This window comes from Bradyrhizobium sp. i1.15.2 (assembly GCF_040548425.1).
GTDB classification, from domain to species: domain Bacteria; phylum Pseudomonadota; class Alphaproteobacteria; order Rhizobiales; family Xanthobacteraceae; genus Bradyrhizobium; species Bradyrhizobium canariense.
On record NZ_JBEPRQ010000003.1, the window covers coordinates 337,936 to 451,284 of the forward strand.

Annotated in this window: 110 protein-coding genes (2 of these 110 cut by a window edge); 86 read left to right on the forward strand and 24 right to left on the reverse strand. The window is 64.1% G+C overall.

Annotation, left to right across the window (positions count from 1 at the left end; genetic code table 11):
- Positions 1-20, reverse strand: partial view of a TetR family transcriptional regulator gene (locus ABIB80_RS09125; protein ID WP_035993465.1) — the 5' end (the start) only. 565 nt of this gene lie to the left of the window's left edge; the window shows 20 of its 585 coding nt (coding positions 1-20); the start codon lies at positions 18-20; its stop codon lies beyond the left edge, outside the window.
- Between the two features lie 136 nt (positions 21-156).
- Here ABIB80_RS09125 and ABIB80_RS09130 point away from each other — a divergent pair, with 136 nt between their 5' ends.
- The 10 genes from ABIB80_RS09130 (at position 157) to ABIB80_RS09175 (ending at position 10,950) form a co-directional block, all read left to right on the forward strand.
- Positions 157-1,602 carry an MATE family efflux transporter gene (locus tag ABIB80_RS09130; RefSeq protein ID WP_354127225.1) on the forward strand — a complete coding sequence of 482 codons (1,446 nt, stop codon included), beginning with the start codon at positions 157-159 and terminating at the stop codon, positions 1,600-1,602.
- A 290-nt stretch (positions 1,603-1,892) separates the two neighbouring features.
- A complete protein-coding gene (locus ABIB80_RS09135; protein ID WP_007595949.1) occupies positions 1,893-2,687 on the forward strand; it encodes a MetQ/NlpA family ABC transporter substrate-binding protein in 795 nt (264 codons plus the stop codon).
- 136 nt (positions 2,688-2,823) lie between these two features.
- Positions 2,824-3,858, forward strand: coding sequence for a putative FMN-dependent luciferase-like monooxygenase (locus ABIB80_RS09140; RefSeq protein ID WP_354127226.1), 1,035 nt, complete (start codon positions 2,824-2,826; stop codon positions 3,856-3,858).
- Positions 3,859-3,891: 33 nt separating this feature from the next.
- A complete protein-coding gene (locus tag ABIB80_RS09145; RefSeq protein WP_354127289.1) occupies positions 3,892-4,515 on the forward strand; it encodes a CMD domain protein in 624 nt (207 codons plus the stop codon).
- A gap of 13 nt (positions 4,516-4,528) precedes the next feature.
- A complete protein-coding gene (locus ABIB80_RS09150) occupies positions 4,529-5,116 on the forward strand; it encodes an alkylhydroperoxidase domain protein (protein WP_354127227.1) in 588 nt (195 codons plus the stop codon).
- Positions 5,117-5,176: 60 nt separating this feature from the next.
- Entirely contained in the window at positions 5,177-6,334 is a 1,158-nt protein-coding gene (locus ABIB80_RS09155) for an ABC transporter substrate-binding protein (protein ID WP_007595945.1), read from the forward strand.
- Positions 6,335-6,347: 13 nt separating this feature from the next.
- Positions 6,348-8,171, forward strand: coding sequence for an ABC transporter permease (locus ABIB80_RS09160; RefSeq protein ID WP_007595943.1), 1,824 nt, complete (start codon positions 6,348-6,350; stop codon positions 8,169-8,171).
- Positions 8,171-9,004 (forward strand): ABC transporter ATP-binding protein, encoded by an 834-nt coding sequence (locus ABIB80_RS09165; RefSeq protein WP_219681517.1) that lies wholly within the window; start codon positions 8,171-8,173, stop codon positions 9,002-9,004. The genes ABIB80_RS09160 and ABIB80_RS09165 overlap by 1 nt, the downstream gene beginning before the upstream one ends.
- Positions 9,001-9,741 carry an ABC transporter ATP-binding protein gene (locus ABIB80_RS09170; RefSeq protein ID WP_007595939.1) on the forward strand — a complete coding sequence of 247 codons (741 nt, stop codon included), beginning with the start codon at positions 9,001-9,003 and terminating at the stop codon, positions 9,739-9,741. Before ABIB80_RS09165 ends, ABIB80_RS09170 begins: the two co-directional genes overlap by 4 nt.
- 177 nt (positions 9,742-9,918) lie before the next feature.
- Positions 9,919-10,950, forward strand: a complete 1,032-nt coding sequence (locus ABIB80_RS09175) for a HoxN/HupN/NixA family nickel/cobalt transporter (RefSeq protein ID WP_354127290.1) — start codon at positions 9,919-9,921, stop codon at positions 10,948-10,950.
- A gap of 16 nt (positions 10,951-10,966) precedes the next feature.
- Here ABIB80_RS09175 and ABIB80_RS09180 read toward each other — a convergent pair whose 3' ends face one another.
- The 3 genes from ABIB80_RS09180 to ABIB80_RS09190 all read right to left on the reverse strand — a co-directional run bounded on the left by ABIB80_RS09180 (position 10,967) and on the right by ABIB80_RS09190 (position 14,989).
- Positions 10,967-12,478: a helicase HerA domain-containing protein gene (locus ABIB80_RS09180; protein ID WP_354127228.1), complete on the reverse strand. Its 1,512-nt coding sequence runs from the start codon at positions 12,476-12,478 to the stop codon at positions 10,967-10,969.
- 102 nt (positions 12,479-12,580) lie between these two features.
- Complete coding sequence (locus tag ABIB80_RS09185; RefSeq protein ID WP_354127229.1) at positions 12,581-13,399, reverse strand: YkgJ family cysteine cluster protein; 819 nt, start codon at positions 13,397-13,399, stop codon at positions 12,581-12,583.
- Between the two features lie 525 nt (positions 13,400-13,924).
- Positions 13,925-14,989 carry a ketopantoate reductase family protein gene (locus tag ABIB80_RS09190; protein WP_007595931.1) on the reverse strand — a complete coding sequence of 355 codons (1,065 nt, stop codon included), beginning with the start codon at positions 14,987-14,989 and terminating at the stop codon, positions 13,925-13,927.
- Between the two features lie 860 nt (positions 14,990-15,849).
- On the opposite strand from ABIB80_RS09190, the gene ABIB80_RS09195 reads away from it, so the two are divergent.
- Positions 15,850-16,932 (forward strand): alpha/beta hydrolase family protein, encoded by a 1,083-nt coding sequence (locus tag ABIB80_RS09195; RefSeq protein ID WP_354127230.1) that lies wholly within the window; start codon positions 15,850-15,852, stop codon positions 16,930-16,932.
- Between the two features lie 77 nt (positions 16,933-17,009).
- Here the strand turns inward: ABIB80_RS09195 and ABIB80_RS09200 are convergent, their stop codons facing one another.
- Positions 17,010-17,489 carry a MarR family winged helix-turn-helix transcriptional regulator gene (locus ABIB80_RS09200; RefSeq protein WP_007595922.1) on the reverse strand — a complete coding sequence of 160 codons (480 nt, stop codon included), beginning with the start codon at positions 17,487-17,489 and terminating at the stop codon, positions 17,010-17,012.
- Between the two features lie 506 nt (positions 17,490-17,995).
- Here ABIB80_RS09200 and ABIB80_RS09205 point away from each other — a divergent pair.
- Positions 17,996-19,579 (forward strand): porin, encoded by a 1,584-nt coding sequence (locus ABIB80_RS09205; protein WP_007595920.1) that lies wholly within the window; start codon positions 17,996-17,998, stop codon positions 19,577-19,579.
- A gap of 1,204 nt (positions 19,580-20,783) precedes the next feature.
- Here ABIB80_RS09205 and ABIB80_RS09210 read toward each other — a convergent pair.
- From ABIB80_RS09210 to ABIB80_RS09225, 4 genes are all read right to left on the reverse strand, one after another.
- Positions 20,784-21,419, reverse strand: coding sequence for a MarR family winged helix-turn-helix transcriptional regulator (locus ABIB80_RS09210; RefSeq protein WP_007595918.1), 636 nt, complete (start codon positions 21,417-21,419; stop codon positions 20,784-20,786).
- A gap of 840 nt (positions 21,420-22,259) precedes the next feature.
- Positions 22,260-23,585, reverse strand: a complete 1,326-nt coding sequence (gene fliI, locus ABIB80_RS09215; RefSeq protein ID WP_007595917.1) for a flagellar protein export ATPase FliI — start codon at positions 23,583-23,585, stop codon at positions 22,260-22,262.
- 36 nt (positions 23,586-23,621) lie between these two features.
- Positions 23,622-24,350, reverse strand: a complete 729-nt coding sequence (flgF, locus tag ABIB80_RS09220; RefSeq protein ID WP_007595915.1) for a flagellar basal-body rod protein FlgF — start codon at positions 24,348-24,350, stop codon at positions 23,622-23,624.
- Positions 24,351-24,353: 3 nt separating this feature from the next.
- The gene (locus ABIB80_RS09225) at positions 24,354-25,142 is read right to left on the reverse strand and encodes a DUF1217 domain-containing protein (RefSeq protein ID WP_354127231.1); all 789 of its coding nucleotides are present in this window, start codon (positions 25,140-25,142) and stop codon (positions 24,354-24,356) included.
- A gap of 142 nt (positions 25,143-25,284) precedes the next feature.
- Between ABIB80_RS09225 and motA the strand changes: the two genes are divergently transcribed.
- The 37 genes from motA to ABIB80_RS09410 all read left to right on the forward strand — a co-directional run bounded on the left by motA (position 25,285) and on the right by ABIB80_RS09410 (position 56,042).
- Positions 25,285-26,184 (forward strand): flagellar motor stator protein MotA, encoded by a 900-nt coding sequence (gene motA, locus ABIB80_RS09230; protein WP_007595905.1) that lies wholly within the window; start codon positions 25,285-25,287, stop codon positions 26,182-26,184.
- Positions 26,181-27,119 (forward strand): flagellar motor switch protein FliM, encoded by a 939-nt coding sequence (locus tag ABIB80_RS09235; RefSeq protein ID WP_007595903.1) that lies wholly within the window; start codon positions 26,181-26,183, stop codon positions 27,117-27,119. Before motA ends, ABIB80_RS09235 begins: the two co-directional genes overlap by 4 nt.
- Entirely contained in the window at positions 27,100-27,414 is a 315-nt protein-coding gene (locus tag ABIB80_RS09240) for a hypothetical protein (RefSeq protein ID WP_219681289.1), read from the forward strand. The genes ABIB80_RS09235 and ABIB80_RS09240 overlap by 20 nt, the downstream gene beginning before the upstream one ends.
- A gap of 76 nt (positions 27,415-27,490) precedes the next feature.
- Entirely contained in the window at positions 27,491-27,871 is a 381-nt protein-coding gene (gene fliN / locus ABIB80_RS09245; RefSeq protein ID WP_007595899.1) for a flagellar motor switch protein FliN, read from the forward strand.
- A 2-nt stretch (positions 27,872-27,873) separates the two neighbouring features.
- Positions 27,874-28,914, forward strand: a complete 1,041-nt coding sequence (locus ABIB80_RS09250) for a flagellar motor switch protein FliG (protein WP_007595897.1) — start codon at positions 27,874-27,876, stop codon at positions 28,912-28,914.
- 13 nt (positions 28,915-28,927) lie between these two features.
- On the forward strand, positions 28,928-30,013 hold the full coding sequence (gene flhB, locus ABIB80_RS09255; protein WP_354127232.1) for a flagellar biosynthesis protein FlhB: 1,086 nt from the start codon (positions 28,928-28,930) through the stop codon (positions 30,011-30,013).
- Between the two features lie 85 nt (positions 30,014-30,098).
- Positions 30,099-30,479 (forward strand): flagellar basal body rod protein FlgB, encoded by a 381-nt coding sequence (gene flgB, locus ABIB80_RS09260; RefSeq protein WP_007595895.1) that lies wholly within the window; start codon positions 30,099-30,101, stop codon positions 30,477-30,479.
- 11 nt (positions 30,480-30,490) lie between these two features.
- The gene (gene flgC / locus ABIB80_RS09265) at positions 30,491-30,907 is read left to right on the forward strand and encodes a flagellar basal body rod protein FlgC (protein ID WP_007595894.1); all 417 of its coding nucleotides are present in this window, start codon (positions 30,491-30,493) and stop codon (positions 30,905-30,907) included.
- A 2-nt stretch (positions 30,908-30,909) separates the two neighbouring features.
- Complete coding sequence (gene fliE / locus ABIB80_RS09270) at positions 30,910-31,239, forward strand: flagellar hook-basal body complex protein FliE (RefSeq protein WP_007595893.1); 330 nt, start codon at positions 30,910-30,912, stop codon at positions 31,237-31,239.
- 15 nt (positions 31,240-31,254) lie between these two features.
- On the forward strand, positions 31,255-32,043 hold the full coding sequence (gene flgG / locus ABIB80_RS09275) for a flagellar basal-body rod protein FlgG (RefSeq protein WP_007595892.1): 789 nt from the start codon (positions 31,255-31,257) through the stop codon (positions 32,041-32,043).
- Positions 32,044-32,056: 13 nt separating this feature from the next.
- The gene (gene flgA / locus ABIB80_RS09280; protein ID WP_354127233.1) at positions 32,057-32,533 is read left to right on the forward strand and encodes a flagellar basal body P-ring formation chaperone FlgA; all 477 of its coding nucleotides are present in this window, start codon (positions 32,057-32,059) and stop codon (positions 32,531-32,533) included.
- Positions 32,530-33,660 carry a flagellar basal body P-ring protein FlgI gene (flgI, locus tag ABIB80_RS09285; RefSeq protein WP_007595884.1) on the forward strand — a complete coding sequence of 377 codons (1,131 nt, stop codon included), beginning with the start codon at positions 32,530-32,532 and terminating at the stop codon, positions 33,658-33,660. The genes flgA and flgI overlap by 4 nt, the downstream gene beginning before the upstream one ends.
- A gap of 64 nt (positions 33,661-33,724) precedes the next feature.
- Positions 33,725-34,483: a MotE family protein gene (locus ABIB80_RS09290; protein ID WP_354127234.1), complete on the forward strand. Its 759-nt coding sequence runs from the start codon at positions 33,725-33,727 to the stop codon at positions 34,481-34,483.
- Positions 34,484-35,179 carry a flagellar basal body L-ring protein FlgH gene (gene flgH, locus ABIB80_RS09295; RefSeq protein ID WP_219681280.1) on the forward strand — a complete coding sequence of 232 codons (696 nt, stop codon included), beginning with the start codon at positions 34,484-34,486 and terminating at the stop codon, positions 35,177-35,179.
- Positions 35,180-35,221: 42 nt separating this feature from the next.
- Entirely contained in the window at positions 35,222-35,665 is a 444-nt protein-coding gene (locus tag ABIB80_RS09300; RefSeq protein WP_007595878.1) for a flagellar basal body-associated FliL family protein, read from the forward strand.
- Positions 35,662-36,402, forward strand: coding sequence for a flagellar type III secretion system pore protein FliP (fliP, locus tag ABIB80_RS09305; RefSeq protein ID WP_354127235.1), 741 nt, complete (start codon positions 35,662-35,664; stop codon positions 36,400-36,402). Before ABIB80_RS09300 ends, fliP begins: the two co-directional genes overlap by 4 nt.
- Before the next feature lie 264 nt (positions 36,403-36,666).
- Entirely contained in the window at positions 36,667-37,575 is a 909-nt protein-coding gene (locus tag ABIB80_RS09310) for a flagellin N-terminal helical domain-containing protein (protein ID WP_007595876.1), read from the forward strand.
- A gap of 267 nt (positions 37,576-37,842) precedes the next feature.
- The gene (locus ABIB80_RS09315; protein ID WP_007595875.1) at positions 37,843-38,754 is read left to right on the forward strand and encodes a flagellin N-terminal helical domain-containing protein; all 912 of its coding nucleotides are present in this window, start codon (positions 37,843-37,845) and stop codon (positions 38,752-38,754) included.
- A gap of 304 nt (positions 38,755-39,058) precedes the next feature.
- Entirely contained in the window at positions 39,059-40,690 is a 1,632-nt protein-coding gene (gene fliF, locus ABIB80_RS09320; RefSeq protein ID WP_007595874.1) for a flagellar basal-body MS-ring/collar protein FliF, read from the forward strand.
- Entirely contained in the window at positions 40,687-41,382 is a 696-nt protein-coding gene (locus ABIB80_RS09325) for a hypothetical protein (protein WP_219681279.1), read from the forward strand. The genes fliF and ABIB80_RS09325 overlap by 4 nt, the downstream gene beginning before the upstream one ends.
- Before the next feature lie 6 nt (positions 41,383-41,388).
- Positions 41,389-42,738: a MotB family protein gene (locus ABIB80_RS09330; protein WP_219681277.1), complete on the forward strand. Its 1,350-nt coding sequence runs from the start codon at positions 41,389-41,391 to the stop codon at positions 42,736-42,738.
- A complete protein-coding gene (locus tag ABIB80_RS09335; RefSeq protein ID WP_354127236.1) occupies positions 42,735-43,937 on the forward strand; it encodes a chemotaxis protein in 1,203 nt (400 codons plus the stop codon). Before ABIB80_RS09330 ends, ABIB80_RS09335 begins: the two co-directional genes overlap by 4 nt.
- Positions 43,934-45,265 (forward strand): flagellar hook-length control protein FliK, encoded by a 1,332-nt coding sequence (gene fliK, locus ABIB80_RS09340; RefSeq protein WP_354127237.1) that lies wholly within the window; start codon positions 43,934-43,936, stop codon positions 45,263-45,265. Before ABIB80_RS09335 ends, fliK begins: the two co-directional genes overlap by 4 nt.
- A complete protein-coding gene (locus ABIB80_RS09345; protein ID WP_007595862.1) occupies positions 45,216-45,797 on the forward strand; it encodes a transglycosylase SLT domain-containing protein in 582 nt (193 codons plus the stop codon). The genes fliK and ABIB80_RS09345 overlap by 50 nt, the downstream gene beginning before the upstream one ends.
- Positions 45,798-45,887: 90 nt before the next feature.
- Entirely contained in the window at positions 45,888-47,123 is a 1,236-nt protein-coding gene (locus ABIB80_RS09350; protein WP_354127238.1) for a flagellar hook protein FlgE, read from the forward strand.
- A 34-nt stretch (positions 47,124-47,157) separates the two neighbouring features.
- The gene (gene flgK / locus ABIB80_RS09355; RefSeq protein WP_354127239.1) at positions 47,158-48,636 is read left to right on the forward strand and encodes a flagellar hook-associated protein FlgK; all 1,479 of its coding nucleotides are present in this window, start codon (positions 47,158-47,160) and stop codon (positions 48,634-48,636) included.
- 3 nt (positions 48,637-48,639) lie between these two features.
- Entirely contained in the window at positions 48,640-49,686 is a 1,047-nt protein-coding gene (locus ABIB80_RS09360) for a flagellar hook-associated family protein (protein WP_007595855.1), read from the forward strand.
- A 67-nt stretch (positions 49,687-49,753) separates the two neighbouring features.
- Positions 49,754-50,098, forward strand: a complete 345-nt coding sequence (flaF, locus tag ABIB80_RS09365) for a flagellar biosynthesis regulator FlaF (protein WP_007595854.1) — start codon at positions 49,754-49,756, stop codon at positions 50,096-50,098.
- Complete coding sequence (gene flbT / locus ABIB80_RS09370) at positions 50,098-50,508, forward strand: flagellar biosynthesis repressor FlbT (protein ID WP_007595853.1); 411 nt, start codon at positions 50,098-50,100, stop codon at positions 50,506-50,508. The genes flaF and flbT overlap by 1 nt, the downstream gene beginning before the upstream one ends.
- A 12-nt stretch (positions 50,509-50,520) precedes the next feature.
- Positions 50,521-50,943, forward strand: coding sequence for a flagellar hook assembly protein FlgD (flgD, locus tag ABIB80_RS09375; protein ID WP_007595852.1), 423 nt, complete (start codon positions 50,521-50,523; stop codon positions 50,941-50,943).
- Entirely contained in the window at positions 50,940-51,206 is a 267-nt protein-coding gene (gene fliQ, locus ABIB80_RS09380; RefSeq protein ID WP_018453982.1) for a flagellar biosynthesis protein FliQ, read from the forward strand. The genes flgD and fliQ overlap by 4 nt, the downstream gene beginning before the upstream one ends.
- A 94-nt stretch (positions 51,207-51,300) precedes the next feature.
- Positions 51,301-53,382 carry a flagellar biosynthesis protein FlhA gene (gene flhA / locus ABIB80_RS09385; protein ID WP_007595850.1) on the forward strand — a complete coding sequence of 694 codons (2,082 nt, stop codon included), beginning with the start codon at positions 51,301-51,303 and terminating at the stop codon, positions 53,380-53,382.
- Entirely contained in the window at positions 53,379-54,131 is a 753-nt protein-coding gene (gene fliR / locus ABIB80_RS09390) for a flagellar biosynthesis protein FliR (RefSeq protein WP_219681265.1), read from the forward strand. Before flhA ends, fliR begins: the two co-directional genes overlap by 4 nt.
- A 5-nt stretch (positions 54,132-54,136) precedes the next feature.
- On the forward strand, positions 54,137-54,556 hold the full coding sequence (locus ABIB80_RS09395) for a hypothetical protein (protein ID WP_035995241.1): 420 nt from the start codon (positions 54,137-54,139) through the stop codon (positions 54,554-54,556).
- Positions 54,553-55,032 carry a rod-binding protein gene (locus tag ABIB80_RS09400; protein ID WP_219681263.1) on the forward strand — a complete coding sequence of 160 codons (480 nt, stop codon included), beginning with the start codon at positions 54,553-54,555 and terminating at the stop codon, positions 55,030-55,032. The genes ABIB80_RS09395 and ABIB80_RS09400 overlap by 4 nt, the downstream gene beginning before the upstream one ends.
- Positions 55,033-55,074: 42 nt before the next feature.
- A complete protein-coding gene (locus ABIB80_RS09405) occupies positions 55,075-55,587 on the forward strand; it encodes a flagellar biosynthesis protein FlgN (protein ID WP_088940978.1) in 513 nt (170 codons plus the stop codon).
- A complete protein-coding gene (locus ABIB80_RS09410; protein WP_007595846.1) occupies positions 55,584-56,042 on the forward strand; it encodes a hypothetical protein in 459 nt (152 codons plus the stop codon). The genes ABIB80_RS09405 and ABIB80_RS09410 overlap by 4 nt, the downstream gene beginning before the upstream one ends.
- Before the next feature lie 175 nt (positions 56,043-56,217).
- On the opposite strand, the gene ABIB80_RS09415 is transcribed toward ABIB80_RS09410, so the two are convergent.
- Positions 56,218-56,988: a response regulator transcription factor gene (locus ABIB80_RS09415; RefSeq protein ID WP_354127240.1), complete on the reverse strand. Its 771-nt coding sequence runs from the start codon at positions 56,986-56,988 to the stop codon at positions 56,218-56,220.
- Between the two features lie 818 nt (positions 56,989-57,806).
- Between ABIB80_RS09415 and ABIB80_RS09420 the strand changes: the two genes are divergently transcribed.
- Positions 57,807-58,811 (forward strand): hypothetical protein, encoded by a 1,005-nt coding sequence (locus tag ABIB80_RS09420; protein ID WP_219681261.1) that lies wholly within the window; start codon positions 57,807-57,809, stop codon positions 58,809-58,811.
- Positions 58,812-58,825: 14 nt separating this feature from the next.
- Here the strand turns inward: ABIB80_RS09420 and ABIB80_RS09425 are convergent, their stop codons facing one another.
- Positions 58,826-59,404, reverse strand: coding sequence for a MarR family winged helix-turn-helix transcriptional regulator (locus ABIB80_RS09425; RefSeq protein WP_007595842.1), 579 nt, complete (start codon positions 59,402-59,404; stop codon positions 58,826-58,828).
- Positions 59,405-59,830: 426 nt separating this feature from the next.
- On the opposite strand from ABIB80_RS09425, the gene ABIB80_RS09430 reads away from it, so the two are divergent.
- Together ABIB80_RS09430 and ABIB80_RS09435 are read left to right on the forward strand one after the other, a co-directional pair.
- The gene (locus ABIB80_RS09430) at positions 59,831-61,120 is read left to right on the forward strand and encodes an MFS transporter (protein ID WP_219681297.1); all 1,290 of its coding nucleotides are present in this window, start codon (positions 59,831-59,833) and stop codon (positions 61,118-61,120) included.
- Positions 61,121-61,233: 113 nt separating this feature from the next.
- Positions 61,234-62,121 carry a dienelactone hydrolase family protein gene (locus tag ABIB80_RS09435; protein WP_219681260.1) on the forward strand — a complete coding sequence of 296 codons (888 nt, stop codon included), beginning with the start codon at positions 61,234-61,236 and terminating at the stop codon, positions 62,119-62,121.
- A gap of 7 nt (positions 62,122-62,128) precedes the next feature.
- Here the strand turns inward: ABIB80_RS09435 and ABIB80_RS09440 are convergent, their stop codons facing one another.
- The gene (locus ABIB80_RS09440) at positions 62,129-62,983 is read right to left on the reverse strand and encodes an SDR family oxidoreductase (RefSeq protein ID WP_007595839.1); all 855 of its coding nucleotides are present in this window, start codon (positions 62,981-62,983) and stop codon (positions 62,129-62,131) included.
- A gap of 145 nt (positions 62,984-63,128) precedes the next feature.
- Here ABIB80_RS09440 and ABIB80_RS09445 point away from each other — a divergent pair, with 145 nt between their 5' ends.
- Positions 63,129-63,845, forward strand: a complete 717-nt coding sequence (locus tag ABIB80_RS09445; protein WP_219681255.1) for an HAD family hydrolase — start codon at positions 63,129-63,131, stop codon at positions 63,843-63,845.
- Positions 63,846-63,912: 67 nt separating this feature from the next.
- On the opposite strand, the gene ABIB80_RS09450 is transcribed toward ABIB80_RS09445, so the two are convergent.
- Both ABIB80_RS09450 and ABIB80_RS09455 read right to left on the reverse strand, forming a co-directional pair.
- Positions 63,913-64,320: a nuclear transport factor 2 family protein gene (locus ABIB80_RS09450; RefSeq protein ID WP_007595837.1), complete on the reverse strand. Its 408-nt coding sequence runs from the start codon at positions 64,318-64,320 to the stop codon at positions 63,913-63,915.
- A gap of 99 nt (positions 64,321-64,419) precedes the next feature.
- A complete protein-coding gene (locus ABIB80_RS09455) occupies positions 64,420-65,904 on the reverse strand; it encodes a mannitol dehydrogenase family protein (protein WP_354127241.1) in 1,485 nt (494 codons plus the stop codon).
- A 145-nt stretch (positions 65,905-66,049) separates the two neighbouring features.
- Here ABIB80_RS09455 and ABIB80_RS09460 point away from each other — a divergent pair, with 145 nt between their 5' ends.
- The 7 genes from ABIB80_RS09460 to ABIB80_RS09490 all read left to right on the forward strand — a co-directional run bounded on the left by ABIB80_RS09460 (position 66,050) and on the right by ABIB80_RS09490 (position 73,473).
- Positions 66,050-66,859 carry a FadR/GntR family transcriptional regulator gene (locus tag ABIB80_RS09460; protein WP_219681251.1) on the forward strand — a complete coding sequence of 270 codons (810 nt, stop codon included), beginning with the start codon at positions 66,050-66,052 and terminating at the stop codon, positions 66,857-66,859.
- Between the two features lie 104 nt (positions 66,860-66,963).
- Positions 66,964-67,923 carry a sialic acid TRAP transporter substrate-binding protein SiaP gene (locus ABIB80_RS09465; RefSeq protein WP_354127291.1) on the forward strand — a complete coding sequence of 320 codons (960 nt, stop codon included), beginning with the start codon at positions 66,964-66,966 and terminating at the stop codon, positions 67,921-67,923.
- Positions 67,924-68,059: 136 nt separating this feature from the next.
- Complete coding sequence (locus ABIB80_RS09470; protein ID WP_354127242.1) at positions 68,060-68,638, forward strand: TRAP transporter small permease; 579 nt, start codon at positions 68,060-68,062, stop codon at positions 68,636-68,638.
- A 4-nt stretch (positions 68,639-68,642) separates the two neighbouring features.
- Complete coding sequence (locus ABIB80_RS09475) at positions 68,643-70,049, forward strand: TRAP transporter large permease (RefSeq protein ID WP_007595829.1); 1,407 nt, start codon at positions 68,643-68,645, stop codon at positions 70,047-70,049.
- Positions 70,046-71,095, forward strand: a complete 1,050-nt coding sequence (locus tag ABIB80_RS09480; protein WP_354127243.1) for an L-idonate 5-dehydrogenase — start codon at positions 70,046-70,048, stop codon at positions 71,093-71,095. The genes ABIB80_RS09475 and ABIB80_RS09480 overlap by 4 nt, the downstream gene beginning before the upstream one ends.
- Before the next feature lie 13 nt (positions 71,096-71,108).
- Positions 71,109-72,299 carry a mannonate dehydratase gene (gene uxuA / locus ABIB80_RS09485; RefSeq protein ID WP_219681245.1) on the forward strand — a complete coding sequence of 397 codons (1,191 nt, stop codon included), beginning with the start codon at positions 71,109-71,111 and terminating at the stop codon, positions 72,297-72,299.
- Between the two features lie 262 nt (positions 72,300-72,561).
- Positions 72,562-73,473 carry a lipase family protein gene (locus ABIB80_RS09490; RefSeq protein WP_354127244.1) on the forward strand — a complete coding sequence of 304 codons (912 nt, stop codon included), beginning with the start codon at positions 72,562-72,564 and terminating at the stop codon, positions 73,471-73,473.
- 61 nt (positions 73,474-73,534) lie between these two features.
- Here the strand turns inward: ABIB80_RS09490 and ABIB80_RS09495 are convergent, their stop codons facing one another.
- Complete coding sequence (locus ABIB80_RS09495; RefSeq protein WP_007595822.1) at positions 73,535-74,473, reverse strand: LysR family transcriptional regulator; 939 nt, start codon at positions 74,471-74,473, stop codon at positions 73,535-73,537.
- Between the two features lie 212 nt (positions 74,474-74,685).
- On the opposite strand from ABIB80_RS09495, the gene ABIB80_RS09500 reads away from it, so the two are divergent.
- The 12 genes from ABIB80_RS09500 to ABIB80_RS09555 all read left to right on the forward strand — a co-directional run bounded on the left by ABIB80_RS09500 (position 74,686) and on the right by ABIB80_RS09555 (position 86,955).
- Positions 74,686-75,768 (forward strand): ABC transporter ATP-binding protein, encoded by a 1,083-nt coding sequence (locus ABIB80_RS09500; RefSeq protein ID WP_354127245.1) that lies wholly within the window; start codon positions 74,686-74,688, stop codon positions 75,766-75,768.
- 35 nt (positions 75,769-75,803) lie between these two features.
- Complete coding sequence (locus tag ABIB80_RS09505; RefSeq protein ID WP_007595813.1) at positions 75,804-76,520, forward strand: HAD family hydrolase; 717 nt, start codon at positions 75,804-75,806, stop codon at positions 76,518-76,520.
- A gap of 16 nt (positions 76,521-76,536) precedes the next feature.
- Complete coding sequence (locus ABIB80_RS09510; protein ID WP_354127246.1) at positions 76,537-77,844, forward strand: NAD(P)/FAD-dependent oxidoreductase; 1,308 nt, start codon at positions 76,537-76,539, stop codon at positions 77,842-77,844.
- A gap of 28 nt (positions 77,845-77,872) precedes the next feature.
- Complete coding sequence (locus ABIB80_RS09515; RefSeq protein WP_007595811.1) at positions 77,873-78,931, forward strand: ABC transporter substrate-binding protein; 1,059 nt, start codon at positions 77,873-77,875, stop codon at positions 78,929-78,931.
- A gap of 193 nt (positions 78,932-79,124) precedes the next feature.
- The gene (locus ABIB80_RS09520) at positions 79,125-79,997 is read left to right on the forward strand and encodes an ABC transporter permease (protein ID WP_354127247.1); all 873 of its coding nucleotides are present in this window, start codon (positions 79,125-79,127) and stop codon (positions 79,995-79,997) included.
- Entirely contained in the window at positions 79,994-80,779 is a 786-nt protein-coding gene (locus ABIB80_RS09525; protein WP_354127248.1) for an ABC transporter permease, read from the forward strand. Before ABIB80_RS09520 ends, ABIB80_RS09525 begins: the two co-directional genes overlap by 4 nt.
- 197 nt (positions 80,780-80,976) lie before the next feature.
- Positions 80,977-82,638: a thiamine pyrophosphate-binding protein gene (locus tag ABIB80_RS09530; protein WP_354127249.1), complete on the forward strand. Its 1,662-nt coding sequence runs from the start codon at positions 80,977-80,979 to the stop codon at positions 82,636-82,638.
- A gap of 3 nt (positions 82,639-82,641) precedes the next feature.
- A complete protein-coding gene (locus ABIB80_RS09535) occupies positions 82,642-83,907 on the forward strand; it encodes an NAD(P)/FAD-dependent oxidoreductase (RefSeq protein ID WP_354127250.1) in 1,266 nt (421 codons plus the stop codon).
- Between the two features lie 9 nt (positions 83,908-83,916).
- Positions 83,917-84,660, forward strand: a complete 744-nt coding sequence (locus ABIB80_RS09540; protein ID WP_354127251.1) for an aspartate/glutamate racemase family protein — start codon at positions 83,917-83,919, stop codon at positions 84,658-84,660.
- A 325-nt stretch (positions 84,661-84,985) separates the two neighbouring features.
- Positions 84,986-85,525 carry a thiamine pyrophosphate-binding protein gene (locus ABIB80_RS09545; protein WP_007595796.1) on the forward strand — a complete coding sequence of 180 codons (540 nt, stop codon included), beginning with the start codon at positions 84,986-84,988 and terminating at the stop codon, positions 85,523-85,525.
- Positions 85,525-86,115 (forward strand): thiamine pyrophosphate-dependent enzyme, encoded by a 591-nt coding sequence (locus ABIB80_RS09550; RefSeq protein WP_007595794.1) that lies wholly within the window; start codon positions 85,525-85,527, stop codon positions 86,113-86,115. The genes ABIB80_RS09545 and ABIB80_RS09550 overlap by 1 nt, the downstream gene beginning before the upstream one ends.
- A gap of 57 nt (positions 86,116-86,172) precedes the next feature.
- Positions 86,173-86,955: an SDR family NAD(P)-dependent oxidoreductase gene (locus ABIB80_RS09555; protein WP_007595793.1), complete on the forward strand. Its 783-nt coding sequence runs from the start codon at positions 86,173-86,175 to the stop codon at positions 86,953-86,955.
- 148 nt (positions 86,956-87,103) lie between these two features.
- On the opposite strand, the gene ABIB80_RS09560 is transcribed toward ABIB80_RS09555, so the two are convergent.
- Genes ABIB80_RS09560 through ABIB80_RS09570 form a run of 3 tightly spaced genes read right to left on the reverse strand, consistent with a single transcriptional unit; the run spans position 87,104 to position 90,871 of the window.
- Positions 87,104-87,898 carry an IclR family transcriptional regulator gene (locus ABIB80_RS09560; RefSeq protein WP_354127252.1) on the reverse strand — a complete coding sequence of 265 codons (795 nt, stop codon included), beginning with the start codon at positions 87,896-87,898 and terminating at the stop codon, positions 87,104-87,106.
- 17 nt (positions 87,899-87,915) lie between these two features.
- The gene (locus tag ABIB80_RS09565) at positions 87,916-89,649 is read right to left on the reverse strand and encodes an FAD-dependent oxidoreductase (RefSeq protein ID WP_354127253.1); all 1,734 of its coding nucleotides are present in this window, start codon (positions 89,647-89,649) and stop codon (positions 87,916-87,918) included.
- Positions 89,650-89,656: 7 nt separating this feature from the next.
- A complete protein-coding gene (locus ABIB80_RS09570) occupies positions 89,657-90,871 on the reverse strand; it encodes an ABC transporter substrate-binding protein (protein ID WP_354127254.1) in 1,215 nt (404 codons plus the stop codon).
- A 368-nt stretch (positions 90,872-91,239) separates the two neighbouring features.
- Between ABIB80_RS09570 and ABIB80_RS09575 the strand changes: the two genes are divergently transcribed.
- The 9 genes from ABIB80_RS09575 to ABIB80_RS09615 all read left to right on the forward strand — a co-directional run bounded on the left by ABIB80_RS09575 (position 91,240) and on the right by ABIB80_RS09615 (position 102,368).
- Complete coding sequence (locus tag ABIB80_RS09575) at positions 91,240-92,541, forward strand: MFS transporter (RefSeq protein WP_354127255.1); 1,302 nt, start codon at positions 91,240-91,242, stop codon at positions 92,539-92,541.
- Positions 92,542-92,804: 263 nt separating this feature from the next.
- Positions 92,805-94,154 carry an ABC transporter substrate-binding protein gene (locus ABIB80_RS09580; protein ID WP_007595773.1) on the forward strand — a complete coding sequence of 450 codons (1,350 nt, stop codon included), beginning with the start codon at positions 92,805-92,807 and terminating at the stop codon, positions 94,152-94,154.
- 55 nt (positions 94,155-94,209) lie between these two features.
- Positions 94,210-95,139: an ABC transporter permease gene (locus ABIB80_RS09585; protein ID WP_007595771.1), complete on the forward strand. Its 930-nt coding sequence runs from the start codon at positions 94,210-94,212 to the stop codon at positions 95,137-95,139.
- Positions 95,136-96,038, forward strand: coding sequence for an ABC transporter permease (locus tag ABIB80_RS09590; protein ID WP_354127256.1), 903 nt, complete (start codon positions 95,136-95,138; stop codon positions 96,036-96,038). Before ABIB80_RS09585 ends, ABIB80_RS09590 begins: the two co-directional genes overlap by 4 nt.
- A gap of 7 nt (positions 96,039-96,045) precedes the next feature.
- Positions 96,046-97,152 carry an ABC transporter ATP-binding protein gene (locus ABIB80_RS09595; protein WP_007595769.1) on the forward strand — a complete coding sequence of 369 codons (1,107 nt, stop codon included), beginning with the start codon at positions 96,046-96,048 and terminating at the stop codon, positions 97,150-97,152.
- A gap of 21 nt (positions 97,153-97,173) precedes the next feature.
- The gene (locus tag ABIB80_RS09600) at positions 97,174-97,665 is read left to right on the forward strand and encodes a (2Fe-2S)-binding protein (protein ID WP_354127257.1); all 492 of its coding nucleotides are present in this window, start codon (positions 97,174-97,176) and stop codon (positions 97,663-97,665) included.
- Positions 97,666-97,667: 2 nt separating this feature from the next.
- Complete coding sequence (locus ABIB80_RS09605) at positions 97,668-100,055, forward strand: xanthine dehydrogenase family protein molybdopterin-binding subunit (protein ID WP_354127258.1); 2,388 nt, start codon at positions 97,668-97,670, stop codon at positions 100,053-100,055.
- A gap of 11 nt (positions 100,056-100,066) precedes the next feature.
- A complete protein-coding gene (locus ABIB80_RS09610) occupies positions 100,067-100,864 on the forward strand; it encodes an FAD binding domain-containing protein (RefSeq protein ID WP_354127259.1) in 798 nt (265 codons plus the stop codon).
- Positions 100,865-100,880: 16 nt separating this feature from the next.
- A complete protein-coding gene (locus ABIB80_RS09615) occupies positions 100,881-102,368 on the forward strand; it encodes an amidase (RefSeq protein ID WP_354127260.1) in 1,488 nt (495 codons plus the stop codon).
- A gap of 3 nt (positions 102,369-102,371) precedes the next feature.
- Here ABIB80_RS09615 and ABIB80_RS09620 read toward each other — a convergent pair whose 3' ends face one another.
- Positions 102,372-103,271, reverse strand: a complete 900-nt coding sequence (locus ABIB80_RS09620) for a LysR substrate-binding domain-containing protein (protein WP_354127261.1) — start codon at positions 103,269-103,271, stop codon at positions 102,372-102,374.
- A gap of 202 nt (positions 103,272-103,473) precedes the next feature.
- Here ABIB80_RS09620 and ABIB80_RS09625 point away from each other — a divergent pair, with 202 nt between their 5' ends.
- On the forward strand, positions 103,474-104,271 hold the full coding sequence (locus ABIB80_RS09625) for a fumarylacetoacetate hydrolase family protein (protein WP_007595763.1): 798 nt from the start codon (positions 103,474-103,476) through the stop codon (positions 104,269-104,271).
- 98 nt (positions 104,272-104,369) lie between these two features.
- On the opposite strand, the gene ABIB80_RS09630 is transcribed toward ABIB80_RS09625, so the two are convergent.
- A complete protein-coding gene (locus tag ABIB80_RS09630; protein WP_354127262.1) occupies positions 104,370-105,206 on the reverse strand; it encodes an HpcH/HpaI aldolase/citrate lyase family protein in 837 nt (278 codons plus the stop codon).
- Complete coding sequence (locus ABIB80_RS09635) at positions 105,206-105,658, reverse strand: MaoC family dehydratase (protein WP_007595761.1); 453 nt, start codon at positions 105,656-105,658, stop codon at positions 105,206-105,208. The genes ABIB80_RS09630 and ABIB80_RS09635 overlap by 1 nt, the downstream gene beginning before the upstream one ends.
- 229 nt (positions 105,659-105,887) lie before the next feature.
- Between ABIB80_RS09635 and ABIB80_RS09640 the strand changes: the two genes are divergently transcribed.
- Positions 105,888-107,054, forward strand: a complete 1,167-nt coding sequence (locus ABIB80_RS09640) for an acyl-CoA dehydrogenase family protein (protein ID WP_354127263.1) — start codon at positions 105,888-105,890, stop codon at positions 107,052-107,054.
- 61 nt (positions 107,055-107,115) lie between these two features.
- Here ABIB80_RS09640 and ABIB80_RS09645 read toward each other — a convergent pair whose 3' ends face one another.
- The 3 genes from ABIB80_RS09645 to ABIB80_RS09655 form a co-directional block, all read right to left on the reverse strand.
- Positions 107,116-108,702 carry an AMP-binding protein gene (locus tag ABIB80_RS09645; RefSeq protein WP_354127264.1) on the reverse strand — a complete coding sequence of 529 codons (1,587 nt, stop codon included), beginning with the start codon at positions 108,700-108,702 and terminating at the stop codon, positions 107,116-107,118.
- Between the two features lie 33 nt (positions 108,703-108,735).
- Positions 108,736-109,371, reverse strand: coding sequence for a uracil phosphoribosyltransferase (gene upp, locus ABIB80_RS09650; RefSeq protein ID WP_354127265.1), 636 nt, complete (start codon positions 109,369-109,371; stop codon positions 108,736-108,738).
- A gap of 192 nt (positions 109,372-109,563) precedes the next feature.
- The gene (locus tag ABIB80_RS09655; protein WP_354127266.1) at positions 109,564-110,031 is read right to left on the reverse strand and encodes a hypothetical protein; all 468 of its coding nucleotides are present in this window, start codon (positions 110,029-110,031) and stop codon (positions 109,564-109,566) included.
- A gap of 486 nt (positions 110,032-110,517) precedes the next feature.
- Between ABIB80_RS09655 and ABIB80_RS09660 the strand changes: the two genes are divergently transcribed.
- The 3 genes in view from ABIB80_RS09660 to kdpB are tightly spaced (at most 49 nt apart) and all read left to right on the forward strand, a layout consistent with a single transcriptional unit that may run on beyond the window.
- Complete coding sequence (locus ABIB80_RS09660) at positions 110,518-110,607, forward strand: K(+)-transporting ATPase subunit F (protein ID WP_018454042.1); 90 nt, start codon at positions 110,518-110,520, stop codon at positions 110,605-110,607.
- Between the two features lie 31 nt (positions 110,608-110,638).
- Positions 110,639-112,342, forward strand: coding sequence for a potassium-transporting ATPase subunit KdpA (kdpA, locus tag ABIB80_RS09665; protein ID WP_354127267.1), 1,704 nt, complete (start codon positions 110,639-110,641; stop codon positions 112,340-112,342).
- A 49-nt stretch (positions 112,343-112,391) separates the two neighbouring features.
- A protein-coding gene (kdpB, locus tag ABIB80_RS09670) for a potassium-transporting ATPase subunit KdpB (protein WP_354127268.1) crosses the window boundary here: on the forward strand, positions 112,392-113,349 show its beginning. 1,157 nt of this gene lie beyond the right edge of the window; the window shows 958 of its 2,115 coding nt (coding positions 1-958); it begins with the start codon at positions 112,392-112,394; its stop codon lies off the right edge, out of view.

Genomic DNA, 113,349 nt, shown 5'->3' on the forward strand with positions numbered 1-113,349 from the left:
CCCTTGTCGTAGCGCGCCAATCCCGCCTCCTGCGCGACCCCGCCACAAAATCGTGAGGCCGGGCCCATTGCATTATGATCATAATAATACATTATGAACATAATGCAATGGGCGGCCGATCGGCGGCGGCCCTTCGGGACCCCAGGGATCGAACCCATGTCAGTCGAGGATGCCGCCGCGCCGGCCTTGTCCGCCCCGCAGATCGTGGCTCGCGCCACCGCTCCGCTCCGCCAAGTGGCGGCATCAACACCAGGCGCGGCCGAGCAGCGGCGCGCAGCGCTGCTGACGGCGCCGATCCTGCCGACGCTGCTCCGGCTCGCGCTGCCGACCGTGACCGTCCTGGTGGCGCAAACCGCGGTCAACATCGCGGAAGCCTATTATGTCGGCTTCCTCGGCACCGATGCGCTGGCCGGTGCGGCGCTCGTGTTCCCGATCTTCATGCTGATGACCATGATGTCGAATGGCGGCTTCGGCAGCGGCGTTGCCTCCTCGGTCGCGCGCGCGGTCGGTGCCGGCCGCCGCGACGATGCCGAAGCCGCGTTGTTTCATGCCGTGGTGCTCGCGATGATTGCCGGCGGCGTGTTCACGCTCGGCGTCATCGTCGGCGGTCCGCATCTCTACCGCGCCCTTGGCGGCGCCGACGGTGCCCTCGCTGCGGCCACCACCTATTCCAACTATCTGTTCGCCGGCGCCATCCCGGTCTGGATCGTCAATCTCCAGGCGGCGGCGCTACGCGGCGCGGGCAATGTCAAGGTGCCCGCGCTGGTGACGCTGGTCGGCGCGATCGTGACGATTCCGGTGTCGCCGGCGCTGATCTTCGGTCTGGGACCGATCCCGCGGTTCGGCATCGGCGGCGCGGGCATCGCCTTCGGCCTCTATTACGGCGCGGCGATGCTGTTTCTGCTGCGCTACATGGCCTCAGGCGCGACCGGCCTCAAGCTGCACATCGTGCCGCTCCGCGCAAAAATCTTCGGTGACATGCTGAAGGTCGGCATTCCCACCGCCTTCAATGCGGTGCTGACCAATCTCACCGTCATTCTCGTCACCGGCGCGGTCGGCCTGTTCGGCACCTCCGCGCTCGCCGGCTACGGCATCGCCTCGCGGCTCGACTACATCATGATCCCGCTGCTGTTCGGCATCAGCACCGCGACGCTAACGATGGTCGGCGTCAACATCGGCGCGGGACAGACGGCGCGGGCACGTCGCATTGGCTGGATCAGCGGCGTTGTCGGCATGGTTATGACCGGCACGATCGGCCTTTTGGTGGCGATCTTCCCGACGGCCTGGCTCAATCTCTTCAGTCACGATGCCGAGGTGGTGGGCGAAGGCATGACCTACTTGCGCATCGTCGCGCCGGCCTATGTCGCACTCGGCTTCGGCTTCGTGACGTCGTTCGCCGTGCAAGGCACCGGCCGCGCCATCGGCCCGCTCGCGTCTTCGGTCGCGCGCATCCTGATCGCGGCCGGCGGCGGCTGGATCGCGGTGGCAAGCTTCGGCGCCGGCATGGCGGGGCTCGCCACCATGGTGACGGCATCGCTCGCCGCCTATGCCGTGATCTGCGTCCTGATCATGCTGTCGCCGTCGACCTGGCGGTCCGAGTAGGCGCAGATCATCTGATGCTGGCAACACCGACAACCAGCACCGAATCCCGGCTGGATTGCCTGCTGCTATCTCGCCGCCATTTCGCTCCCCGGCTGTTGTTGCGCCGTGATGCCCGTCACGATTGCGCAGAGCATTCCTAATCTCTGTGAATTCGTTTCCCGATTGGTATCGAATTGAGAAGGTGTCTGCCGCTGCCGGCATCCAATATGGATTTCCATTTCATTGATTTCGCCACATAGAGAAGCGAATACGGTTCCAGTCGTTGCCGCTGAGTCATGGAGACCAAGATCATGGAGACCAAGATGTCGTTTCGCCTCCCCCTGATCCTTTCTGCCGTCCTCGTCGTATGGTCGGCGGGCGCCTCGGCCGAGACCATCAAGATCGGCGTGACGCCGGGGCCGCACGCCCAGATTTTCGAGGCCGTGAAGCCGATCGCCGCCAAGCAGGGTCTCGACATCCAGCTCATCGAATTCTCCGACTACGTCGTGCCGAACGCCGCGCTCGATGCCGGCGAGATCCAGGCCAATTCGTTCCAGAACCAGCCTTATCTGGACAACCAGAAGGCGGACCGTGGCTACAAGATCGAAGCCGTCGGCCTGACCGTGAATTTCCCGATCGGCGTCTATTCCAAGAAGCACAAGGCCTTCGCCGACATCCCCGAGGGCGGCAAGGTCTCGATCCCGAACGATCCGACCAATGGCGGCCGCGTGCTGCTGCTGCTGCGCGACAAGGGCGTGATCAAGCTGAAGGACGGCACGGGCTTCAAGCCGACGGTGCTTGATATCGCCGAGAATCCAAAGAAGCTGAAGTTCATCGAGGTCGACGCGGCGCAGGCGCCGCGCGCGCTCGACGACGTCGACGCCGCCGCGATCAACACCAATTATGCAACCCAGGCGGGCCTCGATCCCGTCAAGGATCCGATCCTGCGCGAGGACCCGAAGGGTCCCTACGTCAATCTCATCGCCGTTCGCACGGTCGACAAGGACAAGCCCTGGGTCAAGGTGCTGGTAGACAGCTATCACACGGCGGAGGTGAAGGAGTTCGTCCTGACCAAGTTCAAGGGCGCGGTACTGCCGAGCTGGTAGGCAGTCTGCCCAGCCAAAGTTCAGCTCAGGGCGATCCCGGCGGGCAGCCTTGCGTACGAGCCCTGCGCAATGCCCGCTTGTCTGGAACTGCGGCAACCGACATCATCGGGGCCCATCCTCGCCTTGCAGGGGTCGTATGAAACGCTTAGCAAACCTGAAACGCCTGGGCTTTTTCACACGGCTTCTCGACGAGGCCCCGCCCGCCGACCGATATCGCTTCGCGGCCGAGCAGATCGTGCGCGCCGAGAAAGTGGGCCTCGATTCCGCGTGGATCGCGCAGCACCATTTCCACGAGCGCGAGGGCGGCCTGCCGTCGCCCTTTACTTTCCTCGGTTACGTCGCAGCCCAAACCTCGCGCATCCGGCTCGGCACCGGCATCGTCACCTTGCCGCTGGAGAATGCTGTGCGGGTGGCGGAGGATGCCGCGGTGCTCGATCTGCTCTGCAACGGTCGCTTCGAGCTCGGTGTCGGCACCGGTGGCAATCCCTCGGCCTTTGCCGCCTTCGGCCTCGACAGCGCCCAGCGCAACGAGATTTTTGCGCGCAATCTGGAAATCGTCCGCACGGCGCTGACGGGCAAGCCGCTCGACGGTGGCGACACGCTCTATCCGCAGCGGCCGCAATTGGACAACCGGATCTGGCAGGCGACGTTCTCCGTTGCGGGCGGCGCGCGTGCCGGTAAGGCGGGCGATGGCCTGTTGCTGTCGCGCACCCAGCCTCGAACCAAGGAGGCGCCGAAGGCAACGCTGGCCGAGATTCAAAATCCGGTCATCGATGCCTACCTCGAAGCACTGCCGCCGGGACGCGAACCCCGCATCATGGCCTCGCGCACCATCTTCGTCGCCGACGACCGCACCGAGGCGCTACGCCTTGCCGATATCGGGCTGCGGCGCGCGCTGCCGCAATTCCTCAAGGGCGGCCACGCCAAGCCGGGCGAGACGCTCGAGGAGATGATCGCAGCGTTCGACACCCATGTCGGCGCGGCCGACGACGTGATCGCTTCGCTCCGCGCCGACGCCACGCTGGAGCGGGTGACCGATCTCGTCTTCCAGGCGCATTCGGTCGATGCCCCGCATCCCCATATCCTGCGCTCGATCGAGCTGGTCGCGGAGAAGGTCGCGCCGGCGCTGGGCTGGACCCGGACGGCGGCGGATGTGGCGCTGGCGGGCTAGTTGCGACACCAGAGAATTGTACGAGGCTGAATGATGGCTACGAAGGATATCATCGACGCGCTCGCCGGGATCGAACCGGGTTCGTCCCTCGACGCCATTCGCGCGCGCCGCGTGCAGGCGCGTGACAATGCGCAGAAGAGCTATCTCTCTTTGTTCGAGCCGATCGATGCCGGTGATGTCTCGCTTGTCGAGCGGGCGGCAGTCGCGTTCTTCGTGATCGGTCTTCACCGCGAGCCGACTGTAGCTGCCTTCTATCGGGCGAAGTTAACTGCGATCGCCGACGGTGCGCGCCTGATTGAGGCAATCGAGGCTGAAATCGCGCGGGGCGAGACTTCGGGCCCTTACGGCGCCTTTCCGGCCGGGCCGCTGTCGGTCGAGAACAAGGCCGGCCTGGCCTACCGCGTCAGCGCGGAGCGCAAGACCGATCTCGGGGACCGGCTCGTTGCGGCGTTCGAGCATGCGCATCTGCTGGTGTTCCGCCCGCGCGATGCGGCCGTGGCCGACATGAAGGCGCTGCTCGCTGCCGGCTGGTCGAACACCGGAATCGTCACGTTCTCTCAGCTCGTTGCGTTCCTGTCGTTCCAGGTGCGCGTCGTCACCGGACTGCGCGTGCTCGGCGCCTCGCTTGGCAGCGCAAACGCTGCGGGCGGCGCCTAAGGAGATCGCAATCATGAGCGCTGCAAACAACGTCAATCCGCCCGTCGTCTTCACCCAGGATGAACTGGGCTGGGTGTCGTGGATCGATCCGCTGCCCGAAGCCGAGCTGACCGAGCGGCATTTCGCCGGCCTCGTCGATCGCTCCCGTTCCAAGTCCGAATATTTTCGACTGCTGGTGCGCGATCCCGAGGTGCTGGAAGCCCGCACCAAGACTGACAAGGACATCTTCTACAACGTTGCCGACGGCCTGCCGCGCGCCGAGCGCGAGCTGGCGGCGGCTGCGACCTCGCGCTACAACGGCTGCATCTACTGCGCCTCCGTGCATGCGCGTTTCGCCAGCACTTATTCCAAGCGCCGCGACGATGTGCAGCGGCTGCTCGACGAAGGCGTCGGCGCCGATCTCGGCGACGAGCGCTGGAATGCGGTCGTCAATGCCTCGGTGGCGTTGGCCGCAACGCCGATCGCGTTCGGCCCCGACAATATCGATGAGCTGCGCCGCGCCGGTCTCGACGATGCCGAGATCGTCGACGTCATCAACGGCGCGTCGTTCTTCAACTGGGCGAACCGGCTGATGCTGTCGCTCGGCGAGCCCTCGAAATAGCCAATCTCACCGGCATGGAAATTGCTGGTTGTTTCAACACCTGACAGGATGGAGCCGTCCATGAGCAACATCGATCGTCGTACCCTGGTCAAGGGCTCGCTTGCCGCCATGATGGCGGGAGCAGCCTTCTCGCGCGCCGCGCTTGCGCAATCGTCCGAACCGATTTTGCTGGGCGTCAGCGGTCCGTTGACCGGGCCGAACGCACAATATGGCACGCAGTGGAAGCAGGGCTTTGATCTCGCGCTCGACGAGATCCAGGCAGCGGGCGGCATCAACGGCCGCAAGCTCGCCTACAGCTTCGAAGACAGCCAGAGCGACCCGCGCCAGTCGGTGGCGATCGCCCAGAAGTTCGTCTCCGATCCCAGGATTGTCATGGAGCTCGGCGACTTCTCCAGCCCCGCCTCGATGGCGGCCTCGCCGATCTATCAGCGCGGCGGGCTGGTGCAGTTCGGGTTCACCAATTCGCATCCCGATTTCACCAAGGGCGGCGACTTCATGTGGAGCACCTCCGTCAGCCAGGCTGACGAGCAGCCGCTGCTGGCGGCTTATGCCGTGAAGCGTCTCGGCCTGAAGAAGCTCGCCGTGCTGCACCTCAACACCGATTGGGGCCGGACCAGCCGAGACTATTTCGTCAAGGCCGCGAAAGAACACGGCGCCGAAATCGCCGTCACCGAAGGCTACATTGCGGAGGAGCGCGACTTCCGCTCCACGCTGGTGCGGGTCCGCGACGCCAATCCGGACGGGCTGATCCTGATCTCCTATTATTCCGACGGTGCGCTGATCGCGCGGCAGGCACGCCAGGTCGGGCTGAAGCAGGTGATCTGCGCCGCGAGCTCGGTCTACTCGCCGAAATTCCTGGAGCTCGGCGGCGAGGCCGTCGAGGACGTCCATGTCGGCACGCGCTACTTCCCGGAAGACCCGCGCCCCGAGGTGCAGACGTTCATCGCGGGCTTCAAGAAGAAGTACAACGGGGTGGAGCCCGACGCGTTCAACGCTTACGCCTATGACGCGATGAACATGGCCGCCGCCGTGGTGAAGATCGGCGGCACCGACCGGCGTGCGATCCGCGACGCCTTCACGAAAGTGAAGGACGTATCGAGCGTGATCTTCGGCAAAGCGACGTTCGACGTCGAGAGCCGGCGCGTCAAGGGCGCCATGAATGCCGAGCTCGTCGTACGCAAGGGCCAGTTCGCGCTCTGGGACGGCAAGCCGACCTGAGGGGATTTTCTGCGTGTCTTCCTGGCTCGACTACACGATCAACGGGCTGATCGTCGGTAACGTCTACGCCCTCGTTGCGGTCGGGCTCGCGCTGATTTTCGGCGTCAGCCGGCTGATCAACTTTGCGCAAGGGTCGATCTACCTCGTCGGCGCCTATATCGGCTGGGTCGCGGTGGTGCAGCTGCACACGCCGCTGCCGCTCACCATCATCGTGGTCGCGGTGGCGGCAGCGCTGGTCGGCCTGATCATCGAACGGTTCGGCCTGCGTCCGCTGCAGAACTCGGTGCGCATCGCGCCGCTGCTGGCGACGATCGGCATCAGCTTCGTGCTCGATCAGCTCGTGATGCTGACCTTCTCGCCCAATCCGCGCGCGCTGCCGAGCCAGTTGCCGGATATCCGCTTCCAGATCGGCGGCGGCACGATCGGACCGCTCGATCTCCTCATCGCCGGTGTCGGCCTCACCAGCGCGTTGCTGCTGTTCGTGTTCCTGCGCTACAGCAAGCTCGGCTGGGCCGTGCGTGCCACCGCGCAGGACCGCGACGCCGCGATGCAGATGGGCGTCGACGTCAATCGCGTCAATCAGGCGGTGTTCGGCATTGCGGCTGCGCTCGGCGGCGTTTCCGGCCTGCTGGTCGGCATGTATTACAACCAGATCGACACCGCGATGAGCCTGCAGGCGACGCTCAAGGGCGTCGTTGCCGAAGTCGTCGGCGGCGCCGGCAACGTGCCGGGCGCGGTGATCGGCAGCCTGCTGCTCGGACTGGTCGAGAGCTATGGCGTCGCCGTGTTCGGCACCAGCTACCGCAATCTGTTCGCATTCCTGCTGCTGGTCGTGGTGCTCGTGCTGCGCCCGAACGGTCTGTTCGCCAGCGCACGGCAGGCGCCGCCCGAGCCGCTCACCGGCACTTTCATTGCGCCGAGCCGCCCGGTGCGTATTCCGCGCTGGGCTCTGCTGATCGCGACCGCCGTCTTCGCGATCCTGCCGCTGTTGCCGGTGTCGTTCTACGTGCTCCAGACCCTGATCAACGCCTGGCTGCTCGGCATGCTCGCGCTGAGCCTCACCCTGGTGGCAGGCACGATCGGCCAGGTTTCGCTCGGGCACGCCGCGCTGCTCGCGATCGGCGCCTACACCTCCGCGCTGCTGTCGCTCACGTTCGCCGTCCCGGTTGGCCTTGCCATCATCGGCGGCGGCCTGATGAGTGCGGCGCTGGGCACGGCGCTGATCTCGCCGTCGTTCCGGCTGCGCGGGCATTATGTGTCGATCGCGACGCTCGCGATCGGCGAGATCGTCTCGCTGGTGATCCTGAACTGGGAGAGCGTCACGCGCGGGCCGATCGGCATCTCCGGCATTCCGCCGCTGTCGCTGTTTGGCTATGAGCTGGTCAGCCCGATTTCGATCTACTGGTTCAGCTTCATCGTGATGGTCGTGCTGGCGCTGCTGCAGGGACGCCTGCTCGGCTCGCATCTCGGCCGCAGCTTTCGCGCCATCCGCGACGACGACATCGCCGCGCGCGCCTATGGGCTCAGCCTGAATCGCTACAAATCGCTCGCCTTCATCTTCGGCGGCTTTGCCGCCGGCGTCAGCGGCGGCATCGCCGCGCACCTCTATTCCTACATCAACCACGAGACCTTCAACACCCAGCAATCCATCCTGGCGCTGACTGTGGTGATCCTCGGCGGCCTCGGCAATGTCGTCGGAGCGATTCTCGGGGCGGTCGCGCTGGTCGGCCTGCCGGAAGTGTTCCGCATTGCGGCGGAGTATCGCATCCTGATCTACGGCATCGTGCTGCTGCTGCTGGTGCGGTTCAGGCCGCAGGGCCTGTTGGGGACGATGTGATGAGCACGACCATGCTGTCCCTGCGCGGTCTGACGCGGCGTTTCGGCGGCCTCACCGCCGTCGACGCCATCGATCTCGATCTCGCCAAAGGCGAACTGATCAGCATCATCGGCCCGAACGGGGCCGGCAAGACGACGCTGTTCAATCTCGTGACCGGGCTTGATCTGCCGGACGCCGGGACGGTTCGCTTCGAAGGTCAGGACATCACGGGTCTCTCGCCGGAGCGGCTTGCCGCCGAAGGTATCGCGCGCACGTTCCAGCTCGGTCGCGTGTTTGGCAATCTCAGCGTCATGGACAACGTCTTGATCGGCGCCCATACGCGGCTGCGTGCCGTCAAGCCGGCCGTGCCGCTGATCGGCCCGCTGCTGGAACTGGGTCTGGCGCTGCTGCGCCCCGCCAGCGTCAAGGCCGAGGAGGAGCGGCTGCGCGAGGAGGTGAAGGTCATTCTCGCGCGCTTCGGCGAGCGGCTGCTGCCGCGCATCGACCAGCCCGCCTACAGTCTCTCTTACGCCAACCGCCGCCGCGTCGAGATCGCCCGTGCGCTCGCCTTGAGGCCGCGCCTGCTGCTGCTCGACGAGCCGACCGCCGGCATGAATCCAACCGAAACCACGGAGATGCAGGGGCTCGTCGCCGAGCTGAAAGCCGAAGGGCTGACGATCTTGCTGATCGAGCACAAGCTCGAAATGGTAATGCGCCTCTCCGATCGCGTCATCGTCATGGACGAGGGCAAGAAAATCGCGGAAGGCCCGGGTGAACAGGTGCGCGGCGATCCCAAGGTGATCGAGGCCTATCTCGGCCACGGCCTGACGACGAAGCAGGAGAGCGCGGCATGACGAACCCGCCTCCCGATGCGCTGCTGACGCTCACCGACGTCAACACCTTCTACGGTCAGGCCCAGGTGCATTTCGACCTGTCGATATCAGTTCCGCGCGGCCACATCGTCTGCCTGCTCGGCGGCAATGCCAGCGGCAAATCGACCACGATGAAGATCATTTTGGGCCTGGTGAAGCCGCGCTCGGGCGAGGTGACTTTCGACGGTGCCTCGCTGCTCGGACTTACCACGCCGCAGATCGTCCGCCGCGGCATCGCCTCGGTGCCGGAGGCGCGACGGCTGTTCGCCGACATGAGCGTGCGCGAGAACATCCTGATGGGTGCGTTCGTGCGCAACGACCGCGAGGCGATCGCGCAGGATCTCGACAAGATGCTCACGCTGTTCCCGAAGCTCGGCCAGCGGCTGTCGCAGCGCGCCGGCTCGCTCTCGGGCGGCGAGCAGCAGATGGTCGCGATGGCGCGCGCGCTGATGAGCCGTCCCAGGATGATCGTGATGGACGAGCCGACCATGGGCCTGTCGCCGCTTTACGTGGACCGCGTGCTGGAGCTGATCCGCACCATCAACCAGGAGGGCGTCTCGGTCTTCATGGTCGAGCAGAACGCCAGCCTCGCGCTCGAGATCGCGCACGAGGCCTATGTGCTCCAGACCGGCAAGATCGTTCTCTCCGGCTCCGCCCGCGCGCTGAAGGACGATCCCCGCATCCGCGATGCCTATCTCGGCGGCTCCGAGGCCGCGTAAGGGGTCCGCTGTCGTCTCCTCCCTCCCGCAAATCCGCATATGCGATCATCGGGTGGAAGTCGAGTCTGGCCAGTATGACCACCTTATGAAAAGATCATACCGCTCGTGCGATGGGCGTGCGCAGTGGACCGAATGATTGACGTGACGAGATTATCTTTGCGGGCGGTCGAGCCCGGGATGGTGCTGCTGTTCGGCGGGTTGATCGCGGCCAACATCGGGGCGTGGGCCTGGGCCTTCGCGGCGTTCGGTGACCGGCCGACGGTGATGGCGACCGCGCTGCTCGCCTGGGTGTTCGGCCTGCGCCACGCCGTCGATGCCGACCATATCGCGGCCATCGACAATGTCGTGCGCAAGCAGATGCAGGCAGGCGGCACGCCACGTAGCGTCGGTCTGTATTTCGCGCTCGGCCATTCCACGATCGTCGTGGTCGCGACCATGCTGCTCGCGCTCGGCGTCGTGACCCTGGGTGGCGACAGCCTGCTCAAGGAGATCGGCGGCTTCATCGGCACGTCGGTCTCGGCGCTGTTCCTGCTGGTGATCGCGGCCATCAATCTCGTCATCTTCGCCGGCCTGTGGCGGACGTTTCGCACCGCACGGGAGCAGGGCATTCACGACGCCGAGGGCCTCGACGCCCTGCTCGCCAGTCGCGGTCTCCTGGCGCGGCTGCTCGGCCCGATGTTCCGCCTGGTGACGAAACCCTGGCACATGTATCCGCTCGGCTTCCTGTTCGGGCTCGGCTTCGACACCGCAACCGAAATCGGCCTGCTCAGCATCTCCGCCGGCGAAGCCGCGCGCGGTGCTTCGTTTGCCGATGTTCTCGTTTTCCCCGCGCTGTTCGCGTCGGGCATGGCGCTGGTCGATACCGCCGACTCCGCGCTGATGGTGAGCGCCTATCGCTGGGCCTTCGTCGATCCGCTGCGAAAGCTCTGGTACAACCTCACGATCACAGGAGCTTCCGTGGCGGTGGCGCTGTTGATCGGGGGAATCGAGGCGCTCGGGCTGATCGCGGACCGGCTCGGCCTGTCCGGCGGCGCGTGGGCACTGGTCGACGCGCTCAACGACTCGCTCGCCAATGTCGGCTTCGCCGTGGTCGCGCTGTTCGCGGTCGCCTGGCTCGTCTCAGTCGTGCTCTATCGGCGCATGTTTGCAGTTGAGCGGCGGCGCGCGGCCGATGCGCTGATCGGCGCCGATGTCACCGAAGCGGCCTGATCGACAATCCGCTGGCTCAAGCCGAAGCCGCGCTCGGAGCCTGCTCCGCGGGTAAATCATCAGCATTGGGATCGCCCGGCGCGGTGGCCCAGGCCAGTTCTACCAGCGTCACGATCCGGCGGCCGGCGCCGTCGAGCTGGCAGACGATCAGACCCTGCTCTTCCATGTAGCCGAGCAGGCGCTGCGCCCGGCGCAGGGAGTGCGAGCCGTAGGCACGGGCGATGGCGGCGTCGCCGGGACACGGCCAGCCTTCTTTCGCCGCGCGCGCGATCATCATGAACACGCCCTGCATGTCGTCGGGAAGGATCGAGGCGCGGAGCGACACATCCTGCCAGGCGTCGTCCTCGGCATGCTCGGCGCCGAGCCCGGCGCGTGCGCGCGTCAGCATGCGGCGGAATTCGGTGAGGTCGGGCACCGCCGAGCCGAGGCCCTCGATGCGGCAGCGGACCACGAACTCCTGGTACAGCACGCCGACCGCGCGGAAACCGGCGTCGGGCGCGGCGAGCACGGCACGAAGGGTCCGATCCACGCGCTCGCGCCGTTCGGCGAGCTCCTCGGCGCTGACCGGAACCTCGATCATTTCGGGCCCGATCTCCGGTGCCGCAGCCTTGGCGGCGCGGAGCTGCTCGAGCAGATCGGGCGCGGGCCGGCGCTGCGGCCGGCTCGCATCGGGCGGCGGCGCGGCCAGGATCACGTCGCGCATGTTTTCGAGTGCGGCTTCGGGCATCGGCATCAGCCGCGGCGTGGAATTGCGCGGCTGGGTTTCGGTCGCGCCGATATTCAAACGCAGGGGCCGTCGCGACAGCGCGGGGCCGAGCGCCATGAATTGTCCGCGTTCGAGATCGCGAAACGATTCGGCCTGCCGCCGCTCCATGCCGAGCAGGTCGGCGGCGCGCGCCATGTCGATGTCGAGGAAGGTGCGGCCCATCAGGAAGTTGGACGCTTCCGCCGCGACGTTCTTGGCGAGCTTTGCCAGCCGCTGGGTCGCGATGATCCCGGCGAGCCCGCGCTTGCGGCCGCGGCACATCAGATTGGTCATCGCGCCGAGCGAAAGCTTTCGCGCTTCGTCCGAGACTTCGCCCGCGACCGCAGGCGCAAACAGCTGCGCCTCGTCGACGACCACCAGCATCGGATACCAATGGTCGCGGTCCACGTCGAACAGCCCGCCGAGGAAGGCCGCGGCGCGGCGCATCTGGTTTTCGGCGTCGAGCCCTTCGAGATTGAGCACGGTGGAGACGCGATGCAGCCGTGCGCGCTCGCCGGCAACCTGAAGGCCGCGTTCGGTGTGATCCTCGGCCTCGATCACGAGATGGCCGAAATGCTCCGCCAGCGAGACGAAATCGCCTTCGGGATCGATGATGGCCTGCTGCACCCAGGGTGCGCTCTGCTCCAGCAACCGTCGCAGCAGATGCGATTTGCCGGAGCCCGAATTGCCCTGCACCAGGAGGCGGGTCGCCAGCAGTTCCTCGAGGTCCATGGCGGCCACAGCGCCCGCCGTGGTCTGCCCCATCTCGATTGCAACCGTCATGCCCGACTCAAGTCCTATCATTCGCGGACAGGGACTTAACAACCCGGTCGCGGCGCGTCGAGCACCATGGCGGAAATCATGCGCTGTTGCCCACGGCGGAGTTCAGGCGGGATTCGATTGCCGTAGAAGTGCGGGCCGATAGGGCGCTTGCGGATCGTCGTCCTCATCGGAAGGAATGGCGCAGGAGCCGAATTCCTGCCTGATCCGCTCGATCTCGGCGATACGCTCGTGCAGCCGCTGCAGATGCTCCGGGGATGTCGCCCGCCAGAATCGAAATGTGTCGGCGGTGAGCGGCATGAACGCGGTGCCGAACAGCGTTGGCTCGGGAACGACGGTGCGCCCGAGCAGCAGGAACCGGTCGGCGCCGGAGACGACGAGCGTCGCGTAGCCGCGATTTCCGATTCGCTTGATGCCGTTCAGCGACCATTCGGCGAGCTTGCTGAAATAGGGCTCCTCGCGCCAGCGATCAGGGCAAGGATCATCGACGGTGACGTTGCCGGCGTCCTGGCTGAAATGCACGATGATGCCCGACTTCGCGGGAAACCAGTGGTCGTCGAGATGGCCTTGCAGCCAGGCGCAGACGAATGAACGGCACATCTGGGGACGGCGCTCGTAGATGGTGCAACCCGTGCCCGTCTGCCAATGCTTGCACAGCTGGTTCACCGGCTTGTCGACGGCGGCGACTTCGAGGATGTCGCAGCAGGCATCGCACGAGCCGCATTGTCGGGCAGGCTGGGCTGTCCTGGTCGGGCCGGTTCCGCGAAAACCCTGGCCGTCGCGGACCAGCAGCTTCTGCTTCTCCAGCGCGTTCAACGCACGTTCGATTTTGAGACGGGACAGTCCGGTGGCGTCGATCACGCCCTTCATCGTCGTCGCGCCTGCCTCTACTGCGCGGACGACGCTCAGCATCGCCTGGTCCATTGCTTCTTTTTCTTCGATTTTCTTGTCTGGATCCGAACGCGGGGACTGCAAACCGTGTCTGGAAAAGCCGTAAAGACTGTCTTGAAAAGTTATGTTACTCAGGCACATCCGCCAGACAAGACGGCGAGCCTGGCGCGCGCGCATGCGGCGTTTGCGCAAATGAAGGATCTCGTCCGAAGCGTGCGACCTCGTTCGAGCGCGCGGCGGACAAGGATTGTGCGCTTTGGTTCAGTTCGAGCGGAAATGCCGCATTTTCGCGCTGCGCCACGTCTAGAAATGACGAGCCACATGGGCTCTGTGTCATTCAGGCGTGATATTTGCGGTGAAAACAGGAGGGAACTGAAAGCGACACGATCGCGTGATCGATGACTCGCGATCACTCCTGTTGAGTTTGCGTCACACCAGGAACAGTGCCGCGCGCGATCATTTGCGTGAGAGCATGGTGGCAGCCCCAGGCGCGACGCTCAGCCCCGGTGTCTTGGGAGCGTAAGCGCCGACGCGTCCGATCGCGAATGGAAGCGCCCGTTACAGCGCGCCCGATCCGCCCTGCACGATCTTCTCGTTGAGCTTCAGGTCCACGGTCTCGACAGTGCGGTCGATCTCTGCATTGGGCGCGCCGAGCTGATGCGAGATCAGCTTGACCAGCAGGTCGACGCGCTCGATGAAGGGCGCGCCGCCAGCCACCGCGCGTGCGGCCGATGACGGCTTCAGCAGGCTCTCGGCAGCCTTGGCGTATTTCGCGAACGGTACCTGGTCCTGCGGATCGGCGCCGAGACGCCGAGCGATGGCGTCGACATGCTCGTAGATCGTCTGCGAGCGCGCGAGATCGCCGTGCACGGCGTCGCGGATCGACTGCGGCTCGTGCGGCGTGATGCAGCGGTAGTTGCCGGTCAGCAGCATCGACCATTTCGCCAGCGGCACGAACAGAGAATCGAATACCTTCAGCTTCACCGGCACGTCGTGGCCGTCCAGGGTCACCGCGTCGATGTCGGCTTCGAGCTCGCGCAGCACCTTGTTGTGCTTCTCGTCGGCGAACACGGATGCCTTGAAATTCGTGGGCAGACCGACGTGAAGCACGTTCGCAGCCTCTTCCGGCGGACGGAACGCCTGCGGGTCGGGCGAGCACAGGGTCACCAGCCCGGGCTCGAAGCGCTCCCACACCTGCGCATTGGTGTAGGCCTCCTCGAGATCCATGTCTGCGAGCGAGGGGATCCGCTTCAGATAGGGCAGCGGCGGCATGTTCATGATCGACAGGCACGGCAGCTTCGCCGCGGCGATCCTGACCATGAGAACGCGCACCGTGTGGTTGGTGTATTGCGGCTCCTGCATCGCAAGGCCGACCATATCGTAACGGGACAAGTCCACATTGGCCGGCGTCACGGCGTCGAGCTTGCCGGGCAGGTCGCGCGAGAAGATGGCGCGGTGAACCGCCTCGTCTCGCAACTTGATGCGCACCTCGGTACCCTCGCGGTTGATCAACTCCGCGGTCTTGGCGCGGCAGACCAGGGTCACGTTGTGTCCCGCCATCAGCAGCTTCGTGCCCAGCAGGGAGCCGTAGGAAGCCCCGAGAATCAGGATGTTACGCGCCATGTCTCGTCCCTTTGACAATTTGTGCGATTTTTGAGCCCCGGCCGTCATCCGCGGGCGAGTTTGGCCGGCATGTAAGGCAAAGTGCGTGGGGATGGCAACTGGGATAATGGATACAAGGCACGGAAGGCTCAGCAGGCGGCCCGGCGTGTTGCTTGACGCCGAAAGCGCGACGGCGCCTCACCGGCGACGGGTTCTGCATGTCCATGAGTTGCTCAAATAACTGGCTTACCGAAGTAAGAAATGTTGCACGCCTCAATCGCCCGGGCTCGCCCAGAACGCGATCATACTCGTCACGTCTCGCGCGCCGGGTGCGGATCAGCGACATCGAGGATTTCGTCGCGCGGGTTTTCCTGCGACGTCGACCGCGGGAAAGTCCCGTGGCGAAGGGCGTCGGCATCGATCAGGCGGCAACCCGCCGCATCTTTTGTCGCTGGCGTGATTGGTGGCACGGCGGATCGGCGTCATCAGGAATTCATGATGGAAGCCGACACAGGCGATGCCTTCTCCCTCGTTAAATGAGCTCCAATTTTAGTCGTCCACCGCAACAAAAAACTGCAAACGCGGAACAGCAAAAAATGGCAGAGTGGTGCGGGGCCTAAACTGTGTATCAGCAACGGAGCTGAGACGTGACGATTGAGTTGGAGTCGGCGTGAGACTTGCTTTGCGACCGGTTCGTTCGGACTGTAGTCCGTCTGGTCCAGTGCCCCCGCCCGCGAAGGGAAAGCGGAATGATCATCGGGGCGGCAGACGCAAGCGCGATCACGCACGCGTGATATCGCATCGAGCAGACATGCAGGGCGTTGCGCTAACAGCGCTGCGCCGAGTCCAAGCAACCGCCGACGCGCCGTTCGGGGACTGTCATGGAACATGATCATTGGCCTCACGGCACGTGCGACGGCGCCGGTCGAAGCCTGGCGTGCTTGCGGAAACGCGCGTCCGATTTTTTCGAAAGCTTGTCCGTCGCCGAACTCGTGCGCGAGGCGCACAGGCATCGGTGGATTTCGGACTGGTTGAGGATCTCAGGCGAGTACCGGATCTTCGCCGAATCGGTGCGCGCAGCCGGTTCAGCTCAGATCGCGCGGGAAGCGTGGCTGTGCTCGCTGACGGCCCTTGAAGTCGCGAGGAACCTGTCTTGGCCCGGAGATCCCGGGAGTACCGACCTCGTAGACAAGGTCGGACTCAGCCTGAGGGGCTTCGAGGAGGACGCCGGTTCGGCGATCGAGCGCGTGGAGATCGACTGCTTTGATCAAGGCTCGCTTGCGGGCTACTTTCTGCCGGCGTTCCCCGATCGGTCTTTCGCACCCGCGGTTATCTGTGTCAGCGACGAGGACATCACCCTGGGCTCGATGATGAGCAGGCTGTTGCCGGCCTCCGGGCGACGGAACATGTCACTCCTGCTCGTTGATACCGGCAATTCATCCGGTCGCAGCCCCTTCAAGCCGGCGCATATTCTGCAATGCTGGCTGGATTACCTGGAAGCGCGTCCGGACGTCGATTCGCAGCAGATCGCGGTCTACGGCGAGGGGGCGGCCGCCAGTCACGCATCCCGTCTTGCCCTCCTGGATCGCAGGATGGCTGCCGTCGTGGGCGACGGCGGCATTGCGACGCCGGTCATGCGCCCGGCATCGCTGCGCTGGATGATCGGCGTCGAGCAGACGGTCCGTGACGGGACCTCAACGGGTTCGTTGCCGCCGTCGCGTCGGATCCCTTGCCCACTTCTGATGGTCGTCGGGAGCCGCTCAATGGTTTGGGAGGAGGATGCTCTCGAACTGCAAGCCGGCTATCGGCAGGCCGGAGCCGATTGCGCGACCGTCGTGCCGAACTGCATTCCGCACCCCCTGGGCGAGGTCGAGAATTTCATCGCGGTGGACGATTTCATTTTCGAATGGCTCGACAGCAAACTCGGAATTGCCCCCCAGCTGGGCTCTGTGACCTACCTCTGAGCCGCGCAAGAGATTGGGAAGGCGAGAAGAGATTGGGGATTGATCGAGGCGCACGTTCCGCGTCTGAGGTCAGGGGGTCAGGAGGCGTCGATGGCCAGCAACCGTGCGGCCAACCGGGCATTCTTCGCAATCGTTGCGAGCGCGGCATTCAGATCGGCCAAGGTCTTCTCGTCGAGCTCGTTGAACATGGTCGAGTTCAAGGCGAGCTTTCTCTTGGACAGCTTTTCGATCTCCGAGGTCGCCTTTGCGGTGAGCGACATCAGGACGTAGCGTGCGTCGTCTGCTGCCGGCCGTCGCGATAGGAAGCCGCCCTTTTCGAGGGCCTTGGTCTGGTTGGTCACGAAGGCCGGGTGGACCCGCAGCTTGTTTGCGATGTCGATTCCGGCGACACCTCGCCCCTGGTCCAGTTCAGTGATTGCCATCAGGATCAGCCACTGCGGCTCGGTAATGCCCAGCAGTCCGGCCCAGCTGGTGTGGATGTCCTCCAGCTGGGAATGAATTTCAACGACGTTCCAGATAAAGTCCGTAATCGCCCTGTCGAGTTTCTTCTCGATCATGTGGCTCCCTCCCCATTTGTTCTATGAGCCATCTTTAATGGGATATCTTGGAAGCGTCTCGAAAATCGCGCGCCGACGACAGGGAGATACCGCGCAGCTGAAATCACAGGACAAATTATTGCTTGCAAAGAACAATTAATTTTATTATCGACTATCGTACTCTATTTCGCTGCTCTTGACCCGCTCGACGGACAGCGATGCGAGACCTCCAAGAAGCCCTCGGGATGCCCCCTGAGGGCTTTTCTTGTTTGGTTATATGGAATCTTCGCTACCAAAGCCGCCGCTGTTGCTCTTAAGCCACATCCCGGCCGGAACTGTCGATTCATCAAATCAATAAATTGAGGCAGTTGTTTTTATAAACTATATGTGAAGCCACGACGGAGGGGGGGCACCTCGCTGTCGTTTCAGTCCGGACCTTCGTGCGGATCTGAATTGATCGAAATTGAGAGGGTAAAGCGGCGTCCACCGAGGACCCGAGCCCCCTGAACCGACCTGGAGGTTTACTAATGAAGTTGACGAAGACACTCTTTCTCGGCTCGGCTGCCGGCCTGATGGCCGCCTCCGGGGCGTTCGCAGCCGATCTTCCCGTGAAGGCCAAGGCGGTCGAATACGTGAAGATCTGTTCGCTGTACGGCGCCGGCTTCTACTACATCCCGGGCACCGACACCTGCATCAAGCTCGGCGGCTACGTGCGCGCTGACGCGAACTTCAACACCAACTCGGACTTCAATCCGAACCAGGGCGGCACTGCCGGTGCTCGCAACCGCCTGATGAACTACTACACCTTCCGCGCTCGTGAAGACCTCAACATCGACACCCGCACAGCGACCGAATACGGCGTGGTCCGCACCTTCTTCGACGGCGTCTTCACCTGGACGAGCGGCAACTATACCCCGACCGGGTCGGCAACGGGCGCAACCCAGTACAGCGGTACGCTCGGTCTCAACGCTGCCGGCACCGGCCTCGTTGGTTCGAATGGTAGCGGCTCGGTCAACGGCACCGACGGCAACACCTCGGGTGGCGCACTCGGCGTGTACTACGCCTTCATTCAGTTCGCCGGCTTCACCATGGGTAAGGCCGTGTCGCAGTTCGACGCACCCTGGACCAACTATCCCGGCAACATCACCGACAACCTCGTCGGCGGCAGCGGCACGGTCACTGGTGTCAACCAGTTCACCTACACCGCCGACTTCGGTCAGGGCATCACGGCGTCGTTCTCGGCTGAAGACGTCTCGGCCTACTATCAGGCCGGAAACGTCAACATGACCGGCGCGACCGCGGGCGGCATGATCGGCGGCTCGTACGGCACCAACGCGATCGGCGGCACTCGTTCGCCGAACCTTGTTGGTACGGTCCGTGTCGACCAGGCCTGGGGCCTGTTCCAGGCGTCGGTGGCTGCGCATGACAACCACGTCGGTTATTACGGCGCGACCGAGCCGACCGGCCACCCCGACGACAAATGGGGTTGGGCGGTTCAGCTCGCTCTGTCGATCAAGAACATCCCGACCGGCGCGGGTGACACGATCAACATCCAGGGCGTCTACACCGACGGTGCGACCCGCTACAACTTCCAGAATCTGTCGGGCAGCAGCTACGCGCTGTACGGCAATTCGGGCATTGCTGGCTCTTACGGCAGCATCGGCTTCGCCAGCGCTCCCGATACGGTGTTCGTGACCGGCAGTTCGCAGGAAACCGTCAAGACCTGGGGTTTCCGCGGCGCTTACACCCACAACTGGGATCCATACTGGAACTCCTCGCTGTACGGTGCCTACGCACAGGCCCAGTTCGGCACGCTGGCCAAGACCACCCTCTGCGGCGCCGGCGGTGCTGGCGGCGTGTTCGGCGGCCTGGCCGGTGTGACGGGTTGTAACCCGGACTTCGCCATCGGCCAGCTCGGTGTCGTCACCCGCTGGACCCCGGTCAAGAACCTGACGTTCTCGGCTGACGTCTCCTGGACCCACCTCGACCAGAAGTACTCCGGTACGGTTGGCCTCGTCCCGAACGTTATTACCGCTAAGCCGGCCGCGGTTTACGAACTGAAGGACCAGGACTCGATCGCCATGATCCTCCGCGCTCAGCGCAACTGGTAAGATCTGTCGAAACACATGAACGAACACCCGGCGGGAAACCGCCGGGTGTTTTTTTTTGCGCAAAGCAGATGATGTAGGACGGCGAAGCCCCGGTGCCCGGATGGAGCGCAAGTGCGATCCGGGGCCGCTCGCGCGGTGTCTGGCACCTTCCCGGATTACGCTTGCGCTCCATCCGGGCTACGGGACCGCGCCTGTGTCGCTCCTCTGTCAATCGTTGGCCGCAAAAATATTCCACTTTACCGAAATTCGGTTTTGGCGTATGTGTCGCTCATCCCGGCTCATCCTTGAGGGGCGATCTTGTGGTCGTCACGTTCGCGAGCCGGGCTTGCGGTGGACGCGGCAGCGTTCGGGTACGAGTGGCTAAGGGCAGGGCGGATTGCTCTCCGTGAGCCCAAGGCTTCGTTCCGACGAGCGGCGCTGCTAGGCTTCGTCTCGTCTGTAAGTTTCCGGCTCCGTCGACAGGGCTGGAAAAACTGCGGCGAAATGGCGGGCCGTGCGTACGGCAAAACCGTGTGGTCCTGGCCGTCGTTGCTACGGTCAAGCCCTGGCGAATGCGGCATCTGCGTCAACCGGCGCGGTGCCGGTGAATTTCGCGAAGGCGAGGGAGGCCAAAGAGAACTCGGCTCCCGGGAGAGCACGGCATAAGCCGTCCAACCATCGCGCAGGGAAGGCCGAGTGATTGGCTACACCTGTATGCTGCTGTGCGGTTTCCTTGCGCTACATTTTCGCGCAGCGGACCGCGGGTGCCAGCCGGCACCCGGCCTTCCCTGCGCCCTCTTGGAAAAGAGGGTGGAGCTACCAGGCAAAGCTCGGGCGAAACGCGCCGCGAGGACGCGAAGCCGTGTCTGCGGCTACACACTCCCTGTCATCGCCCGGCTTGACCGGGCGATCAGTATTCCGAGACAGTTTATGACTGAACCGAGAAGCCGCGGCGCACTGGATTCCCCGCTTTCGTGGGAATGACAGTGGTGCTGGGAGGACGAAGCTGCCGCCTCATACGTCGTCATTGCGAGCGCAGCGAAGCAATCCAGTCTGCCGCCGCGGAGGGATTCTGGATTGCTTCCGCCTTCGCTAAAGCTTCGGCGGACACGTCGCTGCGCTCGCAATGACGGTTTGACGGAGTGTGCGCCACATTTCGTTCTCGCCAACGCTGCGCAATCTTCCGCAAGTAGCGCAGAATCCGCGCGCGGAAATAACGCGTGCCTTACCCTTGGTTCGCGACGCGCGCGCGGTCGAGGTGCTCCTCGATCTTGGGACGGTCGCGGGTGCGCTCGAAACTGGTGCAGAGCAGTTCGGTCTCCTCCAGCGAAACCGGCGCGCGATACAGCCGGCACATGAATTCGGCCGTTGCGCGTCCCTTGCCGGTACCCGGCCCGCGTTCGGCGAGAAACATGCAGTCTCGGCAGATGCTGGCATCGAGCCGCTGATGCGCCGCGTCGAGGTGATTGAGGATCTCGCGCAGCGAATCGCGCAGCCTGACGCACTCGTCGGGTCCGAGCGCGGTGACCGCGTTCAGCACGTGATTGATCGGATCGTGCTGGCTCAGGCACTTCTCGCCCTGCGCAGTGACGTGCAGCACGACAGAACGCTTGTCTTCGTGCGACGGCTTTCGCACCAGGAAGGATTTGCCCTCCAGCGTCTTCACGATCTGCGATGCAGTGGCCCTGGTGGCGCCGATGAAGCCGGCCAGCGCGGACGGCGTGCGCGAAAACCTGTTGGCGCGGCCGAGGAAGCGCAGCGCCATCCATTCTCGATCGCGCAACCCATGCTGATTGCCTTCGAAATACCAAGCCCTCGCCGCCTGAACCAGCAGCTCCACGGCTTCTCTTGCCAATGGCATGAATTCCTACCTTGCCCCGGGAAAAACGTTTGCGGCGCCCCGGAGCCGCCTTCGATCGTTGCGCACCAGCCGTTCGCGCGAAGCTGCAGCACCGGCAATGTCCGATACATGCACCGTGCTCTTCTCTCGCATGAAGGCACGGACTGCCCGGGGCCCGACCCGGACCGATGGGCATTGCAAGCTATGGCGCGGGAAGCGGTGTTGCTGATGGTATGCCATTCGCGGCGTCGTCGCACGGGAGCCCGAGTAGCCGTCGCCAGCAGACGATGGATCGGAGTAGTTCAACCGAAGCCCCTAAGGTTCAAGTCACACGCAGACGTTTCTTATCTTCGACGAAACGATGAATGAGCTTCTCAACAAAATCAAGTAGAGACCCTCTCGGAGACAGGATGTCGTCGCAGGCGAATGTAACGTTCAAGACAATCTCGCGCTTCGGGGACACATGATGGTGAACGCAATACGCTGTCCCACCAGCAACATGCACGCGACTATGCGACAGTTTTATTGCACGGCCCATTGTTGGCAGTCGTTGATGCAAGTTGATCGAAGCTTGTGCACGACGACGATGTGCCTCGGCATGTCATCCACAACTTGTGCGTTCTGCCAAGAATTGTCCGAGGGAACTCACAGGAAGTACACGCGGCGGTTGTCCGGGCCGGAGGATGGAGTCGCATTCGGCGCGGCTGCCTCACCCGAACGGTGGAGAAGATCACGGCCGAAACCGGAGACGGTCGCGCAGGCGCATGCGCTGTAAGCGTGGCGGCATGCGCAATCGCCTGTCGAAAACAACGAGCAAGGTGCGATCGCGGGCGCCTCGCGGCCGACCCAAGTTGAGACTTGCTAGTCGCCCTTGAGCATATCCCGCAGTTCGCGAAACGGATCGGCGCTTGGCGCAGCCGAGGCGTCCTGCCTCATCGCGCCGTAGATTCTCGGAACCATGTCGACCGCCTGATCGAGCCCCGAATCACGTCCCGTTTGGTATCCGCCCATCAGGCGAAGGTCGCGCGTGTCCTCGTATTTGGCGATCATGGCGCGCAGCTTGCTCACCAATTCGCGCTCTTCGGGATCCCAGACGTTATGGGCGAGGCGGGAGACCGAACCCAGAACGTCCACCGCCGGGTAGCGCGCCTGGTCGGCGATGTGCCTGGAGAGCACGATGTGTCCATCGAGTGTGCTGCGGATGGTATCGGCGATCGGCTCGTTGTGATCGTCGCCGTCCACCAGCACGGAGAAAATCCCGGTGATCGTCCCGGACCCCTCCTCGCCGGGGCCGGCGCGCTCCAGAAGGCGCGGCAGATCGGTGAAGACGGTGGGTGCGTAGCCGCGTGCGACCGCGGGCTCGCCGGCGGCGAGCGCAACTTCACGGGCTGCGTGGGCGAAGCGGGTGATCGAATCGACCATGAGCAGGACCGATTCGCCGCGGTCGCGGAAATATTCGGCGACCGCCATGGCCGTCTTCGGCGCCAGTCGTCGCATCATCGGGCTCTCGTCTCCCGTCGACACGATCGTGACGGCGCGGTGACGATCGGCGCCCAGCACGTCCTCGATGAACTCGCGCACCTCGCGGCCGCGCTCGCCGACCAGCGCCAGCACGACGGTGTCGAAGCCCTGACTGCGGGCGAGCATCGCAAGTAGCGTCGATTTACCGACGCCGGAACCGGCAAAGATGCCGACGCGCTGGCCGGCGCAGATCGGGGCGAACAGGTCGATGACGCGTACGCCGGTGCGCAGCGGCTTGTGGACCCGCGCGCGCTTCATGGCCGAAGGCGCCTCCGCCTCGGCCGAGACCGGACGCGACCCGGGGGTGAGAGGGCCCTGTCCGTCCAGCGGCGCTCCGAGCGCGTTGATGACGCGGCCCTTCCAGCTCGGATCTGGCGCGAAGGACAACGGGGGCATCCGGTAGGCGACCGAGCCGAGGCCGCCGGCGAACTGCCGGTCGAACGGCTTGGCGATGATGCCTTCGCTGTCGATCCGCACCACCTCGCCGATCTGGGGCTTGCCGCCGGAGTTGACGCCGATCAGCTCGCCGAGCCTGACGAAGCGCGACAGGCCGGAGACGCGGAAATGTGTCGACGCGATCTCGGAGATCGCGCCGCTGACGCTTGCCAGGGGAGTGCTCTGCTGAAGCTCCAGCAGCGCCCACTCAAGTTGCCGAAGAGCGTTCAAGGAAACCGTCCAACCTCATTGCGCGCGGAGCGCAGTCTATTTGCCGGGTTCGCCCAGCGTCCGGATTGCGTTCTGGAGCGAGCTCTCGGTGCCCTCGATCATCGAATTGGTGCCGTCGAAGGCGCGCGAGGCCGCGATCAGCTTCGTCAATTCCATCATCGGATTGGCGCCGGAGCCCTCGACATAGCCCTGCTTGAAGCCGTCGCGGGAGAAGTCGGCGATGGCTGTCGCAGGCCGGTTGGGCGTGACGCCCGAATTGCCGTAGCGGTCGAGATTGGCGTCGGCGGGAATGTTGAACAGGCCGATGGTGCCGATTTCGTTGTTGTCCTGGGTGATCGCGCCGCTGCGCGCGATCGAGACCGGTCCGCCGTTCGGATCGAGGGTGATCTGCGCGCCGCCGGAATCGATGACCGGGAAGCCGGACACGGTCTGAAGGTCGCCGTTGGCGGCGATCTGGAGGCGGCCGTCGCGCGTATAGACCGTGCCGTTCGGACCGGCGAAGGCGATCCAGCCCTGTCCGACCACGGCGACGTCGAGCGGGTTGCCGCTCTCGGTGATGCTGCCCATCTCGCGCGAGATGATGTTGTCGCCGGGCGAGGAAAAGGCGACCGGGTTCGCGCCCGCCTTGGACAGCACCGTCTCGAACTTCACCACGTCGGTGCGGAACGCCGCCGTGTTGACGTTGGCGACGTTGTTGGCGATCGTCTGGAGGCGCTTTTCGAGGGCGACCTGCGCCGACAATCCTACATAGAGGGCCGATTGCATGACTTACCTGTTGAACTTGATGTTCTGAAGTGTCGTGAGCACGTTGCTATCCATGCTGATCAACGGTGCGGCGCCGCCGATCAGGACCAGCGCCGGGTTGGTCGAGGTGTCGCTCTGGGCCTGGGTCGCATCCCACATCGCCGCGAAGCGCTGCACGAATTTGGTGACCTTGGCCGGGTCCTGGAAATCGGTGAGCTTGATCTTGCTGGTGATCATCTTGGCCTGGGCATCGATATCAGCCGAACTGATCGTCGACGGCAGCCCGAGCGCCGTCTGGACCACCTGCGTCATCGCCTTGTCCGCGAGGATCTGGTAGGAATTGGTGATCGTGGAGGCCTTGCGCGTGAAATAGAGCGCCAGCCGCAGGCCCTCGTTCTGGTCGCCCGCCTTCTCCTCCATCGTCTGCGTGACGTATTGGGTCGCGGTGCCGGTCGTGGCCGCGGCGGTTTGTGTCGCCTTGTCGCCAAGGGCGGCGAAATTGAACGCGGCGGCGAATTGCCGGTAGCGGGTGTCGGTCAGCTTGTTGGCGAAGGTCTTGTTATCGGCGATACCCTCGGTCAGCACCTTGCGCATGAACGCCTTGGCGTAGGTCATGTCGCTGAGGCCATATGCCTTCATCGCGTAGGAATAGAGGCGATAGTCCTTCAGGAAGTCGTCGATGGTCTTCACGTTGCCGATGTGGCTGAGGAAGTAATCGGTATCGCGGCTGACATCCGGCTGCGTCGCGACCTGTGTCAGCGACTTGCCCATGTCCTTGGTCAGTCTGGTGTAGTCCGCGATGGTGGATAGCATGACCCGCGCCCCTCTGGCCGCTCTCGCGACGTCGTCCCAAGCTGCCGTGAATCGCTTGCGCGAGGCTGGCGAGGGGGAAGCCAGCCTCGCGCAAGGCTCGCCGACTAGATATTCTCGATGGGATCGGTGATGGAGCGGCGCGTTGGGCAGTTTCGTGGGGATCGTCATCACGGTAGCGGCACTGCTGGGCGGATTCGCCGCCATGGGCGGGCATCTGGGCGTGCTCATGCAGCCGTGGGAGTTCGTGATCATCATGGGCACCGCGGCCGGCACCTTCATCATGGCCAATCCCTGGAAGACGGTCGCGGATACCGGGCTTGCCTGCGTGCAGGCAGTGACGGGGGCGGTGCCCGGCCAGCGCTACTATCTCGATCTGCTCGGCGCGCTGCACGCGCTGATGCGGGAGCTGCGGGGCAAGGGCCGCAACGAGGTCGAGGCGCATATCGACGATCCCGCGTCCTCCGAGATCTTCAAGGCGTTCCCGAGCGTGCTCGGAGATCCGTCGCTGCTCCAGTTTATCTGCGATTACGTCCGTCTCATCATCATGGGTAATGCGCGAACGCACGAGATCGAAGCGCTGATGGACGAGGAGATCCACACCATCGTGAAGAGCAAGCTGGCGCCCTATCACGCGCTGGTGGTGGTCTCGGAAGCTCTGCCTGCGCTCGGCATCGTCGCCGCGGTGCTCGGCGTCATCAAGGCCATGGGCGCACTCGACCAGTCGCCGAAGCTGCTGGGCGGCTTCATCGGCGCCGCCCTCGTCGGCACTTTCGCCGGCATTTTCCTGTCCTACGGCATCATTTCGCCCTTCGCGATGAAGGTGAAGATGACGCGCGAAAAGCGTTGCCGGCCCTACATCATCGTCAAGCAGACGCTGCTGGCGTTCATGAACGGCGCCATGCCGCAGATCGCCGTCGAGCACGGCCGCAAGATGATCGCGAGCCCCGAGCGGCCCTCGATCGACGTCGTCGAGAACGAGACGATCGCGGGGCCCAAGCCGGTCGTGACCGAGGTTGAACCGAAGGCTGCGCGCGCATCATGATGGAAGCCCTCGACGTCGATCAGCGCAAGCCGCTGCCGAACTATCTGCTGGACGCCGCCGGCATCTCGATCGAGCGCATGCCGATGCTCAATGTGATCTTCGATCGCATGGCGGCATCGTGCACGGACAGCCTGCAGCCGATGGCTGGAACGCCATGCTATTTCTCGGTCAACGGCATCACCAACGACCGTGTCGGCGACATCGTCAAGGACTACGAGGCCAACGCGGTTGCGGCCGTGCTCTATGCCGAGCAGTGGGACTCCCGCATCATCATCATGCTCGACCGCGACTTCGTGTTCACGATGGTCGAGGCGATGTTCGGCTCCGATGGCGCCGAACCGCCGCTCGACGTCGAGCGCAGCTTCTCGAACATCGAGATCCGCCTGGTCCAGGCGCTGTTCGAGCGGTTCGCCAAGGCGCTGCAATCCGCTTTCGCCGGCACCTCCAACGTCACCTTCCGCGTCGAGCGGGTCGAGACCGCCATGGCGTCGCTGGCGATCGGGCGCAGCGGCAACATGTCGATCTGCGCGAACATCATGCTGCAGGCGCTCTACCGCGGCGGTCAGATGTTCCTCATCATTCCGCACTCCGCGCTCAACCCGCTCAGGCAGAAGCTTGCGACCGTCGTCGTCAGCGACGGCCGCGCGGCCGATCCGCGCTGGCGCGAGCAGATGGAGACCGAGGTTCACCGCACCGAGGTGACGCTGAGTGCCGTGCTGGACGAGAAGATGATTTCGCTCGGCGACGTCGTGAAGTTCCAGGTCGGGCAGGTGCTCGAGCTCGAAGCCACGCCGCGCACGCTGGCCCGGCTCGAGAGCAACAACCAGGTGCTGTTCTGGTGTCAGATCGGCCAGCTTGATGGCTATTACGCCATGCAGGTGGCAGATCCCGTCGATCAGAAACGGGAGTTCGTCGATGATATCCTATCTCGTTGATGCCGTGCTGCTGATCGCGCTCGCCTTCACCAGCATGCGGGTGACCCGGATGCATCGTGAGCTGGCGCGGCTGCGCAGCTACCAGGGCGAGTTCTCGACCATCGTCCAGGAGACGGCGGGCACCTTCGACACGGTCATCACCGCGGCGCATGATTCTACCGCAAATCTCGGGCGGCTCGCCAACGTGCTGAGCACGAAGATCGATCAGGCCCACGAGGCGATCGCGGCGCTCGATGCGAGGAGTGGGCTCGGATCCGCGGCGACCGCGGGCGGCGCCGACGTGAACAAGCATTGAAGCCGAAACCGGCGGAATAAATACGGTCGGAACGTCGCGGCGCTCCGGGAGTGGAAATACCAAGAGGCGATACCAGATGGCGCAATCCTTCGATTATGAGTCAGCATCGGCGTCCGACGAGGGGCATACCGAGACATCTCCGCTGGAGCGGCTGGCGGAGATCGCCGCGCGCACTGCGGAGGAGACCGGCAAGTTCGCCAATGTCGATGCCATTCTGCGCATTCCCGTGACCATGCAGGTGGTGCTGGGATCGGCCACCATTCCGGTGGCAAACCTGATGAAGCTCGGCCGCGGCGCGGTGGTTCCGCTCGACCATCGGGTCGGCGAACCCGTCGACGTCGTCGTCAACGGCCGCGTCGTCGCCCGCGGCGAGGTGGTCGTGGTCGAAGAAGACAATTCCCGCTTCGGCGTCTCGCTCACCGAAATTGTCGGGCCGTTGGGACAGGGTGATACCTGACCATGGCGGCACAGGTCGGCATGGCTCCCATCAAGCAGCGAGGCGTTGCCACGCTGGGCGGGACGGAGAAGGTCGCGGCACTCCTGCTCGCCATGGGCCGGCAGGCGGCCGCGAGCGTGCTCGCGCAGTTCGAGCCGCAGGATATCCGCACCGTTACAAAGGCCGCGGCCGAGCTGCGGCCGATCACGGCGCAGGAACTCGAAGCGATCGTCGAGGAGTTCGCCCAGCAATTCTCGATGGGCGCCAACATTCTCGGCACCCTCGGCGGCCTGGAAGCCGTGCTCGGCGACGTGCTTCCGGCCGACCAGGTCTCGGCCATCATGTCGGACCTGCTCGGCAATTCGAGCCGGTCCGTGTGGGACCGCGTCTCGTCGGTGTCGGAAAACTCACTGGCAAGCTACCTGTCCAAGGAGCATCCGCAGACCGCGGCGCTCATCCTGTCCAAGGTCAAGCCGTCCTGCGCCGCCAAGGTCATGAGCCAGCTGCCGTCGAGCCTGCGCAACGAGCTGATGCGGCGCGTGCTCAGCCTCAAGCCGATCGTCGACGACGCCCTGAGGGTCCTCGAGAAGACGCTGCATGAGGATTTGACGCTGAACTTCGCCCGCAACCTCGGCGCGGACACTTATGCCCGCGTCGCCGACATCATCAACAAGATGGAGCGCGGACACATCGAGGACATGCTCAAGAGCCTGTCGGAGAAGCGGCCGAAGTCGGCCGAAGTGCTGAAGGAGCTGCTCTTCACCTTCGACGACGTGACCAACCTGACGCCGAAGGCGCGCACCATGATCTTCGACCAGGTGCCGACCGATCGCATCGTCATCGCGCTGAAGGGCACCGACAAGCACTTCCGCGAGATGATCCTGTCCTCGGTCGCCTCGCGCGTCCGCCGGGTTGTCGAGCACGAACTCGCCATTGGCGAACCGTCGAACCAGCGCGACGTGCTGGAGGCGCGGCGCGTGATCACCGACCTCGCGCTCGACCTCGCAGAAAAGGGCGAAATCGAGCTCAACCCCGAGCAGGAGGATGAGCTGGTCTTCCGCTGACCGCTGAACCGGCATGGCAGAAACAACCGATCAGGAGAGCAAGACAGAAGAGCCGACCGAGAAGAAAGTCCGCGATGCGCTCGAACAGGGCAAAATCCCGGTCTCTCGGGAGGCTTCCATCTTCGCGTCGATGGCGGCTCTGATGGTGATCCAGATGTTTCTGATCGGTCAGGGCGTGCAGCAATTGACGCCGATGCTGACGGGCTTTCTCGACGATCCCGACGGCTTCCCTCTCAGCACCGGGGCCGACGCCCTCAATCTTCTCACCGTGGTAGGCCTTCAGGCATTGCGATTCCTGGTGCCGCTAGTTGTCACTCTGTCGGCGTTCGGGCTGGCAGCCTCGCTGTTGCAAAATGCTCCCAGCCTGGTGCTCCAGCGCATCACGCCGGACCTTTCGCGAATCTCGCCGCTCAGCGGCTGGAGCCGGCTGTTTGGATCGCAGGGCCTTGTCGAGTTCGCCAAGTCGCTGTTCAAGCTCGCCGCGGTGACTATCGTCGTCGTGTTCGTTCTGCGCTCGTCGGAAGCGAAGGCGTTCGAGGCGATGTACACTGATCCGGTCGCGCTGCCGGAGATGATTCTCAATATCGCCATGCGAATCGTCTCGGCGATCTGCATCGCGACCATCGTCCTGGTCGCGGTCGATCTCGCCTGGGCGCGCTTCCACTGGCGGCGCGAGCTGCGCATGACGCGGCAGGAGATCAAGGACGAGCACAAGCAGGCCGAAGGCGATCCGCTGATCAAGGCGCGCCTGCGCTCGCTGGCGCGCGACCGCTCGCGCCAGCGCATGATCGCCTCCGCATCGCGCGCGACGTTGGTGATCGCGAACCCGACGCACTTCGCGATCGCGCTGCGCTACAATCGCGAAGAAAATCCGGCCCCGATCGTCGTGGCGAAGGGCATGGACGTGATTGCGCTGAAGATCCGCGAAGTCGCCGAGCAGAACCGAATTCCGGTGATCGAGAACAAGGCGCTGGCGCGCGCGCTCTACGAGGCGGTTCAGGTCGACCAGGTGATTCCGGCGGAGTTCTTCCGGCCGGTCGCCGAGATCATCTACTTCCTGCAGTCCAAGCAGACGCCGCGGTCCGAGAAGGTCCAGTAGAATTCCGAGGACGGCGTCTGTTCCATCAGCCTGACGAAAGCTTGCGACCCTAAGGTTACGCCGTCTGAACCAGAATGGTGCTGCCGTGGGACCGCTCTATCTCTTCGAACTCGCATCGTCGCAGGCGCGATACCTCGAGCTCCGCCAATCGACGATCGCCACCAACGTCGCCAACGCCAACACGCCGGGCTTCAAGGCGCGCGACGTCGAACCCTTCAACAAGGTGCTCGACGGCATGCCAGTGAGACTGGCGACCACGTCGCCGTCGCACCTGCAGCTCTCCCCAGGCGAGAGCGACACGCGGGCGACCGCGAAGAAGGACAGCTGGGACGTGGTTCACTCCGGCAATTCCGTCAGTCTCGAGCAGGAAATGATCAAGGGCAGCGACGTCAGTCGCGACTACTCGATGAACTCGGCTATCGTGCGGTCGTTTCACCGCATGCTGCTGTCGAGCGCGAAGACCTGAGGTGAACTGACATGCTGGACTCACTGCAATCCTCGTTGACGGTCGCGAGCTCCGGGCTCGAAGCGCAGTCGACGCGCATGCGCATCGTCTCGGAGAACCTCGCCAACGCGACGTCGACGGGGCGTGCCGCCGGCGCCGATCCCTATCAACGCAAGACGATCACCTTCGATGCAGCGATGGACCGCGCCTCGGGCGCGCAGCTGGCGAAGGTCAAGGAAATCGGCGTCGACACCACGCCGTACCGCGTGGAGTACGAGCCGGGGCATCCCGCTGCCGACAAGGCCGGCTACGTCAAGCTGCCGAACGTCAACATGATGATCGAGATGGCGGACATGCGGGAAGTCAACCGCTCCTATGAAGCCAATCTCCAGGTCGTGAAACAGGTGAGGTCGATGCTGGGCATGACCATCGACCTGCTGAGGAGCTGACAATGCTTGAAGCAATTTCATCCACGGCGATCTCAACTGCGCAGGCGGCGAGCCGCGCGACCGAGGCGCAGGCCATCTCGCCGGCGGCCACGCCCGCGATCCAGTCCGGCGGCGACGTCGGATTCGAATCGGTCATGAAGCAGGTGACGACGGACGCGATCGGGACGCTGAAGGCGGGCGAGGCTGCCTCGATCTCGGCGATGCAGGGCAAGGAATCGACGCGGCGCGTCGTGGAGGCGCTGATGTCGGCCGAGCAGGCCTTGCAGACGGCGGTCGCAGTTCGCGACAAGGTCGTGCAGGCCTATCAAGAAGTCGTTCGGATGTCGATCTGATCAAGGAGTGACGCTGTGAAATCGCTTGCTATCGCGGCCACGGGCATGAACGCCCAACAGACCAACATCGAAGTCATCGCGAACAACATCGCCAACATCAACTCGACGTCGTACAAGCGGGCGCGTGCCGAGTTCACCGATCTGTTCTACCAGATGGACCGCATGCAGGGCGTTGCCAACACCAGCGGCTCCTCGCCGATTCCGGAAGGCGCCAATCTCGGCCTCGGCGTCAAATCGGCGGCGATCCGCAAGCTGCACATCCAGGGCGCGCTCACGCAGACAGGCAATCCCTACGACATGGCGATCAACGGCCGCGGCTGGTTTCAGGTGCTCGGCCCGAACAACGAGGTGCAGTATACCCGTGCCGGCTCGTTTAACACCAATGCCAACAGCCAGCTCGTCACGACCGACGGCTATCTGCTGGATCCCGCCATCACGGTGCCGCAGGGAACGGTCCAGGTCACGGTCAACCAGACCGGACAGGTGTTTGCCAAGCTGGATACGGAAGTGAACCCGAGGCAGATCGGCCAGCTCAACCTCGCCAATTTCGCCAACGAGGCCGGCCTCGAACCGCTGGGCAGCAATCTCTATCGCGAAACCACGGCGTCCGGCACGCCGGTCGTCGGGCTGCCCGGCGATTCCGGCTACGGCAAGATCAACCAGCAATATCTCGAAGCCTCGAACGTCGACCCGGTCAAGGAAATCACCGAGTTGATCTCTGCCCAGCGTGCCTACGAAATGAATGCCAAGGTCATCCAGGCCTCGGATGAAATGGCCCAGACGGTCTCGAAGGGCATGCGCTAGTTCCGGTGTATCCATGTTGAACAGGATGGGCTCGATCATACGCGGGTTGGCCGCCGTGCTGCTGGTTCTCGTCTCGGCGCGTCCCGCCGCGGCCGAGGAGAAGCGGCTTCCCGTGCCGGCCGTCTCGATCCGCGCCGGCGAGCTGATCCGTGACGACATGATTACCGAGCGTGCCTTCGCGCCGAACGTGCTCGGCGTGGCCATGTTCATCGAAGGACGCCAGGTCCTGGTCGGCCGTATGGCGCGTCGCGCGCTGCTCCCCGGCCAGCCGATCCCGACCAACTCGGTGGAGGATCCCTGGACGGTCGCCCGCGGCGCGATGGTCAAGGTCGTGGTCGAAGACAGCGGCCTGTCGATCGTGACCTACGGCGCAGCGATGCAGTCGGGTGCGCCCGGCGCGCTCATCCCGATACGAAATACCGATACGGGCGTGATCATCAGGGGCGTCGTCCAGCCGGACGGCACCGTCAAGGTCGTGGACGGGTCATGACCAGAGTCCTGCTTGCGCTCGTCCTGCTCGTTTCCGCCGCCAGCGCCCAGGCCGCCGTCCGCATCAAGGACATCGCGGACATCAAGGGATTGCGCGAAAACCAGATCGTCGGCTACGGCCTCGTCATCGGCCTGAACGGCACCGGCGACACGCTCCGCAATGCGCCGTTCACGGAGCAGTCCCTGCAATCGATGCTCGAGAACATGGGCATCAATGTCCGGAACGAGACCACGAGCACCAACAATCCGCCGCGTCCGACGACGCTGCGCACGCGCAATGTCGCGGCCGTGATGGTGACCGCGGACCTGCAGCCCTCGATCGGTGCGGGCGAGCGCATGGACGTGACCGTGTCGTCGCTCGGCGATGCGACCTCGCTGCTCGGCGGCACCCTGGTGATGACGTCGCTGCGCGCGGCGGACGGTGCGGTCTACGCGGTGGCGCAAGGCGCGGTCACGGTCGCCGGTTACAGCGTGGGCGGTCAGGCCCAGAACGTCAGCCAGGGCACGCCGACCGCGGGCCGCATTCCGAACGGCGCGCTGGTCGAGCGCGAGGTGCAGGGTAGCCTCCACGAAATGGAGTATCTTGTGCTGGAGCTCAAGAACCCCGACTTCGTCACCGCAACGCGAATCCTCGACGCCATCAATCGCTACGCGGGCGGACGCTACCGCGCGCAGATCGCCTTCGAGCGCGACTACCGCACCATCGTGCTGTCGAAGCCGCGCCATATCGGACCGGTCCGCTTTCTCGCCGAAATCGGCGAGCTGACCGTAGAGCCGGACACGCCGGCGCGGGTCGTGATCAACGAACGTACCGGCACCGTGGTGATCGGACGCGACGTACGGATATCGACCGTTGCCGTGACGCACGGCAATCTGACGGTCCGCGTCACCGAGCTTCCCGTGGTGTCGCAACCGGCGCCCTTCTCGAAAGGGCAGACGGTGGTCGTGCCCCAGACCGTGGTCGAGGCCAACGAAGCCGGATCGCAGGTGGCGATCCTGAGCGGCGTCGATCTCCAGCGCCTGGTGCGCGGCCTGAACCAGATCGGCCTGAAACCATCCGGCATCATCGCGATCCTCCAGGCGATCAAGACGGCCGGCGCCCTCCAGGCGGATGTCATCGTGCAATGACGCGTAAGCGCCGTGCAAGCTTGGTCGCTCAATGCTCTCTCGACCGAGAATCGTACGCGGGCCGATGTTGAAGCTGGATCATAAAGCCAAACTCCTCCTCTTGGTCGCGGCCTCCGCGCTCGCGAGCGCTTCGCCCGTTCTGGCGCTGGATGAGGCCAAGCCGTCGAAGCCGCTCAACCTGCTGTCCTTCGCACGCGCCCGCGCGCCTGGCCCGCAGAAGCCGATCTCGTCGATCCCGAGCGACAATGCATCGATGCGAGCGACGGCGTGGGCAGCCGAAGATTCGGGACCCGCGACCACGGGTGCCGTGCCGGCCTCCGAGAAGCCCGCGCCGGCAGCCACAGCCGCGCCGCGACCGGCCAAGCCCGGCAGCGTCACGGCACCGCCGAAGCCGGTACCGCCCCAGGCCGCTGCAACCGCGGACAACGAAGTCGCCCTGTTCTGCAGCAATGTCGCCGACCCCGCCGTCGATGCAAGGCTGGCTTGGCAGCTCAAGGAGCTGGAAAAGGCCGAGAACCAGCTTCGCGAGCGGATCGCCGAGGTCGAGGCCAAGCGCGCGGAATATGAGAAGTGGATGGCATTGCGCGACGACTTCCTGAAGAAGGCCGAAGCGAGCGTCGTCGAGATCTACTCGCGCATGAAGCCGGATGCCGCCGCAACCCAGATCGCCGGAATGGCAGACGAGACGGCTGCGGCCGTGCTCGCAAAGCTCAGCCCGAGGAGCTCGAGCGCAATCTTCAACGAGATGGAGACGGGGCGCGCGGCGCACCTCGCCGATCTGCTCGGCGGAATGCGTCGCGTGGATGACGGAAAGACCAAATAGATGAAGAACCTGATCCTCATCCTGTCGCTGTTCTCGCTTGCCGGATGCGTCACTGATCCGGCCGAGGTCCTGACTGGCCCGCGATTGTCGCCGGTCGGGAGCGGGCTGAGGACGCAGGCCGATCCGATTCCCGTGACGCCCCGTATGCACTCGCCCGTCAGCTATCGCTCGACCTGGGACGATGGCACCGACCTCTACCGCGATCCCCGCGCCCGGCGCGTTGGCGACGTCGTGACGGTGATCATCTCGATGCAGGACAAGGCCAAGCTGGACAACAAGACCGGCCGCTCGCGAGATTCGCAGATCAAGTTCGGGCTCGACTGGCTGATGGACGTTGCGGGATGGCAGGACAAGGGCTCGACGAGCGCCAACCTCAACACCAACACCCAGATCAAGGGCAACGGCCAGATCGACCGCACAGAGGATATCAAGCTGTCGATCGCGGCCATCGTCACCGACGTGTTGCCGAACGGCAATATGATGATCAGCGGCTCGCAGGAATTCAAGGTCAACACGGAAATGCGCGTGCTCAACGTCGGCGGCATCGTGCGTCCACGCGATATCTCGCGAACCAACACGATCTCCTACGAGAAGATCGCCGAGGCACGCGTGGCCTATGGCGGTCGCGGAAATCTCTCTGACGTGCAGCAGCCTGGATGGGGACATCGGATCTATGACGCCGTGGCACCGTTCTGAGATGCGCGACCGTCGGGCCGCGTCGCGGGGGCAGGGGACGTCATGCGCCTGATTGCAGCCATCCTGGTGTTGACCCTGATCGCGATCGGTGCGGGCGCGCTTGCCGGCCTGCATCTGTTTGCGGCCGCCGAGCGCGTCGCCGATGCGAAGAAAACCGCCACGCCGCCGCCTCTTGCCTCGAGCTACGCCGGCAGCGCGCGGCTCAGGAAGCTGTCCCCGATCGTGACTAATCTTGGCGCGCCGGCCAACAACTGGGCCCGCATCGAAGCCTCCATGGTGACCGAGAGCATGAGCGACGAGGATGCCGGCATCCTGGCGGCCCATGTCAGCGAGGACATCGTCACCTATCTGCGGTCGGCGACGGTGGCGCAGTTCGAGGGATCGCGCGGGCTTCAGCACCTGCGCGACGACCTGACCGAACGCGCCAATATCCGCTCCTCGGGCAAGATCCGCGAATTGATCATTGAGACGTTGGTGATTCAGTGAAACTGAGAGTCCTGCTGCTTGCGTTGCTCCTGGTCGTGCTGCCCGAAGTGGCACTGGCCCAGATTCCGGACCTCAATTCGCTGCTGCCCCCGGGCAACGGCTCGACCAGCGGCCGGATCATCCAGCTGATGGCGGTGATCACGGTGCTGTCCGTGGCGCCGGGACTGCTCATCATGGTGACGAGCTTCACGCGATTTGCGGTGGCGCTGTCGTTCCTGCGGGCCGGTCTCGGCCTCCAGACCACGCCGGCAAATCTGGTGCTGATCAGCCTCGCGCTGTTCATGACCTTCTACGTGATGGCGCCGACCTTCGACCGCGCCTGGGAAACCGGCATCCAGCCGCTGATGAAGAACGAGATATCGGAGGAAGAGGCCTATCTGAAGATCACCGATCCGTTCCGCGAATTCATGCTGGCCCATGTTCGCGACAAGGATCTGCAGACGTTCGAATCGCTGGCCGCGGAGAGCTTCCGCAGGAAGTTCGACGACAAGCGCGTCGACATGCGCGTCATCATTCCGGCCTTCATGATTTCCGAGCTCAGGCGCTCGTTCGAAATCGGATTCCTCATTATCCTGCCGTTCCTCGTCATCGACATGATCGTGGCGACGGTGACCATGTCGATGGGCATGATGATGATGCCGCCGACGATCCTCGCACTTCCGTTCAAGATGCTGTTCTTCGTGCTGATCGACGGCTGGAACCTGCTCGCCTCCGGGCTGGTGCGGTCGTTCTCGTAGCGGCAACGAGCGCCAGCCGGATGGTTATGGTTAGCGAGAAGTACCGGACTATGGTTAGCAATAGGTACTGTTAACCATCTGATTTTACAGCGTAATTCAAGCCGATCTTAATCTGCGCGCAAGATTCGGCGTGTTAGCAATGCGGCACGGCGGGTTGGACCCCACCCATATCAGTCCAAAGGCATGATGCCGCCCCTCCGTACCGGTGAAAGCCCGGTATGTCCCCTCGTGAAAATGTAACGCGTACATAAAGGGACATTCGCAATGTCAAGCCTGCTTACGAACTCGACCGCCATGACCGCACTCCAGACCTTGCGGTCTGTGAGCTCGCAGCTCTCCACCACGCAGACCCGCATCTCCACCGGCCAGCGCGTCTCGACCGCCTCGGACAACGCTGCCTATTGGTCGATCGCGACGTCTATGCGCGCCGACAACGCCGCGCTCTCGGCGGTCTCCGACTCGCTTGGTCTGTCGGCCGCGACCGTCGACACCGAATATACCGCTCTGACCACGGTCATCGGCGACAAGGACTCCGGGCTGACCAAGCTCCAGTCCCTGCTGGTCGAAGCCAAGACCGCCGGTATCGACCGCAGCAAGATCCAGGCCGACGTCACCCAGATCCAGCAGCAGATGAAGGCGACAGCCAGTGCGGCGACCTTCAATGGCATCAACTGGCTGAGCACGACCGCCACGACGCCGACGACCTTCAGCCTCGTGTCATCGTATTCGCGTATCGGCGGCACGCCCACCATCGGCTCCATCACCGTGACGACCGCCAACTACTCGCTCTACACCTCGGCGCAGGGCGGCATTCTGGACACGGCTGGTTCGACCGCTCCGTCGATCGACACGATGAGCATCTCCGCACTGACCGACTCGGCAGCTGACCAGACCACGCTCGATGGCTACATCGCGCAGGTCACCGCTGGCATCAACTCGGTTGCCTCGGCCGCCGCCAATCTCGGTGCCGTCAAGAACCGCCTCTCGACCAACACGGACTTCGTGAAGTCGCTGATGGACTCGGTGGACCGCGGTATCGGCCAGCTCGTCGACGCCGACATGAACCAGGAGTCCACCCGGCTGTCGGCCCTCCAGGTCCAGCAGCAGCTTGGCGTGCAGGCGCTCTCGATCGCCAATAACAGCAGCCAGAGCATCCTGTCGCTGTTCCGCTAAACCTCGAACCATCCGGGGAGGGCCGCGCTTCTCGCGAAGCGCGGCCCTTTCGCTTGGCCGTGACGTCGCGCGCCGTAATTTCGGCTGCCCTGTTGCGGTCAAGACACAGGGCCACAAGCCCCGCACAAGCTTCGCGGGCTATCGTCGCCGTTACGACAGGTTGGGCCTTGACGCTTTTGCGCAGCCCAAAGGCATGACGCCGCCCTGCCGTACCGGTGCAAGTCCGGTATGTCCCCAACTCAATCCAATCTCCAAAGGGACATCAAAATGGGTTCTAGCCTCCTCACCAACTCGTCTGCAATGACCGCGCTGCAGACCCTTCGCAACGTCAGCTCGCAGCTCGCGACGACGCAGAACCGGATCTCAACCGGTATGCGTGTTTCGACCGCCTCAGACAACGCCGCCTATTGGTCGATCGCGACGTCGATGCGCTCCGACAACGCCGCGCTTTCCGCGGTTTCCGACTCGCTCGGTCTGTCGGCTGCGACCGTCGACACCGAATATACTGCTCTGACCTCGGTCATCGGCGACAAGGACTCCGGCCTGACCAAGCTCCAGGCGCTGCTGGTCGAAGCCAAGACCGCTGGTATCGACCGCACCAAGATCCAGGCTGACATCACCCAGATCCAGCAGGATATGAAGCTCAAGGCCAACTCGGCGACCTTCAACGGCATCAACTGGCTGAGCACGACCGCCACGACGCCGACGACCTTCAACCTGGTGTCGTCGTACTCGCGCGTCGGCGGTACGCCCACCATCGGCTCCATCACCGTGACGACCGCCAACTACTCGCTCTACACCTCGGCGCAGGGCGGCATTCTGGACACGGCCGGTTCGACCTCTCCGTCGATCGACACGATGAGCATCTCCGTGCTGACCGACTCGGCAGCTGACCAGACCACGCTCGACGGCTACATCGCGCAGGTCACCGCCGGCATCAACTCGGTGGCCTCGGCCGCCGCCAATCTCGGTGCCGTCAAGAACCGCCTCGCGACCAACACTGAGTTCGTCAAGACCCTGATGGACTCCGTGGACCGCGGTGTCGGCCAGCTCGTCGACGCCGACATGAACGCGGAATCGACCCGGCTTCAGGCGCTCCAGACCCAGCAGCAGCTCGGCGTTCAGGCGCTCTCGATCGCGAACCAGAACAGCCAGAGCATCCTGTCGCTGTTCCGCTAGGCCGCGGCTTCGAAAACGACCGTGCTCCTCAGGGAGCACGGTCTCCGCCATGAACGGCGGATCTGACGGCACACGACGTGCTCACATCGACCTCCTGACGCCACCTTCCAGGCAACACGCCGTCGCCGATCGCACCGCGATGCGACCGGACGTCCGCTTGTTGCCGACGCGCGCGATTGCGTCACTCAGTCTCTTGTAAAATTGCAACGCCTCGCCTGCGAACCGACACATTCGTGGTCTCGCGCAACCTTCAGACAAGGTTGGCAGCAGAGTGTCCTCTACGTTCGCATTGGTATGAGGTCACATGCTGTTCAGTCGTGCGCAGATACAGCAACTGCTCAACAATCTGCTGGAGCTTGGGCCGCGACGCCTGATGGCCTTGGGATTGATCGGTTTCGCCGTTCTCGTCACCGTCGTGGGCGGCGCCTATTATCTGAGCCGGCCTGAATTCGAAACGCTCTATACGGGCCTTTCCCGCGAAGACGTGACGCGCATGGGTGCCGCGCTGCGCGAGCAAAACATTACCTTCGACGTCAACACCGCCGGCGACGCGGTCTCGGTGCGTCCGAGCCAGACCATGCAAGCGCGGATGCTGCTCGCCGAGAAGGGGCTGCCGACCAGCGCAAATTCCGGCTACGAGCTGTTCGACAAGATCGGGTCGCTGGGTTTGACCTCGTTCATGCAGGAGGTCACCAAGCTCCGGGCGCTGGAAGGCGAAATCGCCCGCACGGTGCAGTTGATGAAGGGCGTGAAGGCGGCGCGGGTGCATATCGTGATGCCGGTGCGGGGGTCGTTCCGCGCGACGCAGCAGCCGCCTTCGGCATCGGTCGTGCTGCGCACCGACGGCGCGATCGAGGCACGCACGGCGCAGTCGATCCGTCATCTCGTCGCGGCGGCCATTCCGGGCATGACTCGCGACAAGGTCACGGTGCTGGACGCCGACGGTTCGATGCTGCTTGCCGAAGAGGACGAGGCGACTGCTGCTCCGACCAAGATGGCGAGCCTGCAGAAGACGGTCGGCGGGATGGTGCAGGAGAACATCCGCAAGGCGCTGACGCCGTATCTTGGCCTCGACAATTTCGAAGTGAGCGTTGCATCGCAGCTCTCCACCGACAAGCGGCAGATCAACGAAACCGTCTACGATCCCGAAAGCCGCGCCGAGCGCTCGGTCCGGAATGTCCGCGAGAACGAGAAGTCACAGAACGCGGATCGTTCGCAGCCGACCACGGTGCAGCAGAATCTTCCCGACCAGCAGGTGAACGCCGGCGGCACCAAGAATTCCAGCGAGGACAAGACTCGCCGCGAGGACGTCACCAATTTCGAGGTCTCGTCCAAGACCACGACGACGGTGAGCGACGGCTATTCGGTGAAGAAGCTGTTCATTGCCGTGCTGGTGAACCGCGGGCGGCTCATTGCCGACCTCGGCGACAAGAGCAACCAGGCCATCGTCGACAGCAAGCTCGCCGAGATCAGCCAACTCGCGGCCACGGCCGGCGGGCTGGACAAGGCGCGCGGCGATCAGATCCAGGTGACGGCCGTCGATTTCATCGAAGGCTCGCGCGAACTGGCGCCGGTGCCGCCGATCAGCTTCGTCGAGATGATCAACAAGCAGCTCGGCAGCGTCATCAACGCGGTCACGATCCTGGCCGTCGCTTCGATGCTGGTGTGGTTCGGACTTCGTCCTGCAGTCAACGGCATTTTGACCCATCGCGCGGCGCAGGAGCAGACCGAGGCCGCGGAAGCTGCCCAGCTCGAGGCGGCCGCCGGCGCCCTTGCATTGGCAGACAGCGAGGAGAGCGAGCTCAACCTGGTCGAAGACCTCGAAGGCAAGATGCAACGAACGCCGCAGAAGCGGTTGGAGCAGATCGTCCGTCTCGATCAGATGCAGGCGGCAGCGATCCTTAAAGACTGGATGCGACGCGAGGAGGCGGCATGAACGCGGCAATCGGAAAGCTCCTGACGCAGTTCGACGCGAACGGGCGGGTCAAATCGCCTCCGCCTCCACCGCCGCCCAAAATCCAGGATGTGCTGACGAGGCCGAAGGAAGCCCGGCGCGAGCCTCAGCCGCAGCCCCAGACCCATTCGCAGCCGCAGCTTCAGTCGCCGCCTCCGGCGCCGAAGGCGGAAGCCCCGGCGGCCAATCTCCTGGATGATGCCTTTCGGCGCGGGCATGCGGCCGGCGTCGCGGAGGGTGAGTCCAGGATCGCCGAGGAAAGAGTTCGCAGCGCGATCCGGCTCGGCGAAGAGCGGGCCAAGTGGTCCGACCAGCAGGCGGTGGCGGTCGTCAGCGGCTTCGAGACGGCTTGCCGCGAAATCGAGACCAACATCGCGAGCTCCGTTGCGCGGATATTGCTGCCGTTCCTCGCCGATGCGGTCCGCGACAAGGCGATCGGGTCGCTGGTCGAGCAGATTGCGGCGCTGACCGGCAATTCGCCGGTGCCGGTCTTCAAGGTCACCGGCCCGAGCGAACTGCTCGACCTGGTGAGGACGCAGCTCGGGACGGCGCGGCGAACCGGCATCGAGTATGAGGCCGCCGATACTTTCGAGGTTCGCGTCGTGGCCGACCAGACCGTGATCGAGACGCAGATCACAGCCTGGAGCGAGCGCCTGAAAGAGGCGCGCCGGTAGTCCGTCATGAATGAGGTCAAGTCAGAACTCGTCATCATCCGCCGGCGGAGCGCCTTCGACGACGAGAAACCGCACGGCGGCGTCTGGAAGATCGCCTATGCGGACTTCATGACAGCGATGATGGCGTTCTTCCTGGTGATGTGGCTGATCAATGCACTCAACCAGGATCAGAAGCAGGTGGTCGCGAGCTATTTCAATCCGATCAAGCTCGCGGAGAACGCACCTGCCCCGAAGGGACTCAAGGATCTCTCCAAGAAGGAGCCGTCGTCGTTCGACGGCCAGGACGGCAGGCGCCAGCCGGGAGGACCGAGCGAGGAACGTCGCGGTGACTCTCCGACGGCCGAGAAGCCGCCCTTCTACGAGGAGAAGGTCCTGTTCCGCGATCCCTATACGACGCTCGCCGAGATCGCCAGCAGTGCGAACCAGGCCTCGGGTCAGCGGCGCGCCGGCGCCCTGACGTCCGCCGAAGAGGATGGCCTCAAGGGAGGCGACGCCTACCGAGATCCGTTCGATCCCGGCTATTGGAAGCTTGCGCCGCAGGCGACCAAGGATGCCGATCGCATCATCGAGGGCGAACCCAAGCCCAAGCCAGAGCCCGAGTTCAAGTCGAATGCGTCCACGCGCGACACTGCGTCCGGGACAGGCCAGGGCGAGCCGCAGGCACGCCGAGCCAGGCAGGACGATGCCGGCGGAAGCGTGGCTCCGAACGGCGACGCGTCGTCCGGAAGCCTGTCGCCTCTGCTGCCGCCGGGGCCCGCGTCGTCGCTGTTCTCACGCGAAGGGAGCGCGCAGCCGGGTGCCCAAGCTGGTAATCAAGCCAATGCCGCCGCGCAGCCGCGTCCCAACGATGCGACGAAGGAATCCGAGCCGCGCGACGCGGTTCAGGCCCAGCAATTAACGGTCAAACAGCTTCAGTCGGCGATCGCGGATGCGCTGTCGGACGTCAAGGCCGGCGCGGGACCGGTGGCCGAGGTGCGTCAGGTCGAGGAAGGCCTGCTGATCAGCCTAACCGACGATGCGAACTTCGGCATGTTCGCGGTCGGCTCGGCTGAGCCGCGGCCCGAACTCATCCGTGTGATCGACAAAATCGGCCCGCTGCTGACAAAGCGTCCCGGCGTGATCATCGTCCGCGGCCACACCGACAATCGGCCGTACCGTTCGGAGACCTACGACAACTGGCGGCTGTCGACGGCCCGTGCGCAGATGGCCTATTACATGCTGGTCCGCTCCGGCGTCGATGCGCAGCGCATCGAGCATGTCGAGGGTTATGCCGATCGGCGGCCGAAGCTTCAAAACGATCCCGCGGCTGCGCAGAACCGCCGGATCGAGATCATGGTCCGGGAGAAGCGTCCTTGATCTGGCCTCTTCTCCGCGCCGCGCTGCTGATGCTGCTGCCGTTCACGGCGGCAGGCGCGTTCGCCGAGCCGGCACCGACGCCAGCCCCGGCGGCATCGACATCGAGCGAGCCGTATGAGCTCGTTCGGGCGTTGCAGACCGTGCAGGACGGCATCGCCAACGGCGATAGTGCGGCACACGGTAGCCACGGCGCATTGATCCGGCAGATCGGCGAAAAATTTCTCGCCGCCGATCCGGGCGTGTGGAGTAATTCGCAGAACGGCCAGGCCGCCGTCATCTATCTGCTCAGCGGCGGCGCACCGCAAATCATCCGCAAGCTGCCGCGAGACAAGCTGAACGTCGATGGACGGCTGTTCGATGGCGCGCTTGCCTATGTCGAGGGTCGTCAGGACGAAGCGCGCGAACTGCTCAAGGACGTCAAGCCGCGGACGATTCCGTCGGGCTTGGGCGGACAGCTCGCGCTGGTCCAGGGCGCGCTGTTCGCACGCGCCGAGGCATCGCTTGCAATCGAGCGTCTGGATGACGCGCGCCTGCTCTTGCCGGGCACATTGGTGGAGGAGGCAGCCCTGCGGCGAGAGATCTTGCTGGTCGGGCAAGCCGAGGATTTCGACAAGTTCGAGTTCCTGGCGCTGGCTTATATCCGGCACTACCACAACTCGGTCTATGCGGGGGACTTCTGGCAGCGTTTTTCCACGGGTCTGACGCAATCGAGCCTCGCGCTCGACGAGCGTCGGTTTGCGCGGATCTCCACGCTGCTGGAGCAGATCGACCGCGCGAGCCGCCTCAAGCTCTATCTCGTGATCGCGCGCACCGCGATGGTGCGCGGAGGGCTGGTCGTGACCGGGCTTGCCGGCGAACGCGCGCTGACGCTCAGCGCCGATGCCTCGGCGGATCGGGAACGGGCGCATTTGTTTCGCGGCGTGTCGCGGGCGCTCACCGACGAATATGACGGCGGTCTCGCCGAGTTGAAGGCGCTCGACCGGTCGAAGCTGCCGGAGCGCGACATTCCCTTTCTCAATGCAACGGTGCAGCTCGCACTCGACGTTCGCAAGCCGTTCGCTGGCGGATCCGCCGCCGCAGCCGACAAGCCTCCGCTCACGTCCGCGCGTCTCGACCTCGCGTCGTCGACCGCAACGCTTGCTCGCGCGCAGAAGCAGCTCGGCGAGCTCGAACTCCTCACCAGGGATCGCCGTCCATGACGAAGCTCAGTGGAACCTCCGGACAGGTCTTTTCGAGTCTCGCCGAAAGCCTCAACATGCGGGGCACATCGCGTTCCGGCAAGAGCGCCGGGGCGAAAGCGCCGGCGGACTCGTCCTTCAACGATCTGCTGCACACCGTCTCGAATCTCGCGAAGCGCGCGCTCAACGACGGGGGCAGCGACACGGCCGTGAAAGCCGGAACGCTGCGGACGCGCCTGGCGCACCAGAGCGGGAAGGACAACGCGAGCGACGAGGAAGAGCCCGGATCCAACGAGAATCTCACCGAGAAATCTTCCGACAAAAAGGTCGACAACCCCTCCGGGAAACATGGACTTCTCGATCATACCGAGCAGACCGACGTCCAGGGCCGATCGAGCATTGCCGGGATCATCGGGCAGGAGAGCGTCGCCGGGCCGCAGGTCGTGATGCCGCAGATGCAAGCACCGGCCGGCGACAAGAAGGGTGCGTCCGGGCGCGACGAGCGGTCTGCCACGACGAAGCGCGACGTTCAGGCCATGGGCACGTCGAAGGCGACAGCCGAGCTCCCATCTCCGGTGGCTCCAGCCGCCGCGCATTCGCAGGCCGCGACTTCGCACGCCGGAGTTACCGACCAGGTGTCATCGCGGGAAAGCAGTGTGCCGCCGACGGCAACGGCACCCGGCTTCGAGGCCATCGCGGCCAATGTCGAGCGTGCCGCCAAGGCTTCGGCGCGGGATACATTGCCCGGAACGACCAAGGTCACCGTGGTCCAGCAGGAGACCCATCTGCCGCCGGCGCAGTTCAACGCTCCGCAGCAGGTTGCCAACGCTGTCGTCGCCGAGCTGAAAGAAGCTCCGGCACCGACGGCCTCCGCAGCTCCAGATCTTACCACGTCCCAAGCCAATTCGCCGGATCAGCCGCTCAAGATCCTGACCATCAATCTCGAGCCGGCCGCGCTCGGCAATGTCACCGTGCGCCTTCGTCTCGTCGGCAACGAAGTGTCCGTCCACCTCGCCGCCGAGCGCAAGGACACGAGCCAGATGCTGGACCAGCAGCGCGATTCGATCCGCGACCTGATGCAGTCGGCGGGCTACGTCGCCGATGTTGCACCCGTCCAGCACGGCTCCCTGGATGGTTTCCAGAGCGGCTCCGGCCAATCGCAGCCGCAGCTTTCGGGCCAGCAACAGCCCTCGTCGCAGTCGCAAGGCACGTTCGACGGTACGAGTAATTCGTCGGGACAAGCGGACGGCGGCGCGAAGCAGGCCCGACAGGAGCGCCAGTCCAACCAGGAGACGCGTCATGACCAAGACGTGGCGCCGCAGACTCGTCGCGGCCCTGTTTATCTGTAACGCCGGCGCTGCGGCTGCAGCAACCGACAATTCGCGCCCGTGCGAGCGCGAGATGGCGCGTGCGTCCCAGCAGCACGGAATCCCGCTCGGCATTCTCTACGCGGTCGGCTTGACCGAGACCGGGCGGCGCGGCGCACTTTATCCTTACGCGCTCGGCGCCGAAGGACAGACCGTATTCGCCAAGGACATGAACGACGCGATCGCCAACTTTGAAGCCATGCGAGCCAAGGGGATCAAGCTGATCGACCTCGGCTGCATGCAGATCAACCATTACTATCACGGCGACAAGTTCGCCTCGGTGCGGGCGATGTTCGATCCCGCAGGGAATGTCGACTACGCCGCGCGCTTCCTGAAGGAGTTGAAGCAGCGCGAGGGCAGCTGGACCATGGCAGTCGCCCGCTACAATGCAGGTCCCAACAACCAGCCGGCACAGAAGCGCTACGTCTGCCACATCGTCGCGCATCTCGTCTCCAGCGGCTTCGGCGCGTGGACCGACAAGGCGCGCTCGTTCTGTCAGCCGAAGACGGGCTGACGACATGAAGTTGTGCATGGCTCCTTACCATCAGCCCCGCGCAAGCAAACCCCATCATTGTAATTACAACCTACTTAAGGAGCCCAATCCATGAGCCTCTACGGCATTATGCGTACCGGTGTTTCCGGGATGGCCGCGCAATCCAACAAGCTGTCGACGGTTTCGGACAACATCGCGAACGTCAACACCACCGGCTACAAGCGGGCTTCGACCGAGTTCTCCTCGCTGATCCTGAAGAGCGGTTCGGGCAATTACGATTCCGGCGCGGTCGAGACCACCGTCCGCTATGCCATCAGCGATGCCGGACATACGCAATTCACCACATCGAGCACGGATCTTGCCGTTCAAGGCAACGGCTTCTTCGTGGTATCGGACGCCACCAACACGCAGCAATTCCTGACGCGGGCCGGCTCGTTCGTCCCGGACAGCCAGGGCAATCTGGTCAATGCGGCCGGCTACTACCTCCTCGGCCAGCCGGGGAAGGTGACCAATTTCTCGCAGAACAGCCTGTCGGGAATGCAGATCGTGAACATCGCCCAGGTCTCGCAGGTGCCCGTGCCATCGACGGCGGGAACGCTCACCACCGGCAATCTGGATCCGACGGCAGCACCCATTGCCGGTCCGCCCGGCCCGGGCGCGTACTCGTCGAAAAGCTCGATCGTGACCTACGACAATATCGGCCAGGCCGTTAAGGTCGATCTCTATATGTCCCATACCGCGAATGTGCCGGGCGTGTCGGACACGTGGCAAATCCAAGCCTACGACTCGACGACGGGCGCCACGCTCGGCGCGACCGGCGCTTATACCTTCGACACGACGACGGCCGGAAAGGGCGCGCTGGCCGCAGCGAGCGCCACGACGCTTGCATTTCCGGTCACCAACGGCGCGACCGTGACCCTCGACTTGTCGAACATGACGCAGGTCGGCACCAACTTCAGCTTCAAGGCCACTGTCAACGGTAGCGTTCCGTCGGCCATCGATAAGGTCGACGTTGACCAGAACGGGTACGTGACCGCCGTGCTCAAGAATGGTCAGCAGCTGACGCTCTACACGCTCATGCTCGCCGACGTGGCGAGCCCCGATAATCTGACGCCCGAGCCGGGCAACGTCTATTCGACCAACCAGAATTCGGGCAACGCCCAGGCCGCGAATGCCGGCACCGGTGGGCTTGGCACGATCCAGTCTGACGCGCTGGAAGACTCCAACGTCGACCTCGCGGACGAGCTCACCGGGATGATCGAGGCACAGCGCGGCTTCACCGCGAACTCGAAATCGTTCCAGACCGGCGCCGACCTACTCGACGTCGTCGTCAACCTGAAGCGCTGAATCCTTCAGCGCTCATCCCGGCCAAGAGTAGACCATGTCCCTTACCGCTGCTCTCGACTCAGCTCGCGCATCGCTCATGGCGTCGGGCATCCAGTCGTCGACGATCTCGCGCAACATCGCCGGTGCCAGTGCCGCCGGCTATTCGCGCAAGATCGCCGTATTGGACACTCTCCCCGGGGCCGGCGTTTACGTGGCGGCGATCCAGCGCGCCGCCAGCTCGGGGCTCTACGACAATGTCTTGACCGCAACCTCGACGTCGGCCAAGCAGAGCGCGATCCTTGACGGTCTCCAGAAGATCGCATCTGCCACGGTGGACGATCCGGAACTCGACCAGTCGCCGACGGCGCAGCTCAATGCGCTGAAGAAGGCGCTGCAGCAATATGCCAACGCCCCGGACAACACCACGCTGGCGCAGGCAGCGGTGACGTCCGCCAAGGACATGGCGACTGCGCTCAATCAGGCGACTCTGACCGTGCAGTCGGCCCGTGAGGGCGCGGATGCCGACATGCAAACGTCGGTTCAAAACATCAATCGGCTGCTCTCCCAGTTCCAGACCGTCAATACCGCGATCGTGAAGGGGACGATCTCCGGCGACGACATCACGGACTACCTCGACCAGCGCGACAGCATCGTCTCGCAGATGTCGCAGGAGGTCGGGGTCTCGATGTCGATCCGTCCCAACGGCGACGCGGCGCTCTATACCGACAGCGGCGTCGTGCTGTTCGACAAGATAGCGCGGACGGTGAGCTTTGCGCCGACGAACGCCTATACGGCCGGCACCACCGGCAATGCCGTCTATATCGACGGTGTTCCGGTGACCGGCGCCAATTCCGTGATGCCGCTCAAGTCCGGCAAGCTTGCTGGCCTGGCCCAGCTGCGCGACAATGACACGGTTACTTACCAGAGCCAGCTCGACGAAATCGCGCGCGGCCTGGTCGACGCCTTCAAGGAAAGTGACCAGTCGCCTGTTCCGACGCTGCCCGATGTCCCCGGTCTCTTCACCTACCCCGGCGCGCCGGCGATGCCGGCGAGCGCCACCGTCCTGGTGGGCCTCGCTGGTACCATTTCGGTTGCTGCATCGGTCGATCCGGCCCAGGGCGGCAATCCTAATCTGCTGCGCGACGGCGCGATCAGCGGCAACGTCGCATACCAATACAATACCGCCGGCAATGGCGGTTACTCGGCCCGGCTGCAGCAGCTCATCGGCGCCATGGATGCGTCGCAGCCGTTCGATGCGACCACGCAAGGCAAGCCGAACGGCAGCTTGATCGATTTCGCGTCGTCGTCGACGAGCTGGATCGAAAACCAGCGCAAGACCGCGGATTCCAACGTCACCTACCAGAAAACGCTGCTCGACCGCAGCACTGCGGCGCTGTCGAACGTCAGCGGCGTCAACATGGATGACGAGATGTCGTTGATGCTCCAGGTCGAGCGCACCTATTCGGCCTCGTCGAAGATCATCTCGACCGTCGACGAAATGTTGCAGAGTCTGCTGGCTGCCGTGGGAAATTAAGTCATGATGAGCGCGAACTACATCTCGACCTTGATGCTGTCTTCGTCGTTGAGATCCTCGATCACCAACAATCAGGCCGCGCTGGCCAAGGCTTCGAAGGAAGCCACCACCGGCCGCTTCGCCGATGTCGGCCTCGAGCTTGGTGCCACGACGGGAGGCGACGTCACCCTGCGGGCGGATTTGAGCTTCGCCGATCAGCTCGTCGATACCAATGGGCTCGTCGCGGGGCGACTGGACATAACGCAGAGCCGGATCACCCAGCTTGGATCGACCGCGACGGACTTCCTCAAGGACCTGATCGCGGCGCGCAGTACCGATGGCGGCGGGCGCATCATCCTGCCACCTGCGTCCTCCAACCTCCAGGATCTGATTGGCGCGCTGAACGTCTCCTATAACGGCTCGTCTCTCTTTGCGGGCATCAACACGCAGAACACGCCGATCACGGCCTACACCGCGGGCTCGGCCAGCAAGAACCAGGTCGACGCCGACTTCCTTGCGACCTTCGGCTTCTCGCAATCATCGCCCAGCGTGAACACCATCACTCCTGGCCAGATGCAGACCTTCCTCGACACCACCTTCGATGCCGAGTTCGCGAGCCCGGCCTGGAACACGAATTGGTCATCGGCGACCGACCAGGTGATGCAAAGCCGTATCTCCACGACCGAGATCGCCGATACCTCCGTCAGCGCCAATCAGACAGGCTTCCGCAAGCTCGCCGAGGCCTACACCATGATGGCAGATCTCGGGAACGCGAACCTGGACCAAGCGACGTTCCAGGTCGTCGTGGATAAAGCCATCGGCCTTGTCGGAAACGCCATCACGGACCTTGCGACCCTCGGCGGCGACATCGGCACGGTCCAGCAGCGGATCACCTCCGCAACCGACAAGCTCAAGACGCAGCAGGATATTCTGAACAATCAGATCGTCGGTATAGAGAAGGTCGATCCGACGGAAGCCTCCGTGAGGGTCAACACCTTGCAGACGCAGATCCAGACGGCGCTTGCGCTCACCTCGCAGCTCCAGAAGATCAGCCTCATCAACTATCTCTGAGTCCAGCTCCTTCGTAAGGCGCGTAACCCTTGTCTTGTTGTTCGGTCTCCTGCGCAGAGTTGTCCTGATGACGTTTGAAGCCTATGAATCGGTCGTCGACGAGAGCGGCTATGAGGCGCGGGGCCGCGAGCGGCAGGCGCTCAGCCTCGGCATCGACCGGCTCGAGCGGATCCAGTCGGACCGCTTCAGCCTCGAGGATCTGGTCGAGAGCCTGCTCTATGTGCGGCGGCTGTGGACGATCTTCATCGAGGATCTCGCGCATCCGGAAAACGGACTTCCGGAAAAGCTGCGCGCCGACATCATCTCGATCGGCCTGTGGGTGGTCAAGGAAGCCGACCGCCTTCGTGAAGAAAAGTCGAACGACGTTATCCAGCTCATCGAAATCAACCGCCTGATCCGAGACGCACTTTGATGAAGATATCCTTGCGTGCGGGCGAACGGGTCTACATCAACGGCGCGGTGCTGCGCGTGGACCGCAAGGTCTCCGTCGAGCTCGTCAACGACGTGATGTTCCTGCTCGAAGGGCAGATCATGCAGGCCTCCGACGCCACCACGGCGCTGCGGCAGCTCTATTTCATCGTCCAGCTCATGCTGATGAATCCGACCGACGTCCGCGATGCTTCGGCTCTCTACGCGCAGCATCACGCCGCCCTGCTCGCGGTGTGCGAGAGCCAGGAGATGCTGGTCGGGCTTGGCACGGTCGACGACCTGGTCGGAGCGACCCGTTACTTCGAGGCGCTCAAGCGGATCCGGGCACTGTTTCCAGTGGAGCAGGCCATCCTGGCCGGCGCCACGATCGATTCCCCATTCGAGGCTGCCTGACAGGAGAACTACATGAACGTCACCAGCGCGACCGATAGCACCAGCAAGTCGTCCAGTTCGACCAGCTCGACGACGCCGAAGTCGAGCACCGGCGTCGACTACAACACGTTTCTTCAGCTCCTCATCGCGGAGATGAAAAACCAGGATCCGACCAATCCGATGGATACCTCGCAATATATGAGCCAGTTTGCGCAGCTCTCGTCGGTCGAGCAGGCGATGCAGACCAATACCAAGCTCGACGCTCTGCTGTCTTCGCAGTCGCTGTCGCAGGCCGACGGGCTGATCGGAAAGACCGTCAGCTTCACGGACGCGACCGGAGCGAGCTTCAGCGGCAAGGTCGCTTCGATCTCCATCAACAGCGACGGCTCCGTCGCGACGCTCGAGAACGGCACGAAAGTCGCGATCGGCCCCGGTCTCACGATCAGCCAGTCATGAACGAACGGGATGCTCTCGACATCGTCCAGGCGGCGATCTGGACCATCATCGTCGCCTCCGGGCCTGCCGTCGGTGCCGCGATGCTGGTCGGCACCATCATCGCGCTGATCCAGGCGCTGACCCAGATCCAGGAGGTGACGCTGACCTTCGTTCCGAAGATCATCGTCATTCTCGTGGTCGTTGCCGTCTCCGGCTCCTTCATCGGAGCCCATCTCTCCACCTTCACCGAGATGGTCTATTCGCACATCGAGCGCGGCTTCTGATCCGGACGGTCCCGGCCGCCTCTGCCACCCCTGCCACCACCCCCGCGTAAGCTTTGCACGGCAGATTACGGGCCGGATCCTCTGCCGGTGACCCATGTCCGATACGTTAGCCGCTAGCCTGCCGACCCCGCGACGATTGGGCGCCGATGCCTTTTTCGCAGGCGGCATCGTGGCCATGCTCACGATCCTGTTCCTGCCCATACCGCCGATCCTGATCGATCTCGGCCTCGCGTTCTCGATCGCGCTCTCGGCACTGATCCTGATGGTCGCACTGTGGATCCAGCGGCCGCTTGATTTTTCTGCCTTCCCGACCGTGCTCCTGATCGCGACGATCCTGCGGCTTGCGCTCAACGTCGCAACGACCCGTCTCATCCTGTCGCGCGGCGGGGAGGGGGAAAACGCCGCGGGCCATGTCGTTGCCGGTTTCTCGAAGTTCGTCATGGGCGGCGACTTCGTCATCGGCCTGATCATTTTCGCGATTCTGGTCACGGTGAACTTCGTCGTGATCACCAAGGGCGCGACGCGTATCGCCGAAGTCGGCGCCCGTTTCACTCTGGATGCCATCCCCGGCAAGCAGATGGCGATCGACGCGGATCTGTCCGCGGGCCTGATCGACGACAAGGAAGCCCAGCGCCGGCGCCGCGAGCTGGAAGAGGAGAGCGCGTTCTTCGGCGCCATGGACGGTGCCTCGAAATTCGTTCGCGGCGACGCCGTCGCCGGTTTGATCATCACCGCGATCAACATTTTCGGCGGTATCATCATCGGCGTGACGCATCACGGGTTGACGCTGGCACGCGCCGCCGACGTCTACACCAAGCTGTCCGTGGGCGACGGTCTGGTAACGCAGATGCCGGCGCTGATCGTGTCGCTGTCGGCGGGCCTGCTCGTCTCGAAGGGCGGCACCCGGGGTTCGGCCGAGCAGGCCGTGTTGCGGCAGCTCGGCGGCTATCCGCGCGCGGTGTCGGCCGCCGCGTTGATGATGTTCGTGCTCGCCTTGATGCCGGGGCTGCCGACGGCGCCCTTCCTGCTGCTCGGCGGCGTCATGGCCTTCGTCGGGTATTCGCTGCCGAGGCGGCAGGCAGCCCTGAAGCAGAAGGAAGATGCGCGCAAGGCCGACGAACGCGCCCAGGTCGATGCCAAGGAATCCGTCAAGGAATCGCTCAAGACCGCGGAGATCGAGCTGGCGCTCGGCGGTCACCTCTCGGTGCATCTGCTGGGCTCGCGCAACGAACTGGCGCATCGCGTGGCCAAGATCCGCAAGAAGTTCGCCAAGCAGTACGGCTTCGTGGTTCCCGAGATCAAGCTCACCGACAATCTGTCGATCGATCCCAAGGGATACCAGATCCGGATCCACGACACCCGCGTCGCCCAGGGCGAGCTCCGGCTCGGAGAAGTGCTGGTCCTCGTCGACAAGGACGGCAAGCCCGACGTTCCCGGCGAAGAGGTGATCGAGCCGGCCTTCGGCATGAAGGCGCTGTGGGTGACGGACGCGTTCACCGACGAGGTCAAGCGTCAGGGCTGCAAGCCGGTCGACAATCTGTCGGTGCTGCTCACGCATCTGAGCGAAGTGATCAGGGCCAACCTCGCCCAGCTGCTGTCCTACAAGGACATGCGCGGCCTGCTCGACCGGCTCGATCCCGAATACAAGCGCCTGGTCGAGGATCTCTGCCCGTCGCAGATATCGTATTCGGGGCTGCTGGCGATTCTGAAGATCCTGCTGGCCGAGCGCGTGTCGATCCGCAACCTGCATCTGATCCTCGAAGCCATCGCCGAGATCGCGCCTCATGTGCGGCGCTCCGAGCAGGTGGCAGAGCATGTGCGTACGCGTCTTGCCCAGCAGATTTGCGGCGATCTCTCCGACAACGGCGTGCTCAACGTCGTCCGTCTCGGCAACCGCTGGGATCTCGCGTTCCACCAGAGCTTGAAGCGCGACGCCAAGGGCGACGTCGTCGAATTCGACGCCGATCCGCGCCTGATCGAGCAGTTCGCGACCGAAGCCAGCGCCGCGATCCGCAAGTTCACCGAGAACGGCACCAGCGTGGTGCTGGCCGTGACCCCGGAAGCGCGTCCCTACGTCCGGATGATCCTGGAGCGGGTCTTTCCGACACTGCCGATCCTGTCGCATGTCGAAGTCGCGCGCAGCACCGAAATCAGGGCCCTCGGAGCCATATCGTGATCAGCGGCCTCACCGACAGCGTGCTGGTGACGTTCATCGTGTTCTGCCGCATCGGTGCCTGCCTGATGCTGGTCCCCGGCTATTCCAGCGTCAATGTTCCGGCCCAGGTCCGCTTGTTCGTTGCGCTGGTGACGACGTTCGCACTGACGCCGATCCTGGCCGCCGTCCTGAAACCTCTCACGGACAACGCGGCGCCGCTGACGCTCGCGCTCCTGATCTGCTCCGAACTCGTGGTCGGTGCCGTCATCGGGCTCGGCGGTCGCGTGTTCTTTCTCGCACTCCAGACCATGGCCACCGTGATGGCCAGCGCGATCGGGCTGAGCAACATCCCGGGGACGCCGGTCGGCGACACCGATCCGGCGCCGGCCCTGGTGCCGCTGATCATGACGTCGGTCACGACGCTGTTCTTCATGACCGACCAGCACTGGCAGGTCCTGCGCGGGCTGATGAACTCCTACGACGTCTGGCATCCCGGCGACCGGCTCGGCGGCAGCATGCCGCTCGACCAGCTCGTCGGCCGGCTATCGGAGGCATTCGTGCTGACGCTGCGGATCGCCAGCCCTTTCATCGTCTATTCGGTCGTCGTCAACCTGGCGGTCGGCCTGATCAACAAGCTGACGCCGGCGATTCCGGTCTATTTCATCTCGGTGCCCTTCGTGCTGTTCGGCGGCTTCCTGCTGCTCTACCTCACCAGCGACGAGCTCCTGAGGCAATTCATGCTCGGCGTCTCATCGTGGCTGGCGGAGTAATCGCCATGACGTCGCGCGCGGACAAGCTCGGCCGGATGGTCTCGCTCGTGAAGCTCCAGCTCCGGTTGTCAGAGTGGCAGCTCGCGCAGCTGCGGCAGCAGGAGCGCAGCTTGCAGGACGAACAGGAATGGCTGGTCGGAACTCTCAACGAGGGGAAGCCGCCGGCGGGATCATCGAGCGAATCGATCGCGCGGCGCCTGACCAGAACCAGCGTCGGCGCGCGCGCGATTCAGGCCCAGGCCTCGCAGCAGCTCGACCAGGTTCGCGCGGAGAGCCGCCGTGTGAAGCAGTTCGAGCAGGTCGCGAAGGCGGCGCTCGCGGACAAGCTTCGCGACGTCGAGAAGCGATCGCTCGAGGAGATGACGGGAACAAGCCTCACCGTGCGCGAGTGGACGCCACGGCCAGCCAATCGGACCAAGACATGATCGTGACCGCGACACCCGACCTCGTTCTCGACGTCCTCGACGCCGCCGATCCCGTGACGCAGCGCGCGGCCACAGCGAAGCTCGACGCGCTCAAATCATCGGACACGGATTTCGCCGCCACGATGGATGCGGAGGTCGGCAAGGCCAAGGCGGCGGCTGCCGATCAATCCGCGACGAAGCTTTCGGAACCGCAGTCGGGTGCGGTGAACGGAGCGCCGGTGCAGGTGATCAAGGCGCCGGCATCCGGCGAGGTGTACCGCAAGTTCGAGGCCTTCATCCTCCAGACCTTCGTCGAGACGATGTTGCCGAAGGAGTCGGAGGAGGTCTTTGGAAAAGGCACGGCCGGCGGCGTCTGGAAGTCGATGCTGGCGGAGCAACTTGGTGCTCAGCTGGCAAAGGGCAAGGGCATTGGCATTGCCAAGCAGCTCGCCGCCGCGCATCCGGCGGGGCCGGATGCTACGGGCAAGGCCGGATGACGATCCGGGAATGGATGACAGAAGTTGAAGGGTGACTTTCCTATGCAGGCACAAGAAGGCGCGGCGGCCATGGTGATGGAACAGCCGGCCGTGGACACCGAGGCGACGACGATGGCAGCCGTGTCGGGCGATGGGCTGTTGCCCGTCCTGCTGCCGAATGTCGGTGGTGAGGTGGCGAACGACGGTGCGGACCCGGCGAGATCGGACGAGGTACGCGGCCTGTTAGCCGCGATCCGCCGGCTCGAAGCCATCGTCGAAGAGGAGACGGCAGCGCTCGCGACGGGCAAGAAAATCGACTTCGACGAGTTCAGCGCCCGGAAGAGCCGGAGCATGCTGGAATTCGTCCGCCTGATGCGGGCACGAATGCACCTCGGCGGCGAGGTCGAGATCACTGAGGAGATCCAGCGGCTGCGCGAGAAGCTCGAGCGAAACCGTTCCATCCTCGAAATGCATTACGATGCGGTGCGCGAGGTCGCGACCATCATAGTCAAGGCCATCAAGGACGCCGAGTCGGACGGCACCTATACCGGTCGCGCAGCACAGGACGGAAAATGATCAGACTCGTGCTAGCCGGGCTCTGGGTATGCATCCTCACCGCGGGAACGAGCTACGCCGTGGCCTATTGGAAGGAAAATGGCAGCCTGCTGCCGGCAAAGGACGAATACCTTGACGGGCTGCAGTACCAGAAGACGCGGGCGCTGAGCGTGCCCATGGTCGAGGGTGGCAACGTTCAGGGCTACATCGTCGCGCGCTTTGTCTACACCGTTGAGGCGCGAACCATGCACCAGCTCAACGTGCCGCCCGAGCCGTTCGTCGTCGATGAAGCCTTCCGCAGGATCTATGCCGACGACCGCCTCGATTTCAGAAAACTCGCTCGTTACGACCTCTCCATCCTCACGACGGCCATCAAGCAGCGTGTCAACGAGCGAATGCAGGCCGAAGTCGTCCAGGACGTCCTTGTCGAGGACTTCAATTACGTGTCGAAGGAAGAATTCCAGCAGAAGCCCTAGGGCATTATCGGTTCTGATTGAATCGGAAGCGAGCCTCTAGAATTATACTTAGACGCGAGCCGCAGCGCCGGTACTGCCGCGGCTCTGTTCGCCGTTGACGTCGCCGAAACTATAACGGCCTCTGCGAAGATGGTTCGCAGAGGCCGTTATCGGTTGCGTGGCAGCGCCCTGCCGATCAGTTTCCGGCTGGATACGCCACTGGGGCGGTATGCGCCCTGTTCAGCAGGATGCCGACCTCGTCGAGCTCCTGCATCGGCACGTCGATGGTTTCGCCGGCCGGGATGTCGAGGCGGTACCCGACGTAACGGCGGGCCACGATCGCATCGAAGCCGAGGCGGTCGCGGAGTTTCTTGCGCAGCTTGCTGACGTGGCTCTCGATCACGCTCTCGTCGAACGTCGCTTCGAAGATGCCGTAGACCGCGTTGAAGATCTGCGTCTTGGTGACCCACTTGCCGTGGTTGCTGACCATATATTCGAGAATGCGCAGTTCGCGGCGGGGCAGGGTGAGAGCGTGGCCAGCTATCTCGGGGTCACGTCCGTTGAAGAAGACCTGGATCCTGGTCTCGCAGGGCCGCGGCAGTTCCCCGACCCGGCGGCGCGCAATCGCGGCCGTTCGGGCGAGGATCTCGCGGAGGTGAATCGGCACGTGGACGACGTCGTCGACGCCCGATTCGAAGAGCTCCAGCGTGTTCTTGAGCATCTTCTGGCCGCTCATGGCGATGATGGGAGCCCAGGAGCGCTTGCGCATCGCCCGCGGCAGGCTTCCGCGGGTGTCGCAATCCCCGAGGAGGAAGGCGTCCACCGCGGCCAGATCCGATTCACTCGCAGATTGCAGCCAGTCCCAGAATTCTCCGGAGGAGAAGCCGATCGACGATACACCTTCGCGAACGAGCCCTCCGACATAGCTGTTCGTGACGCTCTCGCGATCATCAACGATAATATACATCAGTTTTTCGCCCCTGTTTCGCACTTGTTACGGCCGGTTGGTTGTTGTGATGCCCGGCTCGGCAACTGTGCTGTTTGACGATATTCCTTCCCGCGAACCGTTATTATGGTTTCGATATTCGCGGGCAGCCCTACGCATTCAGTGCCTGCGTCTCGCAGGCCTGCTACTTCGACTCGATACTGAACGCTTACTGCGTGAGGCTCGGCGGGTGTCTTGCGGATCACCTCGCGGAGCGGATTGAGAAAGCGACCTAGAACAGTTGCGCCAAGTTGCTCATGCGTCCGAACGCCACTGTACTTTGTCGATCTCCTCGCTAACTGGCGAGAATCACTTGAGTAGGACCGTAACAATTGCCGATTTCCGATCAAGCGTGCGCAACTAAGCGTTTGCTACACGTGCTTGATGCTGTTGATTCGTTTCGAGTTGTTTCTTTGTATGTTCAATCGCATCAGTTGATTTGGAATTCGAACTAGTTTTGCACCTTGGCGGTTCTAAAGTTCCGCATCCCCGTATGATTACAGCTATTTTGGGCGGTGCTGCGCTTCATGCAGATTGAGGGATTTTCAACCCCGGATTGACTCCCGTCATCGTCTTTCCACGTGCGACAATTCGACTCATGTATGGCGAGGCGACTCCAGCTTGGCGAAATCTTGGCGAGGGTGTGTCTTTCGAGTCGCACTCTCGCCACGTGCGTGACGCGTTTGACTCATGTGACGTCGCACCGCGCGTGATGAAAAGTTTTGGATGCGCACGTTTCAGGCAAGCTTCGGCAAATAACGTCACCGTTCGACAGATCGAACCGAACGGAGCATTCTCGCATGTTGTCCGATGGACAAGCTCGTCCCAACGCGACCGTGGATGTCCCCGCAGCGGCGAAACCGGCTGCGGAGACGCGCGATGCCAAAGACAATGCGGCGCCGACGGCCAAGCCTTCTGCAAATACCAAGCTTTTTGCAAACACCAAGCCTTTTGCAAATACCAATCCTTCCGCGACTACCAAGCCTGCTGCGAACACCAAGCCTGCGCCGGCAGCAGCGAGTGATGAAACTCTGGCGAAAGAGGCGCTCGAGGGTCTGAAGCGTATTCGCGCCAAGGCGCGCCTCGACAAGATGGCAATCCCCAAGCCTACGCCCATCGTGATCAAGCCGGCCGTGATCGTGGCCAAGCCGCCGCCGCCGCGTCCGACATGGGTCGCGCCGCTCGCGACATTGGCGGTCGCTGCGATCCTGGTCGTCTGTGCCTGCACCGGCGTGATCGCCTATTTCGCCATGCAGCCCGCCCAGAACAACGTCGCGGCCAATACTGAGATCAGGAATCTGCGCGAGACGGTGGCACAACTGCGCAGGCAGGTGTCGGGGGTGTCCGACAATCTCGACGGCCTGCGCACCGCGGTCGATCAGTCGAGCAAGGCGACCAATGACCGTTTTGGCCGTTTTGGCGAGAATCTGGATCGCATCGAACGGGTGAGCTCGTCCTCTACGGTGAAGCTCGATAAGCTTGCCCAGGTGCAGGCCCAGGCTCCGGCGCCCGTCGCTTCACAGCCAATGCCGATGATGGCCTCGGCCGCTACGCCCGAGGTCACGGGATCGGTAGCACCGTCCGAGCGCATTTCGGCTCCGCGCAAGACGGTCAAGGGCTGGTCGGTCCGCCAGGCCTATGAGGGGATTGCGATCCTGCAAGGCCCGAACGGCGTCATCGAAGCGGTGCTGGGACAGCAAGTGCCCGGCCTTGGCCGCATCGAGGAGATCAGAAACGAGAACGGACGTCTGGTGGTCGAGTCCAGCGGGGGCGTCATCTATTCGTCACGCAAGGCGACGCCCTGATCGAGGGCCGCCTTCTATTTACGGTGATGCTCGAAACTGGTGCATAGCAGATCGACCTCCGCCTCCGCGATCGGCGCGCGAAACAGGCGGCAGCTGAACTCGGCAGTCGTCCTGCTGTCCGTGGTGCTGCGATCTTCGCGGAGGAAGATGCATCGCTTGCAGACGTCGGTATGGTGCCGCTGTTCGGCTGCGTCCGACTGATCCAGCACGTGGCGGAGCGCGTCGCGGAAGCCGACCTTCGCCTCATCCTCCAGCACGCCGATGGACTCGATGAGGACGTTGACGGGGTCGCGCACCAGGAACTTCTTGCCCTGTTGTGTCACGCTCAGCATCACTGACCGCTTGTCCTGGGCCGAGCGCTTTCGCTCGAGATAGCCGAGCCGCTCCAGCTCGCCAATGATGAACGAGGCGGTGCCGCGCGTGGTGCCGACGTAACTCGCGAGCGCCGACGGCGTCCGGGAAAACCGGTTGGCGCGGGAAAGGAAACGCAGCGCCATCCACTCGCGGTCGCGCAAGCCGTGCTTGGCGCCTTCGAACCACAAGATACGGGCGACCTGTTCCAGCAGTTCGATCGATTCGCGAGCCAAGTTCATTTCAATTCCAGGTCGGATAAATCTTGATTCAATTGAGCTTTTGGTAGCGCAATCCTGGCGGCTGATAATGAAGATCCCGAGGGATGCGGAACCTTCCGACCGTGGAACTAGAGCGTCACGAAGAAAGTTCGAGTAAATCGCCCGGCTCAACTCTTCTGAAAATTTCAGTCAAATGACCGCGGCTTTGCGTGCAAATTCCGCTAGCGCGGGATGTGCGTGCGGCACGATGTGTCGTTGCGACTACCGCAAAGCCCATTTGTTGCGCGATGCGCCTCGAATTGCGCGAGCGGACGGGGCGGCCGCAACTGGGGCAGCGGAAAAGGGGACGGGGGAACCACCGTTTTCGGTTAATGAATGTTGCGTTGCAATGCGGCCAGGCGGTTAAATCGAAATAGGATCGAGCCCGGGAATGCCAGAGTGTCGTCCGTGATCGAGCAAGTGAAGCCGTTCAGCGTCAAGCGCGCAGCATTGGCCGCCACCGTCGGCAACATGCTCGAATTCTACGACTTCATCACCTACAGCTTCTTCGCCATCCAGATCGGCCATACCTTCTTCCCGACGGGAAGCGAGTACGGCAGCCTGATGCTGTCGCTGGCGACCTTCGGCGCCGGCTTCGTGACGCGGCCGATCGGCGGAATCGTGCTCGGGATCTATTCCGACCGGATCGGCCGGCGGCCTGCCATGCTGCTGAGCTTCGCGCTGATGGGGCTATCGATCCTGACCATCGCGCTCACGCCGTCCTATCAATCGATCGGCCTTGCAGCGCCCGTCATCGTGATCGCGGCGCGTATGGCGCAAGGCTTTGCTTTGGGCGGGGAGGTTGGACCGACCACCGCCTATCTGATCGAGATCGCCCCGCCCCAGCATCGCGCGCTGGTGGTGGCCTGGCAGCCGGCGAGCCAGGAGATCGCCGCGACCGCGGGCGCACTCGTCGGCGTCATCCTGAGCAGGACGATGGCGCCAGAGATGCTCGACGCCTATGGCTGGCGGGTGGCGTTTCTGATCGGAGCGGTGTGCCTGCCGTTCGGGTTCTGGATGCGCCGGACGCTGCCCGAGACGATCCCGCAGGCCCAAGCCGGTGTCCGCGCCGTCGAGCACACCAGTCATCTTTCGCAGGCGAGACGGCACCTTGGCGTCATCGGACTTGCACTGATGATCCTGGCAAGCGGCACGATCTCGACCTACGTCACCCAATATATGACGACCTATGCGCAGAACACGCTGCATGTGTCGTCGACACTGGCTTTCGCCGTGTCGCTGGTCAGCAATGGCATCCAGTTTGTCGGTGCGCTGGTCGGGGGCTGGCTGGCAGATCGTCTCGGTCGCAAGCCGGTGATGATCTGGCCGCAGCTCGCAACGCTGCTGCTGACCTACCCGACCTTCCTGTGGATCGTCCATGCCCCCGGCGCGTTGTCGCTCCTGGTTGGTTTCGGTGTCCTGTCCGTCATCGGCTCGCTGCCGTTCACTGCGTTCTACGCGACCTTCACCGAGGCGCTGCCCCAGAGCATCCGCGGCGGTGTGTTCGCGACCGTCTATGCGGTCGCGATCGCCAGCTTCGGCGGTACGGCGCAGCTCGTGGTCACCTGGCTCCTCCACGTCACCGGCAATCCGCTGGCGCCGGCCTGGTACCTGCTGCTTGCGGCGATCGTCGGACTAGTCGCGATGAGCCTCATGCCCGAGACTGCGCCAGTGAAACAGCGTCAGAACAAGACCTGAAAACAAGGCCTGAAAGCGGCGCGCTCGCAGGCTGGTGATTTGCGTTTCGCTGGCAATTATTGGCGAATGCGTCGCCTGAAGGATCAGGGGCACGCATCAGGAAGGACGAACCGATGAGTATCGAGACCACCATGACATCCGACGTCGTCGGGCTGACCAAGGTCGCCCCTGTCTCGCGCCGCGGGTTCATGAGCGCGACTGCGGCCGTCGCCGCCGGCTACACGCTTGCAGCCGGGCCCGTGCGCGCCGAGGCGATCACGACCGACACCGGCGGCCTCCAGACCGGCGACGCCAAGATCAAGGTCGGCTCCGAGCAGATGCCTGCGTATTTTGCCCGCCCCGCCGGCAACACCAAGGCGCCGGTGATCATCGTGGCGATGGAGATTTTCGGCCTGCACGAATACATCAAGGACGTGACGCGGCGCCTCGCCAAGCTCGGCGCATTCGCGATCGCGCCCGACTATTACTTTCGCAAGGGCGTCGATTTGACCAAGGTCACCGAGATCAAGGACCTGCTGCCGATCGTCAATGCCAAGCCGGACGCCGAGCTGCTGTCCGATCTCGACGCGACCGTGGCGTGGGCGGGATCGCAAGGCGGCGACACCGGTAAGCTCGGCATCATCGGCTTCTGCCGCGGCGGACGCACCGTGTGGGAATATGCCGCCCACAGCGGCACGCTCAAGGCCGGCGTCGCCTTCTACGGTCCGCCCGTCGATCCAGCCAATCCGCTGTGGCCGAAGAGCCCGATGCAGCTCGCGCCCGAGATGAAGGCACCGGTGCTCGGCCTCTATGGCGGCGCCGATACCGGCATTCCCGTCGCCCAGGTCGAGCAGCTCAAGACAGCCTTGGAGCAGAACAAGAAGACGGCCGAGTTCAAGATCTATCCGGAAGCGCCGCACGGCTTCCATGCCGACTACCGCGGCAGCTACCGCAAGGACGCCGCAGAAGATGCCTGGAAGCAGGCCCAGGCCTGGTTCAAGAAGTATGGCGTGTTGAGCTGACGCTTGGTCATGATCCTCGTTCCCCCGCTTGCCACAACGCATCGAGGGCGTGGCGGTAGGTCGGATACGCAAGCGTGACGCCGAGCTTGCGCTTCATTTTCGCGTTGGAAACACGAGCGCTGCTGGCATAGAAGCTGCGGGCCATCGCCGACATCTCGGCGGTCTCGAACGGCTCTTCCGGCGGCGGTGCAACGTTCATCAGCTTCGCCGCGTAAGCGATCACGTCCTGCGGCGGTGCCGGCTCGTCGTCACAGACGTTCCACGTGCCGCCGCTCGGATGATGAATCGCGGCCATGATCGCGCTCGCGATGTCGTCGACGTGGATGCGGTTGAACACCTGTCCCGGCTTGATGATGCGCCGGGCCGTTCCAGCGCGCAGCGTCACCAGTGCGTTACGGCCGGGGCCATAGATACCCGCAAGCCGCAGGATCGCGGCGTCGCCACCGGTCGTGTCGGTCCATGCCTGTTCCGCCGCGACCCGCATGCGCGTGCGGTCGAGGCCGGCCTGCGGCGGCGTGCTCTCGTCGACCCAGCCGCCGGCGTGATCACCATACACGCCGATCGTGGAGAGATAGATGATCCTGCGGTCGCCGCCCGCCGCAAGCAGGCCGGAGAAGGTCGCGATGGCGGGATCGCCACTGCCGCCGGGCGGGATCGAGACGAGAAGGACATCCGCGTCGCGCATGCGTTCGACCGTCTCGCGTGCCGGAATGCTCCCGGAGAAGGCGTGTACCTCGATGCCGGCGAGGTCGCCCCGCTGCGCGGGATCGCGCACCGTGCCGGCGATATGCGAGAAGCCGCCACCGAACAGGCGGACGAAGTGCCGGGCACTGTAGCCGAGACCCAGGATAAAGAGCCGCATACGTCTTCCTTGCAGGTCGGAGTTCCCGTCCGCGCCGCAGCGCGCCCTCCGCTCATAAGAGATTTTTGGGTCCGGCAAAAGATATTGCGATTTGTCCCGCCCGCCTGTGCAGGCGATGGTCGCTCGTCGGAGGGACGCATCGAACATGCAGGCAGAAGCGCCCGCCATAATGGTATCTGACGCGGCTGAGCTGGTCCGCCGCGCCGCCGCGCTGATCTTCGATGTCGACGGCACGTTGGCCGAGACCGAAGAGCTGCATCGGCAGGCCTTCAACCATGCCTTCGCCCGCCACGGTCTCGACTGGCAGTGGGACCGGGCCGTCTACAAGGACCTGCTGCGGGTCACCGGCGGCAAGGAACGGATCCGCGCCCACCATGAAAGGCTGAGGATCGCCGCGCCATTATCGGATGTGGACATCGCGGAACTCCACCGCATCAAGACTGCGCATTTTGCCGAACTGGTCGAGACCGGCTGCTGCCCCTTACGGCCCGGGGTGACGGATCTGTTCGCTGCTGCCAAGGCGCGCGGCCAGCGGCTCGCGATCGCGACGACCACGTCACACGGCAATATCGATGCGCTGCTGTCGCGGGCCCTGGGAAAAAGCTGGGCCGCGGATTTTGATGCGATCGTGGCCGGGGATGACGTGCGGCATAAAAAGCCTGCGCCGGATGTCTATTTCGAGATCCTGGCGCGGCTGAAGCTCAACGCGTCCGACTGCATCGCGATCGAGGATTCCGCCAACGGCCTGATCGCGGCCTCACGAGCGAACATTCCCGTGCTCATCACCAGAAGCATGTTCTTCCGGGACGACGATTTTAGCCAGGCGCGGGTCGTGCTGGATGATCTGTCCGGGCTCGGGTGAGGCCAAAACAAAAAAAACTGAAAAACAACCCCATGCACAGTAGAATGTGCCTGCGGGCCGGACGCCCTCAATGGACGCGGTGGCTCGCTCTATCGTCCTCAGCTTGCTCGACAATCTGCGCGATCGGGCTCGACTGGTGGTGCACCAGGCGCCAGTCGTTGCCGACGCGCCGGAAATGGTTGGCCGCAGCCAATGCCGTGCCGTCGACGATCTCGATGCAGAGCACGCGCGCGCTGTCGCCATCGACGATGGCCTGCGGTTCCGCGCACACGATCTGCGGCCGTTCCGGGCTCTGCAGGATATCGCGCCAGCTTCCGATCACCGTGGCCCGGCCGATGATGGCCGGCCAGCCGGGATGAATGCAGGAAATGGCGTCATCGTCCGCCCACATCCGCTCCATTTCGTCGAAATCGCCGGTCGAAAAGGCGGCGTAGAACGCTGCGTTCGCCGCGATCACCTTGCTGTCCTTTGCCATGCCTCTCGGGTGGGGCAATGACAGACAAAAATCAAGCAAGACTTCCGTCGACTTTCCGTCGATCTGGACCGCAATGCAGCATTGCTGCCCGTTTTGTGGTCACGCCGAGACCAGAGTCTCCACCGCACGCCGCGCGCCATCCTGGTAGAGTCGGCCGAGTGCTCCGGTCACGGCCTCGCGCAGGCGCGGCTCCGCGCCCAGCGACCCGAACACTTTTCCGACGCCGAGCAGTGCGGGCGCCAATCGTTCGGCGACGGGACCTGCCTCGCGCGCCAAGCCACCGAATTCGGCGGCGAGCGGATCGCGCACGTCGATGGTGCGGCCGTTCTCGTCGAGACCGGTGACGTAGCGCATCCAGCCGGCCACCGCGAGCGCATGCGTCGCGATCGGTAGGTTGCTGGCGAGACGATCCTGGATCGCGCCGAGCAGGCGCTGCGGCAGCTTTTGGGAGCCGTCCATTGCGATCTGCCAGGTGCGGTGATGCAGTGCCGGATTGGCGAAGCGCTTGAGCAGCGAGGCGCGATAGGCGGCCAGATCGGTGCCCGCGGGCATCGTCAGCGTCACCGCGGCCTCTTCCATCACCTGCGCGGCGAGGCGCGCGAAATGCGGATCCTGCATGGTGTCGGCGATGGTCTCGTAGCCGGCGAGATAGCCGAGATAGGCCAGCGCCGAATGGCTGGCGTTGAGCAGCCGCAGCTTCATCAACTCGAATGGCTTGACGTCGTTCACCAGTTCGACCCCGGCGGCGGCAAGATCGGGCCGGCCCGCCGTAAAGCGATCCTCGACTACCCATTGCGTGAACGGCTCGGTCATGACGGGCCATGCGTCGCGCAAACCGAGCGCCGACGAAACCACGTCGCGGTCACCATCCGTCGTCTCCGGCACGATGCGGTCGACCATAGTCGAGGGGAAGGCCGCCGTATCCGCGATCCACTTGCCGAGATCCTTCGAGCGCAGCGCGGCGAATTGCGTCGCGATCCGCTGCACGGTGTGGCCATTGGCGGCGAGGTTGTCGCAGCTCAGCACGGTGAACGGCGGCGCGCCCAGGGCCCGCCGGCGCGCCAGCGCTGCAACGATGAAGCCGGGAGCCGAGCGCGGCGCGTCGAAATTGTTGAGGTCGTGCACGACATCAGGATGGCGTTCGTCGAGATCGCCGGTCTGCGGCGTGTGGCAATAGCCTTTCTCGGTGACGGTGAGGGAGACGATGCGAATGGCGGGATCGGCCATTCGCTCGACCAATCGTGCCGGGCTTTCGCGCGCGACCACGCTGTCGAGCAGCGCACCGATGATGCGGTGTTCGGTGGCTTCGGCTGCACGGACGGCAACCGTGTAGAGATGATCCTGCGGGGCGAGGGCGTCGCGTGTGTCAGGGCTGCGCAAGCTGGCGCCGACGATGCCCCACGAGGTGGCGCCGGCGGCAAGGCAATCGTCGATGACCACGGCCTGGTGGGCGCGATGAAACGCGCCAAGGCCGAGATGCACGATGCCGGGCGTGACCCGCGAACGGTCGTAGGCCGGGCGGCGGATGCCTTGTGGCAGCCGGTCGAGATTGGCGCGGCCAAGGCGCGTTGGATCAGGGCGCATGGTCGTCTCTCCCCTTGTTTGGCCGCTGCTTGACATGGCGCCTGTCCTCGGTCAATGCTGCGGTCAATTGGTAAGACCAATTTTCCAAAATTGGCGGGCCGCGGGCAGCGAGAGCTGCCGGCATGACCCTTTCGGGAGGACCAGCGTGCCGCTGGAAGCTGTGGAGGCGAGACGGCTTTATCGCCAGGTCGCCGATCAATTGCGAAGCCTGATCGACAGCGGCGAGTACGCGGTCGGCAGCCGCTTGCCGACCGAGCGCGAACTCGCCGAGCAGCTCAAGATTTCCAGGCCCACGGTGCGCGAAGCCCTGATCGCGCTCGAAGTCGAGGGCCGCCTCCGCATCCGCGTCGGTTCCGGCATCTATGTGATCGAGCCCGCGGCGGTTGCGGCGACCGCGCCTGCGTCCGTTATCGAGGGCCCGTTCGAGCTGCTGCGCGCCCGCGAGTTCCTGGAAAGCTCCATTGCCGAAGAAGCCGCACGCGTGGCGACGAAGGACGACGTTGCCCGCATCGATGCGTCCCTTGTCGCGATGGAGAATGTAGAACACCCCGGCGAAGCCTCAATGGTCTACGACCGCGCCTTCCACGTCGCGATCGCCGGAAGCCTCGGCAATGCCGTTCTGGTGCGTGTGGTCGGCGAGTTGTTCGACCAGCGCCTCAATCCCTATTTCGCGCAGCTTGCGCATTATTTCGAAAGCCCGGGCACGTGGCGCACTGCGCTCGACGAGCATCGCGCGGTGCGCGACGCGATCGCGGCGCACGATCCCGGGGCCGCGCGCGATGCGATGCGCGATCATCTCGCGAGATCCCAGGAGCGCTTTGCGCAGAACTTCGGCGCCGAGAAGGTGGCAGGACCGTCGTCCGGGCGGGTGGCGCGATCGACGGCAAAGCCGTCAAGACCGCAACGTGCGCCGAAGAAGAAGCGAGTCACGAGCAGCAGCGCGCGACCGCGATGAGATTGTGCGGCCCGCACCCGCGTCGGGGGCGGGCGGACAAGAAGCAGATTTAAAAGAAGCAGACTTGAAAAATGGAGGAAAAGTCAGTGTTGAAAAAGATGACAATGGTGCTGGCGGTCTCGGCCGCGGCGATGATTGCGACGACTGGCGCCGGCATGGCGCAGACCAAGCTCAAATGGGCCCATGTCTACGAGACCTCGGAGCCCTTCCACACCGCCTCAGTGTGGGCCGCGCAGGAAATCGGCAAGCGCACCAATGGGCGTTATGCGATCGACGTCTATCCGGCGTCGCAGCTCGGCAAGGAAGCCGACATCAACCAGGGCCTCTCGCTTGGCTCGGTCGACATCATCATCTCCGGCTCGAGCTTTGCGGCCAAGAGCTTTCCGCCGATCGGCGTGACCTATTATCCCTACACCTTCCGCGATGCCGATCATCTGCTCGCCTACACCAAGAGCGACATCTTCAAGGAGCTCACCAAGGGTTACGAGGACAAGAGCGGCCACCACATCCTCGCGGTGACCTATTACGGCGTGCGCCAGACTTCGTCGAACAAGCCGATCAAGACCTGTGCCGACCTCAAGGGCCTCAAGATGCGCGTGCCCGACGTGCCCGCTTATCTGGCGATGCCGCGCGCCTGCGGCGCCAACACCGCGCCGATCGCGTTCGCCGAAGTCTATCTGGCGCTCCAGAACGGCACCGTCGAGGCGCAGGAGAATCCGCTCACCACGATCGAGGCCAAGAAGTTCTACGAGGTGCAGAAGCACATCGTGCTGACCGGCCACATTGTCGACCATCTCAACACGGTGGTGGCCGGTGCGCTCTGGAAGAAGCTCAGCGACGAGGACAAGAAGATCTTCACCGACGTCGCGCAGGAAGCCGCCGCCAAGGCGACCGCGGAGATCAAGCAGAATGAGGCCAAGCTGATTGCCTTCTTCAAGGAGAAGGGCCTGACCGTGACCGAGGTCGACAAGAACGAGTTCCGCGACACCGTTCTGAAGAACGTCGCGTTCGAGACGTTTGGCTATCGCAAGGCCGACTGGGAACGCATTCAGGCGGTGAAATGACGACGTAGTCGTCATCCCGGGGCGGTCCGCAGGACCGAACTACGGTGCGCAATCGCGCACCTGAGAATCTCGAGGTTCCGGGTCTGGTGCTAACGCACCATCCCGGAACGACGTGACCAGTTTGGAGAGCACACCCATGTCCACCGCCGAAACGCACCGGCAGATCACCGCGGACGAGATCGCCCACACCTTCGAGGAAGAGGCGGCATCCAAGGTCGATCTCGGCATCTACGCTTTCGAGGACTGGGTCGCGCTGGCGATCTTCTGGGTGATGGCGCTCGCCGTCTTCCTGCAGTTCTTTACCCGCTACGTGCTCAACGACAGCTACGCCTGGACCGAGGAGATCGCGACCTACTGCTTGATCGGCGTGGTCTTCATCGGCTCCTCGATGTGCGTGCGGCTGTCGCGGCACATCCAGGTCGATCTGATCTACCGCTATCTGCCGCATGTCGCGGCGCGCGCTTTGTCGACTGTCATTGATCTGATCCGGATCGTCTTCTTCGGCTATGCCATCAAGCTGGTCTGGGTCTACATCCAGATCATCGGCGACGAGTCCATGACCACGATCAATCTTCCCAAGGACTACGTCTATTACGCCGTGCTTGCCGGCTTCGTGCTGATGTTCGTCCGCTCGGTGCAGGTGGCCATCCAACATTTGCGGCAGGGCTACTCGATCCTCGAACGTCCCGGCGCCTACGACGGTTTTGAAGGGTAATCCCATGTTGCTGTTGCTTGGAGGCTTTCTCATCCTGATGCTGCTCGGCGTGCCCGTGGCGATCGCCATGGCTGCGTCGTCGCTGCTCTACATCCTGGTCAGCGGGGTGACGCCCGACGTCACGCTGGCGCAGCGCATGATCGCCGGCGTCGAGAGCTTTCCGCTGCTCGCCGTGCCGTTCTTCATCCTGGCCGGCAATCTCATGAACATTGCCGGCGTCACCGGGCGCATCTACAAATTCGCCGTCGCGCTGGTCGGCTGGATGCGCGGTGGCCTCGGTCACGTCAACATCATCGGCTCGGTGATCTTCTCCGGCATGTCCGGCACCGCGATCGCGGATGCTGCCGGCCTTGGCACCATCGAGATCAAGGCGATGAAGGATCACGGTTACACCACGGAATTCTCCGTCGGCGTCACCGCGGCGTCCGCCACGCTCGGCCCGATCATCCCGCCGTCGCTGCCTTTCGTGATCTACGGCATGATGGCGAACGTCTCGATCGGCGCGCTGTTTCTGGGGGGCGTCATTCCAGGCGTCGTGCTGACGCTGCTCATGATGGCCACCGTCACCTACTTCGCGCACAAGAACAAATGGGGCAGCGATACGCCGTTCTCCTGGCCGCAATTGGGATCGGCGGGGCTCGAGATCCTCGTCGTACTGAGCTTCCCGATGGCCGTCTGGCTTCTGACGGTCGCCGGCCTCTCCACCAATTGGGCCGTTGGGATTGGCCTGGTCGCGCTGCTCGCGCTCGACTGGTACTTCGATTTCTCGGCGGTCATGGCCTTGATGGCGCCGGTGATCCTGATCGGCGGCATGACGCTGGGCTGGTTCACGCCGACGGAGGCTGCCGTCGCCGCCGTGATCTGGTCGCTGTTCCTTGGCCTCGTGCGCTACCGCACCATGACGCTGAAGACGGTGGCGAAGGCGACCTTCGACACCATCGAGACCACGGCCTCGGTGCTGTTCATCGTCACCGCTGCCTCGATCTTTGCCTGGCTGCTCACGGTGTCGCAGGCAGCCCAACTGCTGTCGGACTGGATGCTCGGCATCACCCATAATAAATGGGTCTTCCTGGCGTTGGCCAACGTGCTGATCCTGTTCGTCGGCTGCTTCATCGACACCACGGCGGCGATCACCATCCTGGTGCCGATCCTCTTGCCGATCGTGCTCAAGCTCGGCATCGATCCCATCCATTTCGGCCTGATCATGACGCTGAACCTGATGATCGGCCTGTTGCACCCGCCGCTCGGCATGGTGCTATTCGTGCTGGCACGCGTGGCAAAGCTCTCGGTCGAGCGCACCACGGTCGCGATCCTGCCCTGGCTGGTGCCGCTGATGCTCGCGCTGATCGCGATCACCTACATCCCCGAACTGACCCTCTGGCTGCCAAAATACATGGGACTTTCCAAATGACCTCCACAGCTCTCGCCGCAACCCTGTTCGGCCCCGAAGACCTGCGCATGGTCGAGCATCTGCTCGACAAGCTCGCTTCAGGCATGGTGCGCATCCGCTTCGGCGCCGGCGGCATCTGCGGCTCGGACATGCATTACTTCCGCCACGCCCGCACCGGCGATTTCGTCGTGAAGTCGCCGCTGGTACTCGGCCACGAGATCTCGGGCGAGGTCATGGAGATCGCGGGCTCCGCGGCGAACCTGAAGGTCGGCGACCGCGTTGCCGTCAACCCGTCGCGCTGGTGCGGCCATTGCGGCGCTTGCCGCGAAGGCCGGCAAAACCTCTGCGAAAATATCTACTTCATGGGCTCGGCCTCGAAGACGCCGCATATGCAGGGCGGCTTTGCCAACTATTTCGACGCGATCCCGGCGCAGTGCGTGAAGATCCCCGATCATGTGTCCTATCAGGCCGCGGCGCTGGCCGAGCCGCTCGCGGTCTGCCTGCACGCGGTGGCGCGTGCCGGCAACATCGAAGGCAAGCGCGGCATCATCTTCGGCGCCGGTCCGATCGGGCTTCTGACGATGCTCGCCGCGCGCCGCGCCGGCATGACGGACATCACCGTGGCCGACATCGCGCCGGCCCCGTTGGCCTTTGCGAGCCGGCTCGGCGCCTCTCACGTCGAGAATGTCGCAGCCGGCGAGGAAGGCCTGAAGGCGCAGGCCGCGTCGCGCCCGTACGATGTCGCTTTCGAAGTCTCAGGCACGGCTGCAGGCCTTGCCAGTGCGATCGGTATCGTCAGGCGCGGCGGCGTTGTGGTGCAGATCGGTAATTTGCCGGGTGGCCAGATTCCGGTGCCGGCGAATGCGGTGATGGCCAAGGAGATCGACCTGCGCGGTTCGTTCCGCTTCGGGCTCGAGTTCATGACGGCGGTGGAGCTGATTGCGGACGGCAGCGTCGACGTGCTGTCGCTGGTCACCGCCGAACGGCCGCTGTCCACCGCGCCCGATGCGCTGCGGCTGGCGCTCGACCGCTCGCAGAGCGTCAAGGTCGTGCTGACCGCGAACTGATTGGAGAGGCCGCATGATGCTCGAAGGATGGCGCTGGTACGGGCCGGACGATCCGGTCTCGCTCGATGATGTCAGGCAGGCCGGGGCGAGCGATATCGTCTCGGCGCTGCATCAGGTGCCGATCGGTGAAGCCTGGACACGCAAGGCGGTCGAGGAGCGCAAGAACTTCATCGAGAACGGTCAGCCCGGCCGCTCGCAGCTGACCTGGTCGGTGGTGGAATCGATTCCGATCCCCGACGACGTCAAGCGTCTCGGGGCTAAGGCAACGCGCTCGATCGAGACGTGGATCGCCAGCCTGGAGGCGGTTGCCGCGGCCGGTATCAAGATCATCTGCTACAATTTCATGCCCGTCGTGGATTGGTGCCGCACCGATCTCGAATGGGAGCTGCCGAACGGCGCCCGTGCCATGCGCTTCGACCAGGACCGTTTCGCCGCCTTCGAGCTGCACATCCTGAAGCGGCCGGCCGCGACCGCCGAGTATTCGCCGGAGCAGCAGGGTCGCGCGAAAAAGCTGTTCGACCAGATGAGCCAGGCCGATATCGATTACCTCGTCATGGTGATCGCCAGCGCGCTGCCGGGCTCGACCACCGAGCCGATGACCATCCCGCAATTCCGCGACCGGCTCGAGACATATCGCGACGTCACGCCAAAAATCCTGCGGCAACATCTCGCCGAGTTTTTGGGCCGCGTCACACCCGTCGCCGAGCAGCTCGGCGTCTCATTGACACTGCATCCGGACGACCCGCCGCGCCCGCTGTTCGGGCTGCCGCGCGTCGCGTCCAGCGCCGATGACTATCAGGCGTTGTTTGATGCCGTACCGTCAAAGGCGAATGGTATCTGCCTGTGCACAGGGTCGCTCGGCGTGCGCGCCGAGAACGATCTTGCCGCGATGGCCGAACGCTTCGGTCCGCGCATTGCCTTTGCGCATCTGCGCGCGACCAAGCGCGAAGCGGATGGTCTGTCCTTTTACGAGTCCGATCATCTCGACGGTGACGTCGACATGGTCGCAGTGCTGAAGGCGCTGCTGAAGGAGAACGCGCGGCGTTCGCCCGACCGGCAGATCGTGTTTCGGCCCGACCACGGCCACCGCATGCTGGACGATCTCGCGGCGACCAAGCGCACCAATCCGGGCTACACCGCGATCGGTCGCCTCCGCGGTCTCGCCGAGCTGCGCGGCGCAATCCGCGCGATCGAGCATCAATAGGGGCCAAAGCTCTATCCGCACCGTCATTGCGAGCGCAGCGAAGCAATCCAGAATCCCGCCGCGGAAAGACTCTGGATTGCTTCGCTGCGCTCGCAATGACGTGGAGGAGAGGTGCCTCGTCTCAACCTTGTCCTCTTAAGCGCGACGGCAGAATACGTCCCGGGCACGCGCACAGATTGTCAAAGTTCCAGCCATATGCGAAGGTAGCGCCATTCCGTTTTCGATCGACGCATTGCAGCAATAAGCCATTTAGGAGCTTGATGTGAGCATTCTGGTCGAACTTCCTCCCGATCAATATGACCGACGGGCATTTGCAAAATTCGACGAGACATCAACCGGCTTTGATCTCGACATCGCTCGCGCGATGATGTGGATGTCGCAACTCGCCTACGAGACCCATGTGCCGGACACGATCAACAGGGTCTCTCCGTTCTTTGATCTGTCCGGTGTCAAGCTGCTGAGCCAGCCGGCGCATTCGACGCTGCCGCTGACCGACACGCGCGGGATCATCGCGAGCAAGGGCGACGCAACAATTGTCGCCTTCGCCGGCACCGACCCGCTTCATCTCCTGAACTGGGTCAGCGATTTCACGCTTGGCCGACCGAAGGCGCCCGTGCACCAGGGGTTCGTCGATGCGGCGGCAGCCGTGTGGGACGACGTGAAGAGCGCACTGGCGGCAGCGCTGGCGCGCAAATCACCGATCTTCATCACTGGGCACAGCCTCGGCGCCGCGATCGCGGTGGCAACGGTGGACTTCGCGCGGGAGCAGCTCCAACTCGCGGATGCGCAGATCTATCTTTACGGTTGTCCGCGCGTGGGCCGCGACGATTTCGTCGCACTCTACAACGGTACGTTCGGCAGGATGACCTATCGTCTCGTGCACGGCACCGACATCGTCCCGACCGTGCCTCCGCCCGGGCTTGGCTTTCATCACGTCGGCCGTTATCTCGCCTGTGCACGCGGCGCCAAATTCAGCGCCAGCCAGCTCACGACGAATGTTGGTTCGGATGAGCCAATGGCGAATGCTGGAATTGGTGAGCAGGTCCGCAATCTCCTCAGCGGCGTATCCGAGAACACGCGGTCGGATGTCGTCGGCAGGCTTACGGTGCTGCTCCCGGCGGGCATCGGCGATCACCTGCCCGATCGTTACTGTGCCGCGCTGACACCCGCCTAGACTCCGGTTTTGACGCGTTTTCTTCACGCGAGCCGGTATATCCACTTCGCCCGAAAACGCTCTAGTAGCACGCAGCCATTGCGCCGAGCTTTGGATAGAGCCGGTCGATCGCGGCGATCTCGCTTTTCATCTGGGCGGTGATCCAGTCGCGGATCTCGGCGGCGATGGGGCGCATCGGCCGGTTGCGCGGTGGCAGGAATTCGCAGATGCGGCGCGTCGTGGTGAGCGTGTCGGACGCCGGCACCAGCGCGCCCGTCAACAGCCAGTGCGAGGCGACCGTCAGCCATCCGAGCGCGATACCCTGGCCGAGCAGGGCGGCCTGCATCACGACGGCATAGTCCGTGAAGCTCAGCGCCTTGGCCGCACCGCGACGCCCGGTGAGAAGCGATGCGTAATCCGCGGCCCAGTCGCCCGGCGTCTCGGCGAGCCTAATGATGGTGTTGCCCTCGGCGGGATCGGTTTCGCCGAGATAGGCAGGGCTGCACATCGGCAGCATGACCTCCTTCATCACCAGCGTGCCGCCGGATGACGGCTCCTCGCGATCGCGGAAGCGCATGCCGAGGTCGACATTCTCCACCGGCCCGCGCAGCGCGCCGGAAATGAGCTGGAAGCGCAGATCGACCTGCGGAAATTGCTTCTGCAGCTTGTCGATGCGCGGCATCAGCCAGTGCGTGGTGAAGGCGGAGGAGACCGACAGCGTCACCGTCTCGGTGCCCTTGCGCCGCCGTTCGATTTCCACGAGTCCGCTCTCGATGCTGCGAAAACCTTCGAGCACGCGGCGATACAAGAGTTCGCCTTCCTCGGTGAGCACCGCACGTCCTGCTGTTCGGTCGAACAGGCGAACGCCTAGGTGCTCCTCGAACTGTCCGAGCATCCGGCTCACCGCAGGCTGGGTGACGTTCAGTTCGGCGGCAGCCGCCGTGAAGCTGCCATTGCGCGCCGCTGCGTCGAAGACGAACAAGGCGTTACTTGAGGGCAGCATGCGGCGCAGCTCGGGCATAACACCATGTTATGAGCCAGGTGAGAATTTGGCAATTGCCGAGTTTTGCCAAGTCTGGTGTCATTGGCGTCACAGCCTAAAGACAGGGCTTGCGAGCGAAGATGTTGGTGCGGTGCACGCTTCGACCGTGAGTGCTCAAATTTCCTGTCTATAAAGCAGGCTTATGGCGTGCAGTGAGGCACGCCGTTGCAGGGACATGGCGAGGTCGATCGTTGGACAAACGAGCGGAAAGCGTCGAGATCAGATCCGCGAGCAAGGCCTATGGTGCCGTTCGCGCCCTCGACGACGTGTCCCTCAATGTCGCCGCCGGCGAGTTCGTCTCGCTGCTGGGCCCCTCCGGCTCCGGCAAGACCACGTTGCTCGGCATCCTCGGCGGCTTCATCTTGCCATCGAGCGGAACGATCCTGTTTGGCGGCCGCGACGTCACCTGGATGCCCCCGCACAAGCGCGACATCGGCGTCGTTTTCCAGAATTACGCGCTGTTCCCGCATATGAGCGTCGGCGAGAATGTCGCCTTTCCCTTGCGCGCGCGACGGCTGCCGAAGGCGGTCTGGCCGGACAAGGTGCGCACGGCACTTTCGATGGTTGGCCTTGCCGGCTACGAAGAGCGCGGTATCGCGCAGCTCTCCGGCGGCCAGCGCCAGCGCGTGGCGCTCGCACGCGCCATGATCTTCGAGCCGCGGCTGATCCTGATGGACGAACCGCTGTCCGCGCTCGACAAGCAACTGCGCGAATCCATGCAGATCGAGCTGCGCGCGCTGCACAAGCGCATCGGCGCCACCATCATCTACGTCACCCACGACCAACGCGAAGCGCTGACCATGAGCGACCGCGTCGCCGTGATGAAAGACGGCAGGCTGATCCAGATCGACGCGCCCGAGCGCCTGCACGATCATCCCGCGGATTCCTTCGTCGCAAGTTTCATTGGCGAAGCCACGATGCTTCCCGTGCGACGCGTCGATGCCTCCGGCGTTGCGCTGGGCAATGTGCTTCTGCGCAGCGCCCGCGCCATTCCCGACGGAGACTCGCTGATGCTCGCCGTGCACAGCGAAAAGCTGCTGATCGACGACGGCGCGCCGGACTCAGCCTGCAACCGGCTCACCGGCACGGTCACTGACATCGTCTATCAGGGCGAGAGCCTGCGCATCTTCCTGGCGCTCGCCGACGGCATCGTGCTCAGCCTGCGGCAGCCGAGCTACCACCAGGCCTACAGCCGCATCCCGCCACTCGGCGGCAGCCTCACCGTGACCCTTCACCCCGAGGACACCATCGTCGTACCCAGGGTGAGGGACTGAACCCAAGCCTTGTCCAACCGAGAGAAGAAGCCAAAATGTCGTCAGCAGCCTCGTTCAGCAATTTCAAGGTTCTCACCTTCGACGTCGTCGGCACCTTGATCGATTTCGAGACCGGCGTGCTCTCCGCGGTGCGCAGGATCTCGGGCAAGTCGCCGGCCGAGCTCAGCGACGACAAGATCTTCGAATCCTACAAGCGTGGCCGCGACAAGCACCATGAGCGTTCGAGCGAGGTGATGTTCCATGTCTATCGCTATCTCGCCAAGGAGCTCGGGCTGCAGGCCGATGACGCCTCCTGCGACGTGTTCCAACTCGCGGTGCTGCGCTGGGGACCGTTCCCGGATTCGGTCGAGGCTCTGAAGCGCCTGAGAACTAAATTCCGCCTGGTCGCGATGACCAACGCCGACCGCGTCGCGCTCTCCTGTTACGCGCATGCGCTCGGCAATCCCTTCGACGATACCGTTTGCGCCGACGAGACTGGCGTCGCCAAGCCGAACCCGGAATTCTTTGCCTACAACAAGGGCCGCCAGTCGGCGTTCGGCTACAAGCAGTCCGACATTCTGCACGTGGCGCAGAGCCAGTATCACGACATCGGGATCGCGCGGAAGCTCGGTTACAAGGTGTGCTGGATCGAGCGGCGTCAGGGCATGGCAGGCTTCGGCGGCACGCCGGCCGTGGAGACGCTGACCAAGCCGGACTTCCATTTCCCGACATTGAAGGCGCTCGCCGACGCGGCGATCGGGCCGGCGGTGTAACTTTGTGAGCGCGGAGATGACGCAGAACTGGGGCGCATTGCCGTCGGCCAACTCGCTGTGGGAAGCCACGGCGGAGCCGGCGCGCGCGTTTCCGGTCCTGTCCGGCGAGAGCCAGGCTGACGTGGTGATCATCGGTGCCGGCTATACCGGCCTGTCCGCGGCCCACCACATCGCCAAGAGCGGGCTCAGCCCCATCGTGCTCGAGGCCAACCGCCCGGGCTGGGGCGCCAGTGGGCGCAATGGCGGCGTGATCACCGCAAAATTCCGTCTCTCGTTCCGCGAGATCGACGCCGTGCACGGCCGCGCCATGGCGCGGCGAATGTACGAGATCGCGCATGAATCCACCGACATGGTCGAGGAGCTGGTCTCCGAATTCGGCATCACCAGCGCTCAGCTTGCCCGCACCGGCCAGGTCAAGGCCGCACACAATGAGACCACGCTGAAGGCCGCGATCGACGAAGCCAACTGGATGACGCGCGAGATGGGCTCCGCCGAGGTCCGTATTCTCGACAAGCGCGGCGTACGCGACGAGACCGGCTCCGACAGCTTCGTTGGCGGCGTGCTCAATCCCGGCTCTGGCGGCATTCATCCGCTGAACTATTTGCGCGGTCTCGCCGACGGCGTCGCGCGCCGCGGGGTGCCGATCTTCCAGGAGTCGCCGGTCGTAAGACTCCGGCGCGACAACGGCGGCATCGTCGCGGAGACGCCGCAAGGCGCGGTGCGGGCGAAGCAGGCGATCATTGCCACCAACAGCTATTCGGACCTGACGGATGCCACCGCGCAGATGCAGCGCACCCTGATTCCCTTCCGCAGCGCCATGGTCGCTACCGAGCAGCTGCCGCGCAATCTCGCGGGCAAGCTGATGCTGACGGGCCGCACCTACACCGAGACCAAGCGCATGATGCGCTGGTTCCGCATGGTCGACAATCGCGTCATCTTCGGCGGCCGCGGCGCCTTCGGCAGGCAGGACTCGGAAGCCGCATTCGATGCGCTGCGCAAGGCGATGGTCGGCATCTTTCCGGACCTGGCCGATGTGCCGCTCGCGTACAAATGGTCGGGCCTCGTTGCCATGACGCTGGATTCGGTGCCGCATCTCGGCCGGCTCGACGACCGCACGCTGTTCTCGATGGGCTACAACGGCGCGGGCGTCGCGATGTCGAGCCTGATGGGCCGCTATCTTGCCGCCTTCGTCCGCGGCGAGACACCGGAGGTCGGGCTGCTCGACGCGCGGCGCCTGAGGGCGATTCCGTTCTATCCGCTGCGCGAGCCCGCCGTGCGCATGATCGCCGGCTGGTACCAGTTTCTCGATGCGATCGGACAGTGACATTCAATTGGTGACAGAGGAGGCGAGGATGACGACGAAACGAGATATTCGATTTGGCTACGCATTGTTGGGTGGATCGCTCGGATTGTTCGCAACAACCGGCACCGCCGCCGCTGCCGAACAGATCACCTTTGTCTCGCAAGGCGGCGCCTATCAGCAGGCGCAGACGGTGGCGATCCTCGATCCTTCCGCCAAGAAGCTCGGCATCACCATCAACCAGGATTCCATTCCCGATGCCTGGCCGGCGATCAAGACCCAGGTCGGCAGCGGCAAGCCGATCTGGGACGTCGTGGATACGCCGACCGGCAACTGCCTGCGTGGCGGCGAGCAGGGGCTGATCGAGAAGCTCGACTTCTCAAAGATTCCGAATGGCGCGGCGATGCCGGAATCCTATCGCAGCCCCTATTCGGTTTCCTACGAGTTCTATTCCAGCGTCCTGGCCTACAGTCAGAAGACCTTTCCGAAGGACGCGCCGAACAGCTGGGCCGATTTCTGGGACGTGAAGAAATTTCCCGGGCGCCGCGCACTGCGCAACCACCCGTTCGCCACACTCGAGGCGGCACTGATGGCCGACGGCGTCGCGCCCGACAAGCTCTATCCGCTCGACGTCGACCGCGCCTTCAAGAAGCTCGAAGAGATCAAGCCGAATATCACGGTGTGGTGGACCTCCGGCGCGCAGTCGGCGCAACTGCTCAACGACGGCGAGGTCGACATGGAGATGGCCTGGAACGGCCGCGTCAGCGCGGTCGCGAAGGAAGGCGCCAAGGTCGCCTTCACCTACAACCAGGGCGTTTTGCAAAGCACCTCGCTCTGCATCCTCAAGGGCGCGCCGAATCTCGAGACGGCCGTCAAGTTTCTCAACGAGGCCGTCGATCCCGTGCACCAGGCCAATCTGCCGCTGCATATCGACTATGGTCCGGGAAATCCAAAGGCGTTCGAGACCAACGTGATCAAGCCCGAGCGCGCCGCGCAATTGCCGAGCGAGCCGGCCAATGCGGCCAAGCAGGCGCTGATGTCCTACGCGTGGTGGTCGTCGCCAGCCGGCGAAGCGGCGGAGAAGCGCTGGGCGTCGTTCATGCAGAAGTAAGCGAAATCGCGATGAGCGCAAGTCGTGCCAGAGCTGACACTGCGCTCCCTCCCCCGCTTGCGGGGGAGGGTTGGGGAGAGGGTATCTCCGCGAGAAAGACTCCCCAAGAGGACAGAACCCTCACCCGGATCGCTTTCGCGATCCGACCTCTCCCGCAAGCGGGAGAGGTGCACCACCCGAGATGAGCGAGCAAATGCTGACGACATCAATGCCAGATCCCTCCCAAAAGCATCAGCGCCGCGAGCATGGGCTGATGCTGGCATTGGTGTCGCCGGCGCTGCTGGTGATCCTGGCTCTGATCGTGCTGCCGGTCGGCTGGCTCGCCTGGCAGTCGATCTACCATGACGGCTTCACGCTGGAGAATTATCGCCGCGTCTTCACCGAAGACATCTACTGGCGAAGTTTTGCGCTGACCTTCGAGATCAGCCTCGCGGTCACGGGGATCGCACTGCTGCTTGGCTATCCCGTGGCCTACCTCGCCAACTCGGTGCCGAAAGGATGGAGTATTCTCATCCTGTCGCTGGTCGTGCTGCCGTTCTGGACCAGTGTGCTGGTGCGGGCCTATGCCTGGCTGGCGCTGCTCCAGCGCACCGGCGTGATCAACCAGCTTTTGCGTTATCTCGACGTGACGAGCGAACCGCTCGCGCTGGTGCACAACACCTTGGGCACGGTGGTTGCGACGGTACACATCCTCCTGCCGTTCATGGTGCTGCCGCTCTATGCCACCATGCAGAAGATCCCGAGCGATCTCATGCAGGCCGGCGCCAGCCTGGGGGCGAGCCCGTCGCTCACCTTCGTTCGCGTCTTTCTGCCGCTGTCTCTGCCCGGCGTGCTCGCAGGCTGCACCATGGTGTTCGTGCTCTGCCTCGGCTTCTACATCACGCCGGAACTGCTCGGCGGCGGCCGCACGGTGATGGTGTCGATGCTGGTGAGCCGCAATGTCGAGCTCTACAACCAGTTCGGTGCTGCGAGCGCGGTCGCCGTCGTGCTGCTCTTAAGCGTGCTCGCGATCTTTTTCGCCGTCAGCCGCTTCATCTCGCTCGATCGCATATTGGGGCAGAAATGACGCGATTGTCGCCCGCCCGGATCGCCCTCTATATGATCAGCGCGCTGGTGCTGGTCTACCTGATCCTGCCGGTGCTGATCATCGCCCCGATCTCCTTCTCCAGCGCGCGCTTTCTGACCTTTCCGCCGCCGTCGTTCTCGCTGCGCTGGTATCAGCAGTATTTCTTCAACTCGGCCTGGATGCAGGCGACGCGGGTGACGCTGACGGTCGGGCTCCTGACGGTGGTTATCGCAACGCCGCTCGGCGTCGCCGCCGCCTATGGCATCAGCCAGTCGAAGCTGCGGATCATGCGGCTTATCCACATGATGCTGCTGTTGCCGCTGGTGGTGCCGATCATCATCACCGCGGTGGGCATCTTCTTCCTCTATGCGAAAGTCGGCTTGGTCGCGACGCTGCCGGGCCTGGTGCTGGCGAATGTCATGTTGGGCCTGCCATACGTCATCATCTCGGTGCTGGCGGGCCTGCAAAGCTTCGATCCGGCGCAGGAGATGGTCGCACGCAGCCTCGGCATGAACCGCCTGCGCAGCTTCTTCGCGGTGACCTTGCCGCAGATCAAGTCCAGCGTGGTCGCAGGCGGTATCTTCGCCTTCATCTCGGCGATGGACGAGACCATCGTCGCGCTGTTCATCTCCGGCGGCCAGTATCAGCCGCTGACCAAGCGTATGTTCACCGCGCTCCGCGACGAGATCGACCCAACCATCGCCGCCATCTCGACACTGATGACGGCGGCCTCGTTCATGCTGGTGCTGCTGGCAAGCGCTCGGCAGCGCAAAGGGGCATGACGGCAAGGGGCCTGCTCCCCGGTCGACGTCCGAGAGAGGCATGGCTGCCGCCGCTATTTTCTGGAGAGGCATGACGAGGCCGTAATGCCGGGCAGCGGTTTCGGCCTTGCACCTTGTTTCCGGCTGTCCTACGCCAGCCCGGAACAAAATTTTCGCGAAGCTGCGAAACGCATCGCCAAAGCCTTGAGGGAGCCGTCATGACCATTCGCAACACCCGCACCGGGGGCCAGATCCTGATCGATCAGCTGGTCGCGCAAGGCGTCGAGCGCGTCACCTGCGTGCCGGGCGAGAGCTACCTTGCGGCGCTCGATGCGCTGCACGACAGCCCGATCGACGTCATGATCTGCCGCGCCGAGGGCGGTGCCGCGATGATGGCGGAGGCCTATGGCAAGCTCACCGGCCGTCCCGGTATCTGCTTCGTCACCCGCGGCCCCGGCGCCACCAATGCCAGCCACGGCGTGCACATCGCGATGCAGGATTCCACGCCGATGATCCTGTTCGTCGGTCAGGTCGACACCGGCATGCGCGAGCGCGAGGCGTTCCAGGAGCTCGACTACAAGGCGGTGTTCGGCACCATGGCGAAATGGGCGGTCGAGATCGATCGTCCCGACCGCATTCCGGAGCTGGTCGCGCGCGCCTTCCGCGTCGCCATGCAGGGCCGTCCCGGTCCCGTGGTGATCTCGCTGCCCGAGAACATGCTGACCGAGACCGCAGCCGTTGCGGACGCCATGCGGATCGAGCCGGCGATGAGCTGGCCGGCGCCCGCAGATATCGAGCGCGTTGGCGCCATGCTTGCGGGCGCGAAGGCGCCGCTCGTCATTCTCGGCGGCTCGCGCTGGACCGATGAGGCGACCAGGAGCATCGCGCGCTTTGCCGAGCGGTTCGACCTGCCGGTCGCGACCTCGTTCCGCCGCGCGTCGCTGATCGACGCCGATCACTCGCATTATGCCGGCGACCTCGGCATCGGCCCGAGCCCGGGCCTGAAGGCGCGGATCGACGGCGCCGATGTCATTCTTCTCATCGGCGGCCGCATGTCGGAGATGCCGTCCTCATCCTACACGCTGCTCGACATTCCGACCCCGCGGCAGAAGCTGATCCACGTTCATCCCGGCTCCGAAGAGCTCGGCCGCATCTATCAGCCTGAGCTCGCGATCCAGGCCACACCCGCCGCGTTCGCGGCCGCGGTCGAGACGCTGAAGCCGGCCGGCGCCGTTGCCTGGAAGGGCGAGGCCGCCAAGGCGCATGCCGATTATCTCGCCTGGACCGACAAGGCGCGCGAGCTGCCGGGCACGTTCCAGTATGGCCAGGTCATGACCTGGCTGCGCGATCGCCTGCCCAAGGACGCGATCGTCTGCAACGGCGCCGGCAACTACGCCGGCTGGATCCATCGGCATCATCGCTTTCACAGCTTTGCCTCGCAGCTCGCGCCGACGTCGGGCTCGATGGGCTACGGTGTGCCGGCCGCGGTGCTCGCGAAGCGACAATATCCGGACCGTACTGTTATCGCCTTTGCCGGTGACGGCTGCTTCCTGATGAACGGGCAGGAATTCGCGACCGCCGTGCAGTACGACGCAGCCCTCGTCGTCATCGTCGTCGACAATGCGCAATACGGCACCATCCGCATGCACCAGGAGCGCGACTATCCCGGACGCGTGGTCGGCACCCAGCTCAAGAACCCGGATTTCGCGATGTACGCAAAAGCATTCGGCGGCCATGGCGAGCGCGTCGAGCGCACCGAAGAGTTCGCGCCGGCGTTCGAGCGTGCGCTTGCCTCGGGCAAGCCGTCGATCCTCCACTGCATCATCGATCCGCGTGCGATGTCGGTCGGCAAGGACTTTGCCCCTGCGGTGAAGGCATAGCCGATGCCGCAAGGCCGCCACGTCGCCATCATCGGTGCCGGCGCGGTCGGCGTGATCAGCGCGATCGAGGCGCTGCGCGAGGGCCATCGCGTCACGCTGATCGATCCGGGCGAGCCCGGTGGCGAACAGGCGGCGAGCTACGGCAATGCCGGCTGGCTCTCCTCGCATTCGGTGATCCCGCCGGCCGAGCCCGGTGTCTGGAAGAAGGTGCCGGGTTATCTGATGGATCCGCTCGGGCCACTCGCGATCCGCTGGTCTTATCTGCCGAAGGCGCTGCCCTGGTTGATCAAATATCTGCTCTCGGGCTGGACCGAGGCGCGGGTCGAGAAGACGGCATTTGCGCTGCGCGATCTCCTGAAGGACGCGCCGCTATTGCACAGGAAGCTCGCGGAGGAGGCGGGCGTTCCTGAATTGATCGAGCGTAACGGCGTGATGCATGTCTTCCCGTCACGCGGCAATTTCGACAATGATCTCGGCTGGCGCGTGCGCAAGCGCGTCGGTGTCGAATGGCTGGAGCTTTCGGCCGACGAGATGCGTCAGCGCGAGCCCGATCTGCATCCGCGCTACACTTTTGGCGTGGTGGTGGAGGAAGCCGGTCGCTGCCGCGACCCCGGTGCCTATGTCGCGGCCCTCGCGCAACATGCGCTGGCAAGCGGCGCCGAGCTCGTGCGGGCCAAGGCAATTGGGCTGAAACTATCCGGCAACAAGCTCGTGGCTGTCCTGTCCGAGGCCGGCGAGATTGCGTGTGATGCCGCGGTGATTGCCGCCGGTGCGCATTCGAAGCGGCTCACGGCGTCCATCGGCGATCCGCTGCCGCTGGAGACCGAGCGCGGCTATCACGTGATGATCGAGAATCCGGAAACGGGCCCGCGCAGCTCGATGATGGCCTCGGATGCGAAGATGGTGGTGAACTGGACCGACAAGGGTTTGCGCGCCGCCGGCACGGTCGAGATCGCAGGCCTCGAGGCCGCGCCGAACTGGAAACGTGCCGAGATTCTGCGCAACCATCTCGTCAGCATGTTCCCAAAACTGCCCAAGGACATTCCGGCCTCCCGCATCAAGACCTGGTTCGGTCATCGGCCGAGCATGCCAGACGGACGTCCCTGCATCGGTTACGCGCGGGCCTCGCGCGATATCGTCTATGCCTTCGGCCACGGCCATATCGGCCTGGTCGGCTCGGCCCGCACCGGTCGTCTCGTCGCCCAGCTTCTGAGCGGCAAGCCGCCGGAAATTCCGCTGGCACCGTTTTCGCCCGATCGTTTTCTCTGAGATCGTACCATGACCCATCCTGCCAACTCGCCTTCTCGTATCGCCCGCGGCGGCAAGGCCATCTATGGAGCACCGCTCGGCATCCTGATGTTGGAGGCGCGCTTTCCCCGCATTCCCGGCGACATGGGCAACGGCACCACCTGGCCTTTCCCCGTGCTCTATCGCGTGGTGAGCGGTGCCTCGCCCGAGAAAGTGGTGCTGAACGGTGCGGCCGGTCTGCTGCCTGATTTCATCGATGCGGCGAAGGATCTGGTGCGGCTCGGGGCGGAAGCCATCACCACCAATTGCGGCTTCCTCTCGCTGTTCCAGAAGGAGATCGCAGCCGCGGTCGGCGTTCCCGTCGCGACCTCGTCACTGATGCAGGTGCCGTGGGTGCAGGCGACCTTGCCGCCGGGCAAGCGCGTCGGCCTCGTCACGGTCTCAGGTTCATCCTTGACGCCGGCTCATCTCGAAGGCGCCGGCGTGCCGCTCGATACGCCGCTGGTCGGCACCGAGCACGGCAAGGAATTCTTCCGCGTCCTGATCAAGGCCGAGAAGGACGACATGGATATCGCGCAGGCCGAACGTGACGTGGTCGAGGCCGGCAAGGAGCTGGTCGCCAGCAACCCGGATGTCGGCGCGATCGTGCTGGAATGCACCAACATGCCGCCTTATGCGGCGGCGCTTCAGGCCGAGGTCGGATTGCCCGTCTACGATATCTATTCCATGATCACCTGGTTTCATGCAGGACTGCGGCCGCGCCAGTTTGGCTAGAGGTCGAGAAGTTGCCTATGGCTCCTCTTCCTTCTACCCTTGTGGGAGAAGGTGGCGCGAAGCGCCGGATGAGGGGTATCTCTCCGCGCATATAGATGCGGATGAGTGCACGGAGAGATACCCCTCATCCAAATGAGTTTGTATCTGTCAGCGGTGATGCCCTCTCCCGCAAGGGGAGAGGGCGCAGCCATGCGCATCGTGCGCTGTCCCACCGGCAGCGGAAGAGGCAGCTATACAATCCCTCGATACCTGATCGCGCCAGACGGTCAGAGCTTTCGCGCCTGAACATCGTTAGAGTGCCGCTCGAAATCCACGGAGACATGCGGTGCACAGCCTTCAATCCAATCCCGACACGCGCGCAGACAATTGGCCGTCCGAGCTCTACCGCATCCTGAAAGCCGCCGACGTGCGGCAGATGTCATACGTCCCCGATGCCGGCCACAGCCAGCTCATCAGCCTGTTCTCGGCCGATCGCGACGTCACCACCAACGTGCTGACGACGGAAGAGGAGGGCGTCGCCATCGCCGCCGGCGCCTGGCTCGGCGGCCAGCGCAGCGTGCTCTTGATGCAGTCGAGCGGGGTCGGCAATTGCATCAACATGCTGTCGCTGTCGGCGATCGGACGATTTCCACTGCTGATGCTGGTGACGATGCGCGGCGAATGGGCCGAGTTCAATCCCTGGCAGGTGCCGATGAGCCGGGCGACACAGCCCTCGCTGGAAGCGATTGGTTTGAAGGTGATGCGGGCGGAGACGGCGGAGGATCTGGTCGAGACGGTCGAATCGGCCGCAGCGCTCGCCTACGATTCCGATCAGCAGATCGCGGTGCTGATCGGGCAGCGCCTGATCGGCAAGAAGAAGTGGTGATGCCAATGCAAGCCCAACTCGACCGCCGCGCCGCCGTCGCCGCGCTCCTGAAGAATCGCAACGACACTCTGGTCGTCTCCGGCCTCGGCTCGCCGACCTATGACCTTCATTCGGTCGGCGACCACGACGGCAATTTCTATCTCTGGGGCGCCATGGGCGGCGCCGCGCTGATCGGGCTTGGCCTCGCGCAAGCCCAGCCGGGAAAACGCGTCCTCGCCTTGACCGGGGATGGCGAGCAATTGATGGGCCTCGGCGGCATCGCCACCATCGGAGTCGCGCGCCCGCGCAATCTCGACATCGTCGTGATCGACAACCAGCATTTTGGCGAGACCGGGATGCAGGCCAGCCACACCGGGCGCGGCGTCGATCTCACCGCAATCGCCGTGGCTTGCGGCTTTGCCGCTGCCGGAACCGTGCGGACGATCGAGGAGGTGCAGCGCCTCGCAACCCAAATCGCCGAGCCGGCCGATGGCCCGCGGCTGCTTGTCATCAAGGTTCTGGCGGAAAATCCACCGCGCTCGCTGCCCTCGCGCGATGCTGTCTTTATCAAGAACCGGTTCCGTGCTCATCTCGGCTTCGCGGCGGCCTGAGCCGGGTTTCTCACCCGGCGACAGTCTGCTGTGAAGCAGCTATCCTGGAGTGAGACCATGAAATTATCCGGCAAGGTCGCCGCCATCACCGGCGCGGCGCGCGGTATCGGCAAGGCTTGCGCAAAGCGATTTCTGGATGACGGCGTCAAGGTCGTCATTTCGGACGTCGATGCCGAGGGTTTGGCCGCGACGGCCGCCGAACTCGCGCGGCCGGATGCCTTGCGCACTGTCGTCGGCAATGTCGCCAAGCGTGTCGATGTCGACCAGCTGGTCGCAACGGCTGCAAGAGAGTTCGGCCGGCTCGACATCATGGTCAACAATGCCGGCGTCGCCCGCAACCGGGACCTCCTGGAGATATCCGAAGAAGAATTCGACGAGATCATCGGCATCAACCTGAAGGGCGCCTTCTTCGGCGTGCAGGCGGCGGCCAAGCAGATGATTGCGCAAGGTAGCGGCGGCGGGGTCATCATCAACATGTCGTCGGTCAATGCACTGCTGGCAATCCCGGCACTTGCGACCTACGCCATGTCCAAGGGCGGCATGAAGCAGCTCACATCAGTGGCTGCCGTCGCGCTCGCGCCGCACAACATTCGCGTCGTCGCGGTCGGGCCGGGCACGATCCTGACCGACATGGTGGCGTCGTCCATCTACACCTCGGAGGATGCCCGCAAAACCGTGATGTCACGCACGCCGGCCGGCCGTGGCGGCGAGCCGAGCGAGGTTGCCTCCGTCGTCGCGTTCCTGGCGAGCGACGATGCGTCCTATATCACGGGGCAGACGATCTATCCGGATGGCGGGCGGTTGATCCTGAACTACACGGTGCCGGTGAAGGAGAAGTAGGACTCGGAAGGTTGTCCCACACTCGCTGTCATCGCCCGGCTTGACCGGGCGATCCAGTACTCCGAGATAGCAGCGACAGGGCCGATGGGCCGCGGCGTACTGGATGCCCCGCCTTTGCGGGGCATGACAGCGGTGGTTGCAGGCAACCTCACTCCGCCGCAACCGTCATCCCGTAACCGAGCCGCTTCGAGATCCCGCCGGCGCAGTCGCGTAGCGCGTGGGCGATCGCGCTGTCCCAGCGGGCATCGAACGTGCCTTCCGGCCCCATCGCGGTGATCACCAGTGCGACATGGCCGGAATGGTCGAACACCGGCGCGGCGAACGCATTGACGCCGGGCAGGGGGTCGCCGAGCGCGCGGGCGAGGCCGTGCTTGCGCACTTCGGTGAGCATGTCAGCGAGCTTCACGCCCTTGATCGGCCGCTTCGGGTTATAGCCGACGCCGTGACGATCGAGGCCGCTTTCGAGTGCGGCGTCGATGGTTTTCTCCGGCAGGAAGGCGGCAAAGGCGCGGCCGGTCGCGGTCTCCAGCAGGGCCATCACCGAGCCGGCCCGCATCACGATGTGCACGGGCTGGCCGGGTTCTTCGAGCTGCACCACGGTCGGGCCATGCGTGCCCCAGACCGCCAGCGAGACCGCGTGCCCAATCTGGCTCGCAAGCGCCGCGATCTTCGGTCCGGCGATACGCACGCCGGAGAGGCGGCGCAGGCTGATCAGGCCGAGCTCCAGCGCCAGCGCGCCGATCTCGTAGCGGCCGGTGGTCTCGTCCTGCTCGATCAGGCCGATGCGGGAGAAGCTGGCGAGATAGGGATGCGCCTTGGCCGGCGTCATGCCGGCCTCGCGCGCGAGATCGCGCAGCATCATCGGCCCGCCGCTTCTCGCAAGCGCGCGGAGCAATTCTCCGCCGACCTCGATCGACTGGATGCCGCGGCTCTCTCTCTTCATGCGCCTCCTGGCGTGGCTTATGCCGCGTTGCGCTTGGCGGCGCTGTCGGCGAGATGACGGCCGGCAATGTAGCCGAAGGTCAGCGCCGGCCCAAGCGTGATGCCGGCGCCGGGATAATTGCCGCCCATGATGCTCGCCATGTCGTTACCGGCGGCATAGAGCCCCGGAATGACCCGTCCTTCTGCATCCAGCGCCCGCGCATTCTCGTCGGTGACGATGCCGGCATAGGTGCCGAGATCGCCGACCACCATCTTGATGGCGTAGAACGGACCGTTCTCGATGGGCGCGACGCACGGGTTCGGGCCGTGCAGCGCATCGCCCTGGTAGCGGTTATAGGCCTTTGAGCCCTTGCCGAAGGCCGCATCATGCCCCTGTGGTGCGGTCGCATTGAACTGCTTGACGGTCTCGACGAACGCCATGCTGTCGATGCCCGCCTTTGCCGCGAGCGCCTCCAGCGTCTCGCCGCGCATGAGATAGCCGGTCTTGAGGTGATGACCTAGCGGCATCGGGAATGGCGGCACGCAGCCGAGGCCGTACTTCCGAAGCGTCTGGTGATCGCAGACGAGATAGGCCGCGATCTCCTCGCCGGGCTTCGCAGCCTTCACCATGGCCTGGACGAAGTCGTGATAGGAATTGCCCTCGTTGGCAAAGCGCTTGCCGTCACGCATCACCGCGATCACGCCGGGTTTGGCGCGGTCGATGAAATGCGGCATCACACCGCTTGAGCCGTCCTTGCGCTTGGTGACCGAGACCGGGACCCAAGCTGCCGCGTTCGGCAGCCGGTCCTCGACCTGTCCGCCGGCGCTTTCCGCAAGGCGCAGGCCGTCGCCGGTATTGCCGGTCGGTCCCGGCGAAAAATGCTCGTTCCCAGTCGGCGCGTGCGGGAACAGCTTTTTGCGCCGTTCGACATCATGCGGGAAACCGCCGCAGGCGAGCACGACGCCTTGTCTGGCACGAATGCGGACGTCGCGTCCCTCGCGGGCGACGATGGCGCCGGTGACAGTGCCGTTCTCGACCGTCAGCTCGCGTACCGGCGCGGACAGCCACATCGGAATCTTTAAATCCTGTGCGGATTTCGCGAGGCGCCCGGCCAATGCATTGCCGTTGGTCAGCGTCATGCCGCGGCCATAGCGCAGCACGTCCATCAGATGCCGCGACAGGCGCTTTGCGACATAGACCGCCGAATTCAGCGACTTCGTCGCGCGCATGAAATGGACGATGTCCTTGCCGGATCCAAGCATCATTCCGAATACGGTCAGCTCGGGCAGGGGCATGCCGAGGGTCTTAATCTGGTCGCCGAGCTCGCGGCCGTCGAACGGGCGTGCCACCATCGAACGACCACCCTGGGTGCCGCCGGGCGCCTCGGCGTGATAATCCGGGAATACCAGCGGCATGTCGAAACGGAGCGCCGTCTTGTTGGTGAAAAAATCGACCGCCTCGGGCCCGGCGCTCAGGAATGCATCGACGCGCGCGGCGTCAAAGTTGTTGCCGGCTTCGTGCCGCAGGTAAGTCCGCGCCTGCTCCGGTGTCTCCTCGATGCCGTAGGCCTTTGCCAGCGAGGTGCCGGGAATCCACAACCAGCCGCCGGAGCGGGCGGTGGTGCCGCCGAAGCGCGGCTCCTTCTCGACGATCAGGACGTCGAGACCGCGATAGCGCGCGGTGATCGCGGCCGACATGCCGGAGCAGCCAGATCCGGCCACGAGCACATCGCACTCGTAAATCTCAATTGCGTTGCGCTCGTTGCCGGTCATGCAGGCCTCACTTCTTCAGCAGCGGACATTTGGATTCGGAGACCGGGCGGAAGGCGTCCTCGCCCTTCACCGTCTTGATGATCTCCAAATAATCCCAGGGTTCTTTGGACTGCTCTGGCGTTTTCACCTTGGCGAGATACATGTCGCGAATGACGCGGCCGTCCTCGCGCAAGCGTCCGCCATGAACGAATGTATCCTCGATTGGCAGCTCGCGCATCTTGGCCATCGCCTTGGCGGGATCATCGGTGCCGGCGGCCTTGATGGCCTTGAGATAATGCAGCACCGAGCCGTAGACGCCGGTCTGGATCATGGTCGGCATCACCTTGGTGCGCTCGTAGAATTTCCGCGACCATGCGCGGGTCGCCTCGTCCATGTTCCAGTACGACGCAGTGGTCATGTAGGTGCCCTGCGCGGATTTGAGCCCGATCGCGTGCACGTCGGTGTCGAACATCAAGAGGCCGACCAGCTTCTGGCCGCCTTGGACCAGGCCGAACTCGCCCGACTGCTTGATCGCATTGTCGGTGTCCTGGCCTGCATTGGCGAAGGCGACGACGTCCGATTTCGAGCTTTGCGCCTGGAGTGCAAAGGAGGAGAAATCGGCCGTATTGGTCGGGTGCTTCACGCCACCCAAAACCTTGCCGCCCATCTCGTTGATGAAGCGCGTGGCGTCCTTCTCGAGCTGCTGGCCGAAGGCGTAGTCGGCGGTGATGAAGTACCAGGATTTGCCGCCTTCCTTGATCACGGCGGAGGCCGTCACCTTCGACAGCGCGTAGGTATCATAGGTGAAGTGCACGGTGTTCGGGCTGCAAAGCTCGTCGGTCAACGAACTCGCGCCGGGGCCTGACAGCAGCGCGATCTTGTTGCGCTCGCGCACCATGTTGTGGACGGCGATCGCGATGCCGGAATTGGGAATGTCGACGACGGCATCGACCTTGCCGTTGTCGAACCAGCCGCGCACGATCTGCACGCCGACGTCGGTCTTCATCTGATGGTCGGCGCTTATGATCTCGATCGGCTTGCCGAGCACGGTGGGCCCGAACTCCTCCACCGCCATTTTCGCGGCCTCCACGGAGCCTGGCCCGCTGTTGTCGCGGCCCCAGCTCGACAGATCCGTCAGCACGCCGATCCGCACAGCGTCGTCGGAGATTTGCGCGTTCGCAACGGTGGTTATGGCAGCCGAAGTCATGGCCCCGAGCATAGCGCAGGCCAAAAGCCCTCTCATCGTCGTTCCCTCTCGTTTATGGGCCGCTTGGCGCGGCTGGTTATTGTGAGAGCAAGTTAGATAATGTTGAATAAGTTTGTCAATGGCGAATAAAGGGGATGCAGGTTCCGTGAAGGCCGCGAAGAGGTTGCGGAGCGGCGCACGCGACTGTTTCAACAACGTCATTGCGAGCGAAGCGAAGCAATCCAGGTTCTTTCCGCGGCGGGATTCTGGATTGCTTCGTCGCAAGGGCTCCTCGCAATGACGGTGCTGAAGCAGTAGCGCGCAATTGTCACCCACTGTGATCCTCGTCGACGACTATGCCCGGACAAGTTGCAACCGCCATCGCGATTGGCCATGATGGCGCCCAGGAATCTTGGGGCGCGGCAATGACGGCAGCATCGGGGGTCTCCACTGCGGCGGAGAAATCGACGACGGCGCATGTGGTGTGGGCGAGCGCGCTCGGCACGGCTATCGAGTGGTACGACTTCCTGATCTACGGCACGGCCGCCGCACTCGTCTTCAACAAGCTGTTCTTCCCGAGCTTCGATCCCTTCGTCGGCACACTGGCGGCGTTCTCGACCTATGCGGTCGGCTTCGTCGCGCGGCCGATCGGCGGCGCGATCATCGGGCATTATGGCGACCGGCTCGGCCGCAAGAAGATGCTGGTCGCGACCATGATCGCGATGGGACTGGGCACGTTCCTGATCGGTTGCCTGCCGACCTACAGTCAGATCGGCGTCTGGGCGCCGATCTTCCTGGTCATTTTGCGCTTCGTCCAGGGCATCGGGCTCGGTGGCGAGTGGAGCGGGGCGGTGGTCATGGTGGCCGAGCACGCCGGCAACCGCCGGGGCTTCTACGGCAGTCTGGTGCAGATCGGCTTCCCGGTCGGAGTCGCCGCGTCCACCGGCATTTTCGGTCTGATGACGCAGCTGCCCGAAGCGGACTTCTTGAGCTGGGGCTGGCGCGTGCCGTTTCTGATCAGCATCCTGCTCGTCGGCGTCGGCTTCATCGTAAGGCTGAAACTCGCGGAGACGCCGCACTTCAAGGAGGTGCTCGAGCGCAAGGAGGTCCTGGCGCAGCCGGCGCTGGAAGTCCTGCGCCGCGACTGGCGCAGCTTCCTGCTCGCGATCGGCATCACGGTGTCCGAAGTCGGGCTTGCTTATCTCCTCACTGTTTTCACCGTGGTCTATACCACGACGCAGCTCGGCCTGCCGCGGCAGGTGATCCTCAATGCGGTGGTCTATGCCGCGCTCGTCGAGCTCGCGACGTTGCCCCTCGCAGGCTGGCTGTCCGACATCTTCGGCCGCAAGGCGCTGTATCTCGCCGGCGGTGTGTTCTCGGTGGCGCTGGCGTTTCCGTTGTTCTGGTTCCTCGACACCAGGGAGCCGGCGCTGATCACGCTCGCGCTCGTCGTCACGATGACACTGACGCATGCGCTGCTGTTCGGGCCGAAGGCGGCCTTCATGCCGGAGCTGTTCCGCACCCAGGTGCGCTACAGCGGCGCATCGCTGGGAGCCAACGTCGCCGCGGCGCTCAGCGGCGGCTTTTCGCCGCTGATTGCGACGGCACTGCTGGCATGGGCCGGTTCTTATTGGGCCGTGTCGGTCTACATCATCGCCCTGTCGATCGTCACCATCATCGCCACACTGATGGCGCCGGAGACGGCGCGGGACCAGCTCAGGTCGTGAGGGCCGCCTTCATCACGTCTGCCGCGCGAACGGGCCCGCACGTTCGAAGCCATCGTTTTGTATGCACGTCTTGACGCCTTCTTATGCGCGCTGCCAAAAGCCGGTGCAGCGGGGCGAACCATTAGCCGCGTTTATGCAGCGAATTTTTACTTCCAATTTTACTTCACAACATCCCGCCCATAGCCTCCTGCGCAATTGGTCACATCCGCAGCCGGTCAATGGCGACCGGTGCGCAGCGTTCATCGTAGCCAACGAGGGTTGCCATGCTTGACAGGGACAAGGGGACATCCACGGCCAATCCGGCGGGGACGAGCGACAGGTCTGCGAAAAAGCTGAGCCGACGCACGCTGTTGAAGGGCGCTGCGGCGGTGGCCGGCGCTGCCGCAGGATCGGACGCGATCCGCGGATTCCCAACCATCTGGGCGCAGGAGATCAAGGACATCGAGCTGCGCCATGTCGGCGTGTCCTATTCGGTGGTGAAGGCGATCGGCGACCAGGCGGCCAAGGATCTCGGCTTCAAGGTGACGATGCAGAACCTCGACACCTCCGCTGCCATCAACCGCTTCATAAGCCAGCCTAATACGGTCGATATCGCCGATCTCGAGGGCTGGCAGGCCAAGCTCGCCGCCAAGCGCGGCGTGATCCAGGGCATCGAGGTCAAGAAGATCAAGGAGTTCGACAACATCCTGCCGATCTTCACCAAGGGGGAGATCGACGGTCACAAGATCCCGCGCCAGGGCATCTCGCCCTACGAGGCCATGTATATCGCCAAGCCCGATTCGACCGATCTGAACGACGGCGTGACCGAATGGGCGACCTTCCTGCCGCAGGTCTACAACGCCGACTCCATCGGTTACCGCCCCGACCTCGTCGGCCATGAAGTCACGGAATGGAAGGATCTGATCGATCCGAAATTCAAAGGCAAGGCCGCGATCCTCGACGTGCCCGCGATCGGCATCATGGACGCCGCGCTCTGCTTCGAAAGCGCCGGGCTGATCAAGTACGGCAACAAGGGCAACATGACCAAGGAGGAGATCGACTTCACCTGCAACAAGCTGATCGAGCTCAAGAAGCAGGGCCAGTTCCGCGCGACCTGGACTACCTTCGACCAGTCGGTGCAGCTGATGGCGGCGGGCGAAGTGGTCATCCAGTCGATGTGGTCGCCGGCGGTTGCCGCGGTGCGCGTGAAAGAAATCCCCTGCGTCTACGCGCCGGTCAACATCAAGAACGGCAAGGAAGGCTATCGCGGCTGGTGCAACGGCATGGGCCTGATGAAGCATCTCTCCGGCAAGAAGCTGGACGCGGCCTACGAATATCTCAACTGGTATCTGTCGGGCTGGCAGGGCGGCTTCGTCGCGCGCTACGGCTATTACAGCCCGGTGCCTTCGACTGCGAAGAAATTCCTCACGCCGGCCGAATGGGCGTTCTGGTACGAGGGCCAGCCCGCGCCGGAGGTGGTCAACGATCCCTATGGCGTTGCGATGGAGAAGGCGGGCACCAAGCGCGACGGCGGTTCGTTCCTCGACCGCGTCAAGAACATCTCCTGCTGGAATACGCTGATGGACGAAGCCGCCTACATGAACAAGCGCTGGAACGACTTCAAGGTGGCCTGAAACCTGCTTTTCCTGACGTGAACGAAGCGCCGGCGTGGCGATGCGCCGGTGCCAAATGACCGAGTTCGAGGCGTTTGCCGACATGCAGCCAAGCCTTAGTCCAGCTCTTAGTCCAGCTCAAACCTCACCACGCGCAAATCTCGCCGGCTGGCTCTACGTGTCTCCGCTCGTGCTGGTGCTCGTGCCATTCTTCGTGGCGCCGATCCTGGTCGTGCTGGCCGCGAGCTTCTTTGCCACCGACGGCTTTGGCGGGCTGACGCCGGGCTTCACGCTCGCAAGCTATGTCGAGGTGCTGCATTCGGCGCTGACGCTGAAGCTGTATCTCGCGACCATCAAATTCACGGTGCTGACCTGGATCTTCACACTGATCATCGGCTTCTTCGTCGCCTACTTCCTGGTTTTCCACGTCCGCAACCAGTTGCTGGCGATTGGCCTGTTCCTGCTCTGCACGGTGCCGTTCTGGACCTCGAACATCATCCGGATGATTTCCTGGATTCCGCTGCTCGGCAAGGAAGGCCTGATCAACCAGGCGCTGCTGGGGCTTGGCGTGATCCGCCAGCCGCTGGAAGTGCTGCTGTTCTCGGACCTGGCGGTCGTCATCGCCTATGTCCACCAGCTCACCATTTTCATGATTGTGCCGATCTTCAATTCCATGGCGCGGATCGACAAGAAGCTGATCGAGGCCGCGATCGATGCAGGCGCCAGCCGTTTCGACATCATGCGCCTGATCGTGGTGCCGATGTCCAAGAGCGGCATCGCCCTCGGCACCATCTTCGTCGTCTCGATCGTGATGGGCGATTTCTTCGTGGTCAAGGTGATGTCCGGCGGCGGCTCGGCTTCGGTGGTGAGCGCGTTCTACGAGGACGTCGGCGTGCTGCAATATCCGAGCGCGGCGGCCAGCGCAGTGTTGCTGACGCTGGTGCTGGTCGCGATCGTCTCGCTGATCCTGCGCACCGTCGACATCAGGCAGGAGATCACGCGATGAGCGCGGTTCTCGCCGACATGCCCGAAACCGATGTGTCAAAGACGATCGCGCCGGCGACAAAGGCGATTGCGCCGAGCAAGGGCGGCCGGCCGTGGACGTTCTACGTCCTGGCAACGCTGTTTGCGTTCTATGTGATCGCGCTCTACGGCCCGATGTTCTGCATCTACGTCCTGTCGTTCCAGGACATCCGCGGCGGCCTCGTGTTCCCGATGAAGGGCACTTCGCTGCACTGGTTCGTCGATCTCTTCACCCAGGTGCGGACCGGTGACGTCAAGGGCTCGTTCGACCGCTCGATCAAGCTCGCCGTCATTGTCACTGTTATCACGGTGGTGGTCTCGTTCCTCGCCGGGCTCGGTTTTCGCAAGCGCTTTCGCGGCGACACCGTCGTGTTCTACATGATGATCGGCAGCCTGGTCGCGCCGGGTCTCGTGCTCGGCCTCGGCACCGGTCTGTTGTTCCAGGCGCTCGGGCTCAATGCGAGCTGGTACACCTCGGCGCTCGGCGCGCAACTGTCCTGGACGCTGCCGTTCGGCGTGCTCGTGATGTTTGCGGTGATGTCGCGCTTCAACCTCGTCTGGGAGGAGGCGGCCTACGACCTCGGCGCCAGCCGCTGGCAATCGATCCGGCTGGTGATGATTCCGGTGCTGGCGCCCGGCCTCGTCGCGGTCGCGCTGTTCGGCTTCACGCTCTCCTACGACGAGTTTGCGCGCAGCCTCCAGACCGCGGGCTCACTGAACACGCTGCCGCTGGAGATCTGGAGCATGACGCTGAACGTCACGTCCCCCTCACTCTATGCGCTCGGGACGGTGACGACGATCGTCTCCTTCATCGTGATCGGCGCAAGCCTGGGCAGCATCGTGCTGATCCAGAAAAAGCGCGGCAGCAGCACAAAGGGTTGAGCTGAGAATGAAGAGTGATCGCGGCGATATCGAACTGGCGGGCGTCTGCAAGAGCTTTGACGGCGTCACCAATGTGGTGGACGGTGTCAATCTCAAGATCGCCGACGGCGCCTATTGCTGCTTCATCGGTCCCTCCGGCTGCGGCAAGACCACGATTTTGCGCATGATCGCCGGCCACGAGGACCCGACCGCCGGCGAGATCGTGATCGGCGGGCAGAACGTCGTCGGTCTTGCGCCGGTGCAGCGGCGCACCGCGATGATGTTCCAGTCCTACGCGCTGTTCCCGCATCTCACCGTGCGCGACAACATCGCGTTCGCCTTGCGCGTGCGCGGCATGTCGAAGGCTGATCGCCTGCGCGCTGCGGATGCCATGATCGAGAAGGTGCGGCTGACGCAATTCGCCGACCGCCTGCCGGCGCAGCTCTCCGGCGGCCAGCAGCAGCGTGTGGCGCTGGCGCGCGCCGCGATCACCGAGCCGAGGGTACTCTTGCTCGACGAACCGCTGTCCGCCCTGGACGAGCAGCTCCGCGTGCAGATGCGCCAGGAGCTCAGGCGGATGCAGCAGGAGCTCGGTATCACCTTCATCCACGTCACCCATACCCAGCTCGAGGCGATCGCGCTCGCCGATCTGGTGGTGGTGATGGAGCAGGGCAGGATCAAGCAGGCGGGCGCGGCCCGCGACGTCTATGCCCATCCGCACGATCGTTACGTCGCTGAGTTCATGGGCGGGCAGAACGTGCTGTCGGGGCGGGTCGAGAAGGTCAACGGTTCGACCTTTACGCTCGCGCAGGCCGCGCCTGATGGCATCGAGGTCCCGCTTCAGGCGCGGTCCACGGTGAGCGTCGGTGACAAGATCGATATCGCCGTGCGCCGCGACGATGTCGCGCTGGTCCGGCCGGGCAGGGAACTACCGCCGGGCTGCACCACGTTGCTGCCGAGTCGTGTGCTCGCGATCGAATACCAGGGCTATTTCGTCAAGGTCATGCTGGACACCGTGCCGGACGACGCGTTCGTCGCCTACGTGCCGGAAAAGACTTTCTTCGCGGATCCGTTCACCGTCGGCGACGTCGTGATGGCCACATGGGCCACCGGCAGCGCGCTTCCACTCGCCTAAAGACCCGTCGCGCACAGGAGTATGATCGTGCAGATATCCTTCACACTCAACGGACGGCCAACCATTGTCGATGTCGAACCGGCGATGCTAGTCGCCGAGCTGCTGCGCGAGCGGCTCAACCTCACCGGTACCCATATCGGCTGCGACACCAGCCAGTGCGGCGCCTGCGTGGTGCACCTCGACGGCCTGCCGGTGAAGAGCTGCACACTGCTCGCGCCCGCGCTCGACGGTGCGACGCTGCTCACCATTGAAGGGCTCCAGGGCGAACCTGGTTCGAACCAGCTGCATCCGATGCAGGAAGCGTTTCGCGAGCATCACGGCCTGCAATGCGGCTTTTGCACGCCCGGTATGCTGATGACAGCGGTGGCGCTTGCGACCGAGAAGCCGGATCTGACGGAAGTCGACGTCCGTCACGGCCTCGAAGGCAATATCTGCCGCTGCACCGGCTATCAGAACATCGTCGTCTCGGTCATGGCTGGCGCTGCCGCCATGAACACCGCGAGGGGAGAGTGACCATGGGCAATGTGATCGGGATCGGCGCTTCACCCAAACGGAAAGAGGACCAGCGCTTCCTCACCGGCCGCGGCAATTACGTCTCCGACATCAAGCGTCCCGGCATGACGGCGGGTGTGTTCGTGCGCTCGCCGCACGGACACGCGATCCTGCGCGGCATCGACAAGAGTGCGGCGCTCGCATCGCCCGGCGTCATCGCGGTCCTGACCGGCGAGGATGCCGCCGCGGACAAGCTGGGATCGCTGCCCTGCGGCTGGGGTATCTCGGATGCCAAGGGCGTGCCGATGAAGGAGCCCCCATTCCCGATGCTGGCGCAGGGCAAGGTGCGCTTCGTCGGCGACATGGTGGCCTTCGTCGTCGCGGAGACGCCGGCGCAGGCCAGCGCGGCGGCCGAACTGCTCACGGTCGATTACGAGGTGCTGCCCTCAGTGGTCGGCGTGCTCGAAGCCGTGCGGCCCGGCGCGCCGCAATTGTTCGACGACGTGCCGAACAACCTCTGTTGCGATTGGGAGCTCGGCGACAAGGCCGCGGTCGAGACTGCGTTCCGGAAAGCGGCGCATGTCGCAAAGCTCAGCCTCGTCAACAACAGGCTGATCGGCAACCCGATGGAGCCGCGCGCGGCGATCGCCGAATACGAGCCCGGCACGGATCGCTTCACGCTGTGGACCACCAGCCAGTTCCCGCATGTCGTGCGCTTCCTGATGGGCGCGCTGGTGCTGAACATTCCGCAGCACAAATTGCGCGTGGTCGCGCCCGATGTCGGCGGCGGCTTTGGCGTCAAGCAGTTCCACTACGGCGAGGAGGCCGTGATCACCTGGGCCGCCAAGCGCGTGATGCGGCCGATCAAATGGGTCGCGAGCCGGTCGGAAGGCTACGTCTCCGATCGTCACGGCCGCGATCACGTCACCGAGGCCGAGCTTGCACTGGACGAGACCGGGAAGTTCCTGGCCTTCCGTGTCAACACGCTCGCCAATATGGGCGGCTATCTCTCGACCTTCGGGCCGAACATCCCGACCAATCTCTACGGACCGCTGCTCGGCGGCGTCTACACCACGCCGGCAATCTACTGCAACGTGAAGGTGGTGTTCACCAATACCGTTCCGGTCGACGCCTATCGCGGCGCCGGCCGTCCCGAGGCGACCTTCGTGCTGGAGCGAATCGTCGACGTCGCAGCCAGCGAGATGGGGATCGACCGCGTCGAGATTCGCCGACGCAACATGATTCCGAAGGAGGCCTACCCGTATCAGACGCCGGTGCTGGTGCAATACGATTCCGGCGATCCGATGGGGTGTCTCGACGGCGCCCTTGTCGCGGCCGACGTCAAGAACTTCGGTATCCGCAAGGCGGAGTCGGCGCGCAGGGGCAAATTCCGCGGGCTCGGCTACTCGACCTATGTCGAGGCCTGCGGCCTCGCACCGTCGCGCTTCGCGGGACGATTGGGCGCGCGCGGCGGGCTCTATGAGAGCGCCACGGTGCGGGTGCATCCGACCGGCCAGGTCACGGTCATGATCGGCACCCACAATCACGGCCAGGGCCACGAGACGACGTTCGCGCAGATCGTCTCGGAAAAGCTCGGCGTCGCGTTTGACAATGTCGACATCGTGTTTGGCGATACCGATCGCGTGCAGTTCGGCATGGGTACCTATGGCTCGCGTTCGCTGGTGGTTGGCGGCGCGGCGCTGTCGAAGGCGACCGACAAGGTGGTCGCGAAAGGCAAGAAGATCGCGGCGCATCTGCTTGAAGCGGCCGAGATGGATATCCAGTTCGAGGCCGGAAAATTCTCGGTCGCAGGCACCGACCGCATGAAGACGTTCGAGGAGATCGCGGGCGCCGCCTACGTGCCGCACGACTATCCGCTCGAAGTGCTGGAGCCGGGACTCGAGGAGCAGGCTTATTACGATCCCGTCAACTTCACCTATCCCGGCGGCTGCCACATCGCCGAGGTCGAGATCGACCCGGAAACCGGCACGGTGACGCTGGTCAATTACACCGCGGTGGACGACGTCGGCACGGTCATCAACCCGATGATCGTCGAGGGCCAGTTGCACGGCGGCATCGTGCAGGGCGTCGGTCAGGCGCTGTACGAGAACGCGGTCTATGACGAGGGCTCGGGCCAGCTGCTATCGGGCTCGCTGATGGACTACTGCATGCCGCGCGCCGACCACATGCCGATGATGAACATCTCGACCCATTCGACGCTGTGCACGCACACGCCGATGGGCGTGAAGGGTTGCGGCGAGGTCGGCACCATCGGTTCGCCGGCTGCGGTCATCAACGCGGTGGTCGATGCGCTGTCGCATCTCGGCGTCACCCATGTCGACATGCCGGCGACGCCGAACCGGATTTGGCGCCTGCTTCAGAATGCATCGCTGCCGGTCGCTGCGGAATAGGGAGGACAATCATGAAACCGTTTGCCTATCACCAGCCGGACCGGATTCCCGACGCTGCCAAACTGCTGACCTCGATCGAGGACAGCAAGCTCGTCGCCGGCGGCATGACGCTGATCCCGACGCTGAAGCAGCGGCTGGCCAGCCCGCCTGCCTTGATCGACCTGTCGAAGCTCGGGAATCTGAAGGGCATCGCCGACGGCGGCGCCACCATCACCATCGGTGCGATGACGCCACACGCGGTGGTGGCCGCCTCGAAGCTGGTGCAGGGAAAGATTCCCGGTCTCGCCGCGCTGGCGTCGATGATCGGCGATCCCGCCGTGCGCATCCGCGGCACGATCGGCGGTTCGGTCGCGAACAACGATCCGGCGGCCGATTATCCGGCAGGTGTGCTGGGCCTTGGCGCGACCGTCGTCACCAGCACGCGCGAGATCGCGGCCGACGGGTTCTTCCGCGGCCTGTTCGAGACCGCGCTCGAACCTGGCGAGATCATCACCGCGATCCGCTTTCCCGTACCGCTCAAGGCGGGCTACGCCAAGTTCAAGGCGCCGGCGTCGCGCTATGCGCTGGTCGGCGTGTTCGTGGCGAAATTCGCCGATGGCGTTCGCGTGGCCGTGACCGGAGCGGGCTCCGGCGTATTCCGCGTTCCCCCGATGGAAGATGCGCTGTCTCGAAGTTTCGATCCGTCCGCGATCGCGGCGATCAAGATCGACACCGAGGGTCTCACCTCCGACATCCATGCCGAAGCCGACTACCGTGCGCATCTCGTCACGGTCATGGCCAAGCGCGCCGTCGACGCGGCGCTCAGCTAGCACTTTAGGGTTGATGATGACTGATGGTTTTGGCCGAGCGGCCTTCCCGCCGGCGCCGACTGGCCTTGGCTCGCTTTCCGCAATCGAGATCCTGGCCGGCTACCGGCGCAAGGCGTTCACTCCGCGCGATGTCGTCGACGACACCATTGCCGCCCTGGAGGTGACGAATGGGGCCTGCAACGCGGTGGTGACGCCGATGTACGAGCAGGCGAGGGCGGAGGCCGATCGTCTCACCAGGGAGATGCGCGCCGGCGAGGCCAAGGGGCCGCTCGCCGGTATACCTGTGACGATCAAGGACCTGGTCTTTGTCGCAGGCGTGCCGGCCTATGGCGGCTCGCCGATGAACAAGGCATTCGTGCCCGATGTCGACGCGGCCGTTGTCTTGGCGCTGAAGGAGGCGGGTGCAATCGTCACCTGCAAGACCACGACCTGCGAGTCCGGTTACAAGTTGACGGCGGACAGCCCGGTCACCGGCACCACGCGCAATCCCTGGAACCCCGGTCGCACCAGTGGCGGATCGAGCGGCGGCGCGGCGGCGGGCGTTGCCGCCGGCTGCGGTCCGATCGCGATCGGAACGGACGGCGTGGGCTCGATCCGCGTGCCTTCGTCTTTTTGCGGAGTGTTCGGCCTCAAGCCGACCTTTGGCCTGGTGCCGCGTTCACCCGGCTTCTCGCCACCGTCCTGGGGCTCGCTCGCGCATACCGGGCCGATCACGCGCACGGTCGCGGATGCCGCGCTGACGCTGGAGATCATCGCCGGCTACGATCTGCGCGATCCCGCGAGCCTGCCGGTGGCGGCGCGGCGGTTTGATACGAAGGCGGCGCCGTTGAACGGCATTCGTATCGGCGCCAGCGTCGATCTCGGCTACGCCGCCGTCAGCCCCGATGTGCGCGCGGCGTTCGGCAAGGCGTTGGCCATTCTCGATGCCTGCGGCGCGCAGGTCACCATGGATGGTCCGGGCCTCGATCCCGGCATCCTCGAGCACACGCTGAAGCCGATCGCCTTTACCGAACAGGCGGCGGCTGTCGCGAGCAAGACCACGGCCGATCTCGCCAGCTCCGAAGCAGATTATCTTGACGTCATCAGTGCCGGTCGGCGCTACAGCGGCACGGACTATATCGAAGCGGGGTATCGCCGCGGCCAGGCTCGCAGCGGCTTCCTGAAGCTTTTCGAGCGCGTCGATGCGCTGGTGACGCCGACCGTCGCGGTGACTGCGTTCGAGGCCGGCCGTCTCGGCGTCGAGACGATCGACGGCGGGAAGGTCGATCCGCATCTCGGCTGGTCGCCCTTCACCTGGCCGATCAATCTCGCCGGCCTACCGGCCGCGACGCTGCCCTGCGGCTTCGATCGCGAGGGAATGCCGATCGGCTTGCAGATCGTCGCTGCCTGGCTCGACGAGCCCACGATCTTCCGCATCGCCGCTGCGTTCGAAGCGGCGCAGCCCTGGGCAGCGTTCTGGCCGTCACTGGCGCTCCGCGAAAAGCCGGCGCGCGCGAAGGCATGAAGCTCAGGACAGCTCGATCGGATCGCCGCGGCCGCTGAGCTCCTCGTCGAGGCGCAGATAGTGCGCGAGATAATCGTGCAAGGCGGTTGCCGCCTTCGAGGTCGCGCCGCTCGACTTGTAGAGCAGCAGCTCGATCTTCGGCAGCGGCGGCAGGCCCTCGTTCGGGCCGATCTCGCGCATTGCCGGCACCAGGGCGCTGCGGCCGAGTACGGTCACGGCCATGCCGGCGAAGGCCGCCGCCTGGAGGCCGCCGACGCTTTCGCTGACGCAAGCGATGCGCCAGCGCAAATTCGCGCGCTCCAGCGTCTCGATCGCGTAGTCGCGATAGATGTTGCCGGGCGGCAGCAACGCCAGCGGAATGGGCCGCTCCTGGTGCGCGGCGGACTGCTCGCCGGTCATCCAGACCAGTTGCTCGCGCCGTACCACCTGGCCGCCCGTAAAATCATTCATGCGGGTGACGAGCGCGATGTCGACATCGCCGCGCTTGACGAGGCCCACCAGCGGCGTCGAGAGCGCGCAATTGAGCTCGACCTGGACGCGCGGGAAGGATTTTCGGAACACGCTGAGGATCTGCGGCAGCATGAAGGCCGCATAGAGGTCGGGCGTGCCGAGCACGACCTGACCCTCGATCTCCTGCGACGCCAGTTGCGAAATCAATTCGTCATGCAACCGCAGGATGGATTTGGCGTAGGTGAGAACCGTGGTGCCGTCCTCGCTCAGCGTCAGCCGGCGGCCGGCATGCTCGAACAATTGTTTCCCGGTGAGCTCCTCCAGCCGCTGCAATTGCAGGGTGATCGCCGGCTGGGTGCGGCCCAGCCGCCGCGCGGTCTCGGTAATGCTGCCGGTCTCGACCACGGAGATCAGCGACCGGAGCATGCGGATATCGAGGCTGATGAGGTTCATGCGGCATCCATGTCGCCCAGAATTTATGCAAGTTCCATGCTAGTGGCGAAAGGGAGCCGGTTTGGAAGGCGCGGCTGCAGGTGGCCTGTTCTCGTCGATCAGAGGACGTGCCGGTGCAGCATTGGTGGCATACTGAATATTGATTATCAGGCGGGTCGGCGCGCATGATGCGCCCAACGAACATAAAAAGGGAGCACAAAACATGAAAGAGATCTCACCAACGCGACGAGAGCTGCTCGCAATTGCCGCGGCCGCAGGTGCTGTCTCGATCGCGGAAGTTGCGCCGGCTGCGGCGCAGACCGGGCCGAAGCCGATCTTTCCAGTGCCGATGGTCACCATCCCGATCGTCGGCGAAACCCAGGTGTTCCAGGTCCGACGCATCTACTGCATCGGGCGCAACTACGCGGCGCATGCGATCGAGCGCGGCTCGGACCCGAACCGCGAGCCGCCGTTCTTCTTCCAGAAGCCGACCGACGCGATCCAGAACGTCGCTGTGGGCGAGGTCGCCGATCATCCCTATCCGTCGCTGACCAAGAACTATCACCACGAGGTCGAGCTGGTCGCCGCGTTGAAATCCGGCGGCAGCAACATCCCGGCCGAGAAGGCGCTCGACCATGTCTATGGTTATGCGCTCGGCCTCGACATGACCCGGCGCGATCTCCAGAACGGCATGGCCGCGGAGAAGAAGCCGTGGGAGATCGGCAAGAGCTTTGACCACGCCGCGGTGATCGGTCCGATCCACCCGGCCAGCAAGACCGGCCATTTCGACAAGGGTGCCATCTCGCTCGCGATCAACGGCACAGTGAAGCAGAGCTCGGATCTCAGCAAGATGATCTGGAGTGTGGCCGAGCAGATCGCAAAGCTGTCGGAAGCGTTCGAGCTCAAGGCCGGCGACATCATCTATTCCGGCACGCCCGAGAATGTCGGTCCGGTCGTGAAGGGCGACGTGCTGTTGTGCAAGCTCGACGGCTTGCCGGACATGTCGATCAAGATCGTCTGATCTTGGCCTCTCCCCGCGTGCGGGGAGAGGCCGGAATTTGCGCGAGCAAATTCCGGGTGAGGGGACTCTCCGCGAGTTCAGTTTATTCCGTTCCTGATCTAGCTCTGGCCGAGAATCTTCATCGCAGCACGAAGATGCGGCTTGTCGATCATCTGGCCGTCAAGGCGCAGCGTGCCGGAGTTCGGATTGCTCGCGAATGCTGCGATCACCTTCTCGGCCCAATTGCGCTCGGCCTCGGTCGGCTCGAACGCCGCGTTGACCACGTCGACGTGCTTGGGATGGATCAGCGCTTTCGCCGAAAAACCGTCACGCCGCGCCGCGCGCGTTTCCTGTTCGAGCCCGATGAGATTGTCGATCTCGGTATAGACGGTGTCGATTGGCGCGACTTCGGCCGCGGCGGCCGCCATCAGGCAGAGATCGCGCGCCAGGCGATAAGGGCTGTGGAACACGCCGCCTGCACCGAGCGAGGCCGAGAGATCCTCCGCGCCCCACATCAGGCCCGCGAGGCGAGGAGAGCAGCCCTTGTAGCTGCCGAGCCCGAAGATCGATCCTGCGGTTTCGGTCGCGACGCAGACGATGCGCGTTGCGCCGATGGCGATGCCAGCCGCAGCCTCCAAAGCTTCCAGCCAGGTCGCGACCTGCCGCACGTCGTCGCCGCCCTGCGATTTCGGCAGCACGATGCCGTCGGGCTTGCCCGGCATCACCGCCGCGAGATCGGCGAGCGTCATGCCGGTGTCGAGCGCGTTGACCCGGACATAGAGCTGATGGGGCTTGTTGCGGCCGTTGAGCATCGCCAGCGTCAATCCGCGCGCCTCCGGCTTCTTGTCGGTGACGACGGAATCCTCGAGATCGATGATCAGCGCGTCGGCGTTGCCTTCGCTGGCCTTCTCGAATTTGCGCGGGGAGTCGCCCGGCACGAACAGCATCGAACGCATCAGACCGGCCTCTTGTGCATCATCGCCATGCGGCGGCATTTTCCGACGATCTCGTCGTTCTGGTTGAGAGCGTGGTGCTCGAACTCGACGATGCCCGCCTTGGGGCGCGATTTGGATTCCCGCAACGAAAGCACCTTGGTCGTCGCCCGCAAAGTGTCGCCATGGAAGACCGGTTTCGGAAAAGTGACGTCGGTCATGCCGAGATTGGCGACGGTGGTGCCCATGGTCGTATCATAGACCGTCATGCCGATCATGATGCCGAGGGTGTAAAGGCTGTTGAAAATGCGCTGGCCGAACTCGGTCTGGGCCGAAAAATGTGCGTCGATGTGCAGCGGCTGCGGGTTGAGCGTCAGCAGACTGAACATGGTGTTATCCATCTCCGTGACGGTCCGCGTCAGGGGATGCCTGAACTCCTGGCCCACCGAAAACTCCTCGAAATAAAGTCCGGCCATCGCGGTCTTCCTCCCTGCGAAATAACGGCGCGTTCACACCGTGGCGCCGCATGATCCCATGCATGGTACACACAGTTGGCAGGCAAATTCACGTATCTGTACCCGGTTTTTCAAGCTAAAGAACGCAAGCGAGGGAACGTCCGGGTACAGTCATCGGCCACGGCCTTCGCATGGGAAACGCGAAGAGGCGGGAGATTGCGCGGGCGCGGCTCCCAGCAAGGAGACCATCATGGATTTCGCGCTCACCGCTCAGCAGGAAGCCATTCGCGACGCCGTCGCAAAGGTTTGCGAAGACTTTCCCGATGCTTATTGGTTGAAGAAGGACCATGACGGCGGCTTCCCGCACGACTTCCACAAGGCGCTCGCCGACGCCGGCTGGCTCGGCATCTGCGTGCCGGAGGCCTACGGCGGTTCCGGGCTCGGCATCACCGAAGCCGCGATCATGATGCGCGCCATCGCGGAATCCGGCGCCGGCATGTCCGGCGCATCCGCGGTGCACATCAACGTGTTCGGCCTCAATCCCGTGGTCGTGTTCGGCACCGAAGAGCAGCGCAAGCGCATGCTGCCGCCAATGGTCGAGGGCCGCGAGAAGGCGTGCTTTGCCGTGACCGAGCCCAACACCGGCCTCAACACCACCCAGCTCAAGACCCGCGCGGTGGCCAAGAACGACCGCTACATCGTCAACGGCCAGAAGGTGTGGATCTCGACCGCGCAGGTCGCGCACAAGATCCTGCTGCTGGCGCGCACCACGCCGTTGGAGGAGGTGCGCTCGCCGACGCATGGGTTGAGCCTGTTCTATACGGACTTCGATCGCAACAGGATCAAGGTCCACGAGATCGAGAAGATGGGCCGCAAGGTCGTCGATTCCAACGAGCTGTTCTTCGAGGATTTCGAGATCCCCATGGAAGACCGCATCGGCGAAGAAGGCAAAGGCTTCCAGTATATCCTCGAGGGCATGAACCCGGAGCGCATTCTGATCGCAGCGGAAGCCGTCGGTCTCGGCAAGCTCGCACTGTCGCGCGCGACCGAATACGCCAAGACCCGCGTGGTGTTCAACCGGCCCATCGGCAAGAACCAGGGCATTCAGCATCCGCTGGCCGTCAACTGGGTGGAGCTCGAGGCGGCCTGGCTGATGGTGATGTCGGCCGCCTGGCAATACGACAAGGGCATGCCTTGCGGTGGCGCCGCCAATGCCGCGAAATACATTGCGGGTGAGGCCGGATATCATGCCTGCGAGCAGGCGGTGATGACCCATGGCGGCTTCGGCTATGCCAAGGAGTTCCACGTCGAGCGCTATTTGCGCGAGGTGCTGATCCCGCGCATCGCGCCGGTCAGTCCGCAGCTTGCGCTCAGCTTCATTGCGGAAAAGGTGCTGGGGCTGGCCAAGTCATACTAGGCTTGAGCGCGCACCATTGTGGGGCGCTGCGATGGTCGCCTCCAAGCGAAGCCCATAGACGTTATTCGGCAGCGATCCGCTCCATCGCCACGGCTCGAAGCCGGGCGCGCTGGATCTTGACGCCGTTGGCGCTGTCGGTGACGGGGAAAGCTTCTACGACATAGATCCGCGCCGGGACCTTGTAGCCGGCCAGCCGCTCGCGCAGACGCGCGATCAACGCGTCCTGCTGCGGCGGCTCGTGGTGGGGTTCCCGGGCGGGGATCACGAAGGCAACGCAGCGGGCGTTTCCCTTCAGATCGACCGCGACGACCTGGGCGTCGGCCACACCAGCGCACGATTTGAGTTCGTCTTCGATCTCGCCGGGCGCGACCAGGAAGCCGCCGAGCCGCATGGCGTCGCCCGCGCGGGTTTCGTACACGAAGGAGCCGTCGCCGCGCAGCCGGCCGATATCGCCGGTGCGGAAGAAGCCATCCGCGGTGATGGCGTCGCGCGTCGCGTCGGGATTGTTGTAGTAGCCCAGGAAGCGCGACGGCGCGTTGATCTCGATCTCGCCTGAGACACCTGAAGCCGCGAGCTCGCCGGTCTCGGTGTCGCGCACACGGACCTTGGCCTCCGGCGACATCGGCCAGCCGCCGCCCTCGATGCGATCTGTGAAGGCGTCACTCGAGCGTGCGATCGAGAACAGCGCCTGCACCTCGCTCGAACCGTAGAGGCCGTGCAACGGCATGCCGCGCGCCTCGGCCTCGGCAGCGAGCTCGCGCCAGCCGGGCTGGAACGCGGCAAAGCCGCAGAGTTCGAGATGCGGAAACGGATGCGGCGCCTCGGTGAGGGCGAGGATGCGGCGGAACATCTCGTCCGAGCCAAAGGCATGCGTGATCCCGCACTCGCGGAGAAGCCTCAGCGCCGGCGCGGCCTCGAAGGCGTCGAGCGCATGGACGGTCGCGCCCGCTGCGACGAAGCCGAGCAGGCTCGTCATGCCAAAAGTGCCGCAGAACGGCAGCATGGCCAGCAGCGCATGGCGCTGTGGCGAGAGTTTGAGCGCCTTGGCAACGGAGGCGGCGTGCGTGGCCAACGTTCGCTGCGAATGCGCGACAAGCTTCGGTCCCTTGGTGGTGCCCGATGTCGTGTAGAGCAGAACCGGCAGATCGAAATCATCCTGAGCAGGCGGGGCAGGCGGATAGCGCTTCTCGAAGGCATCGAGGCGCACGCAGGGCCATTGGGCGGGAATCTCATCCGCGCCGACCACCGCGATCTCTCGCAGCGCAGGCACCTCGTCCTTCGCAATGTCGGCGAGAATAGCGACAAAGTCGATCGAGCGGAACGCGGCTTCGATCACCATCAGACGGGCGCCGGACAGCTTCAGGAGATGCGCGACCTCCGCGCTGCGGTAGCGCGTATTGACGGCGGCGACGATTGCCCCAAGCCGGGCGGCCGCGAACAGCAGCGGGATCCATTCGATCCGGTTGACCAGCCAGACCGCGACGACATCGCCCTTGCCGATACCGCGCGCGGCAAGCCAGGCGGCGGTCTGCTCGATCTTTTCCGAGAATTCCGCGCGCGAGACCGGCGTGCCGTCGAACACGAAGGCCGGGTCGGCGGCGGCTTCGGTCCGGATCAGCGATTGCAGCGAAAATTCGTTAGCGCTCATGGCAACCGGACTAACCCGATCGCGCGAACCTGTCTACTTGGTGCCGAACATCCGGTCGCCGGCGTCGCCCAGCCCCGGCACGATGTAGCCGTGGTCGTTGAGCCGCTCGTCGATCGCGGCGGTCCAGACCGGCACGTCGGGATGCTCGCTCTGGAACTGCGCGATGCCTTCAGGCGCGGCCAGAAGGCAGACGAAGCGGATGTCGCGGGCGCCGCGCGCCTTCAGCAGCGAGGCGCCGGCGCAGGCCGAGTTACCGGTCGCCAGCATGGGATCCATCAGGATCACGGTGCGGTCCGACAGGTCCTGCGGCGCCTTGAAGTAATATTCCACGGCCTGCAACGTCTCGGGATCGCGGTAGAGCCCGATATGGGCGATGCGCGCCGAGGGCATCAACGCCAGCATGCCGTCGAGGAAGCCGACGCCGGCGCGCAGGATCGGCGCCAGCGTGAGCTTCTTGCCGGCGATCTTGGGCGCCCGCATTGGCGAAATCGGCGTCTCGATATCGACCAGCTCCAGCGGCAGGTCGCGCGTCACCTCGTAGCCGAGCAGCATCCCGATCTCGTTCAGGATCTCGCGAAAGCTCTTGGTCGAGCGGTCCTTCTCCCGCATCAGGGAGAGCTTGTGCTGGACCAGGGGATGGGCGACCACGTTGACGTTGCTGATGCTCATGAAACCGATCTACACGGTTCCGTGAAACTGCGCCAGATCGGCCGAGTGTTTTTGGCCACGCCTTTTAGCCGTGCCTCTTGGCCACGGAGCCGGTTGCTCGCCCCGTAGGCAGCCATGGTCAATTCGCGGTCGATGCGCCTGAGGGCTTATGCTCCGAGGCTGCGCGCCACGACTGTGATGACAAGCGGCGGACTAGCCGAAATTTTCGCAGCCGACCGGCTCATAGAGCGGGTCAGACGCGGGACGAACAGTGGGAACGCTCGGACGCGAAACTTCCAGGGCCAATGCCTCGACCTCGATGAAAGCCGACAGCAGCGCCAGCGAAAGATCGACGTGGCTGGCCTCGACCGCGGCGTCGAGCCAGTCCGGCAACTCGCGTTCGCGCGAGAGCGCACAGTGCCATTCGCCCTCGTCATAGGCGATGCGGCGGACCTGCCATAGCGGCAGCTCCAGCTCTACCAGCGCCAGCGTGGCATCGGCCCAGGCCTCGACATCGATCAGGCGCATGATGCGTGCGGTGCGTTCGCTTGGTCCAAGCGAAGGGAAGCGGCGGCAGACGTGCGCGATGATGTCGAGCATCAACGGCCGCGTCATCACCTGCGTGTTGCGCAAGCGGTCGCTGAGTGACGGCGGTTCGTGGTGTCGGCGTGCGGCGGTCATGTCAGGCCTCCTGGAATTGGCGTCGGTCAGTCGGCCGGCCTCTCCAAGATGGCGAAAATGGCATTTGAAAACGATATGGGGGCGGGGCGGGAGATATAGGGATTTCATAAGCGTGGGATGGGGCGGTGGCGCGCCATTCTTCGCCGGGACAACGATGTGATGTGCCTCGCGAGCGTTGTCCGACCAGGCTGTCAGCCCCGCCCCTTTATGAGATTCCTATAACTTCGCCACGGCCTTCGTCTCGAAAACCTATGCCCGCGATGGCACTTCAGCCCGGTCAAAAGTCCCGATAGGCGCCGTGGAAATGCACCGGCATTTCCTTTCACGCGCCGACCGGGTCTCCCGAGAAACGGTTGCACCGAAATCAAGGGCGCAACGAGGAGTATCTCCATGATGGACATTCTGATGCTGGCGCTGGGCTTCGGCTTCTTCGCCGTTGCGATCGGCTACACCTACGCCTGCGAACGGCTTTGAGGGAGCGGGACCATGATCTTCGATTATTCGCTCGCCGGTGCCGTTTCGCTCGGCCTCCTGTTCTACCTCACTTACGCGCTGCTGCGGCCCGAGCGATTCTGACCGTGCTCACGAAGCCTGAAGGGTTGATTTCATGACTATGATCGGTTGGCTCCAGATCATTCTCCTTTGCGTCATTATCGTCGCGCTCGTAAAGCCGCTCGGCTGGTACATGACGAGCGTGTTCAACGGCGAGCGGACCTTCCTGTCGCCGGTGCTGCGTCCGATCGAGGCCGGCATCTACTGGTTCTCCGGCGTCGACGAGAAGCGCGAGCAGCATTGGCTGACCTATACGGTCGCCATGCTGCTGTTCCATGTCGGTGGCTTCCTCATCATCTACGGCGTGATGCGTTTGCAGGCGATCCTGCCCTTCAATCCAGCAGGCCAGGCCGCGGTCGCCGAGGATCTCTCCTTCAACACCGCGATCTCCTTTATCACCAACACCAACTGGCAGAACTACGGCGGCGAGAGCACGCTGTCCTATCTCGTGCAGATGCTCGGCCTGACGCACCAGAATTTCTTGTCGGCGGCGACCGGCATCGCGCTGGCGGTGGCGCTGATCCGTGGCTTCTCGCGTGCGTCGGCACGCACCGTCGGGAATTTCTGGGTCGATGTCACCCGCTGCACATTGTACGTCCTGCTGCCGATCTGCATCGTCTACACGCTGTTTCTGGTTTGGCAGGGCATACCGCAGACGCTTGGCGATTATGTCGATGCGACAACGCTCGAAGGCGCCAAGCAGACCATTGCGGTCGGCCCGGTCGCCTCGCAGGTCGCGATCAAGATGCTCGGCACCAATGGCGGCGGCTTCTTCAATGCCAACGCCGCGCACCCCTTCGAGAACCCGACCGCGCTGTCGAACTTCGTGCAAATGCTGTCGATCTTCGCGCTCGGCGCGGCGCTGACCAACGTGTTCGGCCGCATGGTCGGCAACCAGCGCCAGGGCTGGGCAATCCTGTCCGTGATGGGCGTGCTGTTCGTCGCTGGGGTCGCCGTCACCTATTGGGCGGAAGCCAGCGGCACTTCGACCATGCACGTGCTCGGGCTGACCGGCGGCAATATGGAGGGCAAGGAGGTCCGCTTCGGCATCGTCGCGTCCTCGCTGTTCGCCGTGATCACGACGGCCGCCTCCTGCGGCGCGGTCAACGCCATGCATGACAGCTTCACCGCACTCGGCGGCATGATTCCGCTGATCAACATCGAGCTCGGCGAAGTCATTGTCGGCGGCGTCGGCGCCGGCATGTACGGCATGCTGCTGTTCGTCATCCTCGCGATCTTCGTGGCGGGCCTGATGGTCGGCCGCACGCCGGAATATGTCGGCAAGAAGATCGAGGCGCGCGAGGTCAAGATGGCGATGCTCGCGATCCTGGTGCTGCCGCTGATGATCCTCGGCTGGACCGCGGTCGGCGTGGTCTATCCGGCGGCGGTCGCCTCAATGGCGAATGCCGGGCCGCACGGCTTCACCGAGGTGCTCTACGCCTTCACCTCGGCGACCGGCAACAACGGCTCGGCCTTCGCAGGCCTCACCGGCAACACTTTCTTCTACAACCTCACGCTGGCAAGCGCGATGTTCGTCGGCCGCTTCTTCATGATCATCCCGGCGATGGCGATTGCGGGTTCGCTGGCCGCCAAGAAATCGATCCCGCCGTCCGCGGGCACCCTCCCGACCACGGGCGGGCTGTTCGTCGGCCTCGTTGTCGGCGTGATTCTGATCATCGGCGGCCTGACCTTCTTCCCGGCCCTCGCTCTCGGTCCCATCGTCGAGCATCTCGCGATGAACGCCGGCCAAGTGTTCTGACCAGCGAGTGTTCTGATCGACCGCCTTCTGACTGTTCGGAGTGACCTCCATGGATACCATGAAACTGCAAAAACGCGCGTCCGTCTCGGCGATGCTCGATCCCAAGATCGTCGTGCCTGCGATCCGCGCGTCCTTCACCAAGCTCGATCCGCGCTTGATGATCAAGAATCCCGTGATGTTCGTGGTCGAGATCGTGGCCGCGCTCACCACTGTGATCTTCCTGCGCGACCTCGTCACAGGTGGCGGGAATCTCGGCTTTACCTTCCAGATCATCATCTGGCTCTGGTTCACGGTGCTGTTTGCCAATCTTGCCGAAGCCGTGGCCGAAGGCCGCGGCAAGGCGCAGGCGGAATCGCTGCGCAAGACCCGCACCGAGAGCCAGGCCAAGCTGCTGACCGGCGCCGGCCGGGCCTTCAATCTCGTGCCGGGGACCAGCCTCAAGGTTGGTGATATCGTGCTGGTCGAGGCCGGCGATACCATTCCCTCCGATGGCGAGGTGATCGAGGGCGTCGCGTCCGTCAACGAAGCCGCCATCACCGGCGAGTCCGCACCCGTGATCCGCGAATCCGGCGGCGACCGTTCGGCGGTGACCGGCGGCACCCAGGTGCTGTCCGACTGGATCCGCGTGCGGATCACGGCAGCTCAAGGCTCGACATTCATCGACCGCATGATCAAACTGGTCGAGGGCGCCGAACGAGCAAAGACCCCGAACGAGATCGCGCTCAACATCCTGCTCGCGGGCCTCACCATCATCTTCGTGTTCGCCACCGTCACCATCCCGAGCTACGCGGCCTATGCCGGCGGCGCGATCTCGGTGGTCGTGCTGGTCGCGCTGTTCGTGACGCTGATCCCGACCACGATCGGCGCGCTGCTGTCGGCGATCGGCATCGCCGGCATGGACCGCCTGGTCCGCTTCAACGTGCTGGCGATGTCCGGCCGTGCCGTCGAGGCCGCCGGAGACGTCGACACGCTGCTGCTCGACAAGACCGGAACGATTACACTCGGCA

Coding starts and splice junctions, on each gene's coding strand:
- ABIB80_RS09395 (WP_035995241.1), top strand. CDS start 54,137: ATGACGTCGCGCGCGGACAAGCTCGGCCGGATGGTCTCGCTCGTGAAG.
- fliE (WP_007595893.1), top strand. CDS start 30,910: ATGCTTGAAGCAATTTCATCCACGGCGATCTCAACTGCGCAGGCGGCG.
- fliN (WP_007595899.1), top strand. CDS start 27,491: ATGGCGCAATCCTTCGATTATGAGTCAGCATCGGCGTCCGACGAGGGG.
- ABIB80_RS09325 (WP_219681279.1), top strand. CDS start 40,687: ATGAACGCGGCAATCGGAAAGCTCCTGACGCAGTTCGACGCGAACGGG.
- ABIB80_RS09345 (WP_007595862.1), top strand. CDS start 45,216: ATGACCAAGACGTGGCGCCGCAGACTCGTCGCGGCCCTGTTTATCTGT.
- ABIB80_RS09630 (WP_354127262.1), bottom strand. CDS start 105,206: ATGCGTTCGATGCTGTTCGTGCCGGGCGACTCCCCGCGCAAATTCGAG.
- ABIB80_RS09585 (WP_007595771.1), top strand. CDS start 94,210: ATGACCGAGTTCGAGGCGTTTGCCGACATGCAGCCAAGCCTTAGTCCA.
- ABIB80_RS09200 (WP_007595922.1), bottom strand. CDS start 17,489: ATGATCGAGAAGAAACTCGACAGGGCGATTACGGACTTTATCTGGAAC.
- ABIB80_RS09470 (WP_354127242.1), top strand. CDS start 68,060: ATGTCCACCGCCGAAACGCACCGGCAGATCACCGCGGACGAGATCGCC.
- ABIB80_RS09290 (WP_354127234.1), top strand. CDS start 33,725: ATGTTGAAGCTGGATCATAAAGCCAAACTCCTCCTCTTGGTCGCGGCC.
- ABIB80_RS09420 (WP_219681261.1), top strand. CDS start 57,807: ATGTTGTCCGATGGACAAGCTCGTCCCAACGCGACCGTGGATGTCCCC.
- ABIB80_RS09250 (WP_007595897.1), top strand. CDS start 27,874: ATGGCGGCACAGGTCGGCATGGCTCCCATCAAGCAGCGAGGCGTTGCC.
- ABIB80_RS09655 (WP_354127266.1), bottom strand. CDS start 110,031: ATGACCGCCGCACGCCGACACCACGAACCGCCGTCACTCAGCGACCGC.
- fliK (WP_354127237.1), top strand. CDS start 43,934: ATGACGAAGCTCAGTGGAACCTCCGGACAGGTCTTTTCGAGTCTCGCC.
- ABIB80_RS09240 (WP_219681289.1), top strand. CDS start 27,100: ATGATATCCTATCTCGTTGATGCCGTGCTGCTGATCGCGCTCGCCTTC.
- flgK (WP_354127239.1), top strand. CDS start 47,158: ATGTCCCTTACCGCTGCTCTCGACTCAGCTCGCGCATCGCTCATGGCG.
- flgD (WP_007595852.1), top strand. CDS start 50,521: ATGAACGTCACCAGCGCGACCGATAGCACCAGCAAGTCGTCCAGTTCG.
- ABIB80_RS09350 (WP_354127238.1), top strand. CDS start 45,888: ATGAGCCTCTACGGCATTATGCGTACCGGTGTTTCCGGGATGGCCGCG.
- ABIB80_RS09435 (WP_219681260.1), top strand. CDS start 61,234: ATGAGTATCGAGACCACCATGACATCCGACGTCGTCGGGCTGACCAAG.
- ABIB80_RS09475 (WP_007595829.1), top strand. CDS start 68,643: ATGTTGCTGTTGCTTGGAGGCTTTCTCATCCTGATGCTGCTCGGCGTG.
- ABIB80_RS09205 (WP_007595920.1), top strand. CDS start 17,996: ATGAAGTTGACGAAGACACTCTTTCTCGGCTCGGCTGCCGGCCTGATG.
- ABIB80_RS09140 (WP_354127226.1), top strand. CDS start 2,824: ATGAAACGCTTAGCAAACCTGAAACGCCTGGGCTTTTTCACACGGCTT.
- ABIB80_RS09625 (WP_007595763.1), top strand. CDS start 103,474: ATGAAAGAGATCTCACCAACGCGACGAGAGCTGCTCGCAATTGCCGCG.
- ABIB80_RS09300 (WP_007595878.1), top strand. CDS start 35,222: ATGCGCCTGATTGCAGCCATCCTGGTGTTGACCCTGATCGCGATCGGT.
- ABIB80_RS09450 (WP_007595837.1), bottom strand. CDS start 64,320: ATGGCAAAGGACAGCAAGGTGATCGCGGCGAACGCAGCGTTCTACGCC.
- ABIB80_RS09135 (WP_007595949.1), top strand. CDS start 1,893: ATGGAGACCAAGATGTCGTTTCGCCTCCCCCTGATCCTTTCTGCCGTC.
- uxuA (WP_219681245.1), top strand. CDS start 71,109: ATGATGCTCGAAGGATGGCGCTGGTACGGGCCGGACGATCCGGTCTCG.
- ABIB80_RS09565 (WP_354127253.1), bottom strand. CDS start 89,649: ATGACCGGCAACGAGCGCAACGCAATTGAGATTTACGAGTGCGATGTG.
- ABIB80_RS09570 (WP_354127254.1), bottom strand. CDS start 90,871: ATGAGAGGGCTTTTGGCCTGCGCTATGCTCGGGGCCATGACTTCGGCT.
- ABIB80_RS09520 (WP_354127247.1), top strand. CDS start 79,125: ATGCTGACGACATCAATGCCAGATCCCTCCCAAAAGCATCAGCGCCGC.
- ABIB80_RS09645 (WP_354127264.1), bottom strand. CDS start 108,702: ATGAGCGCTAACGAATTTTCGCTGCAATCGCTGATCCGGACCGAAGCC.
- ABIB80_RS09505 (WP_007595813.1), top strand. CDS start 75,804: ATGTCGTCAGCAGCCTCGTTCAGCAATTTCAAGGTTCTCACCTTCGAC.
- ABIB80_RS09145 (WP_354127289.1), top strand. CDS start 3,892: ATGGCTACGAAGGATATCATCGACGCGCTCGCCGGGATCGAACCGGGT.
- ABIB80_RS09635 (WP_007595761.1), bottom strand. CDS start 105,658: ATGGCCGGACTTTATTTCGAGGAGTTTTCGGTGGGCCAGGAGTTCAGG.
- ABIB80_RS09575 (WP_354127255.1), top strand. CDS start 91,240: ATGACGGCAGCATCGGGGGTCTCCACTGCGGCGGAGAAATCGACGACG.
- ABIB80_RS09640 (WP_354127263.1), top strand. CDS start 105,888: ATGGATTTCGCGCTCACCGCTCAGCAGGAAGCCATTCGCGACGCCGTC.
- flbT (WP_007595853.1), top strand. CDS start 50,098: ATGAAGATATCCTTGCGTGCGGGCGAACGGGTCTACATCAACGGCGCG.
- ABIB80_RS09170 (WP_007595939.1), top strand. CDS start 9,001: ATGACGAACCCGCCTCCCGATGCGCTGCTGACGCTCACCGACGTCAAC.
- ABIB80_RS09560 (WP_354127252.1), bottom strand. CDS start 87,898: ATGAAGAGAGAGAGCCGCGGCATCCAGTCGATCGAGGTCGGCGGAGAA.
- ABIB80_RS09315 (WP_007595875.1), top strand. CDS start 37,843: ATGGGTTCTAGCCTCCTCACCAACTCGTCTGCAATGACCGCGCTGCAG.
- ABIB80_RS09620 (WP_354127261.1), bottom strand. CDS start 103,271: ATGAACCTCATCAGCCTCGATATCCGCATGCTCCGGTCGCTGATCTCC.
- ABIB80_RS09555 (WP_007595793.1), top strand. CDS start 86,173: ATGAAATTATCCGGCAAGGTCGCCGCCATCACCGGCGCGGCGCGCGGT.
- ABIB80_RS09550 (WP_007595794.1), top strand. CDS start 85,525: ATGCCAATGCAAGCCCAACTCGACCGCCGCGCCGCCGTCGCCGCGCTC.
- ABIB80_RS09515 (WP_007595811.1), top strand. CDS start 77,873: ATGACGACGAAACGAGATATTCGATTTGGCTACGCATTGTTGGGTGGA.
- flhA (WP_007595850.1), top strand. CDS start 51,301: ATGTCCGATACGTTAGCCGCTAGCCTGCCGACCCCGCGACGATTGGGC.
- ABIB80_RS09330 (WP_219681277.1), top strand. CDS start 41,389: ATGAATGAGGTCAAGTCAGAACTCGTCATCATCCGCCGGCGGAGCGCC.
- ABIB80_RS09445 (WP_219681255.1), top strand. CDS start 63,129: ATGCAGGCAGAAGCGCCCGCCATAATGGTATCTGACGCGGCTGAGCTG.
- ABIB80_RS09660 (WP_018454042.1), top strand. CDS start 110,518: ATGATCTTCGATTATTCGCTCGCCGGTGCCGTTTCGCTCGGCCTCCTG.
- fliF (WP_007595874.1), top strand. CDS start 39,059: ATGCTGTTCAGTCGTGCGCAGATACAGCAACTGCTCAACAATCTGCTG.
- ABIB80_RS09495 (WP_007595822.1), bottom strand. CDS start 74,473: ATGCCCGAGCTGCGCCGCATGCTGCCCTCAAGTAACGCCTTGTTCGTC.
- flhB (WP_354127232.1), top strand. CDS start 28,928: ATGGCAGAAACAACCGATCAGGAGAGCAAGACAGAAGAGCCGACCGAG.
- ABIB80_RS09225 (WP_354127231.1), bottom strand. CDS start 25,142: ATGCTATCCACCATCGCGGACTACACCAGACTGACCAAGGACATGGGC.
- ABIB80_RS09400 (WP_219681263.1), top strand. CDS start 54,553: ATGATCGTGACCGCGACACCCGACCTCGTTCTCGACGTCCTCGACGCC.
- flgI (WP_007595884.1), top strand. CDS start 32,530: ATGACCAGAGTCCTGCTTGCGCTCGTCCTGCTCGTTTCCGCCGCCAGC.
- ABIB80_RS09610 (WP_354127259.1), top strand. CDS start 100,067: ATGAAACCGTTTGCCTATCACCAGCCGGACCGGATTCCCGACGCTGCC.
- fliQ (WP_018453982.1), top strand. CDS start 50,940: ATGAACGAACGGGATGCTCTCGACATCGTCCAGGCGGCGATCTGGACC.
- ABIB80_RS09590 (WP_354127256.1), top strand. CDS start 95,136: ATGAGCGCGGTTCTCGCCGACATGCCCGAAACCGATGTGTCAAAGACG.
- ABIB80_RS09455 (WP_354127241.1), bottom strand. CDS start 65,904: ATGCGCCCTGATCCAACGCGCCTTGGCCGCGCCAATCTCGACCGGCTG.
- ABIB80_RS09185 (WP_354127229.1), bottom strand. CDS start 13,399: ATGGACCAGGCGATGCTGAGCGTCGTCCGCGCAGTAGAGGCAGGCGCG.
- flgC (WP_007595894.1), top strand. CDS start 30,491: ATGCTGGACTCACTGCAATCCTCGTTGACGGTCGCGAGCTCCGGGCTC.
- ABIB80_RS09425 (WP_007595842.1), bottom strand. CDS start 59,404: ATGAACTTGGCTCGCGAATCGATCGAACTGCTGGAACAGGTCGCCCGT.
- ABIB80_RS09410 (WP_007595846.1), top strand. CDS start 55,584: ATGATCAGACTCGTGCTAGCCGGGCTCTGGGTATGCATCCTCACCGCG.
- flgA (WP_354127233.1), top strand. CDS start 32,057: ATGTTGAACAGGATGGGCTCGATCATACGCGGGTTGGCCGCCGTGCTG.
- flaF (WP_007595854.1), top strand. CDS start 49,754: ATGACGTTTGAAGCCTATGAATCGGTCGTCGACGAGAGCGGCTATGAG.
- ABIB80_RS09480 (WP_354127243.1), top strand. CDS start 70,046: ATGACCTCCACAGCTCTCGCCGCAACCCTGTTCGGCCCCGAAGACCTG.
- ABIB80_RS09190 (WP_007595931.1), bottom strand. CDS start 14,989: ATGGCGCGTAACATCCTGATTCTCGGGGCTTCCTACGGCTCCCTGCTG.
- upp (WP_354127265.1), bottom strand. CDS start 109,371: ATGAGCATCAGCAACGTCAACGTGGTCGCCCATCCCCTGGTCCAGCAC.
- ABIB80_RS09175 (WP_354127290.1), top strand. CDS start 9,919: ATGGTGCTGCTGTTCGGCGGGTTGATCGCGGCCAACATCGGGGCGTGG.
- flgH (WP_219681280.1), top strand. CDS start 34,484: ATGAAGAACCTGATCCTCATCCTGTCGCTGTTCTCGCTTGCCGGATGC.
- ABIB80_RS09165 (WP_219681517.1), top strand. CDS start 8,171: ATGAGCACGACCATGCTGTCCCTGCGCGGTCTGACGCGGCGTTTCGGC.
- flgF (WP_007595915.1), bottom strand. CDS start 24,350: ATGCAATCGGCCCTCTATGTAGGATTGTCGGCGCAGGTCGCCCTCGAA.
- ABIB80_RS09405 (WP_088940978.1), top strand. CDS start 55,075: ATGCAGGCACAAGAAGGCGCGGCGGCCATGGTGATGGAACAGCCGGCC.
- ABIB80_RS09150 (WP_354127227.1), top strand. CDS start 4,529: ATGAGCGCTGCAAACAACGTCAATCCGCCCGTCGTCTTCACCCAGGAT.
- ABIB80_RS09440 (WP_007595839.1), bottom strand. CDS start 62,983: ATGCGGCTCTTTATCCTGGGTCTCGGCTACAGTGCCCGGCACTTCGTC.
- ABIB80_RS09210 (WP_007595918.1), bottom strand. CDS start 21,419: ATGCCATTGGCAAGAGAAGCCGTGGAGCTGCTGGTTCAGGCGGCGAGG.
- ABIB80_RS09600 (WP_354127257.1), top strand. CDS start 97,174: ATGATCGTGCAGATATCCTTCACACTCAACGGACGGCCAACCATTGTC.
- ABIB80_RS09530 (WP_354127249.1), top strand. CDS start 80,977: ATGACCATTCGCAACACCCGCACCGGGGGCCAGATCCTGATCGATCAG.
- ABIB80_RS09235 (WP_007595903.1), top strand. CDS start 26,181: ATGATGGAAGCCCTCGACGTCGATCAGCGCAAGCCGCTGCCGAACTAT.
- ABIB80_RS09180 (WP_354127228.1), bottom strand. CDS start 12,478: ATGACGGTTGCAATCGAGATGGGGCAGACCACGGCGGGCGCTGTGGCC.
- kdpA (WP_354127267.1), top strand. CDS start 110,639: ATGACTATGATCGGTTGGCTCCAGATCATTCTCCTTTGCGTCATTATC.
- ABIB80_RS09595 (WP_007595769.1), top strand. CDS start 96,046: ATGAAGAGTGATCGCGGCGATATCGAACTGGCGGGCGTCTGCAAGAGC.
- ABIB80_RS09155 (WP_007595945.1), top strand. CDS start 5,177: ATGAGCAACATCGATCGTCGTACCCTGGTCAAGGGCTCGCTTGCCGCC.
- ABIB80_RS09310 (WP_007595876.1), top strand. CDS start 36,667: ATGTCAAGCCTGCTTACGAACTCGACCGCCATGACCGCACTCCAGACC.
- ABIB80_RS09580 (WP_007595773.1), top strand. CDS start 92,805: ATGCTTGACAGGGACAAGGGGACATCCACGGCCAATCCGGCGGGGACG.
- ABIB80_RS09605 (WP_354127258.1), top strand. CDS start 97,668: ATGGGCAATGTGATCGGGATCGGCGCTTCACCCAAACGGAAAGAGGAC.
- ABIB80_RS09510 (WP_354127246.1), top strand. CDS start 76,537: ATGACGCAGAACTGGGGCGCATTGCCGTCGGCCAACTCGCTGTGGGAA.
- ABIB80_RS09360 (WP_007595855.1), top strand. CDS start 48,640: ATGATGAGCGCGAACTACATCTCGACCTTGATGCTGTCTTCGTCGTTG.
- ABIB80_RS09615 (WP_354127260.1), top strand. CDS start 100,881: ATGACTGATGGTTTTGGCCGAGCGGCCTTCCCGCCGGCGCCGACTGGC.
- ABIB80_RS09525 (WP_354127248.1), top strand. CDS start 79,994: ATGACGCGATTGTCGCCCGCCCGGATCGCCCTCTATATGATCAGCGCG.
- ABIB80_RS09535 (WP_354127250.1), top strand. CDS start 82,642: ATGCCGCAAGGCCGCCACGTCGCCATCATCGGTGCCGGCGCGGTCGGC.
- ABIB80_RS09415 (WP_354127240.1), bottom strand. CDS start 56,988: ATGTATATTATCGTTGATGATCGCGAGAGCGTCACGAACAGCTATGTC.
- ABIB80_RS09465 (WP_354127291.1), top strand. CDS start 66,964: ATGGTGCTGGCGGTCTCGGCCGCGGCGATGATTGCGACGACTGGCGCC.
- ABIB80_RS09195 (WP_354127230.1), top strand. CDS start 15,850: ATGGAACATGATCATTGGCCTCACGGCACGTGCGACGGCGCCGGTCGA.
- ABIB80_RS09540 (WP_354127251.1), top strand. CDS start 83,917: ATGACCCATCCTGCCAACTCGCCTTCTCGTATCGCCCGCGGCGGCAAG.
- ABIB80_RS09130 (WP_354127225.1), top strand. CDS start 157: ATGTCAGTCGAGGATGCCGCCGCGCCGGCCTTGTCCGCCCCGCAGATC.